The following is a 110,972-nucleotide window of genomic DNA, read 5'->3' as shown; positions in this document are numbered from 1 at the left end:
GCGTGGCGGTCGCGTTTCCCGCGCTGCTGCTGTTCCTGGCGACGACGACGAAATTCGAGCTGCTGCCCCTGTCGAGCCTGGGCGCGGGCGCGCTGGCCGGCGGCTGGCTCGGTGTGCTGGGCCTGAAGCTGACGCGTTTCGAGCAAGTCGGCAAGGATTTCTTTTTTACCCAGCACCGCTATCTGGGCCTGGCCATCACGATGCTGTTCATCGCCCGCTTGCTGTACCGCGGCATGGAAATCTACCTGAACACGCGCCTGGACGTGCCCGTGCCGCCGCCGCCGTTCGGACAGAGCCCGCTGACCATGGCCGCCTACGGCCTCGTCATCGGCTACTACGCCGTGTATGCGTGGGGCCTCGTGCGCTGGCGCCAGCGCAACAAACCGCTGCAAGCCGCCGAGTAACTCAGTAGTACTGGCACAGGCCAGTACACGTCGTCACCGACAGCGCCTGGCGTATCGTCGCCAGCGCCGGCGCCAGGACCGGATCGAGATCCTTGTCCGCATCAGCCAGGCTGGCCAGCAAACGCTCGCGCAAGGGCGGCGCCATCAGATTGGCATTCGCCGTGGCGTGCTGCGCCGCCGCTTCCAGCATCCGCTGCTTTTGCGCCACGTTCCAGAACGGCACTTGCACGAACTGCACCACGCTCGTGAAAACAACGGCCGTGTTCTTGCTGAACGCCCGCGCGCGCAGACGCTCGGGCCCGCTCACCGCATCGGCCGGCTGGGCGCTGAATTCCTGCTCCATCAGTCCGATCAAATGGCCATGGCAATGCATGCTGAAAGCAAACAAGGTGCTCATTTCATCGCCATAATTGGCCAGGTTCCGCGTCACTTGTTCCTTGCGCGCCTGCTGCAGCTCGGCGCCTGACAGCGGCAACGGCCGTTCCAGGCCAAACGCATAGTATGTTTTTCCCAGACGCATGGCCTTTTCGCACACGGCCACGCTCTCGTTCACGTCCTGCAGCGTGGCGACGGGCGCCTGGAACAGGCGCGGACCGTCGGCGATCTGCGCAAACAGCTGCGCCACGCCAGGGTCGCCCAGGCGCGGCAGACCGGCCTGCGGCGTCGCCTTGGCCATCAGCGCTTCCAGCTGGCCGCTGGCTTGCTGGAAATCGGTATAGCTGTCGGCCCAGGCGGCGGGCGCCACGAGGGCGGAGGAAAGGCAGAACAGGCGGCCGATGCGGCACAGCGGCGGGGAAATCGACAGGGACATGGGATCAGAAGAACACTATTGGATAACTGGCAATTATAGGCAATCTATATCCATACTGCATCCAATCAGGCGATGATGGTGACGCGCGGCCAGCGCGCCGCATAGTCCTTGCTGGCCAGGCGCTGCGCATAGCCGTCTTCGCTGATGCGCGCCGGGTTGCGCCGGATCACCATATTGAACAAGTCATCGAGGCCATGCGGCGCGACGATGCCGATCTCGCCGTCAGGCTGCAGATAGATGCCGACAGCCGTGGCGAACTCGGGCCAGGAAGCGATGGCGTCATCGAGCGACAGCAAGGGCGGCACGGCGTAGCCGAACTCGTCTTCAAACCACAGGTGCACCCGGGCCTGGTTGCACACTTCCCACGGCACGCCGGGCAGCGCCGTTTCCAGGCGCTGGCGCAGCCGCACCTCGCTTTCCGCAAGCACATCGTGCGCGTCGAAATACGCCACGTCGACGTCGTTCAATGCCGACGGTTGGGTGAAACCGTGCAAGGCGTCCCACACGAGCTTGCGCACGGCGCCGGCGCCGATGCAGCAGTGGGGCAAGCCCAGCTGCGCCACGGCCTGCAGCATCTGCATGCACCATGGCGTGGCACGGACGATGGCGCGCAGGCGCGCGGCCAGCGCTTCCTGCGTGCTCATTCCTATGGCCGGATCTGCGGCGCCACGCCGTCGTTGCTCACCGTGCCTTCGACATTGCCGAAGTACACGTCCAGATCCTGCTTCGGACGGAAGTTGCGCAACTTGACTTGCAAAGTGGTGGGATTGATCTTGGTGAATGTGCCGGGGAAGCACAGGCTGACCAGCTCGTCCGGCTTGCCCTTGACCAGGTTCAAGGTGAAGTCTTCGATGCCATTCTTCCAGGTGTTACCCGTCGTCAAAATGTACGACACCCAGACGGCATTGACGAAGCCGCCTTCGCCCTGCTGGGCCGCCAGCCGGTTCCACGTCTTGTAGAAGGCCTTGTCGCCGCAGTATTTCTTTTCAAAGGTATTGCCATCGCCCAGGTAGGAAGCGCCGGGGCCGGCTGCGACGAACGGCGCATATTGATGACGCACGCGCACGACTTTACCGGCGGGGAATTTCTGCTGCCACAAGTAGATGACTTTCACGGTCCAGGCCGGCACCCACTCCTCGTCGTACAGCTGGGCCAGCAGACCCTCTTTGATCATGATCTTGCTCTGCGCGGCCGTCAGCGGCACCACTTTCTTGTCGAACGGCGTGTGCGAAGGGAAATACGCGATCTGCGCGTCGGACAAGCCCAGCTGGCGCAGGCGGGCCGTCACGTCGGAGCTGCCGAGCTTGGCGACAAACGTGGTTTTATACTCCTTGCGCTTGCCGTCCACGTCGACGGTAAACTGCTGCGGCTGGCCGTAATACGTGGGCGAGCCATGGTAGCCGGAAGAGTATTCGGGCAAGGGGAAGAAGATCGTTTCTTCCACATCCTTGGCCGATTCATTGAGGAATTCATACTCGACCTTGATCAAGTCCGTGCTCACGCTGAGCACTTCCTTTTTCATGGCCACGGCATCCGTCTTGCCGAACAGGATGCCGCCCGCGCTGACGGAGCCGATGCCGTCGTTGGCCACGGCTGGCGCCGAACACGCCAGCGCCAGGGCCGCGGCCAGAACAAGCTTGCGCACGGTCATCACGCCGCCTTGCCCGGTGCGGGTTCGATCCGGCGCTGCAGCACGAAAATCGGTTGTGCCCATTGGGTATCCTTCTTTTTCTTACTGGTGATCAAGGTCAGCTCCGAGGGATCATAGACATCCGTGTTGTGCGTCAACGGCGTCGTCATCAGGTATTGCGCTTCCGTATTTTTCAGGAATTCGCCGACCAATTGAATGTTGCGGATATCGAGGTGGGCAAACGGTTCGTCGATGAAGACGAAGCCGCCGGAACCGTCTTCCGATTTCAGCAAGCCGATCAGGAGCACCAGCGACTTCATGACCTGCTGCCCGCCCGACGCTTCGCCATCATTCATGCCGATCACGCCCTTGCCGTCGAATTTGAAGCGCACGTGCAAGCCCGCCTGCGACAGCTGCACATCGTCGTTTTCCAGGCGCACGGGGTCGGCATGGACTTCGATGCCGGCCAGCTCGCCCAGCTCCTTGATGTTCTTGCTGTAGGTCTTGATGGTGTAGCGCAAGCGCTCCATGTAGGCGCCTCGCGCATTGCCCGTCGCTTCGATGGCGCGGTTGTTCTGGTAGCGGCGCTCGTCCGTTTCCGACTGGCGGCCATGCAACTGCTCCGACAGGCGGTGGTGCTGGTCGATGACGGTGGCGTCCAGTTCCCAGTCGTCGCGCGCGAGGCTGTTTTGCAGGCTGGCCACGCGCAAGTCGACCTGGTGCGCATTCTGGTGTTCGGCCACAAGCGCCGCGCGGCGTGCGGGCCTGCGCCAGCTTTTCGGCAAATGGCGCCACGCATGGCGCAGGGCCAGCAAGGCGCGCGCATGCTCGGCGCGCTGTTCAATTTGTTTCTTGTAGCCAAGGCGCGAACCCGCTTCCGCTTCGGACAGGGCCAGGCGTGCGTTTTGCCACACGGTATCGGCACGCGTGCGCGCCACGGTGGCGTTCTTGGTGAGATTTTGCAACTCGCCCAGGCGGCCGCCCACTTCCAGGCGCTCTTCCTTGAGCGGCTTCGAATTGCGCAGCGCTTCAGCGAATTCTTCCTGGCGCGCACTGAGTTCCTTGGCCGCGTCGACGCCGGCGATGCGCGCTTTCAAGGCGCCCACTTCCGCCGCCAGTTTCGAGATCGCCAGGGTGAGCGTGTCTTCCTGGCCTTCCAGGCCCGGCAAGGAGCGCAGCAGCGCTTCCAGGCGGCCGCTGCGGCCAGCCTGGCCGAAGCGGTAGCGCGACGCTTCCACGAACAGCGAGCGTCCGCCGCGGCGTTCACGGTGATACGCCTCGGGCGTGATCCACTCTTCGTGGTTGCCCAGCTTGAAGCCGGCTTCGACGGAGTCGACGCGTGCAATGCGCGACAGCTGCTCGATCAGCCAGCTGGGCACAGGCGCGGAAAATTTCACCACCGCCAGCAAGCTCTCGTCTTTGGCGACGGGCGCCGTGACCAGGTCCGGCACGATGAAGTGGCGGTAGCGCTCCTTCTCGGCCAGGCGGTAGGCAGCGGCAGCATCCTTGGCCTTGTCGAGCAGCACCACCGAGGCGTAACCGCCCAGCACGCCTTCGACGGCGCCCTGCCAGAGGCTGTCCGTCACTTCGACGATGTCCGACAGCATGGCGTGGGATATCCCCGCGTCGCGCAGCGCGCGGCGCATGCCGCGTACATTGTCCGGCTCCGGCATGGCCGTCTTGCCTTGCAGCGCGGCAATCGTCGCCTGCTCGCCCGCGATGCGGGCCGACAGGGCGTCGCGCTGCTGGCGCTGCTGCAGCAATTGCGCTTCCTTCTGTTCCAGCTGGGCCGCCACTTCGGCGATGTCGCTGCCCGAATCCGCCGCCAGCTTGTGCAAACGGTCCTTCTGTTCCAGCAGGCTGTCCAGCGGTTTCAGTTTTGCATTGATCAAGGACAAACGGCTCTGCAAGCCGATCGATTCCTGCTCCAGCAGGGTTTCATTCATCTGCGCGTCGGACAGGGCTTTCGCCTGCGCGGCCAGCGCATTGCGTTTATCCGTCAGTTGCTGGTCCGCCTGCGCCATCGGTTTGCGCGCATCGCGCAATTGCCGGCTGGCGATGGCCGCCTTTTCGCGCGCCTCGTGGTATTGCAGGCTGGGCAGCACTTCTTCCAGCAGGTTGCGGCGTTCCTTATGTAAACCTTCCCACTGGTGGTAATTGGCCACGCGCAGGCGCAGGCCTTCCAGGTTGGTCTTCGACGCTTCGAGTTCCGTTTCGAAGCGTTTCAGCTCCACTTCCGTGTCGCGCTGGTGGCGCTTGGCTTCGTCGTAGGCATCGAGCACTTCCTTGTCGCCGAACACCTGGAACACCAGGTCGAGCAGCTGGCGCGGCGCGTATTCGCACAATTTATCCGTCTCGCCCTGCTCCAGCGCCAGCACTTTCGACATGGCCGGCGACAGGCCCGCATTGGCCAGGCGCTTGCGGTAGTTTTCCACGCCGAGCCAGTCGTTGGCGTCCGTGATGTCCTCGATCTGCACATTGCCCGGGCGCATCAAATACTGGCGTTTCCAGTCGCCGCCATTCTTCTGGATCTGGCAAAACAGCGTTACTTCATCGTCGCTGAAGAAGCCCGAGCTGCGGAACGGCCGGTTCGACAGCTGCTTGCCCACGTTCTTGTTGTCGACCACGGCGCGCAGCCAGGCCGTCTGCTGGCCCGAATGGCGCGCATAGTGTTTATACGTGCGCCCCATCGAGCAGTCGAGGCCGAACAGGGTGCGCAAGGCATCGAGCAAGGTGGTCTTGCCCGAGCCGTTCTGCCCCGCGATGGTGATGATCTTCGCGTCGAGCGGAATATTCTTGATGCGCTGCCAGTAATCCCAGTGCACCAGTTCAAGTGATTTGATATGAAACATGGGCGCTTTCAGTGAGGGAGATCGGACACGGGCTCGTCGCCCGCGTCAGGCAGGTCGCCGATGTCGGCGGACAGGTCGTCTGTCAGGTCGGCGTCAAGCAGTGAATCGCCGCTGACGGCCACCAGGCGCGCGGGCGCCCGCTTGAACACGTCGGCCAGGGCGCCGTTGATGATGCGTTCTTTCAAGACGTCCGTATCCATCATCAGGTCCAGCAGCGGGCCTTCCAGGATGACATCGCCGCGCCGCTCGATGAAGCCCAGCTTGGCCAGGGTGCCCAGATTCATGTCCATGCGCGTCTTCTTGCCCAGCTTGTCGCCGAAGTCCGACAGCAGCGCCTTGTAGGAAATACCGATCGACGCGTCTTCCGCGCGCGGCAGCGGTTTTTCCGTGCCGAACATGTCATTTTGGTCGTCGTCCGCGTGCTGGTGCGTTTCCTGGCGTTCGCGCTTGGGCAGGATGATCTGCGCCCACAGCACCACCAGCAAGGCCACGCCATCGCGCGCCAGACCGAAATTATTGTTTTGCCACACGTCGCGCGCGCCGAAGATCTTCGGCTCGATGGTGCGCGTCAGGGCCAGGGTCACATGGTCGGCATACACGTTGTCGAGCAGCTTCAAGCCGCAGGCCAGCAGGCGCGCATCGATCTCGGCGCGGAACAGCTCGTCGGACAGCACGCGCTTGACGAGCTTGTCGTCGCGGCGCAGGGTTTGATGCGTGAGCAGGCGCGCAATCAGGATTTGGGAATCGTCATTCATCGGCTGTGCCGCTATCTAAATCAAGTGAAACATTCAGTGAAAGCGAGGCGATCGACATGGCCGCCACGTGGGGGTCGGACAGTTGGACCATCTCGTCGGTCGGTGTAAAGGTGATCGGCAAACGGGCCAGTTCGGCCGTCGAGCCTTGCAAGCTCGCTTCGGACACGTCGCCGAGCAGCGGCAGCATCGAGGCGCGGTAGGACGCCACGGCAAAGCTGGCCGGCAGCAGCGAATCCTGCACGGGCACCGATTTCGGTCCTTCTTCGCCGATGCTGGGGAAATTGCCCAGGCTGGCAAAGTTCGACAGGCGTTCGAGCAAATCATCGAGTTCAAGCTGCATGGCGGGACCGTCGCTGATGGTGGTGGGCGCGTCCTCTCCGCTGGGCAGGCCCGTGTTGATGACGCCTGCCGCCCGTTCGGACAGCAGTTCCGTTTCGGCCACGTCGATCATTTCGGCCGGCGTGGAGAACAGGGGGACGACGGGCTGGTCGATGGCGCCTTCGGCCAGGCTGGCCAGGTCGTCGTGCAGCAAGAGCCAGCGCTTGATGTCGGTGGTCGACAGGCCGGACTGGCCCAGGTGCACGCGCTGGCGCTCGATCTGGTTCAGGGCGCGCGAAAACATGCCTTGCATGTTGAGCAATTTACTTTGCGCCCGGCCGATCGCCTGCGCCGCCTTGTGCGTGGCGCTGTCCGCGTTTTCATCGGAGGTGATGGCCACGAGAATCTCGGAACCCTTTTCCACCCAGTCGCAAGCCATGTTCCACTTCGCCTGCGCCGTGCGCAGCCGGAATTCGGAGCCGGAAGCGATGGCGTCGGAAAACTCTTCCGTCAAGTCCACCAGGCGGCCCAGCAAATGCTGGAGTTGTTCGACCGATACGCCGCCCACGGCTTGCGCGCCCGCCACCTGCGACAGCAGAAAACCCATTTCCGCTTCGTCTTCCGTCTGGCCCAGGCCCAGCAAGCTGTCGATGGCCGACAGCACATTGCGCGCCATGGGTGTGACGCGGTACACGCCCTGCTGCGCATCCCAGGCCAGCAGCTGGTTCGAACGCAGGCGCAGCAAGACCGTTTCCAGACTTTCCGGCAACAGATACGCGAGCTTGGTGTTGATATCGGCGCGCGTGTAGGCGGACGTGGCGGCATCGGACGCCAGCTCGCGCAACACCAGCAGACGCACCAGCACGCCATCGAAACCGCCGTGAAACAGGGCAGTAAACACTTGCAGCAAGGGCTGCGCCCGCTTCAAGTGAAATACTTGCTCGATTTCATCGGCCGAAATATTGGGCTGGAAATGCGCCTGCAAGGAATCGTGATGCTCTTGCTCTGTCTGATTTGCATCCGTAGCCACGGCTGCACTTGCCATTATATCAATCATTCTTTTCCGGATGAGTGTTCAGCGGGCGGCGCGGCGGGCTAACGCAGCGCTGCGGGGCGGGGGCGTCAGTATATCAGTTCTGACATGCAATTCGACTTGTGGAAGAGGGGCGATGGCGCTGTCGACAAGCCGAGTGTTGCATCAGCAAAAAAACCAACAGCGAAAATCCGGGGTCAGACCCGGCGGGTCTGACCCCAGCATTTGCCGTTAGGGGTGAAAAATAGAGAAAATCAATATTTGCTATGATAGCAAGCACTTACTTCTTGACGATCTTCTGCAAGGTTTGCTCGACATAATCGCCACCGTCCGCGTCGGCGAATGTCACCTTCACGGGATACCATTCCAGCGACGGCGCCAGCCACAGGTCCACTTGCTGGCCCTTCTTGTCCGGCGGCGGCGCCTTGACCAGGTGGATGGCGGCGACCTCCCCCATGCCCGTGGCGACCATCTCTTCCTTGACCACCTTGAAGGTCCACGGCTCGGCATCATGCGCGCCGGCGACGAAGAAGGCCCATTCCGAGCCGGGGACGAATTTCTCGGGCGCGGCGCGCGCCACGCTGGCCAGTTGCCAGACGGCGCTATTGCGGTCCTGTTCGCCGCCTTTCAGCGGATAGGTTTCATCGCCTTCGCCAAAGACGATGGTCTTGCTGTCGCGCTTGAAGGTGGTCGTGACGGCATCCTTGCGGAAGCGCTTTTCCACGAATTGAACGGGCGCCAGGCCGTAATCGTCGACCGCGCCTTCGCTGCGCTGTTCGAGGATCTTGCCGAACAGGGCCGCCTTGGTTTCGGCCAGCAGCGAATACTTGCCGTCGCCCACGCGCCAGTTGCTGACCGATTCGCCGGACAGCCCGATGCCGCGCTGTTTGGCCTTGATCGAATACACGAGGTCGGCCGACGGCACCAGCTTGTACGGGCGCTTGATGGCGGGATGCTCCAGGGGGGCGTCGGCCATGGCAGGCGTGAGGGTGGCGGCCAGCAGGCTGGCGAGCAAAATGCGTTTCAAAGTAGTCATTTATTTTCCTGTAGCGTCATTGACGCGAATTTGGGTCACGGTTTGCGTGGTGAGCGCCCCGTTCGCTTCGGTATTGCGTATTTGTACCGGATACCATTGCATGGACGGCGCCAGCCAGATATCAAGCTGCGACGAATATGTGCCCGGCTTCGGCGGCCGGCGCAAATGCCAGGTCACCAGGCGGCCCATCTTGGTGTCCAGCTCTTCCTCGCCCACCAGCTGGAAGCGGAACACGGTCGCTTCCTTTTCCTCGCCGACAAGGATGTCAATATTGCCCGCCAGCTGGTTGACGTCGGCACGGCCGATGGCGGCCAGCTGGAACGGCACGGTCGCCTTGTCCTGCGCCCCCTCCTGCCATGGCACCGTCGCCGTCGTGGCTGAAAACGTGATGGTCTTGGCGTCGCGGTTGAAATGCGTGGCCGTTTGCGCGCGGCCCTTGCGTTTTTCCGTGGCCGTGACAGGCACGATGCCGCTGCCGTCGATCATGCCCTCGCTGGTCAGCACCAGCAGGTTGATGCGCGTAATCAGCATGCTCAGGCCCACTTCCAGTTTCAGCTGGTACGTGTCGCCCCGGTTTTCCCACGCCATGCCGGCCACGCCCTGCCACTTGGTGCCGTCCGCATCGCGCCGGTCCACGTGCAGGTCGAACTGGGCCGAAGCGGGCGCATTCGTCTTGTAGCGCCGCGCCTGCTCGACGGGCGGTGGCGGCGGCGCGGGAGCCGGCGCGGCAGCTTCCGCCACGGCGGGCGCGGGCGCCGTGATGGCTGGCGCGCTGGCCGCCGGTGCCGCGGGCGTCACCGGCCCTTCCGGCGCGTCGCTGGCAGGCGCCGTCAACTGGGCCGACTCGCTCGACGGCAGCTCCGTCGGCGGCGGTGGCGGCGGCAAGCGAGGCTCGGGCAAGGGCCGCAGCTTGGGCGGCGGCGGCGGCGCCACCGGCACGGGTTTGGGCGCCTCGGCGATCAATGCCATGCTCACCACCTGCGCATGATCCTGCCCCAGCGGCACCATGCTGGCATGCGAGGTGAGCCATTCCAGCGCCACGTAATGCAGTGCGCCGATGACCGCGACAAAAATGACGGTGCGGCGGCGCGGTGGCGAAAAGAAGGAGTCAGGCATCATAGGCCGTAGTGTAACGCCTTCCCCCCACTTCCTGCTTCTTGCCTGTGCTCAACTCCTGCTGTTTTATGTAAGAAAATGTTGGCGGCTTTGCGTCAGTTGCAAGCTGATATCTGCTACGCTAGGCACATCCACCTACCAGGAGATTTCGCATGGCAAACCCGCAAATGCCCCAAATGCCGGGCGCAGCAGTTGTGACCGACACCCTCGACTTCGTCAAAAACCTGTGGGGCAGCATGAGCGTGCCCGGCATGGGCGTGCCCGGCATCACTGCGCCCACCATGTCGGTGGAAGAGCTGGACAAGAAAATCAATGACTTGAAAGCCGTCGAAGCCTGGTTGAACCTCAATACCAGCATGCTGCGCGGCAGTATCCAGGCATTGGAAGTACAGCGCGGCACCATCGCCACCCTGAAATCGATGGGCGCGTCCCTGGCCGCGGCCATCACCCAGCCCGGTGCCAGCGAGAAAACCGTGTTTGAATCGGTGCCCTACGCTTCCGCGTTTTTTCAGCAAGCGGCACCCGCAGCGCCAGCGCCTGAACCGAAACCGGCGCCTGCACCCGCGCCCGAACCGGCTGCGGCGGCGCCCAACGATGCCGGCAGCCAGGCGGCAGCCCAGCTGGCCAATCCAAGTGCCTGGTGGAATTTGTTACAAGATCAGTTCAAGCAGGCCGTGTCGACAGCGATGTCGCCCGATGCGGCCAGTGCGGCAGCGGCCAGTTTTGGCGGTGGAGCCACGGCCGGCAAGTCCGCCAAGCCGGCAGAAGCAGGCATGGCAGCCAAGGCCAAAGCCCCGCTGCGCAAGGCGCCGGCAAAGCGCGCGGCACCCAAGTCCAAGGCGCCAGGCAAATCCTGACGTCGCGGAGAGGCGATGTGATCAGGCGATACGATGAATGCGGATCGCCTCGATCTGATTGTCGGCCTGGCGTTTTACGTCACCGATCGTGATCAGGCCTTCGTCGGCCAGCGCCTTGGCGTGCTCGTACGAAGACTGGAATGTTTCCAGCGTGTCTCCCTTGGCGGCCACCGGGCGTACCCAGGCAACGGCGCCGACTTTCATTTTTTTGTATACTTCATTGACCACATCACGCATAGTTTCTTCCTTATTGTTGTAGAGCAACTCAAGCGCAGGCGAACCCACGCTGGCCCCTAGTTTATCATCCGGCACGCTCCCGCACGGCTTTTCCCCCTTTTTCCGGCGCCGGCGGCGCTTTTCCGCCACCTCGACAGCCTCTTCCGGCCCGGGCGGGGGCGTCAGCTGCACCAGTTGCTCCATCAATTGCGCAAAGCGCTGCTGGCCCGGTGCAATTTTGTCTACATACAACAACACTTCCATCGCCTCGGCCGCCAAGTCCGCCTGGTAGCCGCGCTGCTCCAGGAACGATACGATGATTTGCGCGGAATTGAACAGGATGCGCAGGTTGTTCGGCAGTTTTTCGCGCGCCGCGCGCATCCAGGCCACCGCTTCGTTGAGCTTGTCCGTCTTCCACAGCAGCACGCCCTTATTCATCAAGTCCGACGCTTCCTTGCGCGAGGCGATGATCAGGCTCGTGCCTTCGTCGCCCATCTTCGCCTTGTCGAAGATCTTTTGCACCTCGTCCTGCACCACCTGGTTGTCGTGGTTGTTCTTCACCACGTAGCACAGCAGGCCGGCCGGCGCATCCTTGACGCCGACGGCGAACAGCAGGGTCGCCAGTTCCATGCAGATGCTTTTCTCGGGCCGCGCCGGGTCTTCCAGCAGCATGGCTTCGAGTTCGTCGCCGCACTTGCGCGCGCGCCGGTAATCGCCCGTTTCGTGGTGCACCATGCCTTCCGTGATCTTCGCGCGCAAGCCGATCTGCTCAGGCGAGAATTCGCGCTGCGCCAGCAGCAGCCATTGCAGCGCCTCCTTGGCATCCTTCTTCAGTCCGCACACGCGCGCCAGGCCCAGATAGGCGTCCGGCGTCTTCATGACGGAAAACTCGCCGATGGAAATACACTTGCGAAAAGCCTTTTCCGCCATGCTGACATTGCCGATTTTTAAGGCGGCGAGGCCCAGGTTGCGCTGGCGCGGCACGGAATTGGGCGACAGGCGCGCCGCCTTTTCCAGCACGCCGCACGCTTCCTCGTGCTGGCCCATCAGCTGGTAGGCGACGGCCATCTGGTCGTAGGCGTCGATGTAGTACTTGTTCTCGACGATCACGCCCTGGAAGATCTGGCGCGCCGCCTCGTGCTCGCCGTTATTCATGCGGATCTTGCCCAGGCCTGCCTTGGCCCAGCTGTAATCGCGCTCGGCCAGCACTTTTTCGTACACGGCGCGGGCCTTTTCCGGCTCGCCGCTTTTCAGCAGCAACGACGCCTTCATGCGCAGCAATTCCAGCTCGTGCAGCTTGTTGACTTCGATCTGCGCATCGCACAACTTGGCCGCGCGCAGATAATCCTTTTCCATGCAGGCCTGGTCGATTTCACGGAACACCTGCTTCTTGTGCCACACGCGGTTCAAGCGCGTCAGCAGCACGCCTTCCGTGATCGGCTTGATCAGGTAGGCGTCGGGCTGGTGCTCGGCCGCGCCCATCACGGATTCCACGCTTTTCTCGGCCGACACCATCAGCCAGACGCTCGACGGCGCCGTCAGGTTGCGCACGCGCGTCTCTTCCAGCACTTGCTGGCCATTCTTGCCTTCGCCCAGATTGTAATCGCACAGCACCACGTCGTAGCGCGTCTTGGCCAGCAGCTTCATGGCTTCGCCGCCGCTGGCCGCCTGGTCGATATGGCGCGCGCCCAGGTTGCGCAGCGATTCGCGCAGCAGGATGCGGATGCCGATGAAGTCGTCGACCAGCAGATAATGTTTGTCGGCCCAGTCGGTGCTGCCCGCTTCGGCGGCGGTGGCGTGGCTGTCTGTCGTCATGGCATCCTCGTTCAGGGCAGGCGCAGGATGAAGCAACCGCCGCCCAGGGCGCCGCCATTTTCCAGAGCGATGCTGCCGCTGCTGCCCCGGTGCTTGTGCATCTTTGCCACTTCGCTGGAAAAATACAGGCCCAGGCCCGTGCTGTTGGTGGAAAAATTCACGCCGGCGGTCATGCCATCCATGGCCGCGCTGCCCGCGTCGAGCAGCGCCTGGGTATAGCCGTCGCCATTGTCTTCCACGCGCAGCTCGAGCATATCGTCGTGCTCCCGCACCGACAGGCGTATCGTATCCTTCGTGTAGCGGATGGCGTTGTTGATGGCATGCGCGAGCACGCCGATGACCAGGTCTTCGTCGAGGGTCCAGATCAGCTCCGGCGGGCAAGCCGTCTGCAGATGGATGCCTTTCGAGGCCAGCAGGATCTTTTCCTGGTCCACCACCTGGTCGATGACCTGGCTCACCAGTTGCGGCTGTACGTCGAAGGGGTAGCCGGGCTTGCCCACTTCCTTGTACAGGGCCAGCAGCTGGATCAGGTTATCGTTGAGGCGCTTGGTCTGGTACAGCATCTGCGCCATCTGCAGATAGGCGGGGTCGGCCTGGGGCGTCGGCTTGGCCTGCTCGGCCGCCAGCAGCGACTCCAAAGTGCCGCTGACGACGCTGATCGAATTTTTCATGTCGTGCACGGTCGACGCCAGGAACAGGAATAGCTCGGGCGAGCTGTGTTGATCTTCCACCGGATATCTCCTTGGGCCGCAGCTTGAATATTGCCAAGGATAAATTATACCGCCAGCCTGCGGGCGCCAGCCAGCCGCGCGCAAAGTCCGTGATTTGACGCAACAATGCCGCCCCGCTGGCGCAGGGGCGGCATCAGCTTGACAAGCGGGCAAGATCAGCGGCGCGCGCCCGCCAGGCGTTTGACCACGACGATCATGCGGTCGATTTCCTCATACGTGTTGTAGAAGGCGAACGACGGCCGCACGGTCGCTTCCACGCCGAAGCGGCGCAAAATCGGCTGGGCGCAGTGGTGGCCCGAGCGCACGGCGATGCCCTCGTCGTTCAGGGCGCGCCCCACTTCCGCCGGCTCGTAGCCGGCCAGCACGAACGACGCCACGCTGGCCTTGTCCAGCGCCGTGCCGATCAGGCGCACGCCGGGAATCGCTTGCAGCTGGTGCGTCGCGTATTCCAGCAGCGCGTGCTCGTAGGCGGCGATGTTTTCCAGGCCGATGCGCTGCACGTAATCGATCGCCGCGCCCAGACCGACGGCATCGGCGATATTGCCCGTGCCCGCCTCGAAACGGTTCGGCACGCCCTGGTAGACGGTGCGCTCGAACGTGACGTCGGCGATCATGTTGCCGCCGCCCTGCCATGGTGGCAGTTGCTCGAGCAAGTCCGCCTTGCCATACACGGCGCCGATGCCCGTCGGGCCGAACACTTTATGCCCCGAAAACACATAGAAATCGGCGCCCAGCGCCTGCACGTCCACGCGCAAATGCGACACGGCTTGCGCCCCGTCGACCAGCACGCGCACGCCGGCCGCATGCGCGAGCGCGATGATCTGCGCCACGGGCGTCACCGTCCCCAGCGCATTCGACACCTGCGTCACAGACACCAGCTTGGTGCGCCCGTTGAGCAGCTTGCGGAATTCATCGAGGAGGATCTGGCCGCTGTCGTCGACGGGAATCACGCGCAGAATCGCGCCCTTTTCCGCCGCCAGCTGCTGCCACGGCACGATGTTGGCGTGGTGCTCGAGCTGCGAGACGATGATCTCGTCGCCGCTGCCGATGTACTTGCGCCCGAACGTGTTGGCGATCAGATTGATGCCCTCGGTGGCGCCGCGCACGAAAATGATTTCATTGGCCGAGGCGGCGCCCAGAAAACTCGCCACCTTGGCGCGCGCCGCTTCATAGGCATCGCTGGCGCGCGCCGCCAGCGCGTGGGCCGCGCGGTGGATGTTCGAATTCTCGTGCGCATAGAAGTACGACACCCGGTCGATCACCGACTGCGGCTTGTGCGTGGTGGCCGCATTGTCGAACCAGGCCAGTGGCTTGCCGTTGACCCGCTCGGCCAGCACGGGAAAATCGCGCCGCACGGCGTGCACGTCGAATGGCGCGGGGGTTTGGCCATGCCCTTGCGGCCGCGCAGGCAGCTCGGTCTGGAAATAGAACGCCGGCTGGCTGTCAGATGGCGATACGGGAAGTTGGCGCGCGGGCGTCCGCTGCGGCGTGGCAAACGCGTCGGGCGCGGCCTGTCCCAGTCCCTGGCCCGCCAGGCCGTCGAGATTATGGTTCGACACGGGATAGCCATGCGCGCCGCCGACAAAATAGTAGGGCGACGGTGCACCGATGGCGGACAACCGCGGCGTGGGCACCGATGCCGGCGCCGGCGCAATGGGGGACTCCAGCGGCGCCGTCACGGGCGGCACCTGCGCCGTCGCCACGCCAGGCGCGATGGCGGCGAACGACGGGCCGGGCTGGGGCGGCGGACGGTTCGCATAGCGGGGCGCCGCATCGAGCACGCTGCCCGAGCCGCCAGGGCTGGGCGACTTGTCAAGCGCAGGCGCGAGGCCAGGCAAGCGCGCGAAAAACTCGCCGGCAAGGCGGTTCAGGGTCGCTTCGTCAGGCAGAAACGGGACGGCAGGCAAGCCCGCCGCGCCATCACTTGTAGGTGTCTGGGTAGTCATGGTATTTACCGATCTCCACGTCTTCCAGTACGGCCAGCGCATCGTCGGTCAGCACGGCCAGCGAGCAATACAGCGAAATCAAATAGGACGAAATCGCGTGGCGGTTGATGCCCATGAAGCGCACGGACAAGCCCGGGCTTTGCTCGCCCGCCAGGCCAGGCTGGAACAGGCCGATCACGCCTTGCCGCTGCTCACCCGCGCGCAGCAAAATGATCTTCGTCTTGCCGTCTTCGATGGGCAGCTTATCGGACGGCACCAGCGGCACGCCGCGCCACGTCAAAAACTGGGAGCCGAACAGGCTGACGGTGGGCGGCGGCACGCCACGGCGCGTACATTCGCGGCCAAAGGCGGCAATGGCCAGCGGGTGCGCCAGGAAAAAGCCCGGCTCCTTCCACACTTTCGTCAGCAGTTCGTCGAGGTCGTCCGGCGTGGGCGCGCCCGTCAGCGTAAAGATGCGCTGGTCGTCATGCACGCTGGCCAGCAGGCCGTAGTCGGGATTGTTGATCAATTCGCTTTCCTGGCGCTCCTTGATCGTCTCGATGGTCAGGCGCAGCTGCTCCTTGATCTGGTCGTGCGGGCTGCTGTACAGGTCCGACACGCGCGTGTGCACGTCGAGCACCGTGCTGACGGCATTGAGAAAATACTCGCGCGGCTGGTCGTCGTAGTCGACGAAGGTTTGCGGCAGTTCCGATTCGTCGCGCTGCGAGCAGGCCACGCGCACGTCCTTCGGATTTTTCACGCGGTTGAGGCGGTAGATACCCGCTTCCACGGGCAGCCATTGCAGCAGGTGCACGAGCCAGCGCGGCGTGATCGTGGATAACTGGGGGATGCTCTTGCTTGCATTGGCCAGCTGGCGCGCGGCGTTGTCGCCCAGCGCAAACTGGCTCTCTGTTGCTACTGTCATGACTACTCCTGATGAGAAAAGTGAATATGCTTATCTGAAAAACAAATAAAGTATCGGACGTCTGCCCTCTTCTCTCAACATGCTATCGCCATCATCGTGACGCTTGATCCACCCGATTAATCCACCAGTTCCGGTTCGCAGCGCGCCATCAATCCCGCCAGGCCGATGCCCAGCGCGATGGCCAGTTTTTCCACCGTCAGCAGCGATGGCGTGGCGGCGCCCCGTTCGATTTCGCCGATGAACGAGCGGTTCAAGTCGGCCGCTTCGGCCAGGCGCTCCTGCGACCAGCCACGCCCTTCGCGCAACTGGCGCACGGCCAGTCCAAACTGTTTGATCAACATGCTGTCCTCATGGGTGGTGGGCAAAGGCGGGGTGGGATGGCGCCGGCGATTCCGGCGCCTCCTGCTGGTTGTGCGCTTGCGTGACATGGCTGCCGGGCGCCACGCTGCGGGTCAGCCAGACATTGCCGCCGATGACGGAGCCCTGGCCGATGGTCACCCGCCCGAGTATGGTGGCGCCCGCGTAGATGACCACGTCGTCCTGCACGATGGGATGGCGCGCCAGCCCCTTTTTCAACACGCCATCAAAGCCGGCTGGAAAGCGCTTGGCGCCCAGGGTGACGGCTTGATAAATGCGCACGCGCTCGCCGATGATGGCCGTCTCGCCGATCACCACGCCCGTACCATGGTCGATGAAAAAGCTGCTGCCGATGATGGCGCCCGGGTGGATGTCGATGCCCGTCTGCGAATGGGCCACTTCGGCGATGATGCGCGCCACCAGCGGCGCGCCGAGCGCATACAAGGTGTGCGCCAGGCGGTAGTGGATAATGGCCAGGATGCCCGGATAGCACAGCAGCACTTCGTCGACGCTGTGCGCGGCCGGGTCGCCATGGAAGGCGGCCGCCACGTCCGTGTCGAGCCGGGCGCGGATGCGCGGCAGCGCGCGGGCGAAGCGCTGCACGATGGCCAGCGCCTGCTGTTCGATGGACACCGTCTGCTGCAAGCCGTGCTGACGCGCGTGGTAACTGAGTTCGCGCCGCACCTGTTCGTGCAAGCCCGTGAGCGTCGTGTCGAGCGTGTGGCCGACAAAGAAATCCTCGCTCTCCTGCTGCAGGTCGAGGGGCCCCAGACGCATGGGGAACAGGGCCGCGCACAGGGCTTTGATGATGTCGTGCAGATGCTGGCGCGACGGGAATTCGCGCGTGCCGCATTCCTGGCTGCCGGCCAGCCCTTCGCGCCACTGCGCGCGCACGGCGCGCAATTCATCGACGATCTGATGCAGCTCCCATTGCGGCTGCGCGGCAAGGGAGACGGGGGGAAGGGCTCGCTGGTTCATGGTGGTCCCGGGAAGCGGGTTAATCTTGCAGCCACGGCAGCGCATGCCAGCGCCAGCCGCCGCTGTGGCCACGCTGCTGCTGTGCGTCGAGGTCGCCCTCGAAGCCTTGCGCGATATTGAAGACGTGCGTAAAACCCGCCTTGGCGGCCGCTTCGGCCGCCAAGGCCGAGCGCTTGCCGCTGCGGCACAGCAGCACCACGACGGCATCCTTGCCGCCCACCTTCGCTTCGAGCTCGCGGGTAAAACGGGGATTGCGGTTCATGGCCGTGCCGGTGGCCCACGCCACGTGCAGCGAGGCGGGCACGTAGCCGACAAAAGTGCGTTCTTCGTTGGTGCGCACGTCGACCAGCACGGCTTTGCCGGCCTGCACCAGTTGCCACGCATCCTGCGCGCTGACGATGCCCGCATACGGCAAGCCCTGGGCCTGCGCCTGGCTGCGCGCGAGATGGAGTACTTCATCAAACGCCGCCTCGCCGTGCGCGGCGCGGGGATCGAAAATCAGTTCTGCAGCAGCCATCTGTCCACCTCTTTATTCCGTCGTCAAAAACCAGCACGAGTCCACTGTAGCGAACTTATGTTGTTCGGAAAACAAATTAAAAAGAGTTTGGAAAGCTGAAAAACAGATATGGGGACTACGCGCGGAGCGTCCGCATTTGGGGTCAGACCCTCACGCGCGTTGGCGCCAGCCTTTGCGTCAGCTGTGTTGGGGGTCTGACCCCAGCCCTCGCCTGCCCTGCGCCAACGCTCAACCAGCGCGGCGGCGCTCGCGCAGCAAGAAACGGGCAGGATCCAGAGCGGCGGCCAATTGACTCTCCAGCGGCAACGGCTCCCCCTCCAGCTGGCAAGCCAGCAGCTCGGCCGCCAGCGGTGCCCAGATCAGGCCGCGCGAGGCATAACCGAGCAAGCCGAACAGGCCGGGCCAGCGCGGCACGTCGCGCAGGCGCTCGCAGCGGCCCGGTATGCCGGGGTCGGGCAAGGCGCCCGCCAGCGGCAGGCGGTCCGCTGCCATGCAGCGAAAGCCCGTGCGCCCGGCCAGCGGCGCCTCGAACGGGGCCACGTCCAGGATGTCGGCGATCTTCGCGATATTGTCTTCCTGGTTCGATGGGCGCAAGCCGGGGTCCGCGTCCGCATCGTAGCTGGCGCCCACGCACACGACGCCCTGGTACGCCGGCGTCACGTAGGCTTCGCGGCAGACGACGAACGGCAGCGACGGCAAGCTGCCTTCGGCCAGGTGCGTGACCTGGCCGCGCACGGCGTCCAGCGGCAAGCCGGCCGCCTGTTCGAAATCCACGGCGCCCGTGCCCGCCGCCAGGATGACGGTGGGTGCCGCCGCGATCAGGGCACCGTCCGCATCGCGCACCAGCCATTCGCCGTCGCCACGTTCCAGGCGCAGGGCGCTGCTGGAAAAGCGCCGCGTGAGCAAGGCGCCGCAGGCGTCCAGCATGGCCGCGCAGACGGAAGACGGGCGCGCCCAGCCGCCCTGCTCGAACCACCAGGCGCCATCGGGCGCCGGCGCGCCCAGCATGGCGGTTGCCTCAGGCGCTTCCAGCCAGCGGGCGAATTCACGCGGATACAGGCCGCTGGCGGCGATCTGCCGCTGCACCTGCGCATGCGCCCCGTCGCGCGCCAGGTGCAGCACGCCGCTTTGCGCACCCTCGATGGCGGCGCCGATACCACCCAGGTCTTTCCAGCGCTTCAGCGAGTACAGAAAGGCGGCGCGCACCAGGCGCGTGGCGATATTGTCGTCCTTTGACATCAGCGGCATGAAGATGCCGGCCAGGTTGCCCGACGCTTCGCTCGCAGGCTGCGCGTGGCGTTCGATCAAGGTCACCTTCCAGCCGCGCGCGGCCAGCCGTTCGCAGGCGGCCGCGCCGGCCACGCCCGCGCCGATGACGACGGCGCACCGCTCGGGCGCGGCAACGGCCGCGTACTCGTCGCGCCGCGCATAAAACACGGCGCGCAAACGGCTCTCGTCAAAAACAAAGCCATGCTTTTGCAGCGCCGTGCGCTGCGCCTCGTCCAGGTGCACGGCTTGCAGGTGCGCGCCATCGGCCATCAGGCGCGCCAGCACCGGCGTGGCCGCCGGCACCCAGGCCAGATGCACTTCATCGACACGCGCCGACAATTGCGCCAGACAGGCATCGGGCTCGCCGATCAGCACATCGAGTATGACGAGGCCATCGTGCGACACCATGCGGTGCAGACCCGGCACGCAGGGCGGCCACTGTGCGCGCCAATCGTCGGGCAAGTGATGCGCATCGACAGGACGCGGCGCCAGCGCGATGTAATGCAGGCGGCGACCGCCATGCGCGGCGCAGGCGGCGCGCAGGCGGGCAGCGTCAAAATCCGTGTCGAGCAGGACCAGGGCGCGGCGCATCAGCGCCCCGCGCGGCAAAAGCAGACGGGCGCGTGGTCGTTGACCATGCCGATGCCCTGCATGTAGGCGTAGATGATGGTCGAGCCGACGAACTTGAAGCCACGCTTGAGCAAGTCTTTCGACAGTTTGTCGGACAGGGCCGTCTTGGCGGGAAACTCGCCCGGCTGCCAGTTGTTGACGATGGGCTGGCCGTCGACATACGCCCACAAAAAGCTGTCCAGGGTCTGCCCTTGCGCGCGCAGGCGCAAATAGGCTTGGGCATTCGTGATGGCGGCCGCCACCTTCAGGCGGTTGCGCACGATGCCAGGGTCCGCCAGCAGCTGCGCCACCTTGTCCGGGCCATATGCGGCGATCTTTTCCGCATCCCAGTTATCAAAAGCGGCGCGGTAGGTGTCGCGCTTGTTGAGAATGGTTTCCCAGCTCAGGCCAGCCTGCGCGCCTTCCAGGTTCAGCATCTCGAACAGCCGGCGCTCGTCGTGGCAAGGCACGCCCCATTCCGTGTCGTGATACGCAAGGTAGCGGGGATTGGCCGGATTGGCCCAGGAGCAGCGGATGGTGGTCATGGTCGGGTTCTTCATGTGCGGGCAACCGCCAGTATAGTTTATCGGCCGCGCAGGATGCGCCCCAGCTCCTGCAAGCCGTGCGCCATCTCGGCCGGGGGAATGGCCGCAAAGCCCAGCAGCAGCCCGGGCGGCGTGGCGCATTCGGGCCCCGCCGCCGGGTCGGCATAGTGTCCCAGCGGGCGCAGTTCGATGCCCCGCGCCAGGCCCGCCCGCGACACCGCTTCCTCATCGTGATCGCCGCGAAAATACGCGCACAGTTCCAGGCCGCTGTCGGCCGGGCCGCACGCGAGCTGGTCGCCCAGTTCGTGCGCCAGGCCGCGCACCAGCAGGTCGCGCCGTTCGGCATTGCTGTCGCGCGTGCGGCGGATATGCCGGCCAAAGTGGCCTTCGGCGATGAAGTCGGCCAGCGCCATCTGCGGCACGATGGCCGTGTGCCGGTCCATCACGGCCTTGGCCTGCACCAGCGCCTCGGCCAGCGCGGGCGGCGCCACCATGTAACCGAGGCGCAGGCCGGGAAACAACACTTTCGACAGGGTGCCCACGTAGACCACGCAGCCGGCCCGGTCCAGGCTTTGCAGCGACGCCAGCGGCGCGCCCGAGTAACGGTATTCGCTGTCGTAATCGTCTTCCACCAGCCAGGCTTTATTGTGCGCGGCCCAGGCCAGCAAGGCCAGGCGGCGGGGCAAACTCATGCTCACGCCCAGCGGCATCTGATGCGACGGCGTCACGTAGGCCAGCTTCGCCTGCGGGCAGTGCGCCACGCCGTAGGCCACGTCCAGCCCCTGCGCATCGACGGGGACGGGAAACACGCGCGCGCCGGCCGCGCGCAGCGGGCCGCTGGCGCCCCGGTAGCCGGGCGACTCCATCCAGGCGGCGTCGCCGGGCGCCAGCAGGATGGTCGACAGCAGGAACAGCGCCTGCTGCGAACCGGACGTGATGACGATTTGCTGTGGCGTGCACTGGACGCCGCGCGACGCCTTCAGGTACACGCACAGCAGTTCGCGCAGCGGCAGGTAGCCGGCCGGATCGCCGTAGCCGAACTGGTGGTCGGGCCGGCGCCTGCGCCGCGCTTCCAGGCGGTTCCACACATCAAATGGAAAATGGTCGATGCGCGGCATGCCGACGCGGAAGGCGCGCAGCGGCCCCCGGTGGAAGGCCACCTGGCGCATGGCCGTCACCACGCCCTGCCCGCGCGCCGACAGCGGTCGCAGCAGGCCGGGCGCCGCTGTCGCCGGGGCCGCGACAGCGGCCGGCACCTCGCGGCTGACAAAAGTGCCTCGCCCGACGGCTCCATCGAGGTAGCCTTCGGCCGTCAGCAGCGCATACGCATTGAGCACCGTCTGGCGCGACACGGCCAGCAGGCGGCAAAAATCGCGCGTGGGCGGCAGCTGCATGCCGGGGCTCATGCGCCCGTCGAGGACGGCCAACTTGATGGCCGCATACAGCTGGCGGAACAGCGGTTCGCTGGCGCCGCGCTGCAGCGGCAAGGCGGCGATAAGCTGGTTCAGGTGGGAAGCTGGCATAGTGTGGCTCTCGAATTGGTATCTTCAAGATAGCACTTATTGGCTGTTTTAAATAGCCAAGACTGGCGCTAAGATGGCGTATTCCTCTACTTTTGCGGAGCACCCATGCATCAGTTTTTCGCCACCGTGGCCTGGCAGCGCGACGGCCAGGATTTCGCCGGCCAGCGCTACAGCCGCGGCCATGAATGGCAGTTCGACGGCGGCCTGACGGTACCCGCCTCGTCGTCGCCCCTGTCCGTGCCGCTGCCCATGTCGGTGGTGGAAAACATCGACCCGGAAGAGGCGCTGGTGGCCGCCACGTCGAGCTGCCACATGCTGTTCTTCCTGTCGCTGGCGGCCCAGCGCGGCGTCGTCATCGACGATTACCGCGACGATGCCGTCGGCGAACTGGACAAGAATGCACAAGGCCGCCTGGCCATGACGCGCATCGTGCTGCGTCCGCGCATCGCCTTCGCGGGAACGCCGCCCTCGCCCGAGGCCTTGGCCGCCCTGCACCACGATGCGCACGAGCGCTGCTACATCGCCAATTCGCTGACGGCCGACGTCGTCGTGCAAGGAGCCTAGTAAATGTACACGCCCGCCACCTTCCGCGAAGAGCGCCTCGACGTGCTGCATGGTCTGATCGACAGTCACCCGCTGGGCGCGCTCGTGCGCCACGGTGCCGATGGCTTGTGCGCCGACCATCTGCCGTTCGAGATCGCCGCGCCCACGCTTGATGCGCCATTCGGCATCCTGCGCGCCCACGTGGCGCGCGCCAACCCGCTCTGGCGCGCCGCCGGCGGGAGCGACGACGCACTGGTGATCTTCCAGGGGCCGCACGCCTACATCACGCCCGCCTGGTATGCGGAAAAGCAGCGCAGCGGCAAGGAGGTGCCCACCTTTAACTATGCGGTGGTGCACGCGCATGGCCCCCTGCGCGCCATCGACGACGCGGCGTGGCTGCTGGGACTGGTGGAGCGGCTGACGGCGCGCCACGAGGCGGATCAAGCCGCGCCGTGGCAGGTAAGCGACGCGCCGGCCGGCTATATCGACAAGCTATTGAAAGCCATCGTCGGCATCGAGATTCCCCTCACGCGCCTGGAAGGAAAATGGAAGCTGGGCCAGAACCGCAGCATGCAGGACCAGGCCAGCATGGCGCACGGCCTGGCGCTCGATCATCACCCCGGCCCGGCGCAGGCGCTGGGCGCGCTGATCGCCGCCAACGTCACGCCAGCCAGCTGACGGCCGCCGAAAACGTCAAAAACGACAGCGCCGTCGACACTAAAATGATGCGGGCGATGCGCGCCGTGTTCGCGCCGAAGCGTTCCGACAGCAGCGCGACGTTGCTGGCGCTGGGCAGGCAGGCCACCAGCACCATGCAGGTCAGCGCGAACGGATCGAGCGGCGCGCCCAGCGCGATGGCCGCGTTGCCGATGCCCCACACCAGCAGAGGATGCAGCAGCAGTTTTTTCAGCGCCACGGGCACATATTCTCCCAGCGGCGCCGGGTCGCTCGTGCTCATCTGCGAACGGGCCAGCACGGCGCCGATGGTAAACAGGGCAACGGGAGAGGCGGCATCGGCCAGCAGGCCCACCGTCTGCGTCAAAGGCTTGGGCAAGGCCAGTTCCAGCCACGACGACAGGGCACCGAGCACGATCGCCCACGGCATCGGGTTGCCCGCCATGCCCTTCAAGGCGTTGACGACGGCGGCGCGGCTGCCGTGCGCGCCGCCGCTGCCGATGCGCGACAGGGCGATGCACAGCGAGCTGGTAATGAGCATGTCGACGACGATGGTGACGATGACGGGGCCCGAGGAACGGGGTCCGAGCAAGGTCAATAGCAAGGGCACGCCCATGAAGCCCGTGTTCGGGAAGGCCGCCACCAGCGCGCCGAAGGCAGCATTGTTCCAGTCGATGCGGTGGCTCAGGGTCATGGCCGTGGTGACACCCACCATGATCAGGGCGCACAGCAGATAGACGCAGAACACGCTGGCGTCGAGCAGTTGCGCGACGGGCGTGGCGGCGCCGAAGCGGTACAGCATGCACGGCAGCGCGAAGTACAGGACAAAACTGTTCAAGCCGCCGATGGCGGCCAGCGGCAGCAGCGTGCGCCGCACGGCCAGATAGCCGCACAGCACCAGGGCGAAGAAGGGAAAGGTGATGGCAAGGATGGTCAGCATGAAACGCCATTGTAGCGCGCCGCACTGGCCGGCCGCCTGGCGCAAAAAAAGGCCGCTCGCGCGGCCCAAGGAGGTTTCGGAGAAAACGCCGGTGGCAGGCTATGGCTTGAGCTGGGCGCGGATCTCGCCGGCCGGGTAGGCCGCGCTGTGCACGTTCACATACAGGTTGCCGGCCTGGTAGCTCGCATACTGGGGCGGCGTCAGCATGGTGTTCGGCGGCACGGCAAACATGCCTTCGGCGGTTTTCACCAGCGGCACGATGACGGGGCCGTTGACGCCCGCCGGCGCTTCATGGATATGCGCGACGGTGGCCGCCATGCCCGTGTAGCGCACGCCCCCGCTGACGCTGCGGTCGTGCGCGACGCGGATATTGCTGCTGCCGGTGGCCGTGCTGGTATTGGCCGGCACTTCCTGCGCGCCCGTCAGGGTGACGTCATGGCCGCCCGGGTGATGCGGGCCATGGGAACAGGCGCCCAGCAGGGCGGCCAGCGCCAGCACAGTGGCGGCGCGGCGTAGGTGTTGCGGCAATGTGGTCATCGCAGTACTCCTTCAACGGACATCGGATCACGGATGGCGCCATGCCCGCACAGCCGGGTCTGCGCCGCACTTGAGTTGCATGGTGCGACAGTAACGCCATGCCGTGCAGTCCGTCTTGCTTTGCGACAAACTTGGCGCGCGCCCGCCACCCGGCCTCAGACCAGATGCCCTTCCGCCACCCAGCCGCGATTGGCTGCTGGCGCCTTCGGCTTGGGCGCGATGCCGCTGCTTTTTTCCGCATCGAGGATGATGTTGCGCATGCTGTCGCTGGCGGCAGGCCCTGGCGCGAACGCGTAATACTCATCATTGATGGGCAAGCCCGTCGTGGCGTCGACCAGCACCGGATCGGCGGCCAGGCCCGTGTCGCGGCTGGCGATGACGAGACTGGCGCCTTCGGGCGCGAAGTTTTCATTGCCCCAGGCGATAAACGCCAGCAAGACGGGCTTGAAGGCGCGCCCGGACTTGGTCAGCACATAGTCGTAGCGGGGCGGCTTGGCGCAATACAGGCGGCGCGTCATCAAGCCCCCTTCCACCAGGTCGGCCAGGCGGCGCGTCAGGATGGTGGGCGCGATCTTGAGGCTTTTTTCAAATTCGTCAAAGCGCGTCTTGCCATAAAACGCTTCACGCAGGATGAGGATGCTCCACCATTCGCCGACCTTGCCCAGGCTGCGCGCAATGGGGCAAGGCAAATTATTAAAGTTGGTATGTTTCATGACCGTCTCCTCACGTTGATCCAACACAACAATTAAAAAAAAATCCTACGGTTGCCACACGGAAACTTACTTACTATCGCTTTGCAAGCCGTCTCCCGCCCCGTGGAGGGCTTGAAAATACGCGAAAAATCACACTTTTCTTGCTCCAGTACAATCATGCTTAGTCCAGCTTCTCCCGTCCCGGTGTGCGAAACGGCGTCAGAGAATGTTGTTTCCCGTCCGTTTTTCACCTGATACGCTTACGATGACTTCTTTGAAATTTGCCTCCCTGCCAATGTTGCTCGCCCTCTCCCTCTGCCAGACCACCGCCGCCGCCACCGTTTCCTCCGCATCGTTCCAGGCCACCTTCGTCGTCCACGAAGCGTGCACCGTCGTCTCGCAGCGCGGTAGCACCCAGGTGCGCTGCCAGCACAACACGCCCTATCTGCTGCAACAGCAGGCGACGCCATCGGACACCGGCCTCATCACCGTCACGTTCTAAAAATAGATCGTTGCCGTCACCGTGTCCTTGTAGTCGCCGGGGCGCGGCGACACCTGCGCCGGCACGCGGCCGTAAATCGTCAGCGGCACGCTGGCGCCCGTGCCCGTGCCTGTCACCATGCTGGTGCCTGACGTGCCATCGCCCCAGAGCGGGCCATCGAGCGTCGACGACAGCAGGTAGCTGACCTTGTCCGTCGTTACAATGTTTTTCATTTGCCGGTTCGCCACGTTGGCCGCCACGCTGCCGCCGTTCAGGGCAATCTGGTAGGCATTGTTGTTCACGCAGCGCACGGACAAGGTACTGGTGCTGCGCAAGTTGCCCGTCAGGATGGAAGCGTTCGCGAATGCCATCGGACTGGCCGCGATGGTGCAGTCGTTGACGGCCGTGGCATTGACCGCGAAACCGAAGCTGCCGCTGCTGGCCGTGCAGCCAAACAGGTTGACGAGGCCATACGTGGTGTAGGTGTAGGTGCCCTGGCCGGCAAAGCTCGACGTGTACACCGTATTGGCATTGGCGGCCGTGGGCACGGCGGCCAGGGCCGTGCCAGCGGGTATCCTGGCATACACGGTAAAGGTGGTGGAATACGTGCCGGGCGGGGCCAGCAAGCCGGCCGACAAAATGATACCGAAGGTCGACGGCGCGCCCGCCACGCCGGCGCCGCCCCAGATCTTCGCCGTGGCATACGAATTGTCCACGTACACGTTGTACTCCATGCGGTTGCTGCCATTGCCCAGCTTGCGCGGCAGGGCCGAGGTGGAATTCGTGCCCAGCCCCAGCGAGATGCACACTTGTGCGTTGGGCGTGAGCAACTGCCCCAGGTTCAGCGACGAAAACAGGCAGCTGAAGGTGCCCGTTGCCTGCGCCACGTAATCGCTGCCGGAAATCGGGCTGACGGCGCCGAAATCGATATTCGTCATGCTCACCGTGCAGGTATCGGCCGCCTGCGCCGCGCCGCCCCAGGCGCATCCCAGCAGCAGGGTCAGACATGGCAGCAGGCGGCGCATCAGCGGCCTCCCCCGGCGCCGGCGGCAGCGCAGCGCAGCGGTCCGATCACGGGCAAGCCGCCCGCGGCAGGACGCACATAGGCAAAACCTACCGTGCACGCGCTGTCGCCCTCGCCGACTTGCAGCTGATTCTGCTCGAGCAGATCGTCGACGAACACCATGCCGTCAAATCCCATGACCGTCTGCTTGCCGCTTTGCACATGCAGCACGGGCAAGCCCGTGGCCAGCGGCTTGCCGTCGGCGCCTTGCACGATGACGGTGGCGGCGCTGTAGCGTTCGACGGGAAAGGCGGCCAGCACGCCCGCCAGCTGTTGCGGCACGACATTCATATTGGTCACGGGCACGCGCGCGTCAACGTCGAGCTCATCCGTGGCGATGCTGATCTGGTTATTGCCATAAGGATTCAAATTCGGTACCAGCAGATAGCCGCCCCTGTCGGTCACGCCGATCTGGCGGTTTTCATGCAGCACGGGAATATTGCCCACACCGCCAGTGGACACCAGCGCAAAACCGCGGCCCACCTGGCGCGCCGCCTCGACATGCCCATCCATCAGCACCAGCGCGCCGGCCGCGCCCAGCGAGGAGGCATTGCCCATGCCGCCGCTTTGCGTGCGCACATCCACGCGGCCGTTATTGCCCAGGTATTCCACTTGCGCTTGCCGATAGGCATTGCGGCCCACCGTGCCAGCCTGCAAGTTCCAGCCGGCACCGCCGCCAAAGTCCGCCGCGCGCTGCGCGCTGACGCTGCGGCCGCTCTCGCCGTTTTGCCGGCTGCCGCTCGTGCTGATGGCCAGATTGTTGTCGAAGGCCATGCTCAAGCCGACATAAAAGCCCCGCTTCTCGCGTTGCCGCAAATCCTGGAACAGGCTGGCATTCAGGAACAGGCCGTGAAACAGGGTCGCCGAATAGCCCAAGGTGGCCAGCTTCGATGACGGTGCGCCGGGCGTGCGGTAGCCGATATAACTGCTGCTGATACTGCTTCCCGCCGGCAAAGGCAGGCTCACGGTGACGCGGTCCGCCGCGCGCACCACGGGGCTGCCATCACGCGAAGCGAGGTCGCCAAACCCGGCGCTGGCGTGCACGCTGTACGCATCGACGCTGAAGCTTGGCCCCACATATTGGTACCCGGCGCCCAGCTGCGCACCACGGCTGCGGCCGGCGCTGGCCGACAGCGAGCCGCTGAGCACGCCCGCCTGGCCCAGCCGCACCAGCGCGCCCGCCCCCGCCTGGTACAGGCCGGCAGCCAGTTCCGCATGGCCTTCGATGGTGAAGCTGTCGCTGACGCCATGGCGGCCGGAAGCGCTGGCAAGCAGTTGCCGCTCGTAGCCGAACAGGCGGCGGCCATAGTCGCGCCGCACGGCGCCCGCCTCGACCGAGTAATCGCTCAAGCCGCTGGCCAGCATGCGCGTGTCGACATACAGGGGCAGCACGGTCGTCACGCTGCGCCCCAGTGCATCGCGCGTGATGAGGGTGGCTTGTCCCGCGCCATTGATGCCGGCCACCTGGTTCAGCACAAACGGACCGCTGGGCACGCTGGCAGCATATTGCTGCACGCCATTCACATACAGGCTCAGCGACGAAGGCACGAGCGCCGTGCCATCGACGGAGGCGACGGGAAAGGTCAGCAGGTCCGGGCGCAGCTGGAAGTTCTTGCGCCACTGCACGCCGCCCACGCGCACGGCGCGGCTCCAGCTGAGCGATGAGGAGATCAGGTCGCCCACTTGCCACGTTTGCAGGGTCTCGGGGTCGGCATGGCTCCAGAAGGTGTCAAAGCGCATGTACTTGCGCTGGTCTCCCCCCAGGTTCACGGTACCCGTATGGCTGAACACGCCGCTGTCATTGAAATAGCGCAAGTCGTTGAAGATGGCCGCGCGCCGTGTCCGGCCCAGTTCCGCATAGGCTTCGTAATCGAGCACGGCGCCGGGCGTGACGCGCGACGGCGGCGTCTGCGGCGCCAGGCGCGCATCGATGCGGTACGGCGCGCGCAAGTCGTCCGTCACCTGCAGCGATACGCTCTGGCGCGCCGCATCATATTCATAGCTGAGTCCCGGAACCGCATCGAGCGCCACCTCGGTCTGACCGGGCGCGACCACGCGCGCCGGGTCCAGCCCCAGCTGCTGCAAGTTCGCCACACTGCTGCGCAAGGTTTTGCCCACCTGGGTAAAACGCAAGATCAGCCCGGTTGAAACAGCATTCACACTTACCTCCAGATACAGTTCATTCGGCGCCGCCGGATCGGTGGGCAAGCTGGCCGGCCCCGGATCGGCGCCCGTCACGGCTGCCGCGCCATCGGCCCTGGCCAGCGGCGCCATGACCAGCAACAGCAACGCTGCCAGCGCGCGTTTCATGCTTCACGCCGGTCGCGCCCGCCATGGCGGCCATGTTCAAGGTGTCGAATTCTTGGCAATGAGCGCCTTCGCATTCACATTGACCGCAATACTCAACGGCCCATCCAGTTCGGCCTCCCTGGCGACGGGCAGGCGCCATACGCGCATGCGTTCGGCCAGGACATAACCAAACAGCCCCTTGCTGACGGCAAACTCCTTGCCCGCCTGGTTCGTCAACGTCATCGCCCCGATCTGCGCATGGACATTGCCGCTGTTCTTGATACGCAACATCCACTCGCCCCGCTCGCGGAAGACTTGCCAGTCGAGCACTTCCTTGCCCGGCGCAGCGGCCGGCAGCACGAAAACGGGCACAGAATAGCGCAGGCGGATATCGACGCCGCTGCGACCCGCATCATCCTCGCGGCTGATTTCATCGATGAGCACGCGATACGTCTTTTCCTGCGCGACAGGGCCAGCCTGGGCACGCACGAGGCGGATGGTCTGCCGGCTGTTGGCGGCGATTTCGACGATCGGCGGACTGGCCACCAGCTCCTGCGTCGGCGCCAGCACTTCTTCGCCATCGCGCTGGTCCCAGGCGAACACCCGCACCTGCCCGTAGATGGCTTGGTCGCCGAGATTTTGCAAGTTGATACCCGCGGCATTCTGAGCGGCGCGCAAATTGAGTGTCACCGGCGAAATCTGCAAATTGGCGCCGTTCGCGCCGGCGGCGCAGCAGGCCAGCAGCGCCAGTACGCTTTTCAGCAGCGAAATCGAACCGGCGTTCACGCAGCGCCTGGCTTAAAAGTACACGGTGGCCGTGATGGTCGACTTGTAGGTATCAGGCGCCGGCGTCGCCTGCGGCGGAATGTTGCCGTACACCGTGAGCGGCTGCGACGCGCCGTTGCCGGTGCCGCCGACGGTATTCGTGCCCTGCGTATCGCCCCACAAGGTGCTGCCGGCCGTCTGGAACAGGTTGAATTGCACCGTCCCCAGGTTGCCGCCCGTGCCGCTCAGATAGCGCGTGGTGCCGCTTGAGCCCGTGCCCGTACCCGCCGTCAAGCCCACGTTGTACGGCGTGGTATTGGTGCAGGTGACATTCACGGTCGTATTGACGTTCACGGCAGTAGCCAGTACGCCCTGACTTTGGCCAAAGTCGAGATTGGCAGCCGCAATGGTGCAGTTGGCGATGATTTTCAGGGTCACGTCAAAGGTCGTGGTATTGCTGCCGTTCAAATACACAGCGGCATCGGCGTAGCCAGGCAGGAGGGCCGTCGCAGCAAGGACGACACTGGCGGCAGCGGTCAAGCGGGGTGAAATAACTCGCAACATGATACCTCCTGATGACGGAACATCATTAATGCGCCCATCGGCATGAAGGGCTCGAGGATAGTCACGGTATTGCCGGCGTTTTCTGGGGCACGCAAACCAGGACGACAACATACTTGCGCCGAGAGTCAGAAAGCGAGGGACTCCGGCATTGTTTGCAGCATTGGCAAAACAGATTTTTTGGCAATCGACATTGCTTAAAATCAATGCATGAGTGAATTATTGGCGATATAGGAAATCCGCGCTTCTTCTCGCGGAGAAACATCTTTTGAAATACGAGAAAAGCAGAAAAAAAAGAAAAAGCGAGGCATAATAAGCCACAACTTGCTATTTGGTTAAGTCATCCATGCCATGCCATTGACCAGCGAAACCATCAGAAAAAACATCTTGATCGTGGACGATTCCGCGTTCGAGCAGCGCATGCTGATGGAGCTGCTCAGCGAGCAGCCCTACCGCTTCAGCATTGCCTTCAATGGCTACCAGGGCTACCAGCTGGCATTGGCCACGCATCCCGACCTGATCCTGCTCGACGTGCGCATGCCCGAGATGGATGGCTACACGGCGTGCCGTTTGCTCAAGGCCAATCCCGACACGGAACAGATTCCCGTGATCTTTCTCAGCGGCGCCGACGCCGCCAAGGAGCGCGTCATGGGCTTGCAGGTGGGCGGCGTCGATTACATTGCAAAGCCGTTCCTGCCGGAAGAACTGGCCGCGCGCATCCATATCCACCTGGGATTGATGCGTAAAAGCAACAGCACATTACCCGCGGCGACCCCGGTCGGCGACCGGCAGCAACATCCGGACCTCGTGTTCGTCAATGCCGTCAAACAACTCATCCTCGACAACCTGGGCAGCCTGCCCAACCTGTCCGAAATCGCCCGCAGCGTGGGCACCTACCGCGAAAAGCTGACCCTGATGTTCCGCGAGCAGACGGGCATGACAGTCTTCGCCTTCATCCGCGAAGCGCGCATCGCGCGCGGCGTGGAACTGCTGCAGCAGACGGAAATCGACGTGCAGGATGTCGCCCTCCTGATCGGCTTTCACAACGCGGGCAACTTCGCCACGGCCTTCCGCGAACGCATGGGCGTCACACCCAGCGCCTACCGCCAGCGCCTGCATGAACAGGCGGGGCAGCGGCAGGTGTCGAACGGGCACTGAGGGGCACGCATGCCCCCCGCACCCTAGAACTTATAGTTCAGCTTGAGCGACGCGAAGCGCCCGCGCGGATCGGCTTGCGTATAGTCGAAGCCCGAGGCCGAGTAATCCCACGGCGCGCGCTTGTTGGCCAGGTTCTGCACGATGAAGGTGACGTTCGCCGCCGGCGTGACTTGCCAGCTGGTGGTCACGTCGAACGTGCTGAAGGCAGCCACCGATTCATCGAGATGCGTATTTTGCGCATAGCTGCCCACGTAATTCCAGGTCAGCGTGGACGACCATTTGCCCTGCTCCCAGGTGGCCGAGGTGACGCCGCGCCATTTCGGGATGGAGCCGAAATAATTGGTGCCGGCGCCATCGGTGAGCGGCGCGCCGTCCGACAGCGGTTCGGCAAAGCGCAGCACGCGGCTCAGCTGGCCGGCCAGGGTCAGCTTGCCCCAGTCCTTGTCGACGAAGCGCTGGCGCAGGTCCAGGTCGATGCCGGACACTTCGCGCTGGCCCTGGTTGCGGTACTGGCGGTACAGGGTCGTGATGCGGCCATCGGCGTCGCGCGTGATCTTTTGCGGCGCCGATGCTTCATTGGCGAGCGTGGTGGTGGCGCTTTCCGTGCCGATCACGCCATCCTGCCTGATGCGGTAGTAATCGAGGCCGATGCTCGAACTGCTGGTGGGCGAGACCACCACGCCCAGGTTCAGGTTATTCGAGCGCTCCGGGCGCAGCGCCGTATTGGCGATGGTGATGGCCGTCACGCCGCGCGTCTGCGTGGGCGTGACGGGGTCCTTCGGATCGAGCACGCTGACATAGCTGACGGCCGTGCTTTGCGTGATTTCCGGCAGCGACGGAGCGCGGAAGCCGCGCGACACGGTGCCGCGCACCAGCAGCCACGGCGCCGCCTGGTAGCGCGCGCTGGCCTTCGGCGAAAACGCATTGCCGAAATCGCTGTAATGGTCGGCGCGGCCCGCCAGGTTGACGGACAGGTCTTTCACCACCGGGACGTTCAATTCGGCAAACAGGGCCGACACGCTGCGCGAACCGTTGATGATGTTGATGGCCGGGCGCAGCTCGGTGCCCGACAAGACGGCCGTCGAGGTTTGCGAATCCATCTTTTCGCGGCGCCACTGCGCGCCGGCGGCAAAGCCCAGCGGGCCGGCCGGCAACTGCCACAGGTCTTTCGCGGCCGAGAAATCGACGGTGTCGAGGGTCGATTCGGCCGGACGCAGGGTCGACAGACGCAGGCGGTTGCGCACCGCTTCGCTGTTTTGTGCCTGATCAAAGAAGTTATAGCTGCCATCGGCCAGCACCTGCTGGAATGCGTAGCGGTTGACGAAGTTCTGCACGGTTTCCTCCAGCTTGCTGCTCGAGTGGCCGACGGCCGCATCCCAGTCCCAGCCCGCCAAAGTGCCCTTGACGCCCGCCAGCGCGCGGTAGAACGTGACCTTGTCCTGTTTCAGGCGCGGCCCCAGGTCGAACAGGGTGGCCGTGAACGGCAGGGGCGTCGTACCCGGATTGTTCGGATGGCCCACGGGCAGCACGACGGGAATCGTGTCGAGCGCCTGGGTAGCGTTGTTCCACACGCGCGTGGCGTTGTTCACCGTCAATGGCGCGCTGAAGGTCTGGTCGGCGCGCGAGTAACTGTGCAGCAGGTCGACATACGCTTCCGTATCCGCATTCAGCTTCAGGGTGCCGCGCGCGGCCGTGTGCACGCGCTGGATGCCGGGAATCAGGGTTTTATATGGCGACGGGTTATACGCCAGCACTTGTCCCGTCTTGCCGGGTGTGATGTCGCCATAATTAACCAGCTGCAATGGTCCGCGCACGCCGCCCAGGGTCTTCGTCGGGTCCGTGCCCGCATAGTTGGTGATGGCCCAGCCCAGGCTGCCCCGCTGCTGGTTGCGGAAGTCCGCATCGCGCATCCACGCCACATCGCTTTGCTGCAGCTTGTCGCGCTGCTGCGCATCGACCGAGAAGACCAGGCTGTAGCCATCTTCCTCGAGCTTGCCGAAACCCGTCTGCAGCGCCGCGCTCTTTTCATGCTGGCCCGTGCCTTCGGTCGAGCCGCCCCACTGCGCCGTGATGTCCGTGCCTGTGAATTCCTTGTACAGGATGATATTGACCACGCCGGCCACGGCATCGGAACCGTAGACGGACGAGGCGCCATCCTTGAGCACCTCGATGCGCTGCACGGCCGCCATCGGCAGGCTGTTCAGGTCGACAAAGGTTTCCTGCAGGTTTTGCGCCGTCGCATAACTGGCCACGCGCTTGCCATTGACCAGGATCAAGGTATTTTTCTGGCCGATGCCGCGCAGCGACAGGCCCGAGGTGCCGGCCGAGAAACTGCCCGTATATTGTTCGTTGTAGCTGTTGCCGCTGTTGGCGGAGATGGCCCGCAGCACATCCGACACGCTGGTCTTGCCGCTGGCTTTCAATTCCTTGGCCGTGATGACCTGCACGGCGCTGGCACCCTCTTTTTCGCTGACGCGGATATTCGATCCGGTCACGTTGACGCGCAACATGTCGTCCTCGGCATGGGCGATGGTGGAGACAGCGGGAAAGGCGGCGGCGATGGCAAGACTGATGGCGAGTGGTTTGAACATGGTTTCCTCTTATTGGGATTGCAGCCTTTTTCCGATAAAAAGGCCGAGCAGGGGCACGCGGACCGGATGGGCCAGCGGGCAAACGACAACGAAACGGATGGGAATGACTTAGGGGATGCGTGGCCGGGCACGCACCGGCATCCACTGCGCCATGCATTGCATGGTCAGCTGGTGCCGGACGGCATAAAAACAGGGAGAAGGACTAATGCGCAACATAAAAGACACCGGTAAGCGGGGAAAGGCCACTATATCCCGGCGTCTTTATGGCGTGAACGAATTAAAAATTGATTGTATATACGATTTGAATCTAAGGACTTGGTCTTTGGCAATATCAGGCGTCGGCCATCGCCTGCGGCGCGGCCGCCGCGCGGCGCGCCTGCACGCTCCACCAGTACCAGGAAATGACGGCATTGACCCAGTAGGCCGCGTACAGCACGGCCGTCAGGTGCAGGCCGCGGCTGTAGTAGAGCGGCACGGCCACGGTGTTGACCAGCAGCCAGAAGGCCCACGTTTCGATGCGCCGGCTCATCAGCAAAAATTGCGCGATGATGCTGAACACCAGCACGGCCGAATCGATGAAGGGCGCGTAGGCATTCGTGAAGCGGTGCAGCAGCATGCCGTAGATCGCCACGGAGGCGATACCGGCCGGCACCACCCAGGCCAGAATGCGCCGGCCCGTGCGCGTGATCGGCAAGGGCTTGCCGCCGGCGCCGCGCCGCCATTGCAGCCAGCCGATGACGCAGGTGACGATGAAAAACAGCTGCAGCATCACGTCGGCGTACAGGTTGACCTGGAAAAACAGTACGGCGAACAGCACGCAGCCGACCATGCCGATCCACCAGGAATGGATATTATTGCGTCCAGCCAGGATGATGGAGGCAGTCATCAAAACATTGGCGGCGATCTCGAGCGGGGGAGTCAAGCGGATTTCCTTTGCGGGGCAGTGGTGGCACCGCGCCACTATAGCCGATTTGCTCCCCTGCATCACGCGATGCAGTATCAGCCTGCCCGACGACGACGCACGATGCCACATAAAGCCAGGCCGGCCAGCAACATCGCGTACGTGGACGGTTCCGGTACGGCCGAGAGCGGGGCATAGGTGAGCGTCAGAACGGGATTGAGAATGCCCAGCTTGGCAGTCGATGGTGTCATCCAGGAATAGTAGCCGTCATCTCCCTCTCCCGGAAACCATTGTCCGCCACCTGGCGTCCCCGAAACCCAAGCATAGACCTCAAGCCAAATCTTAAACGTTTGCGGCAGCTGCTGCGTACTATTTTTCAGGGAAAACGGCACAGTGCCATTAAGATCTGTGAAAGTTAATACTTTTTGCGAATTATTGGCCAGGTCGGTGTCTTCGGCGTAGGTACCAAAATATGCCTGCGAATTGTTTGTCGCGGTGCCCCCCCAATACGAATAAGGCCAACTGTCGGGGTAATCAGGTGCCGGTATCAATTCGCCGCTGATCACGCCGCTATACTCAACGCTGATCACGCGATAGCCATCGCGCGCGCTGACATCGAAAAAATCGAGTGTCCCATTGCCAGCCGACCAAGGATTCGTATCCGTTAACGAATAGTTGAGTCCGGCGATATTTGTCAGGTCGAACTTGGCGACATTGTTGCTATCGGAGATCAACCTGAGGCCCTCGCCCCAAGTATCCTTAATCGTAAAACCTTGCGTTCCTATCGTGGTACCAGCAAATGCACTGGATGAGAGGGAAAAAGCCAGAACGGCAGCCAGAGCGGACAATTGATGTGCCATAGATTCCTCAAAGTGGCAGTTGCCAAAATTAGCGACTAAACAATTAAACCACTGTTTTTTAATATTATCAAATAGATATTTTAAAAGAGAAAATGCTGTCACCGGCCGATGCATCTTGCGCAGAGCCCTTGTGTCGGGTCCCTTTAAGTCCTCCGTATAGGGAAAAGTGGATGCCATGCTTGACTTCCCTGGCCATTCTGGCAAATTGAATATCAAGTTGAAACTCTATGGAAGCACCCGTATGCGCATGCGCCATCTCCTGTTTGCGGCAGTGCTCGGCGTATCGGCCCTGCCCGCCCAGGCCTGCCGCATGACAATGGCGCTCGAGCAATGGCCGCCGTACCTGTATCGCGACGCCCAAGGCAGCTATACGGGTCTGGACCTGGAATTGCTGCAGGCCATCTTCAAGGAAGCGCACTGCACCTTGGTCACCTTGCCGGAACTGCCCACGGCGCGGCGCCAGCTGCTGTTCCAGACAGGCGGACTGGACCTGATGCTGGCCGCGTCCGAAACGCCGGAACGCCAGTCCTACGCCCGCTTCTCCATCTCGTACCGCGATGAAGCCGTCGGCGTCTTCGGCAAGGCCGGCACGCCCGCCGCGCAGCGCCATGTCGGCAGCTTCGGCCAGCTGGCGCGCGGCAAGGCCACCCTGCTCGCGCCCAAGGTGGGCTGGTATGGCGCGCAGTACGCCGCGGCCCGTCCGGCGCTGGAAAAAGACGGCCGCCTGAATACCTTCGGCAGCTTCCGGCAAGGCATCCTCATGCTCGACGCGGGCCGCGCCGACCTGTTGCTGGGCGACGTGCTGGCCGTGCGCCACGAAGCGCGCCTGCAGGGCGTCGCCTTGACCGCCCTGCCCTTCCTCGCCCTGCGCGCGCCCGTGCACCTGATGCTCAATGCGCGCAGCACCAGCACGGCCGATCTGGCGCGCCTGAACGCCGCCATCACGCGCCTGGAGCAGCGCGGCATGCTGGCGGCGATACGCGCCCGCTACGACGCGCCGTAAGGCGATCAGCCCTTGCTGGCCGCCTCGAGGATTTCCAGCTTGGTCTCGCGGCCATTCTTTTGCACGCCCTGCGCCTTGTCGTAGCTTTCGATCAGGGCGCGGTACGGCGGCACGATGTGGTCCGTCATGATGGCGGCGAAATCCATCGCATCGGCGCGGTTCCAGGTGCTCATCACTTCAGCCAGCACAGCATACGTGTCGATCGGCACGGCGCCCGCTTGCGTGACGCGCGCCATGGTGATGTCGGTGGCCATCTTCGACCAGTTGCCCGAGGCATCGATGATGGCAAACACCTTGTAGCCGGCCGCCAGCGCGCTGATGGTGGGGAAGGCCATGCATACGCTGGTGAGCGTGCCGGCGATCAGCAGGGTCTTGCGGCCCGTCTTTTCGATGGCCTCGACCCAGGCAGGATTGTCCCAGGCGTTGATCTGCCCCGTGCGCGGGATGTAGACGGCGTCCGGGTTGAAATGGTGGATCTCCGGGATCAAGGGGCCGTTCGGGCCGTCGGGCACGGAAGCGGTGGTAAAGGTCGGCATATTGGCCAGGCGCGACAGCTTGGCCAGCGCCGTGACGTGGCCGCGCAGCACGTGCTGCTCGATGTCGCGCACCAGCTGGAACAAGCCGCTCTGGTGGTCGATCAGCAGCATGACGGCGTCGTCGGGATCGATCATCGGTGGCAAACCTTGGAAGTTGGCGGGGGTGCTCATGGTGGTCTCCTGAAAAACCATGCCGCGGGATGCGGCATGGGTACTGCACAAATTAATGACACAAACTACGTCGCGATGCGGGCGAAGCGGCCGCTGTTGAAATCCTCGAACGCCTGCGCGATTTCCGCTTCGGTGTTCATGACGAAGGGGCCATGGCCGACGATGGGCTCGTCGATCGGCTCGCCGCTCAGCAGCAGCACCACGGCGTCGTTGTTCGCCTCGACGGTGATGCTGTCGCCGTCGCGCCCGAACAGCGCCATCTGCGCTTCGCGCACCACGCTCTCGCCATTGACCAGCACCGTGCCATGCAAAACGATCAGCGCCGTGCTCCAGCCGGCGTGCACCGGCAGCTCCGTCAGCTTGCCCTGGGCCAGGCGCACATCCCACACCCGCATCGGCGAGAACGTGCGGGCAGGGCCATGCCGGCCGTCGAAGTCGCCGGCGATCACGCGCACCGAACCGGCGCCGTCGGGCAGCGCCACCGCGGGAATCGTGTCGCTGGTGATGGCCTGGTAGCCGGGCGCCGTCATCTTGTTCTTGGCCGGCAGGTTCACCCACAGCTGCACCATTTCCAGCGTACCGCCCGACCGCGTGAAGGCAGGCGAGTGAAACTCTTCATGCAGGATGCCGGCGCCGGCCGTCATCCATTGCACGTCGCCGGGGCCGATCACGCCGCCCTGGCCCGTCGAATCGCGGTGCGCCACTTCGCCCTTGTAGACGATGGTCACCGTCTCGAAACCGCGGTGCGGGTGCGAGCCGACGCCAGGCGGACGCGTGCCGGGCGCGAATTCGGCGGGGCCGGCGTAGTCGAGCAGCAGGAAGGGGCTCAGCTGCTTGCCATGGCCGTTATACGAAAACATCGAGCGCACGGGAAAACCGTCGCCGACCCAGTGCTGGCGCGGTGCGCTGTAGATACCTGTGACTGTGTTCATCTCGATCTCCTGTTGGTTTGCATTACGATGGAAACAGAATACGCTTGCAACGATGAAGCCGGTAGAGGGTAAAATTCGCCATCAGCGTTCCAAAAATAGAACGATCAAGGAGGCGGCATGCAGGATTTGAACGATTTGTATTACTTTGTGCAGGTGGTCGACCATGGCGGCTTCGCCCCGGCCGGGCGCGCGCTGGGCATACCGAAGTCCAAATTGAGCCGACGCATCGCACTGCTCGAAGAGCGCCTGGGCGCGCGCCTGCTGCAGCGCACGACGCGGCATTTTTCCGTCACCGACGTGGGACTGACGTTTTACGAGCATTGCAAGGCGATGCTCGTGGAAGCGGAGGCGGCGCAGGAAGCGATCGAACTGACGCGGGCCGCGCCGCGCGGCACGGTGCGCCTGTCCTGCCCCATCGCCCTGCTGCATTCCCTGGTCGCTCCCATGCTGGCCGGTTTCATGCGCGACCATCCGCAAGTGACCCTGCTGCTCGAAGCGAGCAACCGCCGCGTCGACCTGGTGGCCGAGGGCATCGACGTGGCCATCCGCGTGCGCCCGCCGCCGCTGCCCGACAGCGACCTGGTGCTGCGCGTGCTGGCCGAGCGCAGCCAGTGCATGGTGGGCAGCCCGCTGCTGTTCGGCGACGCGCCGCTGCCGACAGCCCCGGCCGACTTGGCGGACTGGCCCAGCCTGGCCCTGGGCATGCCGCAGCAGCACTACCAGTGGGATTTATACGGCCCCGATGGCGCGCGCGCCCAGTTGCGCCACGTGCCGCGCTTCGTCACGGGCGACATGCTGACCCTGCGCGACGCGGCCGTGGCCGGCGTGGGCGTGGTGCAGCTGCCGACCATGATGATCACCGAACAGGTGGCCAATGGCAGCCTGCTGCCGCTGATGGGGCAATGGCGGCCGCAGCGCGAAATCATCCACGCCGTCTTCCCGTCGCGGCGCGGCCTGCTGCCGGCCGTGCGCGCGCTGATCGACTACCTGGCGCACAGCTTCGCCGCGCTGGAGGAGGAGTGACGGTTTTCAGGTACGATGGCGTACTCCCGAATCGCCTGGATACCGCATGCGTTTATTGATTCTGTCGGACCTGCACCATGAGCTATGGCGCGACGAAGCGCCGCAGGGCAACCTCGCGCTCAGCCGTCCCGACGCCGTGATCCTGGCCGGCGACATCGACACGGGCGCGCGCGCCGTCGCCTGGGCCACCACCGCGTTTGCGGGCCTGCCCGTGCTGTACGTGCATGGCAACCACGAAGGCTATGGCCACCACCTCGACAAGGTGCGCCAGGAGCTGCGCGCGGCCTGCGCCGCCACGCCGAACGTGCATTTTCTCGACGCCGATACCCACGTCTTCACCGACCAGGCAGGCAGCAAGGTGCGCTTCCTGGGCGCCACGCTGTGGACGGATTTCCGCCTGCTGGGCGACGACACGCGGCAAGCGGCCATGCGCGACGCGGAAGCCGTCATGAACGACTACAAGCGCATCCGCCTGGCCAGCATGGGCTTTCGCAAGCTGCGCGCGGCCGACACGGCGATGTTCCACGCGCAGCAAAAAGCCTGGCTGGCGCGCGAACTGGCGCAGCCCTTCGACGGCCGCACGGTGGTCATCAGCCACATGGCGCCGTCGCTGCGCTCGGTCGACGACGCCTACGGCAGCGAGGGCTGCTCGCCTGCCTATGCCTCGCGCCTGGACGATCTGGCCGCGCAGGCGGACCTGTGGGTGCATGGCCATATTCACGTCTCGCGCGATTACCGCATCGGCCCGTGCCGCGTCGTAGCCAACCCCTGCGGCTACAAGACGCGCAGCGGCACGCCGCAAAATCCCCAGTTCAACCCGAACTTCATCGTCGAACTGCCGTTGCGTTAATCCAGCGCGCTACTCCTCGGGCTTCAGGCGTCCCGCCAGCAGTTGCTGCAGCCGGTGCTTGCCGGCCCGGCGCGCCGCGCGCGGCGACGCTTCCGACTGATGCACACCGGCGCCGCCGCGCAGCCTGGCGGCCGCCACCAGCGGGTTGCGCGGCTTGGGCGTGGCCTTCACTTTGATCTTCATGGCCACTCCTTTCAACCCTTGATGCAGACGACCTGGCGCAAGGTATGCACCACTTCCACCAGGTCGCTCTGATGCGCCATGACGGTGTCGATATTTTTATAGGCGGCGGGGATTTCGTCGATCACGCCGCCATCCTTGCGGCACTCGATGCCGGCCGTCTGCTCGGCCAGGTCGAAGCGGTTGAAGCGGCGCTTCGCCTCGCTGCGGCTCATGCTGCGCCCCGCCCCGTGCGAGCAGGAACAGAACGATTCCGGCTTGCCCTTGCCGCGCACGATGAAGCTGCGTGCGCCCATGCTGCCGGGGATGATGCCCAGCTCGCCCTGCCGCGCCGAAATGGCGCCCTTGCGCGTCACATATAAATCCTCATTGCCATGCGTTTCGCGCGCGATGTAGTTGTGGTGGCAGTTGATGGCTTCCCCGTCGAGCCGGAACGGCGGAGCAAACTTCGCCAGCACGTCGAGCACGCGGCGCATCATTTCGCTGCGGTTGAGCAGCGCGTAATCCTGCGCCCAATCCACCGCTTCCACATAGTCGTCAAATACCGCGGAGCCCTCGCTCAGGTACGCCAGGTCCACGTCCGGCAGCTGCAGCTGGTGGCGCCGCATGTCCTTCTGCGCGGCGGAGATAAAGTAACGGCCGATCACGTTGCCGATGCCGCGCGAACCCGAATGCAGCATGATCCACACCCGCTGCTCCTCGTCGAGGCAGATTTCAATGAAGTGATTGCCGCCCCCCAGGGTGCCGGCCTGGCAAATCCACGTGCGCTCGAACTGGCGCAGCATCTTGGCGATGCCCCGGTGACGCTCGACGATGTGCGCCAGGCGGTCGCCGAGCGGCCGCACGGCGCGCGCCTGGCGCGAGCCTTGCACGCGGCTCCATGCATGTTGTTCGAAGCCGACGGGCACTTCCGCTTCGATGGCGCTGCGCAGGCGCGCCAGGTTATCGGGCAGGTCGCTGGCCGTCAGGGTCGTGCGCACGGCGTTCATGCCGCAGCCGATGTCGACGCCAACGGCGGCCGGGATGATGGCAGCGCGCGTGGGAATCACGCTGCCGACGGTGGCGCCGATGCCGGCATGCACGTCGGGCATGGCCGCCACATGCGGATGGACGATGGGCAGGCTGGCAATATTGTGCAGCTGGCGCAGCGCCTGCGCGTCGATATCGTCGGTAAAGATATGCACGGGCACATGGGCGCCGCGCAGTGTCTGATGGATGGGCATAACGTCTTCCTTGGTATTGTCGTTATGCCGGGGTCGTCGAAAAGAAAAAAACCCCGGCGAGTTTCCTCACCGGGGTTTTGCAGGACACCGGCTCGGGATCGGCAATGTGCCGATGGCCCCGAGCGTCATGCACGGGGCTAGTGGTAGTACAACTTGCTGCCAGCCTGCTCGAACATGGGTTTCCTTTCTTTTGTCTGGTTAATCTGAACTGCGCTGAACTGCGGACGATGATTCTGCACCTTATGCTGCAGTGCGTCAACCGCTTTTCATGGCGAAGACGCCAACGTTGTTATTTTGTCGCGGCCGCTTTTTCCTTCGCGATGCGGGCATCGAGCTTGACTTCATTTTTGGCCGCGTAATTGCGGCACGCCTGCGCATCGATGAAAGGATTCGGCGTGACGCCTTCGAGCAATTGCGTCAGTTTCAGGTCGCCGCCCGAGTGGTCCGGGTGGGCCGAGATCAAAATGTCGCACGGCAGTTTGGCAAAGTCCTGCATGACGCGGCGGAAGGCCGGCGTCAGGTCCCCATGGCGGTCATCGCCCAGGTAGTGAAAATCGTCGGCCGCCACCGGCGTGAGGCTGGCGCCGAACACCACGTTCAGGCATTCCTGACGCTCGGCATCCTCGCACGAGACCCAGGTCCAGCTGGTGCTGCCCGGCGTATGGCCAGGCGTGTAGCGCGCCGTGACGGTCACCTCGCCCAGTTGCAGGGTTTCGCCATCGGCGATTTCGCGCACGTTTTCCACGGCCGGCATGGGGTCGATTTCGCCCGCCTGCGGATCCATGGCGAGCACCGAGCCCGCGCGCAGCGCCTGTGCACCGAGCGGGCTGGCGACCACCTGCGCGCCGCTGTCGCGGGCCAGGGCGGCGATGCCGCCCGAATGGTCGAAATGCGCTTCCGTATTCAGGATGAACTTGATGTCTTCCAGGCGAAAGCCCAGCTCGAGGATATGTTCCTTGATGGCGGCCACCGACTGCGGCAACGCGCCATCGATCAGGATCAAGCCGTCGCGCGTATCGATCAGCACCACGCTCAAGCCGCCCACGCCCACGTAATACGTGTCGCCGTGGATGCGTGCCGGCTGCTGCGGGCGGTTCCACTGCGCCGCATACGGCGAGGCGATCGGCTGCGTCAAGGGATCGACGGCGGGCGTGGCGGCATGCGCGGCAAATGGCAGCGCCAGGGCGGCCAGCGCGATGCTGAGCAGGGACTTGGGAAGGAAGAAAGGCGGCATGCGGCTCCAGTAATGAGTGTGCGGTAATCGATGCCAAAGAGTAACGTCGCTACCCTCGCGCGGTCAAGCAAGCCATCGTCCGGACTTGCGCTACGATAGAGGTCCATACACTTTCGTGCGCCCTGCCGCCCTATTGCCATGCGTTTGCTGATTCTGTCCGACCTGCACCTGGAAGTCTGGGGTGAAGACACGCCCGCCATCGACCTTGCCGCCAGCCGCCCCGACGTGGTGATCCTGGCCGGCGACATCGACACGGGCAGCAACGCCATCGCCTGGGCCGCGCGCACCTTCGGCGCCCTGCCCGTGCTGTACGTGCATGGCAATCACGAGGGGTATGGCCACCAGCTCGAACGCATGCAGGACGCCGTGCGCGACGCCTGCACCAGCGCCAATGCGCAGGGCGCCAACATCCGCCTGCTCGACGGCGACGCCGTGACGCTCGATGGCGTGCGCTTCCTCGGCGTCACGCTGTGGACGGATTTTCTGCTGTTCGGCGCCGAGCGCCGGGATGAAGCCTTGAGCGCGGCGCAAAGCTACATGCCCGACTACAAGCGCATCAGCACGGGCGGCGACACGCCGCGCCTGCTGTGCGCCAGCGACACGGCGCAGCTGCACGCGCAGCACCGCTCGTGGCTCGAGCAGCAGCTGGCGCAACCATTCGAGGGCAAGACGGTCGTCATCACGCACATGGCACCGTCGATGCTGTCGGTGGAAGAGCAATACGCGACAAACCTGGGCTCGCCCGCTTTCGCCTCGCAACTGGACGAGCTGGTAACCCAGGCCGACCTGTGGGTGCATGGCCACATGCACGCCTCGCTCGACTACCGCGTGCAAGGCTGCCGCGTCGTCTGCAATCCCTGCGGCTACAAGCGGCCCGACGGCACGCCGGAAAACGATCGCTACGATTCCGGCTTTATCGTCGATCTCGCCGGCACGGTTTAATTTTTCAGATAGCGCAGCTGCACCACGCCGCTGGGCAGCTGGCGCGTGTGGTCCAGGCGCCAGTCGCTGCGCGGCAAGCAATCCTCGAACAGGCGCACGCCCTTGCCCAGCACCACGGGCAGCACGGACAAGGTCAGGCTGTCGACGACGCCCTCGCGCAAGCCGGCGCGGATGACGGCGCCGCCATCGAGATACACGTGGCGGCAGCCGTCTTCGGCCAGCCCCTCCAGTACTTCACGCACGCTGCCCTCGCGGCGCTGCTCGCCATGGCGCGGCGCGAAGTCGCGGTGGCTCAATACCACCACGCGCTTGCCCGCATACGGCCACGGCTCGAATCCCAGCACGGCGTCATACGTGGTGCGGCCGATCAGCAAGGTATCGACCTGCTCCATCAAGGCAGTGTAGCCGGTGGCGTCGGGCGAGTCGGGCGCCAGCTCGGCCAGCCAGGACAGGTCGCCGTTTTCTCCGGCGATGCAGCCGTCGATGCTGATGCCGAGAAATACGCTGACAACAGGCTTTTTCATGGATGTTCCTTCAATTAATTCTACGGTGTAGAATTATGCCCATGAAAACCCCAAAACTTCAAGACCTGGAATCTCCCGTGCGCCGTGCCGGACGTCCGCGCCGCGTGGCGCCCGCGCTGGACAGCACCGCCATCCTGCAAGCGGCCTTGACCCTGCTGGAAGAGCAAGGCGAAGCGTTTTCCATGCGCGCGCTGGCGCAGCGGCTGGGCGTCGATGCCATGGCCCTGTATCACTACTATGCGGGAAAAGAGGAGTTATTACTGGCCCTGATGGCGCAGCGTTTTGCCGCGCTCGATCCGCGCCAGCCGCCGTTTACGCAACGCCAGGGGCCGCAGCGCCGCCTGCTCGCGCTGTGCGCGCTGTACCTGGAACTGGTCAGCGCCACACCGTATTTCGTGCGCCTGATGGCACGCGGACTCGTGACGCAAGCCGATGTGGCTGAGCGCTTTACGGCGCTGTTCGAGCTGGCCGTGGAGGCCCTCGATCTGGATAAAAAAACCCGGCTGCGCGGGCGCGACGCGCTCGTCGATTTCCTGCATGGCTATGCACTGGCGGGCAGGCCCGCCAGCGAGACGGCCTGGCATGCGTCCGTCGGCCTGATCCTGGCGGGCATGGCCGCCGGACGCAGCGGTGGATGACGCCCGGCGGCCGGCCGTACTAGCGGGGCATCAAGCCAGCAGCTTGAGCAGCGCCTGGGCGGCCACTTCCGACGAGGCCGGGTTCTGGCCCGTGACCAGCAAGCCATCGGTGACGGCGTACGGCTGCCAGTCGCCCAGCTTCGAGTAAACGCCGCCGTTTTGCTTGAGCATGTCCTCGACGAGGAAAGGCACGATGGCCGTCAAGCCGACGGCGTCTTCCTCGGTATTCGTAAAGCCCGTCACCTGCTTGCCGCGCACCAGCGGCGAGCCGTCGGCCGCCTTCACGTGGCGCAGCACGCCAGGCGCGTGGCAGACGGCGGCGACGGGCTTGCCGGCGGCGATCATCTGCTCGATCAGCGCGATCGAGTGCGGGTCTTCAGCCAGGTCCCACAGCGGGCCATGGCCGCCCGGGTAGAACACGGCGTCAAAGTCGGCCGCCTTCACCTCGGCCAGCTTGCCCGTGTTGGCCAGCACGGCTTGCGCAGCGGCGTCCTGCTTGAAGCGGCGCGTGGCGTCCGTTTGCGAATCGGGCTCGTCGCTTTTCGGGTCCAGCGGCGGCTGGCCGCCGTTGGGCGAAACCACCGTCAGCTGCGCGCCCGCTTCCTGCAAGGCATAGTAGGGCGCGGCGAATTCTTCCAGCCAGAAGCCGGTTTTCTTGCCCGTGTCGCCCAGTTGATCGTGCGAGGTCAGTACCATCAGGATGTTCATGTTGTTTCCTTTTATGTCAGGGTTACAGTGCTGCTTCGAGGATACGGCGGCTACGCGCGAGGTCGATATCGCGGTGTTCGCCGAGGGAGGTCATGCCATGTGCTTCCAGTTGCGTCAAAACCGCTTCCACCGCTTCCTGGCCCAGCTGATAGGCCGACAAACGGGTCGGAATGCCCAGCCCTTCAAAGAAGGCGCGGGTGCGGGCGATGGCGGCGGCGATGCGCTCGTCGTCGCTGCCCTCCGTGATGTTCCAGACACGTTCGCCATATTGCAGCAATTTGCCGCGTTTCTGCTCGCGCTGCACGTCCAGCAGTGCGGGCAGCACCAGGGCCAGGGTGCGCGCATGGTCGATGTCGTACAGGGCCGTCAGTTCGTGGCCGATCATGTGGGTGGCCCAGTCCTGCGGCACGCCGGCGCCGATCAGGCCATTCAGGGCCAGGGTGGCCGTCCACATCAGGTTGGCGCGCGTGGCGTAATCGTCGGGTGAGGCGACCGCCTGCGGCGCGATCTCAACCAGGGTCTGCAGCAAGCCTTCGGCAAAGCGGTCCTGCACCTTCGCCTGCACCGGATAGGTCAGATACTGTTCCGTGGTGTGGACGAAGGCGTCGACCAGGCCATTGGCTACCTGCGTGGCCGGCAAGGTAAACGTTTTGCCGGGGTCGAGCACGGAAAACTGCGGGTACAGCAGCGGGTTGCGAAAACTCAGCTTGGCATGCGTGGCTTTTTTCGTCACCACGCCGCCGCTGTTCATTTCCGACCCGGTGGCCGGCAAGGTCAGCACCGTGCCGAACGGCAGGGCGCGCTGCACGTTGGCACCGCCGCGCTCGGCGATTTCCCACGGCTCGCCGTCATACAGGGCGGCCGCGGCGACGAACTTGGTGCCGTCGATCACGGAGCCGCCGCCGACGGCCAGCAGGAAGTCCAGCTTCTCGCTGCGCACCTGTGCCACGGCGCGCATCAGGGTTTCATAGCTGGGATTGGGTTCGATGCCGCTAAACTCCTGCACCGTGCGCTGGCCCAGCGCAAGAGCAGTGCGCACTTCGGCCAGGGTGCCCGTCTTTTCCGCGCTGGCGCCGCCGTACAAGATCAGCACGCGCGCATCGTGCGGCACCAGGGTGGACAATTTGGCGACGGTATCAAGACCGAAGACGATACGGGTCGGGTTGTGGAATTCAAAATTCTTCATGCTGCTCCTTTATTATTAGACTGGTCGTCTAGAATGCGGTTCAAAAAACGCGGACGTCTGTCATCCGCGTACCTGGCGCCCTTATTGATCCGGCGGCAGCTGCAGCATGGCCAGGGTCGCCCGCCAGGCCGTTTGCAAGGCGCTGGCGTCGCGCCGCAGCTTGGTCAACATGGCCGCGCCCAGCCACAGCTGGTACAAGGTGGCGGCCATCTGCGCCGGGTCGGCCACCGATGGCAGCGTATCGTCCACCCTGCCCCGCGCGATGGCCAGGGCCAGCCTGGCGATGATGCGGTCGGTGCCGCCAAGCAGCGCCACGCGCATCGGTTCCGACATGTCCGCCACTTCGCTGCTGAGCTTGACCACCAGGCAACGGCAGTCGCAGCCGCTGCCATCGAGGCTGTCGCTGGTCCAGCTGGCCCAATACGCCATCAGCGACTGCGCCGCGTTCCGGCCGGGCTGGCCCAGCACGCGCTCCATTTCGTCCAGGTAGCGCGTTACGTAGTCTTCCAGCATCGCTACACCAAACAATTCCTTGGACTTGAAGTAATGGTAGAACGAACCCTTGGGCACATCGGCGGCCGATAAAATCTCGTTCAGCCCCACGCCGGCAAAACCCTTGCGCGTGATGATGGCCTTGCCCTGGTCGATAATGTGCTGGCGCACGTCGGTGTATTCAGCTTTCATGCGGGGCATTGTAGCACAATTAGACCAGTCGTCTAGATCCGTCTATTTCAATTCAGCGACGGCGAACTACGCGCGCTTGTCACGCATGGCGTCTTCACCAGCATTCTCGCGCAGATCGATGGCGCCATGGTCCTGGGCACGCCATTCGCGGCGCAATTGCGCCATCCTGTTGAAGGCGGCCCTCGCCAATTTCCACCAGGCGAATGGACGCGGATCGGCCAGCATGCTGAGCGCCCTGGAATAATCGAGCGTCAACCCGGGCGTCCACGCCATCGTCACGGCACGCTTGCGGATCTGGGCGGCTACCCACAACTCCGGCGTCGCCAGGATGCGGAAAAACACTCTCCAGCCTGCGCGATCCCCATACAGGCGGCCAACGGCGCCGTCGATCGCCGCCTCCAATGCCCGGGCAACAGTACTGGAACAATTACGATGCGTGAGATTGTAAGTCTCGTCGCAGCGATACTGTCGCCAGAAAGCCTGCAGCTGGCGCGGGTCGTAATTCCGGATACGGACCTGAACGGTGGACGGGCACCATGCCTTGGATTCTGTCGCATAATCCGGCTGGAATACGCCCGGCACGTCATTCTCCCGGGTGGCGCGCAGCAGGCGCCCGAAATCGTCCGGCGAACGGTCGATCTCTGTGCGCGGATACAGGCTGATATAAATACCTTCAGGCGATTCCAATGCCGCATGCCCGGTAGAGATCACGCCGTTGACATCGACTGCGGCGATATAGCGATCGACAATCGGATAATGTTGGGTCGGCGACCTGGCTGAACCAGCAGGCGTCCAGACATGCACCGTCAGCGCCTGTTCATGCTCCGCTGGAGGACCGTCCCACTCCACTTGGGTATATGCAGAAGCAAGGTGTTCATCCGGCTGGACTGCGGAATGCGCCGATTCCGACAGGGCCGGATTACCGCTCATGCGACGAACACGGGTTGCCAGCCCCATCAAATTGGCGCCGCCAAACATCAGAAACAAGCCCAGGCAATACGGTAGTGTTCCAACATAATGCGTCGGGTATGGCTGATAAAAGAAGATTGCCAGCGCAATCTCGGCCAGGCCGCAGGAAAACGCCACGCGCCAGCGCCGATAGCGGACCATGTAGGCAGAGACGCACTGTATCAGTCCGTCGGCGAGAAAAAGCGTTCCAAAAATCATCGATAACAGGAAATTGCCATGGTGGTGACCGGCGAAGATCAGCATCGCCGCCAGCACCACGGCGTAGCCTTTCACGTAGCGCAAGATGCGCTGTCCGCCGACGCCAGTCCATGCCACAGCCAGCGTTGCCAGACCTTCGACCAGGAACAGGTAAGCAAAAAAATTGATCGGGAAGTACATCGCATTGTCGAGCGCGTCAATAAAGATGACCAGGCCTGCGAGCAGCCATATCAATCCGATCAGCAGGATACTGCGCCAGCGCTTGCGTAGATATTCAACGCCCAATAACAGCAACACCAATCGAATCATGAATGCTCCTCCTGTTTTACCTGCAGCAGCAATACCCGGACAATACGCGTCAACTGGTCGTCATGGCCGTGAAAATACATGACGATGAACTTTCACATCATTTGAGAATGGAAACTGTCGCAATCCATGCATTAGCATAAAACATGAAATTCATCAGGAAAGTATCATAAAAGATAAAAATGTCAGGTTTGCTTGTCGGCAGCCGTAGCCGCACCAAGCAATCGTTATTGGGCCCTGTTTTCAATCAGGCTCGCCGCGACGTCAAGACCAGCCCCCGTTGCAGGGGCGCAGCTGAGAAACTTCTTTTATATTCAATGAGTTGCGGCAGCGGCTGTAAACGTGGTCGTTTTCGCGCTGACCGGCCACCGCATTCTCATTGTCGATCGTCATTTCCGCATCAGATGGTGAAGGTCCGACGCGATGTCAGACCCTGCCTTAGGCGAACTTCTTGAAATCCGGCTTCCTCTTTTCAAAGAAGGCCGTAAATGCTTCCTTCGCCTCGCCGCCGCCCAGCATGGCGCTGAACAGTTTGTTTTCCTCGGCGATGGCCGCCTTCATCGGTTCCATGCGGCTTTGCTTCATCAGGCGCTTGGTGGCGCGGATCGAGGCCGCCGGCAATGCCACCAGCTTGGCCGCCTGGCCTTGCGCGAAGGTCATCAAGTCGTACAGGGGCACGACTTTCGACACGAGGCCCATTTCCAGCGCTTCGCTGGCGGGGAAGGACTCGCCCAGCATCAGCTTTTCCGCCGCGCGCGGGTAGCCGGCCAGTTGCGTGAGCAGCAGGCTGGAGCCAAATTCCGGGCACAGGCCCAGTTGCGTGAACGGCATCGAGAAGCTGGCGTTGTCGGCCGCGTAGACCAGGTCGCAGTGCATCAGCAAGGTGGTGCCGATGCCGATGGCCGGGCCGGAGACGGCCGCCACCACGGGCTTGCTGCTGCCGTACAGGGCGCGCATGAACTGGAACACGGGACGGTCATGGTCGAGCGAGCCATCCTTCGGACGCGCCGTCTTCATGAAGTCATCGAGGTCGTTGCCAGCCGTGAAAATCTCGCGCTTGCCGCAGATCAGGATGGCGCGTACGGCGTCGTCCGTCTCTGCCGCCACCAGCGCGTCGGCCAGGGTCTGGTACATGGCACCCGTGATCGCATTCTTGCGTTCCAGGCGGTTGAATTCCAGGGTCAGAATGCCCTCGCTCTTGCTGCACAAAATATCCATGTCGTCTCCCAAAAGATAAAGGGCGCCGGGGTAATCCCGCAGCGCCCTGTTTTATTGCTTTAGCCCGTCGAACTTAGACGCGTTCAAAAATTCCGGCGGCGCCCATGCCGGCGCCTACGCACATAGTCACCATGCCGTACTTCTGCTTGGTGCGCTGCAGTGCATGGATCACGGTCGCGGCGCGGATGGCGCCGGTGGCGCCCAGAGGGTGGCCCAGGGCGATCGCGCCGCCCATCGGGTTGACCTTCGATGGATCCAGGCCCAGGTCGCCGATGACGGCCAATGCCTGTGCGGCAAACGCTTCGTTCAGCTCGATCCAGTCCAGCTGGTCTTGCGTGATGCCGGCGGCGGCGCACGCTGCTGGAATGGCAAATTTCGGACCGATGCCCATGATTTCCGGCGGCACGCCGCGCACGGCGAACGAGGAGAATTTCGCCAGCGGGGTCAGGTTATGTTCGCGCAAAATCTTCTCGCTGACGATCAGCAGCGCGCCGGCGCCGTCGGACATCTGCGAGCTGTTGGCGGCCGTGACGGTGCCCTTGGCGGCGAACACTGGTTTCAGTTTTGCCAGCGACTCCATCGACGAATCGGCGCGTGCGCCTTCGTCAGTGTCGACGGTGCGGCGCGATACGTCCACCTGGCCCGTAGCCAGGTTCGGCGTGCGCGTGATGATTTCCACGGGCGTCGTTTCCGCCTTGAAGAAACCGGCTTGCTGCGCGGCGATGGCGCGGCGGTGCGATTCGACGGAGAACGCGTCCTGCTGTTCGCGCGACACTTTCCATTGCTGCGCCACTTTCTCGGCCGTCAGGCCCATGCCGTAGGCCATGCCGATGTTCTCGTCGCTGAACATGTCCAGGTTCATCGATGGATGGTGGCCCATCATCGGCACCATCGACATCGATTCGATGCCGCCGGCGATCATCACGTCGGCTTCGCCCACGCGGATGCGGTCGGCCGCCATGGCGATGGCCGTGATGCCCGAGGCGCAGTAGCGGTTGACGGTGACGCCACCGACGGTTTTCGGCAAGCCGGCCAGCAGCACCGAATTACGCGCGATATTGAAGCCCTGCTCCGCTTCCGGGAACGAGCAGCCGATGATGGCGTCGGTGATCAATGCAGGGTCCAGGCCAGGCGCTTGCGCCAGGGCCGATTGCAGCACGCGCACCAGCAGGTCGTCCGGGCGGGTGTTTCTGAACATGCCGCGCGGCGCCTTGCCGATCGGGGTACGGGTTGCAGAGACGATGTAGGCGTCTTGAAGTTGTTTGCTCATTTTGTTCTTTCAAAGATGTTGAACGAGGTTCGTGTTCTGTCGAATGTCCGGGGTAGTCAGGTTGCCGCTTAGCGCTTCTGCGACAGATACCAGTCCACCGTCACCTGTGCCGCCAGCGTGCCTTCGGTATCGAAAATATCGACTGCCACGGGAAACGCCACCTTGCCGTCCTGCGCCAGCTGCGCCTTCAGTGCGGCCAGGTCGCCCGGCACGCGGCCTTCGGCGCGCGTCGCGCCCCGGGCCACCTTCTGGTACTGAATGCGCGACTCCTTGGCCACCGGGCGCAAGCCCAGTATCAGCTCGGCGAAGCCGCCAGCCATGGCCGCGCCGGAAGCCGTTTCGGCCAGGGTAAACAAGGCGCCCGCGTGCTGCGTGCCCAGGTGATTATGTAGTTTGGGATCGTCCGGCAGCGACACCTTCGAGGTGCCGGCGCCGATCTCGTCGATGCTGATCCCCAGCAGCCGCACGAAGGGCAAGGTGTCCATCATCTGTTGTTTGATACGGTCATACACCATGCTTGGCCTCACGCGCAGCAGTACTTTAAATACGAGGGACAGGATCGTCATCGACGTTGTGCTTAGTTGCGTACCGGCTTACCGGTCTGCATCATGCCCATGATCCGTTCCTGGGTTTTCGGATGGTTCAACAGCTCCAGGAATGCCTTGCGTTCCATATCCAGCAGCCACTGTTCGCTGACGAAACTGCCCTGGTCCACGTCGCCGCCCGATACGATCTCGGCGATCATCTCGCCCAGCTTGAAATCGTGCGCCGAAATGAAGCCGCCGTCGCGCATGTTGACCAGCTGCGCCTTGATGGTGCCCCAGCCGTAACGGCCCGTGACCTGGATCAGCGAAGGAAGCGCCGGACGGAAGCCCGCGTCGAACATGGCGCGCGCTTCGACCTTGGCCACGTGCAGCAGCTCGTAGGCGTTAAACACGATCACGTCGTCTTCCTTCAGGTAGCCCATCTTCTTCGCTTCCAGCGCCGATTTCGACACGTTGGCGGTGGCCGCATTGGTAAAGCCCGTTTTCAGGAATTGCAGGATGTCGTTGCCCTTGGCTTCCTTGTAGGCGCGCTGCGCCGCTTCCTTCAAGCCGCCGCCGGCAGGAATCAGGCCCACGCCCACTTCCACCAGGCCGATATACGACTCGATCGAGGCCACGCGCTTCGATGCGTGCAGCGCCAGCTCGCAACCGCCGCCCAGTGCCAGGCCGGCGACCGCGGCGATCACCGGCACGTTCGCGTACTTCAGCGACATGAAGGTGTTCTGCAGTTCGGCGATGATCGGATCGACGGCTTTCACGCCGCCTTGCATGAAGGCCGGCAGGGCCGATTGCAGGTCGGCGCCGGCCGAGAAGGCGCCGCCTTCGGCTGCGTCCGCGTGCCAGATCACCAGGCCCTTGAAGTTCTTTTCCGCTTCGGCCAGGGCCAGTTTCAGGCCATTGATGACGCCTTCGCCGATCACGTGCATCTTCGTCTTGAACGAGATGATCAGGACGTCGTCGCCCGTATGCCAGACGCGCACGGATTCGTCTTCGAAGACGGTGGTGCCGGCGGTCTTGCCGTCGATGGCGCCGCTGCCCAGGACCGGCGCGCGGAACTGCTGGCGGTCGTAGACGGACAGGTTAGAGCGTGGCACGAAGCTGTTCGACACGGCGGAGTACGAACCTTCCGGCGTGTGCACGCCGCCTTTTTCAGCGACCGGGCCTTCGAATACCCAGGCAGGCAAAGGCGCGTTGCACAGCGCGTGGCCGGCGTCGATGTCTTCCTTGACCCAGTTGGCCACTTGCAGCCAGTTCGATGCCTGCCACGTTTCAAACGGGCCCACGTTCCAGCCGAAGCCCCAGCGCATGGCGAAGTCGATGTCGCGCGCGTTGTCGGCCACGGTGTCCAGATGGATGGCGATGTAGTGGAAGGCGTCGCGGAAGATCGCCCACAGGAACTGGCCTTGCGGATTCGTCGATTCGCGCAGCGCCTTCATCTTCTTGACCGGATCCTTTTCCTTCAGGATGCGGGCGATGATGTCGGCGGCCTTGGCGCCGCCGGCCACGTATTCACCGGTGGCGAAGTCGAGGCGCTGGATTTCCTTGCCGACCTTCTTGTAGAAGCCCGCGCCGCTCTTCTGGCCCAGCGCGCCCTTTTCCACCAGCTGCGCCAGCACGGCCGGCGTCTTGTAGACGGCGGCGAACGGATCGTTCGGCAGGTAGTCCTGCATGGTCTTGATCACATGGCCCATGGTGTCCAGGCCGACCACGTCCGCCGTGCGGAAAGTGCCCGACTTGGCGCGGCCCAGCTTGGAGCCGGTCAGGTCATCGACGACGTCCACGGACAGGCCGAATTTCTCGGCTTCGTGCACGATGGCCAGGATGCCGAACACGCCCACGCGGTTGGCGATGAAGTTCGGCGTATCCTTGGCGCGCACGACGCCCTTGCCCAGGGTGGTGGTCAAAAAGCCTTCCAGCTGGTCGGCGATCTCGGGTTTGGTGAACGCGGTCGGGATGATCTCGACCAGGTGCATATAGCGCGGCGGGTTGAAGAAGTGCACGCCGCAGTAGCGCGATTTCAGGTCGGCGTCGAAGCCTTCGGCCAGCTTGGTGATCGACAGGCCCGAGGTGTTCGAGGCGAAGATCGCGTTCGGGCCGATGTGCGGGGCCACCTTCTGGTACAGATCGTGTTTCCAGTCCATGCGCTCGGCGATGGCTTCGATGATCAGGTCGCAACCGGCCAGCAAGTCCAGGTTGTCTTCGTAGTTGGCCACCTGGATCAGCGCGGCGTCATCCTTGTTGCCCAGCGGCGCAGGCGACAGTTTTTTCAGGTTCTCGATGGCGCGCAGCACGATGCCATTCTTTGGACCTTCTTTTGCAGGCAGGTCGAACAGCACGACCGGCACTTTCGCGTTGATGCAATGGGCGGCGATCTGCGCACCCATCACGCCGGCGCCGAGGACGGCTACTTTTTTAACGATGAAATTGGTCATATTTTCCTCAAGTCTTAGAACAGGTCTGCGTCGAGTGCCATCAGGTTGGCCGAACCGGAACGCGCCTGACGGATCAGGGTTGCCGTCTCAGGCTGCAAGCGGGCGAAGTAGAAACGTGCGGTAGCCAGTTTGGCGGTATAGAACTTGTCGCCGCTGGATTCTTTTTCGAGGGCGATCTTGGCCATCTGCGCGAACAGGTAGCTGTAGATCATGTGGCCGACGACGCGCAGGTAAGGCACGCAGGCCGCGCCCACTTCGTCCGGATTCTGGAAGGCCTTCATACCGATTTCCATGGTCAGCTTGGTGACTTTGTCGCCCAGGTCGCCCAGTGGCGTGACGAATTCGCTCATCGCTTCATCGGTGCCGTTGTCTTCGACGAAAGCCTTGATTTTTTCGCCGAACTTGCGCAGCTTGGCGCCGTTGTCGCCCAGGATCTTGCGGCCCAGCAGGTCCAGCGATTGGATCGTGTTCGTGCCTTCATAGATCATGTTGATGCGCGCGTCGCGCACATACTGCTCCATGCCCCATTCCGAAATGTAGCCGTGGCCGCCGAACACTTGCATCGCGTCCGAGGTGGCGATCCAGGCGTTGTCGGTGATGAAGGCTTTGATGACGGGGGTCAGCAGCGCCACTTCGTCGGCCGCTTCCTTGCGCACGTCGGCGTCCGGGTGGTGCAGTTCGCGGTCGATCTGCAGCGCCACGTACGAGGTGAAGGCGCGCGCGCCTTCCGCGTAGGCTTTGCCCGTCAGCAGCATGCGGCGCACGTCAGGGTGCACGATGATGCGGTCGGCCGGCAGTTCCGGGTTCTTGATGCCGGACAGCGAACGCATTTGCGTGCGGTCCTTGGCGTAGATCAGCGCGTTCTGGTAGGCGATCTCCGTCAGGCCCAGCGACTGCATGCCCACGCCCAGGCGGGCCGCGTTCATGAAGACGAACATGGCGTTGAGGCCCTTGTTCGGCTGGCCGATGATCCAGCCTTTGGCGCCGTCCAGGTTCATCTGGCAGGTCGAATTGCCGTGGATGCCCATTTTTTCTTCGATGGCGCCGCAGGTGATCGGGTTGCGCTCGCCGACCGTGCCGTCCGCGTTCGGCAGGAATTTCGGCACCAGGAACAGCGAGATGCCTTTCGAGCCTTCCGGCGCATCCGGCACGCGGGCCAGCACCAGGTGCAGGATGTTTTCCGCCATGTCGTGCTCGCCGGCCGAGATGAAGATCTTGTTGCCGGTGATGGTCCAGGAACCGTCCGCCTCAGGCAGCGCTTTCGAGCGCAGCAGGCCCAGGTCGGTGCCGCAGTGCGGTTCGGTCAGGCACATGGTGCCCGTCCATTCGCCCGACACCAGCTTCGGCAGGTAGACTTCCTTCTGGTGGTCGGTGCCGTGTTCCTTCAGGCACTCGTAGGCGCCGTGCGACAGGCCGGGGTACATGGACCAGGCCTGGTTCGACGAGTTCAGCATTTCATAGAACGAATTGTTCAGCACGACAGGCAAGCCCTGGCCGCCGTATTCCGGATCGCAAGCCAATGCCGCCCAGCCGCCTTCGACGTACTGCTTGTAGGCTTCCTTGAAACCTTTCGGCGTGGTCACGCTTTTCGTGACGGGGTCGTGGTGGCAGCCTTCACGGTCGCCGGAGTGGTTCAGCGGGAACAATACTTCGGAGGTGAATTTGCCGCCCTCTTCCAGCACCTGGTTGATGATGTCGGCGTCGACGTCGGCGTACGACGGCATTTGCTTCAGTTCTTCTTCCACTTGCAGGAACTCATGCAGGACGAATTGCATATCCCGGATTGGCGCGACGTATTGACCCATAATTTTCTCCTGAAGGCGATTAGCTAAAGTGTTGTACTTGTAGTGCGTGTGCGTTGTTGCGGATACTGCCTGACGGCTTATTTACTTGTGGCGCAATTCTGGTACGACGCCAGCAGGCGGATAAAGCCCGCTTGCGCCCGTTCGATGCTGCCCGGCACGCGCAGGAAGCGCGCGTCGTGATGCAGGGCCAGGATCAGGCCATACATCTCGTACACCAGCTGCTGGGCGTCCGTGTCCGCTTTCAGGTCGCCCGTGGCGATCGATTGCTCGACACAGCGCAGCAGCGCGCCCTGCCAGGCCCGCACCATGGCCACCAGGGCCTCGCGGATGGGACCGGGACGGTCGTCATACTCGACGGCGCCACTGATATAGATGCAGCCGGAAGCGATTTCCACGCTGACCCGCTTGACCCAGCGCGCAAACATCGATTGCAGGCGCTGGATGCCGCGTGGTTCTTTCATGCTGGGGAAAAAGACTTCTTGCTCGAAACGATAGTGATAAAGCTTCAGCACTTCCATCTGCAAGTCCTCGCGCGAGCCGAAGTGGGCAAACACGCCCGACTTGCTCATGTTCATTTTGTCCGCAAGCAGCCCAATCGTCAGGCCTTCCAGGCCGTCGCGGCTGGACAGGTCCAGCGCCACGTCGAGGATGGCTGCACGGGTCAGCTCGCCCTTGCGCATGAATTTGACTGAAGTATTCAAGATGTCCGTTCTAAAAGTGATGTTGCCGATTTGGCGGACTGAAGCGAGGGTAAAAAAAGCACGCTTCGAAAAAATCCGAACGCTCGTACTATTATCCACTACCACGTAAAAGTCAAACGGGAACTTTAGAGCCGGCGTTCTATTGGTGCAGCGCAGCATTTTCTGACTGCGTGTTTGTATCGGTTTCAGGCGGCAAAAGCGCCGTGCGCCCTTGCCTTGTAGTAACAATCGCGCCTCAGTCGAGGCCGCCAGCCTTGCTCAATTGCCGGCGGTCGCGCTTGGTCGGCCGCCCCTTGATGGTGGTGCCCGGCTCGCGGAACAGCTTGCGCTCCTCGGCCAGCTGCTCGCGGCGGGCGATGCTGGCCGGCGTTTCTTCATACAGCAGGCGCGCCACGGGTGCCGCGCCGCGCTTGTCGGACAGGCCCAGCACGGCCACTTCCCACGTCTCCGCGCCATTGTCGATGGCCAGCTCGTCGCCCACGCGCAGGCTGCGCGCCGGTTTCACGCGCTCGCCGCCCACTTTGACCTTGCCCGTGTCGACGGCTTCGCTGGCCAGCGAGCGCGTCTTGAAGAAGCGCGCCGCCCACAGCCATTTGTCCAGCCTGACCGTTGTCATCTCGTTCATGCGTACTTGCCTACTGAAAAAATGCGCATCACCAGCCGGTACACGAGGAAGGCGGCTTCATAGCCGATGCGCCGGAAACGGCCGATGTGCTTGAAATCATCCTGGTGAATCACGATGCCGTCGGCCACGCCTTGCTCGATATGCTGGCGCAGGCTTTGCGCGAAGGCCACGTCCTTGATCACCACGTTCGCTTCCTGGTTCAAAAACAGGCTCAGCGCGTCAATATTGCTCGAACCCACCGTCGCCCAGTCGTCGTCGACGACGGCCACCTTGGCGTGCAGCTGCGTCTTGCGGTATTCGACAATCTTCACGCCTGCAGCCAGCAGTTTCGGGTAAAACGAGTGCGCCACAGCATCTTGCATGCGGAATTCGCCCACGCCGATCAGCAGTACCACGTCGACGCCCCGCTGGGCCGCCTGGGCCAGGGCGTGGCGCAGCTTGTGACCGGGCGCGAAATACGGGTTGGCCAGCATCACGCTTTTCCTCGCCTGGCCCAGCGCCTGCAGGTAGGCGCGCTGGATGGTGCGGCGGTTGCGCAGGTTGTCGCGCACGACAAAACCGGCCACGACGGGGTTTTTCGCCAGCTCCTTGCTGACGACGCGCATCTTGCGGTACAGCTTGATACGCCGCACCAGGTTCATCTTGCCCAGACGCGCCCACTGCGCCTGCACCTCTTCATGGATGGCGTCCACCAGCGGACCCTTCACCTGCACGGCAAAATCCCAGCGCGGCGCTTCCAGGCTGATGCTGTGATCGTAGTCGCAAAACATGTCGTCGTTGATATTGATGCCGCCCACCAGGGCGATCTCGCCATCGGCGACGCAGATCTTGCGGTGCGTGCGCGTGATGCCGCGCCGGAACCAGGGATTGAAGATGCGGTGGTGCACGCCGGCCGCTTCCAGCTGCGCATGCATGGCCTTGACGCGGCGGTTGCCCGTGCCGAACCAGTCCGTGATCATGCACACCAGCACGCCGCGCGCGGCCGCCCGTTTCAGGGCGTCGAGCACCAGGGTGCCCGTGGCGTCATCGGCAAAGATATAGGTTTCAAAATAGACTTCCGAGCGTGCGCCGTCAATGGCCGCTATGAGCGCGGGAAAGTAATCGGTGCCGCAATACAGCAGCTGGATGTCGTTGTGGGCGATGAAATTGACTGTGCGCATGCCGGCAGTCTACGCGAGTTTCAAAGCAGCAACTATCGGCGCGTGGTCCGACAGTTTGGCCCACAGGGTGCCATGCATCACTTGTGCACCTTCCACGTGGAAACCGCGCACATAGATGCGGTCCAGACGGAACCACGGCAAGGCGGCGGGAAAGGTGCGTGCCGGTACGGGGACGGGTGTTTTCGTCTGGCGCCGCGCCAGGGTGCGCACGAGGTCACCCAGGGCCGAGTTCGATGCACGCTGGTCAAACACTTCCACCACGCCCAGCGCATTGCGCAGCTTGTCGCTGAGCGTGTTGCGCCAGTCGTTGAAGTCGCCCGCGATGATGACGGGTTCGCCATTCGGCGCCGATTCCATCACGGCATCGATCAGCGCCTGCGTCTGCCGTCCCCGCCCCGACTCGAACAGGCCCAGGTGGACCACGTAGCAGTGCACGTCGGCCTGCGGCGTCTTGAGCACGCAATGCAGGATGCCGCGCTGCTCATAGGCATGGTCGGACACATCGTGGTTGGTTTGCGAGGCGATGGGGAATTTGCTGAGCAAGGCGTTGCCATGGTGGCCATGGTCGTACACGGCATTCATGCCATAGGCGGAATGGTGTTCGGCGCCAGCAAAGAACTCGTGCTGCGACGCTTCCGGCCAATGCTTGTGGCCGTTTTTCTCGGCGCCAAAGCGGGCCGCATTGCGGTCGTGCTTGCCTTGCACCTCTTGCAGGAAGACGACATCGGCATGGAACAGGGCGATCGCCTGCTTCAATGCGTGGACTCTGGGCAAGCCCCGCACGGAAGAGACGCCCTTGTGGATATTATAAGTTGCTACGCGGATTTTCATGCATGGATTCTACTCCCAGACGGGCCCCGCGCGGCGCCAGCGTAGGTGCGCGTGCGCACCTAATTCCTCGATTGGCTCGCCTTCGGCCTCGCCTGGCTCAGGCAAACATGCGCGCCAGGCCGCTGGCGACACTGACGCCGGCCGCCGCGATGCCGGCGGACCACACCACCTTGACCAGCAACGGTGCGCCGCGCCAGGCCACCGTGCGCTTGCCCTTGCTAAACATACCGGGATGCAACAGCAGTCCCACCACCATCAGCGGCAAGCCGACGGGCGGCGTGCGTTCGGGCGGCGTGTACAGGCTGGCCGCCACAATCACGACCAGGCACAGCGCCAGGCAGAATGTGCCGGCCAGTTTTTGTTGCAAGGAGAGATTAAACCAGTTCAACATGCAAGGCTTTCGAATGAGATCAACGATGGCGCGCCAGGCCCGTCATGGCTGGCAATTGCAGAATCGCTTCCGCGTTGGACGACGAGAAACAGCGGTCGGCCGCCGCCAGATAAGGCAGCCACGCGTATTGCAGGTGTTCGCGGGGGCTCAGGGTGATGGCGATGTCGCGCGGCACTTGCACGCTGAACACGTGTTCCGTGTTGCGCGTCACGCCGGGCGCATAGCGGTGGCGCCAGATCGGATAGATCTCGTACACATTCGACAAGTTCCAGTCGCGCAGCACGATATCGCATCCATCGGCAACGATGCCGGTCTCCTCGCACAGTTCGCGCGCGGCCGTCTGCAGCAGCGGTTCGTCGACGGCATCGACGGAACCCGTCACCGATTGCCAGAAGCCGGGCTGGCCCGCGCGTTCGATCAGCAAGACGTCAAGGTCAGCCGTATGAATGACGACCAGCACGGAAACAGGAATTTTATGAGTCATATCAACAATGAAAAAGGCGCCACGACAGCGCCTTTTTTTGCATAGTGGATCAAACAGCGGCCGCCGGGGCAGCCGCATGCTTCATTACACTACTTTAGGCTCGGCGCTGCGCAAACGGATGTGCAGTTCACGCAATTGCTTCTCGTCCACTTCCGACGGCGCATGGGTCAGCAAGTCTTGCGCGCGCTGGGTTTTCGGGAAGGCGATCACGTCGCGGATCGATTCGGAACCCGTCATCATGGTCACGATACGGTCCAGGCCGAATGCCAGGCCGCCATGCGGTGGCGCGCCGTATTGCAGGGCGTCGAGCAGGAAGCCGAACTTCAGCTGCGCTTCTTCCGCATCGATCTTCAACGCGCGGAACACCTTCGACTGCACTTCTTCGCGGTGGATACGGATCGAACCGCCGCCCAGTTCCCAGCCGTTCAAGACCATGTCGTAGGCCTTGGCGATGCAGGCGCCCGGATCGCTTTCCAGCATGTCTTCATGGCCGTCTTTCGGCGCCGTGAATGGATGGTGGGTCGCCGTCCAGCGGTCCGCTTCTTCGTCGTGCTCGAACATCGGGAAGTCGACCACCCACAATGGCTTCCACACGTCTTCGAACAGGCCGGCTTTCTTGCCGAACTCGCTGTGACCGATTTTCACGCGCAGCGCGCCGATGGCGTCGTTGACGACTTTCGCCTTGTCGGCGCCGAAGAAGATCAGGTCGCCGTCTTGCGCGCCCGTCTGCTCAAGGATCGTGGCCAGCACGTCGGCAGGCAGGAACTTGACGATCGGCGACTGCAGACCTTCAGGACCCTTGGCTTTCTCGTTGACCTTGATGTAAGCGAGGCCCTTGGCGCCGTAGATGGCGACGAATTGCGTGTAGGCATCGATTTCCGAACGGGGCATGCTGCCGCCTTGCGGTACGCGCAGGGCCACCACGCGGCCGCCTTTCATGTTGGCGGCGCCGTTGAAGACCTTGAACTCGACCGACTTCATGACTTCGGTCAAGTCCGTGAAGGCCAGCTTGACGCGCATGTCCGGCTTGTCGGAACCGTAAAGACCCATCGCTTCGGCGAAATCCATCACCGGGAACGGGTTCGGCAGGTCGATGTTCAGGGTGTTCTTGAAGACGACGCGGATCATGTCTTCGAACAGGTCGCGGATTTCCTGTTCCGTCAGGAACGAGGTTTCGCAATCGATCTGCGTGAATTCAGGCTGGCGGTCGGCGCGCAAGTCTTCGTCGCGGAAGCACTTGGTGATCTGGTAGTAACGGTCGAAGTTGGCGACCATCAACAGTTGCTTGAACAACTGTGGCGATTGCGGCAAGGCGAAGAAGCTGCCCGCGTTCACGCGCGACGGCACCAGGTAATCGCGCGCGCCTTCTGGCGTGGACTTGGTCAGCATCGGCGTTTCGATGTCGATGAAGCCCAGCGCGTCGAGGTACTTGCGCACTTCCATCGTCACCTTGTAGCGCAGGCGCAGGTTGTTTTGCATTTGCGGGCGGCGCAGGTCCAGCACGCGGTGCGTCAGGCGCGTCGTTTCCGACAGGTTGTCGTCATCGAGCTGGAACGGCACGGGCACGGAAGGGTTCAGCACTTCCAGCTCCGAGCAGACCACTTCGATCTTGCCCGACTTCAGGTTGTTGTTGATCGTGCCTTCGATACGGTTGGTCACGACGCCCGTCACGCGCAGGCAGAATTCGTTGCGCACGGCTTCGGCGACCTTGAACATCTCCGCTTGTTCCGGGTTGCAGACGATTTGCACCAGGCCTTCGCGGTCGCGCAAATCGATGAAAATCAGGCTGCCGTGGTCGCGGCGGCGATGTACCCAGCCGCACAGGCTGACGGTTTGTCCCAGCATGGCTTCGGTAACGAGGCCGCAGTATTCAGTACGCATAGACATAAAATTCTCAGTTCAGGTTAGTGAGTGTTCAATCCGGCCACGTCCCGCATGGGACGCCTGCCTTTATTCTTTGGCTGCCGGGGCCGGTACAGCAACAACTTCCGCAGGCGCCACCACGCCCATCGAGACGATATATTTGAGCGCCGCATCGACGCTCATGTCGAGTTCGACGACATCGCTGCGCTTCATCATCAGGAAAAAGCCTGAGGTCGGGTTCGGCGTCGTCGGCACATACACGCTGACATAGTCGCCCACCAGGTGGTTCGCCGCATCGCCGCCCGGCACGCCCGTCAGGAAAGCGATGGTCCAGGAGTTCTGGTGCGGATACGGCACCAGCACGGCCTTGCGGAAGGCATTGCCCGACGGGGAAAACAGGGTATCGGATACTTGCTTGACGCTCGAATACAGGGAATTGACGATGGGTATGCGTTGCAGCAATTTTTCCCACAGTTTCACCACGTAATTGCCGACCAGGTTATTCGTCAGCAAGCCCGTGAAGAACACGATCAGCACCGTCAATACCGTGCCCAGGCCGGGAATGGTGCTCAGCGCGGGAATCTTGTGGCCGAACCAGACGCTGGGCTGCGTACTGCCGGGCACCAGCAACAGCGACTGGTCCATCGTGCTGATGACCAGATTCAGCACCCAGGCCGTAATGGCCAGGGGCACCAAAATCAGTAATCCGGTAATAAAGTATTTACGCATCAGTTTCTCGGTAATGGATCGTATCGGCGCGGCGCGCTTTTCAGTCCGCTTTCGGCGCGGTGGCAGCAGGAGCGGGCGCAGGCGCAGCGGCAGGCGCGCTCTCGGCGGCCGGGGCAGGCTTGGCGTTATCGGCCGGCCCCGTCGGAATGGCCGTGGTGGGCGCCGTACCGCCGCGGAAATCGGTCGCGTACCAGCCAGTGCCCTTCAATTGGAAACCGGCGGCCGTCAATTGTTTCTTGAAACTGGGCTTGCCGCACGACAGGCACACCGTCAGTACTGGATCGGAGATCTTTTGCAAGACATCCTTGGCAAAACCACACTCGTCACAACGGTAAGCGTAAATCGGCATCTCTACTCCGAGAAAAAACTTCAAAAACCCTGAATTATAAAGCTTTTCCTTTGTCGCCAGCGGAAAATGCCCCGCCCGCTTCAGTCCGCCCGGCGGCGCCAGCTCATCCAGCGCTCCTTGCCGGCGAAGACGGCGATGGAATCGTCGACGGCTTCATCGGCCAGGCAGTCGAAATGCGGCGCCAGCAATTCCTGCAGTTTCTCCCGCGAAATGCCGAACGGCGGCCCCTTGGCATTGTCGTCAAAGAAAAAGTAGCCGGCCAGCATGGCGCCCGGCGCCAGCAGCTGCGCCCAGCGGGCCGCCACTTGCGGCCACATGGCGCGCGGCATGGCGCACAAAAACGCCCGTTCATAGATCAGGTCCAGCGGTGCCTCGGGCTGCCAGGCAAAGAAATCCGCTTCCACCACCTGCCCTGCCCGCTCGCCCAGCTGGGCACGCGCGGCGGCCACGGCAGCCGGCGCAAAGTCGATGGCCGTGGCATCCCAGCCGTGATCGAGCATGAAGACCAGTTCATACGCGGAGCCGCAGCCGGGTATCAGGCAGCGCAGCGGCGCCGGACTGCCGGCCACGAAGCTGCGCAGGCGCGACGGCACGCCGCCCTGGTCCCAGGGCGTGAATTGCTTTTCGAAACGCTCGTCCCAGAAGGCAGGCGAGAGCGGGTCGCGGTTGTGGAAGTCAGCCATCACTTACGTCCTCAGCGAGTTAAAACGGCAGTTGATGCCAGCGCATGAACACTTGCAAGCCCAGCGCGCCGAGGGCGAAGGCGCCGACAAAGTACACGATAAAACTCAGCAAGCGGTTCGTCTGGCGTTGCTCCGCCAGCAAGGTTTTCATCAGTTCCACGTCGTTTTCACGCGGTTCGCCATGCACGGTCAAGGCCTGGTGCAGCAAGCGCGGCAGTTGCGGGAAGATGTGCGCGTAACGGGGCGCCTCGGCGCGCAGGCGCTCCATGAAGCCTTGCGGCCCCACCTGGTTGCTCATCCATTTTTCCAGGTAGGGCTTGGCCGTTTGCCACAGGTCCAGTTCCGGATCGAGCTGGCGGCCCAGGCCTTCGATATTGAGCAGGGTCTTTTGCAGCAGCACCAGTTGCGGCTGCACTTCCACGTTGAAGCGGCGCGAGGTCTGGAAGAGCCGCAGCAATACTTGCCCAAAAGAAATATCTTTCAGCGGGCGGTCGAAGATCGGCTCGCAGCAGGCGCGCACGGCCGCTTCCAGCTCGTCGACGCGCGTGTCCTTCGGCGCCCAGCCCGATTCGATGTGCGCCTCGGCCACGCGCTTGTAGTCGCGGCGGAAGAAGGCGAGGAAGTTTTGCGACAGATAATCCTTGTCGTAGTCATTCAAGGTACCCACGATGCCGAAGTCGAGCGCGATGTAGCGGCCGAACGAGTCGGGCGCGATCGACACGAGAATATTGCCTGGGTGCATGTCAGCATGGAAAAAGCCGTCGCGGAACACTTGCGTGAAGAAAATCTCCACGCCATCGCTGGACAGTTTGCGCAAGTCCACGCCGGCCGCCACCAGGCGCTCGGTCTGCGACACGGGGATGCCGTACATGCGCTCCATGACGATGACGCTGCTGGAACAATAATCCCAGTGCATTTCGGGCACCAGCAGCAAGTCCGAGTTGGCGAAGTTGCGGCGCAGCTGGCTGGCGTTGGCCGCCTCGCGCATCAGGTCCAGCTCGTCGTGCAGGTATTTGTCGAACTCGCCCACCACCTCTTTCGGCTTCAGGCGCTTGCTGTCGGCCCACAGGCGACTGGTCCAGTCGGCGGCGATGTGCATCAGGGCCACATCTTCGTCGATCAGCTTTTTCATGCCTGGACGCAAGACCTTCACGGCCACTTCGCGGCCGTCTTTCAAGGTGGCAAAGTGCACCTGGGCAATAGATGCGGACGCCACCGGCTCGCGCTCGAAGCGGGCAAACAGTTGATCCGGGTGCGCACCGAGCGACTTGGTGATCTGCGCAATGGCCAGGTCGGAATCGAACGGCGGCACCCGGTCTTGCAGGCGCGCCAGTTCTTCGGCGATGTCGGGCGGCATCAAATCGCGCCGGGTCGACAGCACCTGCCCGAATTTGACGAAAATCGGGCCCAGCTCCTCCAGCGCCAGGCGCAGGCGCAAGCCCCGCGGCGACGACAGGTCGCGCCAGAAAATCAGGGTGTCGATCAATTTGGCGGTGCGGGGAACTTGCAGACCAGAAATCGCTATCTCATCCAGACCGTACTTGATGGAAACACGGATGATTTTAAACAGGCGCAGGAATTTCAATATCATGTAGACAAATCCGGTGAGGAGGACTGCGGCTGGACGGCGGCGGCCGCCTTTTCCAGCCGGGCAAGGCGCTTGGCCAGGCGTTCGACGTCATCGCGCACGCGCGTCACGCCAGCGGAATACTCTTGCAGGGTAGAAGGACGGATCAGCATCGGCTGTTCGTCGAGAAAATATTCGGCCACGTTTTCCGCCAGCTTTTGCTGGCCCGTGCGCACAAAGGCGGCGGCATCTTTCGCACCGGAAACGAGGCGCGTGGCCAGCATGGGGCCGACGACCTTTTCCAGGTCGTGCTCGGCTTCCCAGCGCAAACCCTTGCTCAATTGCGAAATCGCATTGGCAAACTCGGCATCGCCTTCGATCTTGACGTAGGAAAACGCCCGCTCGCGGTTTTGCAGGATCAGCGGCACATCGGACAATTTCACGCGGATGGTCACATTGGCAACTACGTCCGCCGGTGCCGCCTCCAGCATGCCGGCGCTGTCGACGCGCAGGCGCAAGGCCACGGCGCCCGTGTCGATGCAGGCCAGCTTGCCGGCGTGCACGGCCAGCTGCTGGCGCGCCCACGGCTCTTGCGCCAGCAAATGGTTGATAGTGGCGATGACGGGCGTCATCAGGGAAAGATCGGAAAGTGGTGCCATCGTGTGCCTGCGCGCCAAACGCGCCCCTAAAAATGAAAAACCGCCCGTACAACAACGCGGGCGGTTTCGATCTTACCAGTTCAGCAGGAAATATCTGTTAAGCATCATGCATTGCGCATGAACTTAAGCCATTATTCAGCAAGTTTTTACAATTAATTCAATTGCTGGATGCCTGCCAGGACCCAGCCGCTGTTGCCGCTGACGGGTTTCGACATATTCCACACTTCCGCAAACGGTTCCGCTGCCGCGCCCGGCGCCGAACGGATCAGGCCCGTAAATTTCACGCTGGCCAGGTAATCGTTGACGCTCGTCTCGATACCGAGCAATTCGGCGTCGATGGTGACGACATCCGTAAAGTCCGGCTGCGCGCCCCGTTCCTGGATTTGCATGCGCAGTTCCGCATACACTTCCGGCGACGTGAATTCGCGGATATCGTTGACGTCGGCCTTGTCCCAGGCCGCTTGCAAGCGAATGAAATTGCTTTTCGCGTGGCGCAGGAAGGCCTCCTTGTCGAAGTCGCCTGGTACGCCCCATGGCGCGGCAACCGGTGCCGGCTTGTCCAGGCCGACGCCGGACGAGACGGGTTGCAGCGGCGGCAGCGGCGGGATGTGCGAACCGATATCGGGCACGTTGCCGGCCGGTGCAGGCTGGTTGCCGAAACCGGCGAACGGCGCATTGCCGGCGTTAGTGTCGCGTTTGCCGCGCACCATGCGGTAGATGAAGAAGGCCACGCCGGCCAGCAAAGCCACCATCAGCAGGGTGCTGATCATGCTGGCCAGGGCGCCGCCCAGGCCAAAATGCGACAGCAAGGCGCCCAGACCCAGGCCCAGCAAGGCGCCGCCCAGCAAGCCTTTCCAGCGGCTCGGCGCCTTGGCGGCAGGCGCCGGTGCGGGGGCAGGAGCCGGTTGTGCCTGGCGCGGCGCGGCAGCCGGCGCCGGGGTGGGCGCAGGTGCAGGCGCCTGGCGGCCCACGTTTTGCGACTGGCGGCCAAACGAACGGCCACCGCCCATGGGACGGGCCAGCGCCTCGCCCAGCATGGATACCGTGGTCGCGGCCAGCATCATGCCGACCATAAATTTCTTCAATTTCATTCCATCTCCTAAAATCACCAACGTTGATGCATTACATCTTGATACCGGTGTGCAAAGCGGCAATGCCTGCCGTCAAATTGTAGTACTGCACGCGTTCCAGGCCCGCCGTTTCCATCATGGTCTTCAAGGTTTCCTGGTCCGGGTGCATGCGGATCGATTCGGCCAGATAGCGATAGCTTTCCGCGTCACCGGCGATTTTCTGGCCGAACCACGGCAAGACGGAAAACGAGTACAGGTCGTACGGCTTTTGCAGCGGCGCTGCTACCTTGGAAAACTCCAGCACCAGCAGCTTGCCGCCCGGTTTCAGCACGCGGCGCATTTCCGCCAGCGCCACATCCTTGTGCGTCATGTTGCGCAGGCCGAAGGCGACGCTGACGCGGTCGAAATAATTATCGGGGAATGGCAGTTTTTCCGCGTCACACAACAAGGTGGGGGTGAGCAAGCCGCGATTCAAGAGGCGATCGCGGCCCACGCGCAACATCGATTCATTGATATCGGTCAACCAGACTTCGCCCGTAGGACCCGCCTGCTTGGCAAACGCCTTCGACAGGTCGCCCGTGCCGCCGGCGATGTCGAGCACCTTGAAACCGGGGCGCACGCCCGCGTTGGCGATGGTAAACGTCTTCCACAGACGGTGCAGCCCGCCCGACATCAAGTCGTTCATCACGTCGTATTTGGCAGCGACGGAATGGAACACCTTGGCGACTTCGCGCACTTTGTCGTCTTCTGCAACTGTTTTGTATCCGAAATGGGTCGTATTGGTCATGGTAGGCAGTCTGTTTGAACTTGCATGCATTATACAAGCGGCAGGCGCATTTCCCCGTGACGCCGGAGAAGGTATTGCCTTTCCACTGCATTCTCAGCCAGCATGGCCGCCCGCGCATACGCCGCCAGCGCCCCCGGCCGGTCGCCCTGGCGGCGCAGCAAGTCGGCCCGGGCCGCGTGCAGATAATGCGAGTTGACAAGGCTGGGAACGGCTTCGAGCCGCGCCAGCCAGGCCAGCCCGTGTGCGGCGCCGTGCGCCATGGCGCAGGCGATCACGGCATTGAGCAAGATCATGGGTTCCGGCTTGTGCCGCAGCAAGGCGCCATACAGGGCGCTGATCTGGCGCCAGTCCGTCCCGCTGGCCGTGGGCGCTTGCGCGTGCAAGGCGGCAATGGCGGCTTGCAGCTGATACGCCCCTGGCGCGCGCGCCGGCAAGGCCAGTGCCAGCACGGCCAGCCCCTCGGCAATCAGGGCGTCATCCCACAGGCGCCGGTCCTGCTCTTCCAGGGTCAGCAGTTCACCGCCTGGCGAGAGGCGGGCCGGGCCGCGCGACGCCTGCAGCAGCATCAGGGCCAATAGGCCCTGCACTTCCGGCTGGCCGGGCTGCAGGCTGTCAAGCAGGCGCCCCAGGCGCAGCGCTTCCGCGCACAGGTCTGCGCGCAGCAAAGTGTCGCCGCCGCTGGCGCAATAGCCTTCGCTGAACACCAGGTAAATCACGTGCAGTACTTGCGCCAGCCGCGGCTGCAGCTCTTGTTCCGGCGGTAACTCGAAAGGGATACGGGCTTCGGCGATCTTGCGTTTGGCGCGCAACAAGCGCTGCGACAGGGCCGTTTCCGCCACGCCGAAGGCGCGTGCGATCTCGCCTGTGGACAGGCCACACAGGGTGCGCAGGGCCAGCGCCACCTGCGCCTCGGGCGCCAGCGCGGGATGGCAGCAGATGAACAGCAGGCGCAGGCGGTCGTCTTCGATAGGCTGCGCGTCAACAGTCTCGACCGCAGGCAGGCACGACAGCACGGCCTCGGCATCGCTGACGCTCTTGCCCGCCCGGCGCACGTGGTCGAGAGCCGCGTTGCGCGCCACGGCACTGAGCCAGGCGGCGGGATTGCCGGGGATGCCTGTGCGCGGCCACAGTTCCAGTGCCTTGCGGCACGCCTCCTGCAGCACATCTTCCGCCAGGCCCAGGTCGCCGAAGCGCCGCATCAGGCCGGCCAGCACCCTGCCCTTTTCCTGGCGAAAGACGTGCTCGACGGCCGCAATGGCGTCGCCGGCCATGGCTATGCCGTGACGGGCCGCACTTCGATCGTGCCCAGGGATGCCGCCGGACAACGCCCGGCCCAGGCCAGCGCCTCGTCCAGGTTGGCGCAGTCGAGCAGATAGTAGCCGCCCAGCTGCTCCTTGGTTTCCGCGAACGGCCCATCCGTGATGACGGGCTTGCCATTTTGCACACGCACGCTGGTGGCGCTGCCCACCGGCGCCAGCTCGGCCCCGCCGCGCAGCACGCCGGCCGCTTCCAGCGCCTGCGTGTAGCTGGCAAAGTCGGCCATCAGGCTGGCCATCTGCCCTTCCGGCATGGATGCATAACGGGATTCATCGGCGTAGATCAGGATCATGTATTCCATAGTCTCTTCTCCAAAGAAAAATGCCCGCAAGCGCGGGCATTCATACGACGAATGGGGCGGCGGCAATCCGACAAGATTACCGCATTATTTTTAATTAATGCTTATGGCCGCAGCTGGGTCCATGCACGTGGCCGCCGGAAGATTGCTTGACGGTCATGTCGGCCTTGGCGTCGCGGCCGCTATCGCCGGGGTAGCCGGCTACCGCCAGCTGGTCAAGGTAGGCTTGCCACAGTTTGTCCTTTTCCGCGCCCAGCTTGTACAGATAAGCCCAGGTGTACAGGCCGGAATTGTGGCCGTCGCTGAAGGTGGGCTGCACGGCGTAGTTGCCGACCGGCTCCAGGCCCGTGATGCCGACCAGGCGCTTACCTAATTGCAAGGTTTCCTGGCCCTTGCCATGGCCCTGCACTTCGGCCGAGGGCGAATACACGCGCAGGTATTCGAACGGCAGCGCAAATGTGCTGCCGTCGTCGAAAGCCACGTCGAGCACGCGCGACTGGTTGTGCACGGTCAAGCCGGTCGGTTGGGGTGTTGCTGTTTTTTCGGTCATGACGATACTTTATGCGGATAAACGTTGAATGATGGCCTCACGCAAGGCCGGCAACAGGGCGCGGCGCGCGGCCAGCACCTCGGGCGCCGTCTCGCGCTGCACGACTGCCCAGCTCGGATTCGGGAAATGCGCGTCGTCACGATAGCGCGGGATCACGTGCCAGTGCACATGCGGCGTCATGTTGCCGAAACTGGCCACATTGACCTTTTCCGGCGCCATCACTTCGCGCACGGCCAGCTCGACTTGCCACACGACTTCCATCACATAATTGCGCTCGCCCGGCGTGAGATCCGTCATTTCCTTCACGTGCTTGTTCCAGATTACGCGGCAAAAACCGGGGTAGGCGGGGTCGTCGACGGCCACCACGGACAGGCGCTCGCTGCGCCACAGCAAGGCCTCACAGCCCTGCTTCTTGGCAAAGCCATCGAGCAAGTTGCACAGATCGCAGGTCGAGGACGTCACACCAGCACCCGTTCGATGCCGCCGTCATTGGCGCGTTTCACGTAATCGGGCATCCAGTTCTCTCCCAGCAAGTGTTTGGCGATTTCGACGACGATGTAATCGGCCGTCGTACCCGAATCGTCATTGTAGCGCGACAAGCCTTGCAGGCACGATGGGCAACTGGTGAGGATTTTGACGTCGCCAGTAAAACCGTCGCCGCGCAGCTTGTCGGCGCCCTTGACCATCTCTTCTTCCTTGCGGAAACGCACTTGCGTGGAAATGTCAGGGCGCGTGACGGCCAGCGAGCCCGATTCGCCGCAGCAACGGTCATTCTTCTCGATCTTCACGTTATCCACCGTGCTGATCAGGGAGTTGATCGTCTTGCCCGATTCCTGCAGCTTCATCGGATTGTGGCAAGGCTCATGGTACATATAGCGCGTGCCGTTCACGCCTTCCAGCTTGACGTTTTTCTCCAGCAAATACTCATGGATATCCATGATGCGGCAGCCAGGGAAAATCTTCTCGAACTGGTAGGTGGCCAGCTGGTCGTAGCAGGTGCCGCACGACACCAGCACCGTCTTGATGTCCAGGTAATTGAGCGTGTTGGCCATGCGGTGGAACAGGACGCGGTTGTCCGTCATCATCTTCTCGGCCTTGTCGAACTCGCCCGCGCCCCGCTGCGGATAACCGCAGCACAGGTAGCCCGGCGGCAAGACCGTCTGCACGCCCACTTCCCACAGCATCGCTTGCGTGGCCAGGCCCACTTGCGAGAACAGCCGTTCCGAACCGCAACCAGGGAAGTAGAACACGGCTTCCGTATCGGCCGTCGTCGTCTTCGGATTACGGATGATCGGGATGACCTTGTCGTCTTCGATGTCGAGCAGCGCGCGCGCCGATTTCTTCGGCAGGTTGCCCGGCATCTTCTTGTTGATGAAGTGGATCACCTGCGCCTTGACGGGCGGCTTGCCCGTCGATGGCGGCGGCGCCTTGGTTTGCTTCTTGGCAAATTTCTTCAGCAGATCGTGGCCCAGGCGCTGCGCCTTGTAACCCCAGCCGATCATGACCTTGCGCGTGGCGTTGATGGTCACGGGATCGGTGGCGTTGAGGAACATCATCGTCGCCTTGGTGCCCGGATTAAAGCTCTTCTTGTCCATCTTGCGCAGCAAATTGCGCATGTTCATCGACACGTCGCCGAAGTCGATGTTGACGGGGCAAGGCGTCACGCATTTATGGCAGACCGTGCAGTGGTCGGCCACGTCTTCGAACTCTTCCCAATGCTTGATGGAAATGCCGCGGCGCGTCTGCTCTTCGTACAGGAAGGCTTCGATCAGGGACGAGGTGGCCAAAATCTTGTCGCGCGGCGAGTACAGCAAGTTGGCGCGCGGCACGTGGGTCGAGCACACGGGTTTGCACTTGCCGCAACGCAAGCAGTCCTTGACGCTGTCGGCGATAGCGCCGATATCGCTTTGCTGCATGATCAGCGATTCGTGTCCCATCAGGCCGAACGATGGCGTGTAGGCATTGCGCAAGTCGGCGCCCATGCCCGGCAGGTTCAGCAGCTTGCCCTTGTTGAAACGGCCTTCGGGATCGATGCGCTGCTTGTAGCTGCGGAAGTCGCCGATCTCTTCTTCCGTCAAAAATTCCAGCTTGGTGATGCCGATACCGTGCTCGCCGGAAATGACGCCATTGAGCGAGCGGGCCAGGATCATGATGCGGCCCACAGCTTCATGGGCGTCCTGCAGCATTTCGTAATTGTCCGAGTTGACGGGCAAGTTCGTGTGCACGTTGCCGTCGCCCGCATGCATGTGCAGCGCGACAAACACGCGGCTACGCAAAATGCGCGCGTGAATGGCAGTGGCCTCGTCGAGGATCAGTTTGAAAGCGGCGCCGTTGAAGATCTGGCGCAGCTGGGCGCGGATTTCCTGCTTCCACGTGATGCGCACCGTGCGGTCCTGCACCACGTCGAACAGGGTGGCGTTCGGCTGCGTTTGCAGGCGTGCATCGAACACGGGCAACAGGCGCTCCATACCCAGTTCGGCCAGTTCGCCCTTCACATCGACCAGCGGACGGTCGAGCTGGGCCAGCAGATAGGTCCAGCGCGCCGTCACTTGCGCCAGCAACTGCTGCGCCTGCTCGGCGCGGTCGCCCAGCATTTCAGCGTCGTCGACGCGGTCGTCCGATGCATCGTCGCTCTTGCCGATTGGCAAGTTACCCTTGGCAAAGAATTCGCTGAGGGCGTCGGCCAGTTGCAGCTTGTTCTTGATCGACAGCTCGATATTGATGCGTTCGATACCATCCGTGTATTCGCCCATGCGGTTCAGGGGAATGACGACGTCTTCATTGATTTTAAAAGCGTTGGTGTGCTTGGCGATCGCCGCCGTGCGGGCACGGTCGAGCCAGAATTTCTTGCGCGCTTCGGGGCTGACGGCCACAAAACCTTCACCCACGCGGGTGTTGGCGATGCGCACCACTTCCGACGCCGCTTGCGCGACGGCGTTTTCATCGTCGCCGACGATGTCGCCAAACAGGGCCATCTTCGGCAGCACGCCCCGCTTCGACTTGGTGGCGTAGCCGACGGCGCGCAGGTAGCGCTCGTCCAGGTGCTCGAGGCCCGCCAGGCGGATGCTCGTGTATTGCTCGCCTTTCGCCGGCAAGCCGTCCAGGTAATCCTTGATTTCCACGATCGACGGAATCGCGTCGCGCGCCTGGCCGAAGAATTCCAGGCAGACGGTGCGGGCGAACTTCGGCATCTTGTGCAGAATCCAGCGCGCCGACGTGATCAGGCCGTCGCAGCCTTCTTTCTGAATGCCCGGCAAGCCGGCGAGGAATTTGTCCGTCACGTCCTTGCCCAGGCCTTCCTTGCGGAATTTACGGCCAGGAATTTCCAGGATTTCCGTCTTGAACGGCGCGTTCGGTTTCGTCGCGTCGCGCGTGCTCGGGTGACGCCATTCCAGCTGGAAGCGTGCCAGTGCGATATCGTGGATCTTGCCCAGGTTATGGTCGAGGCGCGTGACGTCGAGCCAGTCGCCGTTCGGGTCAACCATGCGCCACGAGGCCAGGTTGTCGAGCGCCGTGCCCCACAGCACGGCTTTCTTGCCGCCCGCATTCATGGCGACGTTGCCGCCGATGCAAGAGGCGTGGGCCGAGGTGGGGTCGACGGCAAACACGAAACCGGCCTTCTCCGCCGCTTCCGAGACCTTGTTCGTGATCACGCCCGCGCCCGAATTGATCGTCGCGTATTCGTGCGTCAAGCCCGGCAAGACCGTCATTTCCACGGCACCCAGGGTGATCAGTTTTTCCGTGTTGATGACGGCCGACATCGGCGTCAATGGAATCGCGCCGCCCGTGTAGCCGGTGCCGCCGCCGCGCGGGATGATGGTCAGCCCCAGTTCGATACAGCCCTTGACCAGGCCAGCCATTTCCTCTTCCGTGTCGGGCGTGAGCACGACGAACGGGTATTCCACGCGCCAGTCGGTGGCATCCGTCACGTGCGACACGCGCGTCATGCCGTCGAAGCGCACATTGTGTTTTTCCGTGTAGCGGCCCAGCACCTTGACCGTGCGCTTGCGCAAGTCGTAGGTCTTGCGGAATTCATCGCCAAAGTCGGCCACGGCCTTGCTGGCGGCCTTGAGCAGCAGTTCGACGTTATGGCTGCGCGCCTGCGCCACTTCCGGCGTCTCGCCGCTGGCGGCCACGTCGCCGCCGGCCGCATCGATGGACAGGCGGCGCTTGTCGACTTCGGCCAGGCGGTGATGCAAGGCATCGATCAAGCCCTGGCGGCGCTTCGGATTGTCGAGCAAGTCATCCTGCAGATAGGGGTTGCGGCGCACGACCCAGATATCGCCCAGCACCTCGTACAGCATGCGGGCCGAACGGCCCGTCTGGCGGGCGCCGCGCAGCTCGTCGAGCAGGCGCCAGGAGTCCTCCCCCAACAGGCGTATGACGATCTCGCGATCGGAAAACGACGTGTAGTTATACGGGATTTCGCGCAGGCGGCTTGCTGCGGGACCATTCGGCGTTTCTGCCAGTAAAGCTTGGATTTGTGCGGGAGCGTTCATGGAGTGTGGTGACGATGTGGACTGGACCCTAAAGACCCATTTTATCTTATTGCGCCGCACCATGCGGGAACAGCCTTAGGCAGCCTAAGGTTTAAGCACCGCATCCGCTACCATAGCAAATATGGAAAAGCCCTCCATTGCCGAATAAAAAACCAGATTCCACGATTTTTCAACGAAAAAATACCAACAATCAGACCCTGCTGCGAACTATCGAACTGCACGAAATGGGGCAAACTGGCGTTGCAGGCCGTCCCATTCAAGCCAGCATCTGGCCGATCCGGTGCCAAACACCATCGGGGACGTAGAGCAGCAAGCCTGTCATGGTCAGGTAGCGTGCGCACTTGCCGATGGCCATATAGGCCACGCTGGGCCAGAACGGCAACTTGAGCCAGCCCGCCAGGGTACACAGGGGATCGCCCACGAGGGGCAGCCAGGCCAGCAGCATGGTCTTGGCGCCATAGCGGGCCAGCCAGCGGAACCAGCGCGTATCGCGCTCCTTGGCGAACGCCTGCTTGGCGCGGTAGCCCATCCAGTAGTCGACGATGCCGCCCAGGGTATTGCCCAGGGTGGCGACGCCGATGGCGGCCCAGAACAGCGCGGGATTGGCCTTGATCACGGCAAACACGGCCGGCTCCGAGCCGAGCGGCAAGAGGGTAGCGGAAATAAAGCTGATCAGAAAGACCGATGTCAGCCCGACTTCCGGTGCTGCGATCAGCTGCAGCAGCCAGGCGATTGCGGATTCGATCATGGAACACTTCGCGATGCGGTAAGGCTCTCCATTATAATGAAGAGCAGCCTGGGCGCCGCACACATCGCGCCGGCTGGCAAAGGCAGACCCGCCCGCAGTTCCACAGAGCATTATTGTCGCCAGGCTATCCGCCGCCGCGCCGCCGCTATCGACAGACACGCTCCAGACCCTTTCTGGCCCAGAATCACTTGCTTGCAGACTATGAACATCGACTACCTCAAGAAAATCCTGACCGCCCGCGTCTATGACGTCGCCACCGAAACGCCGCTGGAACTGGCCCCTGCCCTGTCGCAGCGCCTGAACAACCAGATTTACTTCAAGCGCGAAGACATGCAAAGCGTGTTCAGCTTCAAGATTCGCGGCGCCTACAACAAGATGTCCAAGCTCAGCGAAGCGGAACGCAAGCGCGGCGTGATCTGCGCCTCGGCCGGCAACCATGCCCAGGGCGTGGCCCTGTCTGCCGCCCGCATGGGTTGCCGTGCCGTCATCGTCATGCCGACCACCACGCCGCTGGTGAAGGTCGAGGCGGTCAAGGGGCGCGGCGGCGTGAACGTGGAAGTGGTGCTGCACGGCGAGTCGTACACGGATGCCTACAACCATGCGCTGACTCTGGAAAAGGAACAGAAGCTGACCTTCGTGCACCCGTTCGACGACCCGGACGTGATCGCGGGCCAGGGCACGATCGGCATGGAAATCCTGCGCCAGCACGCCGGTCCCATCCACGCCATCTTCGCGCCCATCGGCGGCGGCGGCCTGATCGCCGGCATTGCTGCCTACGTAAAACAGATTCGCCCCGACATCAAGATCATCGGCGTGCAAAGCGTCGACTCGAATGCCATGGCCCGCTCGCTGAAGGCGGGCGAGCGCGTGACCCTGAACGACGTGGGCCTGTTCGCCGACGGCACGGCCGTGCGCCTGGCCGGCGAGGAAACCTTCCGCCTGGTGCAGGCGTATGTCGATGAAATCATCACCGTCGACACGGACGCCATCTGCGCCGCCATCAAGGATGTGTTTACGGATACGCGCAGTATTCTGGAGCCGTCCGGCGCCTTGGCCATCGCCGGCGCCAAGGCCTATGTGGAACGGGCCAGCCTGACCAAGCACCCCGTCAACAATGAAACCCTGGTCACCATCGCCAGCGGCGCGAACATGAATTTCGACCGGCTGCGCTTCGTGGCGGAACGGGCCGAACTGGGCGAATTCCGCGAAGCCGTGTTCGCCGTTACCATGCGCGAACAGCGGGGCAGCTTCAAGCGCTTCTGTTCGCTCATTGGCGCGCGCAACGTGACGGAATTTAACTACCGCATCAGCGATGAAAAAGCCGCGCACGTGTTCGTCGGCATTCAAATTGCCGACAGGCATGAATCCAGCGTGCTGGCGAAGACCTTCGAGGAACACGAATTCAAGACCCTCGACCTGACCCACGACGAACTGGCCAAGTCGCATATCCGCCACCTGGTGGGCGGCAAGAGCCGGCTGGCGCAGGACGAGCTGCTGTACCGCTTCGAATTCCCCGAACGCCCGGGCGCGCTGATGCGCTTCCTAGACAGCATGGCGCCGAACTGGAATATTTCCCTGTGCCATTACCGCAGCCAGGGCGGCGACGTGGGCCGCATCCTGATCGGCCTGCAAGTGCCGCCCGATGAAATGGGAGAATTTGCCCGCTTCCTCGATACCCTCGGTTACCGTTATTGGGATGAGAGCAGCAATCCCGTCTACAAGCTGTTTTTAGGTTAGTTCTAACCCAGGCGAACAAGCTGGGGTCAGACCCGACGGGTCTGACCCCGAAATAGGCTACCATGCGTGCTTGACTGAATTCACGCCACACGACCATGACCACCACCAACGACCTCGCCGAACAATCCCCGCTGGGAAAAAGCTCCGCCTACCGCACCGATTACGCGCCGGAATTGCTGTTTCCGATCCCGCGCCAGGGCAAGCGCGACGAGCTGGAACTGCACGGTACATTACCGTTTTTCGGCCTCGATATCTGGAACGCCTACGAACTGTCGTGGCTGAACCAGCGCGGCAAGCCGCAGGTGGCCATTGCCAAGGTCAGCGCGCCGGCCGATTCGCCCAACATCATCGAATCGAAATCGTTCAAGCTCTACCTGAACTCGTTCAACCAGACCAAGCTGGACAGCCCGCAAGCCCTGCTGGCAGTGCTCAAGCAGGATTTGTCGAATGGTTTCGGCGCGCCCGTGCAAGTGGAACTGACCTTGCAGGAAGATTTCGGCAAGCTCAAAATGGGCGAGTTCGACGGCGTGCTGCTCGACCGTCTGGACCTGGAAATCACGCAATACACGCCCTCGCCGCTGCTGTTGAAGGCGGCGCTCGATGAGGCGCCCGTGGAAGAAAAACTGGTGTCACATTTGCTCAAATCGAATTGCCTGGTGACGGGCCAGCCCGACTGGGGCAGCGTGCAGATCGCGTATGCGGGGCCGCAGATCGACCAGGAAAGCCTGTTGCGCTACCTGATCGGTTTCCGCGAACACAATGAATTCCACGAGCAATGCGTGGAACGCATCTTTGTCGATATCTTGCGTCAGTGCAAGCCCCAAAAACTGTCCGTGTATGCGCGCTATACGCGCCGCGGCGGCCTCGACATCAATCCCTGGCGCAGCAACTTCAGCACGGGAGCGATGCCGGGCAATCTGCGCAACGCGCGCCAGTAACGCTAGGCAACACCGCGCAACACCCCAAAACCATGCCAACAGGAATGTTGGCTGTGTTTTAAAACAACGTTGCAGTAGTGCCGCAGAGCATGTCAAAGACGCTGAAAAATCGGAAAATCGGCATTCGGCGGCGGAAAAACCGGCGCGCCGCGTGTTTTTAATCAAGAAATAGCCGATACACGCCGATGTTATTTTTTTGCTAAAATGATGGTCACATTGGCTGTAGCGCCCACTGCGCCCGCAGCGGACGTATACTGTTGAGAATTGGCGTTACAGGCCGCGAAAACAGGCCTATAATTCGGCTCGCAAGCCCTCTGCGCATTGCACCATTTCATTGAGTGTCATGACTAATCTTAGCAAAATATTATCCCTCGAAAACGTCCTGCTGGATCTGGAAGTTTCCAGCAAGAAGCGCGCCTTCGAGCAAGCCGGCCTGATCTTCGAAAACAATTACGGCATCGCCCGCTCTACCGTCTCGGACAATCTGTTTGCCCGCGAACGCCTGGGCTCGACGGGCCTGGGCCATGGCGTGGCCGTGCCGCATGGCAGGGTCAAGGGCAGCAAGACCTTGAAATCGCCGCTGGGCGCCTTCGTGCGCCTGGCCGAACCGATTCCGTTCGAATCGCCTGATGGCAAGCCCGTCAATCTGTTGTTTTTCCTGCTGATTCCCGATCATGTCACCCAGCAACATCTGGAAATCCTGTCGGAAATCGCCGAAATGTTTTCCGATGATGCCTTCCGCACGGCATTGGCCACGGATCCGGAACCGAAATCCGTGCATTCGCGCATCGTCAATTGGCAACCCAGTCTGCAAGCGGCGGGTTAAACTTCAGGTATTCCTCCACTCCTGAAGAAGACTGCCATGTTGCAAACGCCGCTGACGATACAACGCCTGTACGACGATAATCGTGAAAGTCTGCAACTGGGCTGGTTCGCCGGCTTCCCCGGCGGCGAGCGCCTGATCTCCGGCGACGTCTCGTCGGCCGCCGACCAGGTGGGCCACTTGAACCTGATCCATCCGGGCCGCATCCAGGTCTTTGGCCACCAGGAAATCAATTACTATCAGCGCCTGAAGGTCAATACGCGCACCCACGTGATCGGCGAACTGATCGCCGGCGGTCCGCCCGCGCTGATCATCGCGCAAGGGCTGGAAACGCCGCCCGACATCCTCGCCATCTGCGACGAGCAAAACATCCCCCTGTTCTCCACCCCGCTGCCGGCCGCGCAAGTGATCGACTTTCTGCGCGTCTACCTGTCGAAAAAACTGGCGCAGCGCATCATCATGCATGGCGTGTTCATGGACGTGCTGGGCGTGGGCGTGCTGATCACGGGTGATTCGGGCCTGGGCAAGAGCGAGCTGGGGCTGGAGCTGATTTCGCGCAGCCACGGCCTGGTGGCCGACGACGCCGTCGAATTCTCGCGCATCGCGCCGAACATGATCGAAGGCCGCTGCCCGCCCCTGTTGCAAAACCTGCTGGAAGTGCGCGGCCTGGGCTTGCTCGACATCAAGGCCATCTTTGGCGAAACGGCCGTGCGCCGCAAGATGCGCCTGAAACTGATCGTGCACCTGGTGCGCCGCAACGCGCTGGAAGAAGAAGTCGAGCGCCTGCCCTTCCTGTTTCCCACGGAAGACGTACTGGGCTTGCCCGTGCGCAAGGTCGTCATCCCCGTCGCCGCCGGCCGCAACATCGCCGTCCTGCTGGAAGCGGCCGTGCGCAACACGATTCTGCAGCTGCGCGGCATCGATACCTTGCAGGAGTTCATGGAACGGCAACGCCTCGCCATGAGCGGCGATTAGCAACGTAGGTCGGATTAGCGGGGCCGCCGAGGTGGGGCAAGGCCCCGCGTAATCCGACAGCATTGTTGGCGCGTGCAGCAAAGAAATATCACAGCCCAAATTGCAATAATTTGTAAAGATAATTGCATCGGGAGCGCGGTGCCGGTCTTTATTGTATGATCGGGCTATGCATATCGTCCTTATCACCGGAATATCCGGCTCCGGTAAATCCGTCGCGCTCAATGTGCTGGAAGATACCGGCTACTATTGCGTCGACAACCTGCCGCCGGCCTTGCTGCCGAGCCTGGTGCAAACCTTGCTCGACGAAGGCACGCCGCAACTGGCCGTCGCCGTCGATGCGCGCAGCGCCGAATCGCTCGTCAGCTTGCCGCACAATGTCGCGCTGTTGCGCGACCAGGGGCATGACGTCAAGGTCATGTTCCTGACAGCCACCACGCATTCGCTGGTGGCGCGCTTCTCGGAAACGCGGCGCAGCCATCCGCTGTCGCACGAGTTGCGCCCGAACCAGAATCCGGCCAGCCGCCGCACCCTGATCGAGTGCATCTCGGAAGAACGCGAACGCCTGTCGGCCATCGAACAGCTGGGCCATGTGATCGATACCTCGGAACTGAGCGCCAACAAATTGCGCGCATGGATCAAGGATATCGTCGCCTCAGAGCGCGCGCCGCTGACCCTGTTCTTCGAATCGTTCGCCTTCAAGCTGGGCGTGCCGCTCGATGCCGATTTCGTCTTCGACGTGCGGGCCTTGCCCAATCCCTATTACGACCTGGCCCTGCGCCCGCTCGACGGCCGCGACGCGCCCGTGATCGCTTTCCTCGACGCACAGCCGAGCGCGCTGGAGCTGCTGGCCGACATCCGCGCCTTCATCGAGAAATGGTTGCCGTCGTTCAAGTCCGACAACCGCAGCTATTTGACGGTGGCGCTGGGCTGCACGGGCGGCCAGCACCGCTCCGTGTACATGGCGGAACGGCTGGCGCAGTATTTCGGCCCCAAAGAAAGAGTCGTACTGCGCCACCGCGAGCGTTCTTAATCAGTCCAGGTGGCGCAGCGGATGGGCTTGCGCCGGCCAGACGGGGGCGAAGAACCGCGCCACCATGGCCGCGTCGACCCCGTCCAGGCTGGCAGGCTGCCAGCGCGGCGCATTGTCCTTGTCGACCACCAGCGCGCGCACGCCCTCGAGCACTTCGCCATGTTCGAAATTGTGGCGCACCACCGTGCGCTCCATGCGCAGGCAATCGGCCACGCCCAGGTGGGCGCCCCGCTGCAGCAACTCCAGGGTCACCGACATCATCAAGGGCGAGCGCAAGCGCATGGCCGCCAGCGCCTTCGCCGCGAATGCGCCGTCATCCTGCGCCAGCGAGGCCATGATGGCGGCCACTGAACCCGCGCTGAAGTGGCGGTCCAGCGCCGCGCGCGCCGTGGCCAGGAGGGAAGCGCCCGCCTCGGCCTGGAATGGTGCCGCCAGTGCCTTGATAGCGACCGGCAAGCCTTCGCCCGGCGTGGACTCGAACAGGGCCAGCAGCGCCCCCATCTGCGCCTCGGGCAGGTAGACATCGGCCAGGCCCGTGTAGAGGGCGTCGGCCGCGTTGATCGTCAAACCCGTCAAGCCCAGGTACAGGCCCAGCTGACCCGCCAGACGGGACAAAAAGTAACTGCCGCCCACATCGGGGAACAGGCCGATATTGACTTCCGGCATGGCCATGCGCGTGCGGCCCGTGACGATGCGCAGGCGGTTGCCGGGCCCCGCTTGCGCCACGCCCATGCCGCCGCCCATCACCACCCCATCCATGACGGCGATATACGGTTTCGGATAAAAATGGATCAAATGATTTAAAGCATATTCTTCCGTAAAGAAATCTTCCAGCAAGGCGCTGCCGCCCTGCGGCGTGGCCAGGCCCGCATCGTAAAAGAAACGGATGTCGCCACCCGCGCACAGGGCTTTTTCGCTGCTGGAGCGGATCACCACGGCGTCCACCTGCGGATCGTCGCGCCATGCCAGCAAGGCCGCGCTCAGGGCGCGCACCATCTCCAGCGACAGGGAATTCAAGGCTTTCGGACGGTCGAGCACGATGTGGCCCGTGCGGTGGCGGATGGAAATCTGGACGAGGTCGCTCATGGCAGGCAGGAAAGAAGTGAAAGTGCAAACATTCTAGCGCCTGCGCGGCGAACATTGCGTTTCGCTGGACGCAAAAAAGGGCGCAATGTGCGCCCTTAGTTGATCACAGCCGGTTGAAAGTCGCGGGCCGCTTAGGCGGGGGCGAATTCTTCTTCCGAACTGTCTGGCAGATGCTTGATCGCCTCTTTACCGTGCCCTTGCACTTTGGTTTTGTATTTCATCACTTGCCTATCGAGCTTGTCGATCAGGGTATCGATCGCGGCATACAGGTCGTGTGCCAGGCTTTCCACATAGACAGTTTTGCCACTCAGACGCAGGTTGACTTCGGCCTTTTGGCGTTTTTCTTTCTCTTTGAGGTTGTCGACGGTCAGAATCACGGCGATATCGATAACTTGATCGAAATGACGTTTCACGCGCTCCAGCTTCGTTTGTACGTATTCACGGATGGCTGGTGTCACTTCGATATGATGTCCGCTGATGGTGAGATTCATACACACTCCTAAAGATGATCGGGTTCGTGCGGTCCATCGTATCCGGCCCGCAGAGGAACCGAAAAAAACTTACAAACACTTACGCAGGCTCACTGGCGGAATTTTTAACGCTTCCCGGTATTTGGCAACAGTACGTCGCGCAATCACCATGCCTTGTTCCCCCAGCATGTCCGCAATCTTACTGTCGGATAAAGGATTTTTAGGGTCTTCTGCTCCTGTCAGTTGCACGATCAATGCCCGTATCGCCGTCGATGACGCTTCGCCCCCCGCTTCGGTGGCGACGTGGCTACCAAAGAAATATTTCAACTCGAACATGCCGTGCGGGGTCAGCATGTACTTTTGAGTTGTTACCCGCGAGATAGTACTCTCGTGTAAACCCAGTGTATCAGCTATTTCACGGAGCACAAGGGGGCGCATGGCAACAGCCCCATGCGAGAAAAAGTTCTTTTGTCTTTCTACTATCGCCTGCGCCACGCGCAGAATCGTGTCGAAGCGCTGGCGCATATTCTTGATCAGCCACTTGGCTTCCTGCAACTGTGCACCCATGGCACCCTCGCCCTTGCCCTGCTTGAGCAAGTTGGCGTACATGGCATTGACGCGCAGGCGCGGCATGACGTCGTTGTTCAGGGTCACTTGCCAGCCATTGCGCGCGCGCTTGACGACGACGTCGGGCACCACGTAATCGGACACGTCCGCAGCGAACACGGCGCCCGGATGCGGGTTGCACTGGCGAATTACCGTCTGCGCTTCACGCAAGTCTTCATCGTCGCAATCGAGGGCTTTTTTCAGCTTGTTGAAATCGCGCTGGGCAAACCAGGCCAGGTGCTTTTCCACGATGACGAGGGCCATGCGCCGCGTCACCATGGCGATGTGCGGCAAGCGCTTGATTTGCAGCGCCAGGCATTCGGACGCATTGCGCGCGCCCACGCCCGGTGGATCGAAACTTTGCAGCAGCGACAAGGCCGTGCGCATCTCGTCGGCATCGATTTCCAGCTCTTCCGGCAGGCGCGCCAGGATGTCGTCGAGCGACTCTTCCAGGTAGCCATTGTCGTCGAGCGCGTCGATGATCAGCTCGACCAGCGCGCGGTCGCGCAATTCGAGCACCGTCACGCGCATCTGCTCCATCAGGTGTTCGCGCAGGGTGCAGTGATGGGCCTCCAGTTGCGGGCGGGAATCTTCGTCGTCGGGCGCCTTGCCCCGGCTCGCCTCGCTCCAGTCGCTGTCGCCGCCATCCGCGGCGGCCGGGCCCTCGCCCGCCTCGCCGTCAAAGGTTTCCGCTTCGGCCGGCGCCGCGGGCGCCTCCTGGCCTGGCGGCTGGGGCGGCGCTTCGGCCGGCGCGGCCGTGGAGCTCAAGGCCCCGTCGGACAGCAGGCGCAGCGAACGGTCGAGCGGATCGTCGAGGCGCTCGAGCAAGGGATTGTCCGTCAGCAGTTGCTCGAGTTCCTGGTGCAATTCCAGAGTAGACAATTGCAACAGGCGTATCGATTGCTGCAACTGCGGCGTCAGTGCCAGGTGCTGCGAAGTGCGCAGCTGCAATGATTGTTTCATTGGCTTACATGCGGAAGTGTTCGCCCAGATAGACCCGGCGTACCGACTCGTTCGCGATGATGTCGTCGGGGCGTCCCGACGCCAGTACCGAGCCCTGGTTGATGATGTAGGCACGGTCGCAAATACCCAGCGTCTCGCGCACATTATGATCGGTGATCAGCACGCCGATATTGCGCTCCTTCAAGAAGCGCACGATGCGCTGGATCTCGATCACGGCGATCGGGTCGACGCCGGCGAACGGTTCGTCGAGCAGCACGAAACGGGGATCGGTGGCCAGGGCGCGGGCGATTTCCACGCGGCGGCGCTCGCCGCCCGACAGGGACAGCGCCTGGTTCTCGCGCAACTTTTCAATCTGCAAGTCGGCCAGCAGTTTATCCAGGCGTTCCTCGATCTCGGCCTTCTTCAAAGGACGGCCTTCGACGGTCTGGATTTCCAGCACGGCGCGGATATTGTCTTCCACCGTCAGCTTGCGGAACACGGACGCCTCCTGCGGCAGATACGACAGGCCCATCTGTGCGCGGCGGTGGATCGGCAGGCTGGAAATGTCCACGCCGCTGATGTCGATGCTGCCGCCATCCGACGGCACCAGGCCGACGATCATGTAGAACGAGGTGGTCTTGCCTGCGCCGTTCGGGCCCAGCAGCCCCACCACTTCGCCGCATTCGACTTGCAGCGAGACATCATGCACGACTTGCCGCTTGCCATAGGTTTTCTGCAGTCCGCGAACGATCAGGGTGCTGCCGCAACGGGTATTGTCCATTATTTCGTTCCTGGCACAGGTGTGGCAGGCGCTTTCTCCGCCGCGGGCGCCTTGGTCTTCGGCTGGATCACCATGCGCACGCTGCCGCCGTCGGAGGTGCTGGTGCCGCTGTCGGAATTTTCCATCTTGAATACTTCCTTGCGGCTGTCATACGAGATGAAGGCGCCATTGGCCACGTCGGTCACTTTCGTGCCTTCCAGGCGCGTCAGCTTGGCCTTGGAAAACAGTTTCACCACTTCCGTCTTGTTGTCGTATTCCACGCGCTCCGCTTCGCCTTCGACCCACAGGTCGCCGGCGCCATCGCGCTTCTGGCGGAACGTGGCCAGCTTGCCGGGATCGGCCCAGAAGGTGATGAACTGGTAGCCTTGCGGGTCTTCCGTGATCAGGGCCCGGCCCGCCTTCATGGTCAGCGTGCCCTTGACCAGCACGACGTCGCCCGTCAGGGTACGAATCTGCTTGACGTCATCGACGTGGCCGCTACGCGCCGTGATGACGGCTTCCTTCTCGGAATCGGCCTTCTCGGCATGCGCCACGCCCATGAGGGCCAGAGAAAATACGCTCAACAGCAAGATGTTCTTCATAGTATGGTTTCCTTGTTTCATTCTGTCATTTTGCCGCCGCGGCCGGGCGCGGTTTCGGCGGGAGTACCATGCGCAAGGCATTCTGCACTTCCACCACGCCGGTGGCGTTATTGGCCTTCATGCCGATACCATTGATGCGCGAGGCGCCCGTCAGGATATCGACAGGCACGTCCGTTTCCATTCTTTCTTCGTCCGGAAACACCGTCAGCGCTTCCGTCCTGACCGTCAGGTTCTGCGCCTTCGGACTGGCCACGCGGTCGATCACGACCTTGCGGTGCAGTTGCAGCCGGGTATTGTCCTGGTCGATATGCGCCAGTTCCGCATTCATGTTCAACGGCGGCATGCCCGGCGTCAGCTTGCGCACGAAGGGCTGGTCGATATCGGACGAATCGTCGGCCGGATAATGCGTGAGCTTGTTGCCCGACACGATATAGCTGGGCTTACCCGTCAAGTCCATGCGCACCAGGCTGAAATTGGTGATGAAATAGTCGGGCTCACCCAAATTCTTGCTGGCCTTGATGTCCTGGCCATTCTTGTTCATCACTTCAAGCAGCCAAAAGCTGGCCAGCGCGACGACGACCGCGCCCAGCAGGGTAAAAATCATGCGCCAGCGATGGGCGCCTCCTGGCTTACGCATAGGGTTTCACTCTTTCATAGGTCACTGGCGGCAAGGCGCACCTCACTCCAGGAACGGCGCCATGACGCGCGCATAGTTGTCCTGGGCGCGCAGCAGGAATTCGCAGATTTCGCGCACCGCGCCGCGGCCGCCGCCGGCCTGCGTCACATGGTGCGCCAGGCCCTGCGCTTCCGGACGCCCGCCCGGCACGCTGACGGCAAAGCCCACGCGACGCAGGATGGGCGCATCGATGACGTCGTCGCCGATGTAGCCGCATTGCTCTTCCGTCAAGCCCGTCAGCGCCAGCAGTTCGCGAAACGGCGTCAGCTTGTCGTGACCGCCCTGGTGCACATGGGTAATGCCCAGGTCTTGCGCGCGGCGTGCCGTGATGGCCGAGCGGCGCGCGCTGATGATGGCCGTCTGCACACCGGATTCCTGCAGCAGCTTGATGCCCAGGCCATCATACACATTAAACGTTTTCATCATTTCGCCATCGGGGCCGAAATGCAGGCTGCCGTCGGTAAGCACGCCGTCGACGTCAAAGATCATCAGTTTGACCTTGGCCGCGCGCGCCAGGTTGTCCGCTACGCTCTCCATCAGATCACCTTCGCTTGCGTCAGATCATGGATATGCAGGGCGCCCACCAGCTTGCCGTCGGCATCGACGACCAGCATCTGGTTGATGCGGAACTGTTCCATCACGGCCACGGCATCGACAGCCAGGCGTTCGGGCGCGATGCTGCGCGGCTGCGCATGCATGACGTCGCGGATCGCCACTTGCGTGAAGTCCTGCACGCGCTCGAACATGCGGCGCAAGTCGCCATCCGTAAACACGCCCACGGGGCGGTTGTCCGCATCGACGACGGCCGTCATGCCCATGCCCTTCTTCGTCATTTCTTCCAGCGCCTGCAGCAGCGAGGCGTCCACGGGTACTTTCGGCACCCGTTCGCCGCTGCGCATGACGTCATGCACGTGCGTAAGCAGGCGACGGCCCAGGGCGCCGCCCGGGTGCGAGCGGGCGAAATCTTCTTCCTTGAAGCCGCGCAAGTCGAGCAAGGCCACGGCGATCGCATCGCCCAGAGCCAGGGTGACGGTGGTGCTGGCCGTCGGCGCCAGATTCAGCGGACAAGCCTCTTTTTCAACAGAAATATCCAGGTGCACATCGGCCAGCTGGGCCAGGCTGGAATTCGGTTTACCCGTCATGGAAATCAGTACGCCCCCCATGCGCTTGACGACGGGCATGATGGCCATCAGTTCGGACGACTCGCCCGAGTACGAGATGGCAATAAAAGCATCGTCCGAGGTGACCATGCCCAGGTCGCCATGGGCCGCTTCGGCCGGATGCACGAACAGGGCCGGCGTCCCGGTGGAAGCGAGGGTGGCGGCAATCTTGCGCGCGATATGGCCGGACTTGCCGATGCCCGAGACGACGACACGCCCCTTGCACTGCAGCAGCAGCGCCACGGCGCGGCCCACGCTGTCGTCCGTTGCCAGGCGCGCGTGCAGCGCATTGATGGCGTCGGACTCGATCTGCAAGGTGGTGCGGGCCAGCGCGACGGCGCGCTCGGTCGTCGCTTGCATGTCAATTCGATCAAAAGCTTTCAGCATTGTTTTTTCATGGGTTACACTCATGCCCAAAGTATAAACGAATTAGGAAAGCAAAAAACTTGCCAGTCACAACAAACAACGATTTCCATTGACCGTACCGGGCAACCCATGTTTTCCTCGCTTGAACTGACCCTGATGTTACTCGGCAGCGCCGTGCTGGGCGTGGTCGCTTTCAGAATGTTGCATTTGCCGCCCATGCTCGGCTATCTGGCCGTTGGCATCGTTATCGGCCCCCATGCGCTGGGCCTGGCGGCGGAAAACGAAGCCAGCCATACCCTGGCCGAGTTCGGCGTCGTCTTCCTGATGTTTTCCATCGGGCTCGAGTTTTCTTTGCCCAAGTTCCTCGCCATGCGGCGCATCGTTTTCGGCCTTGGCATGGCGCAGGTGGTCACCACCATCATCGCCACCGTCGTCTTCGGCTGGTTCGTCGGGCGCTACCTGTCCGCCTACATCCACCTGAGCTGGCAAGCCGCGTTCGCCCTGGGCGGCGCGCTGGCCATGTCGTCGACGGCCATCGTCTCGAAAATGCTCACGGAGCGGCTGGAACTCGAAAGCGAACACGGCCGCAAAATCATCGGCATCCTGCTGTTTCAGGACCTGGCCGTCGTGCCCCTGCTGATCCTGATTCCCGCCCTCACGCGCGATTCGGACAACCTGGCCGAAACCCTGGCCTGGGCCGGCGGCAAGGCCCTGGTCGTGCTGATCTTGCTGCTGTTCCTCGGCCAGAAGATGGTGCGCGGCTGGCTGACCATCGTCGCCAAGCGCCGCTCGCAGGAATTGTTCATGCTCAATCTGCTCCTGATCACCCTGGGCGCGGCCTGGATCACGGAGCGCGCCGGGCTGTCGCTGGCCCTGGGGGCGTTTGTGGCCGGCATGCTCATTTCCGAAACGGAATTCAAGCACCAGGTGGAAGAGGATATCAAACCGTTCCGCGACGTGCTGCTGGGCCTGTTCTTCATCACCGTCGGCATGCTGCTCAATATCCGCGTGGTGCTTGATAACTGGTGGCTCGTCCTGCTCTTGCTGTGCGGCCCCGTGCTGCTGAAATTCACCCTGATCGCGGGCCTGGCCCGGCTGTTCGGCTCATCGACAGGCGTGTCATTGCGCACGGGCCTGGCGCTGGCGCAGGCGGGCGAGTTCGGCTTCGTGCTGCTGAATCTGGCTGGCGGCATCAAGCTGATGGACCCGTTCGTCGTACAGGTGGTGCTGGCCTCGATGGTGCTGTCGATGCTGGTGGCGCCCTTCCTCATCGCCAAGTCGGACGCCATCGTCATGAAACTGGCTGCCAACGACTGGATGATGCAATCGCTGGCGCTGACGAAGATCGCCACGCGCACGATGGCTTCGCAGAAACACGTGCTGATCGCCGGCTTCGGGCGCAGCGGGCAAAGCCTGGCCACCCTGCTGGCGGAAGAAAAGATCGAATACCACGCGCTGGACCTGGACCCGGAACGGGTGCAGGAAGCGCAGCTGGCCGGCGCCCACGTCTCGTATGGCGACGCGGGCCGGCGTGAAAGCCTGGTGGCGGCCGGCATCTACCGGGCCAGCGCCGTGGTGATCACGTATGCGAATACCCCCTCGGCACTGAAGTTATTACATTTACTCAAAGAAATGGCGCCGACCTTGCCCGTCATCGTGCGCAGCCACGACGATACCGACCTCGACCAGCTGAAAAGCGCGGGTGCGGCCGAAGTCGTGCCGGAATTGATGGAAGGCAGCCTGATGCTCGCTTCGCACGCGCTCATCATGATGGGCGTGCCCCTGCGCCGCGTGGTGCACCGGGTGCAGGCGGCGCGCGAGGAGCGCTATGCCTCGCTGCGCGGCTATTTCCACGGTTCCAGCGACGCGGGCGACGATGCCGAACTGGAGCGCCTGCATACGGTCACCGTCAGCGAAGGCGCGCACTGCGTGGACTTGCCCTTGAGTGCGATCGACGTGGCCGGCTGCGGCGCGTTTGTGACGGCCATCCGCCGCGGCCGCGGCAGCCTCGATGTCAGCCCCGAAACGCGGCTGGCCAGCGGCGACGTGGTGGTGCTGCGCGGCACGGCCGACGCCGTGGCCAAGGCCGAAACCTTGCTATTGAAATAATCAGCCGATCTTGCTCAGCTGCTCTGCGGCTGCCAGCTGACGACCTTGTTGCGGCCATCGGCCTTGGCCTGGTACAAGGCATGGTCGGCGTGCGCCACCAGTTGCTGCGCCACCGTTTCGATCGGGAGCAGCGCCGCGTCCGCTTCAAGGCTGGCCACGCCGATCGACACGCTGACCCACGCTTGCGCGCTGCCCGGCAAGTCGAACATGGTGCCGGCGATGCTGGCGCGGATGCGTTCGGCAACAAACGTGGCGCTGTCGAGGTCGGCGTCGATCAGCAGCACGACGAATTCTTCGCCGCCGAAGCGGCCCAGTGCATCGGAGCGGCGCAATTCCGTGCGGATGCGCGTAGCCACTTCGCGCAGCACTTCATCGCCGCCCTGGTGGCCATGCTTGTCATTGAACAGCTTGAAATGGTCGATATCGATATACATGCATGAGATGCAATAATTCTGGCGCCGCGCGCGGGCGATTTCTTCCAGCAGGCGGCGGTCGATATAGCGGCGGTTGTAGACGCCCGTCAGGGAATCGGTCAAGCCGATGTATTTGAGCATTTCATTGCTGATCACGTTTTCCAGGCAAATGGCGATGATGGACGCCATGTGCTTGATGAAATCCGTGCCCAGCGCGGGCGTAAAGCGCGTCACGTCGCTGCTGGCCAGGTTCAGGCTGCCGATCAGGCGCTTGTTGCGCAACAAGGGCACCAGCGCCACGCTGCGCAGAGATGCGATCTGCGGAAAACGCGGGCCATGCACGGCCGCGTCGAAGGCACCGAGCAACGGCGATGGCGGCAAGGCCGCTTCGCCCTCGGCCGCCGGCACCGGCGACGTAAACCCCAGCTCCGCCACGGCATGCACGAACAGCAACTGCGGGAAGGCGCTGAAATCGACGCCCAGCTTTTCCATCACCAGCACGATATCGTCATCCTCGTCGAGCAGGCTCAAGGTGACGCCGTCGAGGTCGGAAATCACGGGCAAGGTGCGGAAGATGGTGCCGATCAACTCGGGAAACGTGGACGCGCTGACGATTTCCAGGTCGAACGCCTGGTGGCGGCACATGATGTCGTGGTTGCGCTCGACCTGTTCCAGCAGGAAAGCCATGCGCGCGCGCAAGGCCTGGTTTTCGGCTTCGAGGCTGGCAATGCGCGGGTCCGGCGGTATTGCTTGATTCATAGAAACCTTAAACCCTTGTGTACGGGCGCCATGCTTAAAATGCCAGTTCGAAACCGATGTCCTGCCCCACCACGATACGCTCATCGCCGCCTTCGGTGACGATGGCGTTCATGCCGAAGCAGATGGCGCCGTCGAGTTCGGGCTTGGCGCGATAGCCATGCATGACGTCGAGCGGATCCGGGCCGGGCACGCCCGTGGCCTGGTCCACCGACGGGATCGGGCAGCGCGAACACGGCTTGACGGGTTTCAAGGTCGTCGCGCCCAATTGCAGGAACGCGGCGTAGTCTTCCTCGAAGGCGCCGATATCGCCGATGACGAGGTTGGGCCGGAAGCGGTTCATCGGCAGCGGTTCACGGCCGGCGGCGCGCAGCTTGTCGTTGACATCGGCCAGCGAGGCGGCACCCGCGATCAGCACCGGGTAGCCGTCGGCAAACATGGTCGAGGCGGCAACGCCATCCGTCCATTTGGTGCTCGTGGCGCGCACCACGTCCGGGTGAAAGCGCGCGAGGCGGCACGGCACGCCGATGGCCTGGGAAAACCACGTCGCCGTCACCTCGTCGCAATCGTAGGCGCGCACGGTATCGTCCCACACCTGCACCTCCAGCATCGGTGCCAGTTGCGGATGCGGCAAGCCCAGCTCGATTTCCAGGCGCAGCATGCCCGGCGCGCGCAATTCCAGCGTGCTGGCCTTGATGGATGGCACGATCAGCGCCATGCGCGGATGCTCGCGCTGGGTCAGAAAGCGGCCCTGCGGGTCGACCACCATCCATTCGCGGTCGAACACGTGCTCGCTCATCAGCCCTGAGCGCGTCAGGACCGCCTCGCGCAAATGGATGCCGGCGCACGATTTGATCGGATACAGGATGATGTCGGACAGGATAGCCATGGACAGGGGGAGAAGGAACAGTGTTGCTGCTTCTGCCAGGAAATTATTCAGAAGCGAAGTATGGCAGCAAAGCGGGCAAGCGTAAATCAGCCAGATTCAGCCAATGAGGCTGAATCTGGCGCGGTCATGATCAATACGTGTAGAAAATACGCTGGATTTCTTGCGTGCTGTTGGTTTTGGTCAAGGCCAGCATCAGCAGGATGCGGGCTTTTTGCGGGTTCAGGGTGTCGGATACGACACTGTCGAGTTCATCGTCGTTGGCTTCGCCATTGCGCGCCACGATGCCCTGGCCGACGCGGCTCGAACGCACGATCAGCACGCCCTTCTGGCGCGCTTCCACCAGGGCCGGCTTCATTTGCGCGGCCACGCTGCCATCGCCCACGCCCGCGTGGATGATGCCCTTGGCGCCGGCGGCAATGAAGGCGTCCATGCCGACACGGTTCATGTTGGCATAGCCGTAGACGATGTCCACTTGGGGCAAAGCGTCGAGCTTGCTGATGTCAAATTCCGATTCCAGGGTGTGCTTGCGCGTCGACTGGCGATAGAAGAAAGGCTTGCTGCCCTGGATGTAGCCGAGCATGCCCAGTTCCGGCGACTTGAAAGTGTCGGTGGTGGACGTGTTCGTCTTGGTCACTTCACGCGCCGCGTTGATCTGGTCGTTCAAGGCCACCAGCACGCCCTTGCCCACGGCTTCCTTGCTGCCGGCCAGCAACACGGCGTTGTACAGATTGATGGGGCCGTCAGCCGAGATGGCCGTCGACGGACGCATGGCGCCCACCACCACGACCGGCTTGTGGCTTTTCACGGTCAGGTTCAGGAAATACGCCGTTTCCTCGATGGTGTCGGTGCCGTGCGTGACGACCACGCCATCGACATCGTTCGAGGCCAGCAGCACGTTGATGCGCTTGGCCAGGGCCAGCCAGTGGCTGTTGCCCATGCTTTCGCTGGCGATCTGGAACACTTGCTCGCCTTTCACATTCGCCACTTTCTTCAATTCCGGCACGGCCGCGATCAGGCGCTCGACGCCCACGGTGGCCGAGGTGTAGCCGACGGTGGTGGTGCTGTCGGCGCCGCTGCCGGCGATGGTGCCGCCCGTGGCCAGGATCACCACATTCGGCAATTTGACGGCCGCCTGCTGCGCGCGTGCGGGGGACGCGGCAACAAAGCCCATCAGCAAGGTGGCCAGCATCAGCTGTGCACAAGAATGGAATTTGCGTGAAAACATGGTGCTCCTGTTCGGTGATGTGTCAAAGATAACAAAGTCGTGTGCAAATTATATGTCATCAGTGCTACAAAAAAGCCCCGATTGACGCGTTCAGCGCAAACGTGCGCGCCTTCCCATGCGCTACAGTGGCGCCATGTCCACACTCCCGTCCTTCCGCTCTTGCCTCGTCCTGCCGTTCGTCCTGATGGCGCTGGGCGCCTGCTCCACGCAGGTCGAACTGCGCACGGCGGCGCAGCAGGAGCAGTGGGGACGTGAAGCCGCTGGCCAGGGCGACTGGGCGCAAGCCATGCGCAGCTACGCGGCCGCGGCCGAGAATGCCGAACTGGGCCATGGCGATGCAGCTTGGCAGGCGCGGCTGCACCACGAAGCGGGACGCGCCGCCAGCGCCGCCTGCCGCTACGATGCGGCCGCATTTCATTTCCGCCAGGCTATCGCGCTGGCAAAGCAGGCCCGTACATCGAGCGCCCTCAGCGACAAGACGCTGGCATCGCTACAGGCCGGCAAACCTTGCGCAGTTCCCCCATGAACGTCGCGCACACCTTGCTGGCAGCATCCACCCTCCTCGCCGCCATGGCGCCGGCGCGCGCCGTTGAACAACCGCTGCCTTTATGGGAAGCGGGCGTCTTCGGCGGCACAGCCGTCACGCCCGCCTATCCGGGCGCCAGCGAACGCTCGACGCGCAGCCTGGCCCTGCCCTATCTGATTTATCGCGGGAAAGTATTGCGCGCCGACCGTTCCGGCGTGGGCGCGCGCCTGCTTGATACGGATCGCCTCGACTTCGATATCGGTTTTGCCCTGTCCTTGCCGGCCCGCTCCAGCGATGTACCGGCCCGGCGCGGCATGCCCGACCTGGGCACCTTGGTGGAATTTGGCCCGCGCCTGAAAATCAAGCTGGCCGAGCCGACGCAGCACAGCCGCCTGGGCCTGGAACTGCCCTTGCGCGCCGTCATCGAAGCGCGCGGCGGCCTGCGCCGCCAGGGCGCCACGTTCGAACCGCGCCTCGTGTACGCGCTGCAAGGCGAGGGGCAGGCATGGCATGTCGATGCCAGCGTCGGCGCCGTGCTGGGCAATGCCGCCATCAACGATTACCTGTATGGCGTCAGCCCCGCGTTTGCCACCGATGGGCGCCCCGCGTATGCGGCCAAAAGCGGGCTGATGCTCACCCGTCTGGGCCTGGGCGGCTCCTACCGGCTACAGCGGGACTGGCGCGCCTTTGCCTTTTTACGCTACGACAATTACACGGGCGCCGCCAACCGCGCCAGCCCCCTGCTGCGCCAGAACAGCGGCACCTCGGCCGGCATCGGCCTGATGTGGACGTGGCAGCGCTCGGAGAGCCTGACACGGGGCCACGACGATTAGAGAACCAGCTGATGGCAGACATGCTGGCCATCCGGGCAATAAAAAACCCTGCAAATCAATGACTTGCAGGGTTCGTTGTCGCCCCGTATGGGACCGGCGTAGGGATTAGACGTTGAACAGGAAGTTCAGCACGTCGCCATCCTTGACCACGTATTCCTTGCCTTCGGCGCGCATCTTGCCCGCTTCCTTGGCGCCCGCTTCGCCCTTGTAGGCGATGAAGTCGTCATAGGCGATGGTTTGCGCGCGGATGAAGCCGCGTTCGAAGTCGGTGTGGATCACGCCGGCCGCCTGTGGCGCCGTGGCGCCCACGGGGATGGTCCAGGCGCGCACTTCCTTCACGCCTGCCGTGAAGTAGGTTTGCAGGCCCAGCAGCTTGTACGCGCCGCGGATCAGGCGGTCCAGGCCCGGCTCTTCCATGCCCATATCGGCCAGGAAGGCGCCCTTGTCGGCGTCGTCCAGGTCGGCGATTTCCGCTTCCAGCGCCGCGCAGATGGCGACGATGGGGGCGTTCTGCGATTGCGCATACGCCGTCAGCTGGTCCAGCAGCGGATTGTTGGTAAAGCCCGTGTCGGACACGTTGGCGACGAACATGGCCGGCTTGGCCGTGATCAGGCACAAAGGCTTGATCAGTTCCATTTCGTCGGCGTCCAGGCCCATGGCGCGCACGGGTTTCGCGTCGTTCAGGTACGGCATCATGCGTTCCATGATGGCCAGCAGCTTGGCCGCATCCTTGTCGCCCGAGCGGGCTTTCTTGTTTTCGCGGTGGATAGCTTTTTCCACGGTACCCATGTCGGCCAGCGCCAGTTCGGTCTGGATGACTTCGATATCGTCGAGCGGGTTGATCTTGCCGGCCACGTGGATGACGTTGTCGTCTTCGAAGCAGCGCACGACGTTGACGATGGCGTCCGTTTCGCGGATGTGCGACAGGAACTGGTTGCCCAGGCCCTCGCCCTTCGATGCACCGGCCACGAGGCCGGCGATGTCGACGAATTCCACGATGGCGTTGACCATGCGTTCCGGCTTGACGATGGCGGCCAGCGCATCCATGCGCGGATCCGGCACTTCGACGACGCCGACGTTCGGCTCGATGGTGCAGAACGGATAGTTTTCAGCCGGGATACCGGCTTTCGTCAGTGCATTGAACAGGGTGGACTTGCCGACGTTCGGCAAGCCGACGATACCGCATTGGAGACTCATGGAAAACCTTTAAATAATCAATATTGCCGGCAAGCGGCTGGTGCAAAACGGCCGTTGCGGGCGTTTTCTGGATAATCTTGCTGTATTCATGCTCTAGGGGTCAATTGTACCTCTATGCACCCTACTCTTCAAAAAAACCGCCCTGGCGACCTTAACTGTCGCCATCCCCGTCATCCGGCTGCGACGCATCGAATTCCAGGATGTCGCCGGGCTGGCATTCGAGCATCTCGCAAATTTTCGACAAGGTATCGAAACGCACGCCGCGCACCTTGCCCGATTTTAAAAGGGACAGGTTCTGCTCCGTGATGCCGATAAAGGCAGCCAGTTCCTTCGATTTCACTTTTTTCCTGGCCAGTACCAGGTCGAGGCGCACGACGATACCCATCAGATGAACCCGCTGTTTTCATCGGCCAATCTCTGGCCTTCATGCAGGATTTGCGCCAGCGCAAAGAAAACTGAACACAGCAGCAAGGTCCACAGGTCGCCGCCCGTGATGTCGATAACCAGGCGCAACTGGCGCGTTCCCTCTTCCAGCAAGCCAAACAGCATGCCGCGCACGGTGGGTTCCAGCAAAGTCAGTACCGTTCCCAGCAGCAAGCCGCCGGCGAAGCGGCGAAAGTGGCGCGCCACCTGCGGCGTAAAAAACACGCCCTGCTCGAACTGGCGCAAGACCAGGGCCAGCTGGCGCACGGCATCGCCCAGCACGCACAAGGCCGGCAAGGCCAGCGCCAGACCCAGCCCCCGCTGCCACAGGGGCATGGCTGCCAGGCGCGCGAATGGCTGGCTCTGCAATTGCAGCAACAGTTCATACATGCCTGCGCCGCCCAGGCTGCCTTGCGCGGCCGGCGCAGGCGCCAGCCAGCCCAGCACCGTCAGCAGCAGGTACAGCACAAAGAATCCCGAAACGCCGTAGCGCACGCGCCGGCTCAGCGCCGCCGGTCCCGTTGGATTTTTTTTCATCTTTAAAAGTATACGAAAGTGTCAAGTGTGGTTAGAATAAATTATCGTAAAACAATAATTAAATCATGTTTTGCGACCATTTTAACATATTCACCTCACCCTATCGACTGGAGACTCCATGAAAACCCTGCTTGCCGCACTCGTTTGCAGCACCACCTTGCTGCTGAGCGGCGCCGCCCGCGCCCATGACTTGAACGCCATGCTGCAGCAGGCGCTGGCCGACAAGAGCGTACCGGCCATGGCGATGCTTGTCATTCGCGACGGCAAGATCGAGGCACAGGCGCAGGCTGGCGTACGGGCCAATGACGGCAACGATGCCGTGCGCGCCGATGACGTGTGGAATATCGGCTCCAACGGCAAGGCCATGACGGTGACCCTGATCGCGCGGCTGGTGGAACGGGGCGTGCTGTCGTGGGATGCGCCGCTGTCAACCATGCTGCCCGCGCTGAGTGCCGGCATGCGCGCCGAATACCGCGACGTCAATCTGATGGATCTGCTGTCGCACCGCGCCGGCCTGCCGCCCAATCCCGATGAAGCGTGGATCGATTCCACCTACGCGGACACGCGCCCCTTGCCGCTGCTGCGCCAGGAGTACGCGCAGCGCGCGCTGGCCGACGCGCCCGTGGCCGCGCCGCGCGGCGAATCGCATTACTCGAACAGCGGCGCCATGATCGCCGCCGCCATCGCCGAGCGTGTCACGGGCAAAACGTACGAGGAATTGATGCAGGCGGAAGTGTTCGGCCCTCTGGGCATGCGGGCCGCCTTCGGTTTCACGGTGCGCGGACAGAATCTGGGCCACAAGGAAAACAAGCCGATCGCCGGCTTGATGGCCAGCAATCCGCTGATGATGGCGCCCGATGGGGAAATTCACCTGAGCATGCAAGACTGGGCAAAGTTTGCGCTCGATCAACTGCATGGCGAACAGGGCAAGGGTAGGCTGCTGAAACAGGAAACGTATGTCTTGCTGCACACGGCGCAGGGCGACACGCATGCGGCCTTGGGCTGGGGCGTGATGCACTTCCCGCCCCAGGCGCCGCAGCGTGTACTCACCCACCTGGGCTCGAACGGCTACTGGCACGCGCTGATCGCGCTGGCGCCCGGCAGCGGCGACGGCCTGCTGATCGCCGCCAACGCGGGCGACGGCAGCAGCGCCCAGGCCAGCCAGCAGCAGATGGCGAAAACCATCATGGCCGGCTTCGGCAAGGCGGGAAAATAATTACGCGGTGTGCAGCTTCATCGTCGCCGCCTCGAACTTGCCCTCGACGATCTGCGGCATGACCTGCAGGGATTTGTCGATCGCCTGCTCGATCAGCTCCTGGTCTTCGCGGCGCGGGCGGTGCAGCACGAAGTCGGCCACCTGCTGCTGCAGGCTCAGGGTGCGCGGGTGGCCGATGCCCAGGCGCAAGCGCCAGTAATCCTGCGTGCCCAGCGCGGCCGTGATGTCTTTCAAGCCATTGTGGCCGCCGGCCGAGCCGCCCTTTTTCAGGCGCGCAATGCCGGGCATCAAATCGAGTTCGTCGTGCACGACGAGCACTTCATCGGCGGCAATCTTGAAAAAGCGCGCCAGCGCGCCCACGGACTGGCCCGAGCGGTTCATGAAGGTCAGCGGTTCGAGCAGCCAGACTTCGTTGCCGCCAATCGACGTTTTCGCCAGCATGGCGTTGTAGCGCGAATCGCGCTGCAGGCGCGTGCCGGGCAGGCTGTTGGCAAGATTGTCCACCAGCCAGAAGCCGGCATTGTGGCGGGTTTGTTCGTATTCGGGTCCCGGGTTGCCGAGGCCGACGATCAGGCGTATGGGCATGGCTGTGTCTGCAATGTAAAAGAAAGCATTATCGGTGAAAACAGGCAGAAAAAAACCCGCGCGGCGAACCTGGCGGGTTTTTCCTTGCCACTACCGCATTGCTGCGGCGGCAAAATTACTTCTTGTCGGCTTCAGCAGCAGCGGCTTCGGCTTCAGCAGCAACGTGGCCAGCCGGTACCGAAGCGGTAGCGATGGTCAGGTTGGCGCCGTGGGTGACAGCGGTCACGCCAGCTGGCAGGACCAGGTCGCCAACGTGCAGCGAGTGACCGACGTCGATGTTCGACAGGTCAACGTTGATGAATTCTGGCAGTTGGCCTGGCAGGCACGAAACTTCGATTTCGTTGGCTACGTGGCTGATGGTCGCGCCGTGCAGTTTGACTGCCGGGGAAACGTCAGCGTTTACGAAGTGCAGCGCCACTTTTACGTGGATAGCTTGCTTAGCGTCAACGCGCTGGAAGTCAGCGTGCAGAACCAGTTGTTTGTATGCGTGGACTTGGAAGTCGCGCAACAGAACTTGCTGGGAAACGCCGTCGATTTCCAGATCCAGGATCGACGAGTGGAACACTTCTTTTTTCAACGCGTGGTACAGAGCGTTGTGATCCAGCGAGATCAGCACCGGGGCTTCAGCGCCACCGTAGACGATACCAGGGGTTTGGCCGGAAATGCGCAGGCGGCGGCTCGCTCCGGAACCTTGCAATTCGCGTTTAAATGCGATAACTTTCATGTGAAACTCCAAGAAGAACAAGGCTTGCGCCTTGTGTTATGAGGACTCCCGCGACCAGGAATCCTCGAAAATGGGTGCAAAACACCCCGAAAACTAAAACACTGCGGCGCAACAGGCAAAAGCCGGTCGCGCCGCAGGCATTACGTCTGTTGCTGCTCTTGCCGAATTAATCGATGAACAGCGAGATGACGGAGTCACCCTTGATGATGCGTTTGAACGTCTCGGCCAGCAGCGGCGCGCACGTCAATTGACGGATCTTGCCGCAGGCCAGGGCCGCTTCGGACAGGGGGATCGTGTCGGTCACGACCAGCTCATCGAGCGGCGAGGCCGAAATACGGTCGATCGCCGGGCCCGACAGCACCGCGTGCGTGCAATACGCCACGACTTTTTTCGCGCCGCGCTCTTTGAGCACTTCGGCAGCCTTGGTCAAGGTGCCTGCCGTGTCGACCATGTCATCCATGATCACGCAGTTGCGGCCTTCGACTTCACCGATGATGTTCATCACTTCGGACACGTTCGCTTTTGGACGACGCTTGTCGATGATGGCCAGGTCGCAGCCCAGGCGTTTTGCCAGGGCGCGCGCACGTACCACACCGCCGACGTCCGGCGACACCACCAGCAGATCCTGGTAGTTTTTCTTTTGCAGGTCGCCCAGCAAAATTGGCGAAGCGTAAATATTGTCGACTGGGATATCGAAGAAACCTTGAATCTGGTCAGCGTGCAAGTCCATGATCAGGACGCGCTCGACACCGGCTTCTTCCAGCATGTTCGCCACCACCTTGGCCGAAATCGCCACACGCGCGGAGCGTGGACGGCGGTCTTGGCGGGCGTAGCCGAAGTAAGGAATCGCGGCGGTGATGCGGCCAGCGGAAGCACGTTTCAAGGCATCAACCATCAGCATGATTTCCATCAGGCTGTCGTTGGTTGGAGCACAGGTGGATTGCAAAACAAAAACATCCTTGCCGCGTACGTTTTCGTTAATCTCGACCATTACTTCGCCGTCGGAGAATTTCGAAACGTTTGCTTTACCGAGAGGAATGCCGAGGTTTTTTGCGACCCCCTCTGCCAACGCTGGATTCGCGTTGCCGGTAAAAACCATCAGGTTTTCGTAAGCCATGGGAGTCCCAAGAGGTGATAAAGAAGTCTTGAAAAGCACTAACCGGGCATAGGCCCGGTCAGTCATTGTTTAGAATATGCCGCGTGGCGGCACATCTGCTTTTTCCCGTACTGGACGCCAACTTCGCATCGACAGACTACGGTGAAATGGTGGCAGGGGAAGAAGGATTCGAACCTTCGCATGCTGGAATCAAAATCCAGTGCCTTAACCAGCTTGGCGATTCCCCTACGTTACTGACTGCTTGCCGTCATGTTGGCCAGTATTATACCGACTATTTGACGCTAAGCAAAATCTTTTTTTGCTCTCTACAACATGGTGAGCATCGGGTGGCGATTCAGCGCTTTTGCCTTCCAGGCGACCCAGACTGGTGGCACATTGCTGAGCACCGCATCCGCTTCTTCCTGACTGCCAAACGCACTAAATACACAAGCACCGGAACCAGTCATCCTGGCCTCACCGTAAGCACCCAGCCATTCTACCGCATCTGCTACCGGCTTGAAAAGACTGCATGCTACTTGCTGTAAATCATTCTTTCCAAACCCGCCCGCATCGTTTCCTTCTGCGAGGTACCTGGAAAAGTCCGCTATTGTGACGGGTTCGGTATTTCTCGTCAAGCCTTCCGCGCAAAAAATTGCGGCGGTCGGCACTTGCACGCCCGGCTCGATCACCACATACCAGCATGCGGGCGTGGCGACGGGCTGCAAGGCTTCGCCCACGCCTTCGGCAAAGGCGTTTTCGCCAAAGATGAAAAACGGGATATCGGCGCCCAGCGGCAAGCCCAGCGCCATCAGTTCCTCGCGTGTCAAACCGGCCTGCCACAGGCGATTGAGCGCCATCAGCGCCGTGGCCGCGTCGGACGAGCCGCCACCCAAGCCGCCGCCCATGGGCAGCACCTTGTCGATGGCGATATCGACGCCGCGCGGCAAGGCGCCCGTACGGCGCAATACTTCCGCCTGCAGCAATGTCGCGGCGCGGATGATCAAGTCCTGCTCTTGCGGCACGCCGGCCAGCTCCGTCACGCGGACAATCGCCGTGTCGTCGCGCAACGCGAAGTGCAGGGTGTCACCATGGTCGAGCAACTGGAACACCGTCTGCAGCAGATGGTAGCCATCGGCGCGGCGGCCGTTGACGTGCAAAAAGAGGTTCAGCTTGGCGGGAGCCGGGCAGTTATTCAGGGTCGTCAATGTCATGGTGCTGGTGCGGATGGGGCGGGATCGAGGACGATGCGCAGCGAGACGGCATCGGCCTGCGCGCTGGCATTGCGTTCGGCATCGATCCGCCGCGGTTGGGGCAAGGCGCCCGGTGTATTGTCGGCCGCATTTTGCCCTACTTCTTGCCACGACACATAGCGCAAGCGCCAGCCGTCTTTGGTCGTCACGCTGTCGTTGGCCGGCGAAGCGACGAAGCGCTTGCCGTCGGCGCCCACGGCATACCCTTGCAGCCAGTCGCGCAAGCCAGATACGGGCAAGGACCAGCCCAGCAACTGCGCGCTCAGGGTGTCGACATCGGGCGCGCTGCGCGGCGCCTTGCCGCTTTGCGTCAACACGGCCTGCTGCGGCGTGACGGCGATCATCGCCAGCGTGCTGCCGACGGGCGAATACAGGGTCACGTCCGTGCGCTGCGCCGTCTGCTGCCAGCTGAAATTGACGGTGGCCGATTCGGGCTTGTCATCTTTCTGGTACACGACGTTCAGGCGGCCCGTCAGCTCCACCTGTTCGCGGTAGGGTGCGACGGTGTTGGCGGATGGCGCGGCGCCGGACGAGAATGGGGAACTCAGGGTCGAGCAGGCCGAGAGTGACAGGCAGACGAGTGTGAGGGGAAGCAGTTTTTTTAACATGGGTACAAGGAAAAACCAGCGCCAAGGCGCTGGTTTTTTATAGTTGAGTTAATCGATTCAATCACAAACTGACATTCAGGCGCGCCAGCGTACTTTTCAGCGCCTCGTTTTTCGGGTCCTTGCCTTGCGCCTCGCGCCACAGTTTTTGCGCTTCGGCCTTGTCGCCCTTTTGCCACAGCACTTCGCCCAGGTGGACGGCGATTTCCGGATCGCTGCGCACGGCATAGGCGCGGCGCAGCGCGTTTTCCGCGGCGGCCAGGTTACCCATGCGGAATTGCACCCAGCCCATGCTGTCCATGATGAACGGGTCGCCCGGCGCCATCTGCAAGGCTTTTTCGATCAGCGCATGGGCTTCCTCGAGGCGCAGGCCCCGTTCGGCCAGCGAATAACCGAGCGCGTTGTACGCGTGCTGGTTGTCGGGCGCCAGCGCCATCACGCGGCGCAGGCTCGCCTCCATCCGCTCGAATTTGTCCATGCGCTCGGCCAGCAAGGCGTAGTCGTACAGCAGCTCCGGATTGTCGGGGAAGCGCAGCAAGGCGTTTTCCAGCACCGTGTAGGCGCTTTGCACATAGCCGGCGTCGCGCAGGAATTGCGCGTCGACCAGCAGCACCTGCGCCTGGCTTGCCGGATCGTCCGTTTCGATTTCCGTCAGCGCCTTGCGCGCCGCATCGAGATTGCCGCCGCGGGCGATCAGCTGGGCGCGGCGCAAGCGCGCCTCGACATAGCCGCTTGATGCGCTGTTGTCGACCTTGTCCAGCCAGGCGATGGCGCCCGCCGTGTCGCCGCGCGTCTCGGCGATCTGCGACAGTATCATCAGGGCCTTGAACGGATCGCGCGTGTCGCCGGGAGATTTTTCGAGCACGGCCAGGAAGCGCTTGAAGTACTGCTCCGCGCCCTTGGTGTCTTCCAGCTGCAGCGCCACGATGCCGAGCGCATACAGGGCGCCCACGTTATCGGGCGCGCTTTTCAACAGCAGCAGGAACTGGTCGCGCGCCGGTTCCAGCTGCTTCTGTTCGACCAGCAGGCGCGCGTATGCGCCGCGCACTTCGACGGCATCCGGATTCTTTTGCAGGAAAGCGGCCAGCACCTTGCCCGCCGCCTCGGGTTCGCCCGTCACTTGCGCCAGGGTCAGCACGGCCAGCTCGGAGTTTGGCTTGATCGCCAGCGCCTTGTTCGCTTCGCCGATGGCACGGTCACGCTCGCCGATCGACAGGGCGCCCTGCGCCAGCACCAGGTGTGCTTCGAACATGTCCAGGTAAGGCTGAACCAGGCGCGTCACCATCGAATAGGCATACAGCTTGTCATTCGAGCGCGACAAAATCTGCTGCATCTGGAACAGGGCCACGCCCCGTGCGCCTTGCGGCGCATTGGCCAGGCGTTCGGCGAAAATCGGTTCCGCTTCTTCAATCTTGTCCGTCAACACGACAAAGCCGAGGAAGAACTGCGTCGCCTCGTCCGAGTCGGGCGCCAGCTCGCGCCACAGGCGGATGGCCGCCAGCGCCTCGCTGCCCTGCTTGGCGGCCAGCGCCATTTCGGAAGCACGGCGCGCCAGGCGCGGATCGCGCGTCTGCTGCGCCGCCACCATCATCGTCACGTACGGCCCCTGCCACTGGCCGCTCTTGAATTCCATCTCGGCCTTGGTCAGCTTGTACAGCAAGTCGCTGCTCAATTCGACCTTCGGCAGCTCATCGCCGGCGGGCCCCTCCTTGGAGGTGGCGTCCGGCTCCTGCGGCGCGGCGGGCGCAGACGCAGAGGGGCTGGCCGCGGCATCGGCGGGGGCGACAGGCGTCTGTGCCATGGCATGCGTGGCCATCAGGGCGGACAAGGTTACAATGGCGAAAGCGTTTTTCAAAGGCTGATCCTGGCTAAACGGCAAAGTTTGATTCTACGCCCAACGCGGCTATCGCGTACTTCACGTATGTAACGAAATATATGCGTCGTGGCGGCGTAGCCTGCCAGAGCCAGCCCTCAGCCGGCAAGCCGCCTGTTTTTTTACCCGGTTTTCAACCATTCGAGCCCTATGCCAGAATTGCCAGAAGTCGAAGTCACACGGCGCGGTGTCGCGCCCCATCTCGAAGGGCGCGCCGTGCGCTCCGTCGTGCTGCGCCGCGACGGCCTGCGCTGGCCCTTCCCTCCTGCCCTGGGCGAACAATTGTCGGGGCAAACCATCGGCCTGACGGGGCGGCGCGGCAAATACCTGCTGATCCACTTCCGCCACGGCACCCTGATCATCCACCTGGGCATGTCCGGCCATTTGCGCGTGCTGCCGACGGGGACGCAGGCGCAAAAGCACGACCATTTCGACCTCGTCGTGGAGGACGCGGACGGCGGCAGCCAGGTGCTGCGCATGACGGACCCGCGCCGCTTCGGCGCCGTGCTGTGGCACGACGAGGCCGATGGCCCGCTGGACGGCCACGCGCTGCTGCGCGGGCTGGGCACGGAGCCGCTCGAAGGCGGCTTCACGGGCCAGCTGCTGTTCGAGAAAACGCGCAACAAGGGCACCAACATCAAGCAGGTGCTGATGGCGGGCGACATCGTCGTCGGCGTGGGCAATATCTATTGTTCCGAAAGCCTGTTCCGCGCGGGGATCAACCCGAAGACGCCGGCCCGGCGCATCGGCCTGGCCCGCTACGAGAAACTGGCGCAGGCGATCCGCGACGTGCTGGCCGAAGCCATCGTACAGGGCGGCAGCACCCTGCGCGACTTCATCGGCGTGAACGGCCAGTCCGGCTACTTCCAGCAGACGTATTTCACGTACAACCGCGCGGGCAAGCCCTGCCGCGTCTGCGGCGCGCCGATCCGGCAAATCGTGCAGGGACAGCGTTCCACGTTTTACTGCGTGAATTGTCAAAAGTAAGCATACTCACAGAGGGAGCCAGATGGTCAGAGACCTGGAACAATACAGCGCATGGCGGCAGGACGTGCAGGCCGCCTTACAGGCATACCGGCAAGCCGCCAGCGCGGCGGGCCTGGTCGACGGCGCCTCCGCGCTGCGCCTGGCGCGCTGTGGCTCCCGCCTGCTCGATGACCGTTTATCCGTCGCCTTCGTGGCGGAATTCTCGCGCGGCAAATCCGAGCTGATCAACGCCATCTTCTTTGCCGGCTATGGCCAGCGCATCCTGCCCTCGGGCGCGGGCCGTACCACCATGTGCCCCACCGAGCTGCTGTACGACGCGGCCTGGCCGCCATCGATCCGCCTGCTGCCCATCGAGACGCGCGCGCAGAACCTGTCGACCAGCGACTACCGCGAACTGCCCGCCGCCTGGACCGTCCTGCCCCTGAATATCGAAGCGGGCGACGACATGCAGGAAGCCATCCGCCAGGTCAGCCTGACGAAAAAAGTCAGCGTGGAAGAAGCGGCGCGCTACGGCCTGTATGACGCCGGCGATGCGGACGCTCCCGCCATGCTCGACGAGGACGGCCAGGTGGAAATTTCCATGTGGCGCCACGCCATCATCAACTTCCCCCATCCGCTACTGAAACAGGGCCTGGTCATCCTCGACACGCCGGGCTTGAACGCCATCGGCACGGAACCGGAACTGACCCTGAACCTGATCCCGAATGCGCACGCGGTGCTGTTCATCCTGGCGGCCGACACGGGCGTCACGCGCAGCGACATCGAAGTGTGGCGCAACCATATCGGCGCCGGCGCGGGACGCCTGGTGGTGCTCAACAAGATCGACAGCATGTGGGATGAATTGCGCGGCGATGCCGAGGTGGCGCAGGCCATCGAACGCCAGCAGGCCAGCGTGGCGCACCTGTTGACGCTGGACGCTGGCCAGGTGTTTCCCGTCTCGGCGCAAAAGGCCCTGGTGGGCAAGATCAACCACGATGCGGCGCTGCTGGAAAAAAGCCGCCTGCAGGCGCTGGAGACGGCCCTGTTCGAGGAGCTGATCCCCGCGCGCAAGGACATCATCCGGCGCCAGCTGGCGTTCGACCTGGACGCCATCGAAGCGGCGCAGCAGGTGCAGGCGGCGGCCCGCGCGCGCGGCATCGCCGAGCAGCTGCACGAACTGCACAGCCTGCGCGGCAAGAACCAGAGCGTGATCGCCCACATGATGCGGCGCATCGACATCGAGAAGAAGGAATTCGACAGCAGCCTGTTCAAGCTGCAAGCGACGCGCACCGTGTTTACCCGGCTGTCGACGGAGCTGTACACGAGCCTGGGCATGGACATCGTGCGCGACGATATCGACGGCGTGCGCGCCGCCATGCAGCGCAGCCGCTTTTTCACGGGCCTGCGCGAAGCCGTGCGCCAGTATTTCGAGCGCATCGGCCAGAACCTCGACCGTTCGGAAGGCAAGACGGCCGAGATCACGGAAATGATGAACGTGATGTACCGCAAATTCGCCTCCGAACATGGCCTGGCGCTGGCCTTGCCGATGCCGTTTTCGCTGGCCCGCTACCGCCAGGAGATCGCCGACATCGAAGCCGTCTACCATAAGCAGTTCGGCACGGCGACCCTGCTCACCACCAGCCGCGTCGTGCTGATGGAAAAATTCTTCGACACCATCGCCTCGCGCGTGCGCCGCAGTTTCACCAACGCCAACGACGACGCCAGCGCCTGGCTGAAAGTCATCATGGCGCCGCTCGAAGCGCAGATCGTCGAGTACAAGGAACAGCTGAAACTGCGCTTTGCCTCGATCCAGCGCATCCACGACGCCACGGGCAGCCTGGAACAGAAAATCGCCGGCTTCGAAGCGAGCCTGGCGGCGCTCGAACGCGACAAGGCGCAGCTGGCGCAATTGCTGGCCGCCTTGCGCGCGGCCAGCGCCGCATGAACCCTACGCACTGAATACAACCCTGGAATCCTGCATGAAACGTCTGCTGCATCCGCTCTCGCCCGCCACGGGCGCGGCACCTTTGGAAGATTACGTCGACCCGACTTTTTCCGCCACCGTCATCGCCTGGCAAAAGCAGCATGGCCGCCACGCGCTGCCGTGGCAGAATACGCGCGACGCCTACCTGATCTGGCTGTCCGAAATCATGCTGCAGCAAACACAGGTCACCGCCGTGCTCGGCTACTACGCGCGCTTCCTCGAACGCTTCCCCACCCTGCGCGATTTGGCCGCAGCCCCGGTGGAAGACGTGATGGCGCAGTGGAGCGGCCTCGGTTACTACACGCGGGCGCGCAACCTGCACAAGTGCGCGCAGCGCGTGGTGGCCGAATATGACGGCGTGTTCCCCAGCGACCCGCTGCTACTGGCCGAGCTGCCCGGCATCGGCCGCTCGACGGCGGCCGCCATTTCCGCGTTTTCCAGCGGCACGCGCGCGGCCATCATGGACGGCAACGTCAAGCGCGTGTTTGCGCGCACCTTCGGCATCGATGCCTATCCCGGCGAAAAACGGGTCGAGGAAGCCATGTGGCGCCGCGCCGAGGCGCTGCTGCCTGAAACAGGTATCGAGGCCTACACGCAGGGCCTGATGGACTTCGGCGCCACCCTGTGCACGCGCAGCAGCCCCGATTGCGGCCGCTGCCCCTTGCAGCCGCGCTGCGTGGCCTACGCCACCCATCGGGTCAAAGACTTACCTGTACGCAAACCCAAAAAAACCAGTCCGGAAAAACACGCCGTCATGCTGGCCATCATCGACGATGGCCAGGTGCTGCTGGAGCAGCGCCCCGGTTCCGGCATCTGGGGCGGCCTGCTGTCGCTGCCCGAACTCGACGGCCATATGCTGGCAGATGAAGACGCACCGCGCGAGATAAGCCAGGAGGCCCTGGCGCGCGCCGTGTCGCCGTTCGGCGAAATCGAGACCCAGGAACGGCTGCTGCCCATCGTGCACGTGTTTACCCACTACAAGCTGCACATCGTCCCCTGCCGCATCACCCTGGCGCGCCGTTTGGCGCTGGCCGGAGAGTCCACGCACGTCTGGTACGACGGCGCGAAGATCGCCGACGCGCCGCTGCCTGCACCGATCAAGAAACTGCTGCTGGACCTGTTCGGCGATGCGCGCGCGGCGCAGCGCAGCATGTTCTAGTGCGCAGGCTTGTAGCACTGGCGCTGGCGGCGCTGTGCCTGCACGGCGCGCAAGCGGCTGACGCGCTGCCGGAGGTACTAGAGGTGAGAATAGGCGTGCTCGCCTACAAGGGCGGCGACGCCGTGCAGCAGGACTGGTCGTACGTGACGCGCCACCTGCAGGCCAGCATCCCCGGCATCCGTTTTACATTGGCCGACTATGACCAGGCGGGATTGACGCGCGCCGTGCAGGCGCAGGCCATCGCCTTTGCCATCACCAGCAGCGGCCATTACGTGGCGCTCGAACACAGCGACGGCGCCAGCCGCATCGCCACGCTGGAGTCGCCGTGGACGGACTCGCCGCGCCAGGCCATCGGCTCGGCCATCGTCGTGCGCAGCGCGTCGCCGCTGCACGACCTGGCCGACCTGGCGGGCAAGAACGTGATGGCGGTGGCGCCCGACGCGTTTGGCGGCTACCAGATCGCCGCGCGCGAACTGCAGGAAGCGGGCATCGATCCCGCGCACGATTTTGCCAGCCTGCGCTACAGCGGTTTTCCCTCGCAGCAGATCGTCGAGGCCGTTCGTGCTGGCCGCATGGATGCCGGCATCGTGCGCACCTGTTTGCTCGAACAGATGGTGGCAAGCGGCGAAGTGCGGGCCGATGAACTGCGCGTGATCACCACGCGCCCGATTCCCGGCTTTCGCTGCGCCAGCTCGTCGCGGCTGTATCCGGACTGGCCCTTCGTGGCCCTGCGCCAGACGCCGCCCCCGCTGGCGAAAAAAGTGGCGCAGGCCCTGCTGGCCATGCCGCGCACCAGCGAAGGCTACAGCTGGACGGTACCCAGCGATTACCAGATCGTCGATGAACTGTTCCGCGAACTGCGCATCGGCCCCTACGCCTATCTGAACAAGCTGACGTTCGAGACGGCCCTGCGCCGCTACTGGGGCTGGATGCTGCTGGTGTTGGCCTTGCTGGTGGCCTGGGCCGTGCATACGGTGCGCGTGGAATACCTGGTCAGCCGGCGCACGGAGCAATTGCGCGCGGCGCAGCACCAGCAGCGCGCGCTGGAAGAACAGGCGCGCCAGCGCCAGGCCACGCTCGACCACACGGCGCGCCTGGCCATCCTGGGCGAAATGGCCAGCGCCATCGCGCACGAATTGAACCAGCCGCTGGCGGCCATCGGCAATTTCGCGCGCGGCATGGCGCGCCGCATCACGGCGGGACGGCTCGACGCGGCGCCCTTGCTCGACGGCGCGCAGGAAATCGCCACGCAAAGCGAGCGCGCGGGCGCCATCATCCGGCACATCCGCGCGATGGCGCAAAAGCGTCCCGCGCACAGCACGGCCTTCGCGCTGGCCGACGCCGTGGAGCAGGCGGTATCGCTGTTCCGCGCGGCCCATCCGCAAGCCAATATCAGCTGGCGTCACGAGGCGGTCAGCGCTGCACCGCGCGTGCTGGCCGACCCGCAGCAAGTGCAGCAGGTGCTGCTCAATTTATTGAAAAATGCGCTCGACGCGCAGGTGGAAAACGACCATCCGCAGCACCCGATCGGCGTGCTGCTGCACCGCGAAAACGGCGCCTGCACGGTGGCCGTGCGCGACGCCGGCTGCGGCCTCGATGCGGCGCAGATGGCGCGCCTGTTCGAGCCCTTCTTTACCACCAAGGCCGAAGGCCTGGGCCTGGGCATGTCCCTCAGCAAAAGCATCATCGAGTCGTTCGGCGGCAGCCTGTCGGCCCATGCCAACGCCGATGCGCCAGGCTTGACGGTCTGGTTCCGCCTGCCCGAAGATACGCATATGGAAGCAGATAAGGAAACACCATGAACGAAAGCGATGCGATCATCTTTGTCGTCGACGACGACGCCGCCATGCGCCGCTCGCTGGCCTATCTGTTCGATTCGGCCGGCTGGCAAGTGCAGACGTTCGAATCGGCGCGCGACTTCCTGCAGCGCTACGACGGCCATGTGCCGGGCTGCCTGCTGCTCGACGTGCGCATGCCGCTGATGAGCGGACTGGAACTGCAGCAGGAGTTGAATAACAGGACCGGACACGCCATATCGCTGCCCGTGATTTTCCTCAGCGGCCACGGTGACCTGGCGATGGCCGTGCAGACGATGAAGGCGGGCGCCTGCGATTTTCTGGAAAAGCCGTGCAAGGACCAGGTGCTGCTCGATGCCGTCTCGCGTGCCGTGGCCCGCAGCGTGGAAGAAAGCCGCAGCGCCGCCAGCGCGAATACGGCGCAAACGGCGCTGGCGAGGCTCACCGCGCGCGAGCGCGAAGTGGCGCTGCTG

The 110,972-nt window shown here is 63.1% G+C and carries 108 protein-coding genes and 1 tRNA gene (2 of these 109 running past the window's edge); 25 read left to right on the top strand and 84 right to left on the bottom strand.

Annotation, left to right across the window (positions count from 1 at the left end; genetic code table 11):
- Positions 1-404, top strand: partial view of a hypothetical protein gene (locus tag JAB8_RS27500; protein ID WP_070292398.1) — the 3' portion only. The gene continues 115 nt to the left of window position 1, outside the view; only the last 404 of its 519 coding nucleotides appear in the window; the start codon falls outside the window, past its left edge; its stop codon occupies positions 402-404.
- 1 nt (position 405) lies between these two features.
- Here JAB8_RS27500 and JAB8_RS27495 read toward each other — a convergent pair whose 3' ends face one another.
- The 8 genes from JAB8_RS27495 to JAB8_RS27460 all read right to left on the bottom strand — a co-directional run bounded on the left by JAB8_RS27495 (position 406) and on the right by JAB8_RS27460 (position 9,958).
- A complete protein-coding gene (locus tag JAB8_RS27495) occupies positions 406-1,215 on the bottom strand; it encodes a hypothetical protein (protein WP_070292397.1) in 810 nt (269 codons plus the stop codon).
- 65 nt (positions 1,216-1,280) lie between these two features.
- Positions 1,281-1,859 (bottom strand): nucleotidyltransferase family protein, encoded by a 579-nt coding sequence (locus tag JAB8_RS27490; RefSeq protein WP_139143203.1) that lies wholly within the window; start codon positions 1,857-1,859, stop codon positions 1,281-1,283.
- 2 nt (positions 1,860-1,861) lie between these two features.
- On the bottom strand, positions 1,862-2,866 hold the full coding sequence (locus JAB8_RS27485) for a DUF4424 family protein (protein ID WP_070292396.1): 1,005 nt from the start codon (positions 2,864-2,866) through the stop codon (positions 1,862-1,864).
- Positions 2,866-5,697, bottom strand: a complete 2,832-nt coding sequence (locus tag JAB8_RS27480) for an ATP-binding protein (protein WP_070292395.1) — start codon at positions 5,695-5,697, stop codon at positions 2,866-2,868. Before JAB8_RS27480 ends, JAB8_RS27485 begins: the two co-directional genes overlap by 1 nt.
- 8 nt (positions 5,698-5,705) lie before the next feature.
- Positions 5,706-6,452: a hypothetical protein gene (locus JAB8_RS27475; protein ID WP_070292394.1), complete on the bottom strand. Its 747-nt coding sequence runs from the start codon at positions 6,450-6,452 to the stop codon at positions 5,706-5,708.
- Entirely contained in the window at positions 6,445-7,815 is a 1,371-nt protein-coding gene (locus tag JAB8_RS27470) for a hypothetical protein (protein WP_139143209.1), read from the bottom strand. The genes JAB8_RS27475 and JAB8_RS27470 overlap by 8 nt, the downstream gene beginning before the upstream one ends.
- Positions 7,816-8,083: 268 nt before the next feature.
- Positions 8,084-8,839 (bottom strand): DUF3108 domain-containing protein, encoded by a 756-nt coding sequence (locus JAB8_RS27465; RefSeq protein WP_070292392.1) that lies wholly within the window; start codon positions 8,837-8,839, stop codon positions 8,084-8,086.
- Positions 8,840-9,958 (bottom strand): DUF3108 domain-containing protein, encoded by a 1,119-nt coding sequence (locus JAB8_RS27460; protein ID WP_254679605.1) that lies wholly within the window; start codon positions 9,956-9,958, stop codon positions 8,840-8,842. It abuts the gene before it with no gap.
- A 149-nt stretch (positions 9,959-10,107) separates the two neighbouring features.
- On the opposite strand from JAB8_RS27460, the gene JAB8_RS29655 reads away from it, so the two are divergent.
- On the top strand, positions 10,108-10,812 hold the full coding sequence (locus tag JAB8_RS29655) for a PhaM family polyhydroxyalkanoate granule multifunctional regulatory protein (RefSeq protein ID WP_070292391.1): 705 nt from the start codon (positions 10,108-10,110) through the stop codon (positions 10,810-10,812).
- Between the two features lie 21 nt (positions 10,813-10,833).
- On the opposite strand, the gene JAB8_RS27450 is transcribed toward JAB8_RS29655, so the two are convergent.
- The 10 genes from JAB8_RS27450 to JAB8_RS27405 all read right to left on the bottom strand — a co-directional run bounded on the left by JAB8_RS27450 (position 10,834) and on the right by JAB8_RS27405 (position 22,222).
- Entirely contained in the window at positions 10,834-12,843 is a 2,010-nt protein-coding gene (locus JAB8_RS27450; RefSeq protein WP_254679604.1) for a tetratricopeptide repeat-containing response regulator, read from the bottom strand.
- An 11-nt stretch (positions 12,844-12,854) separates the two neighbouring features.
- Positions 12,855-13,574 (bottom strand): HAMP domain-containing sensor histidine kinase, encoded by a 720-nt coding sequence (locus tag JAB8_RS27445; RefSeq protein ID WP_070221596.1) that lies wholly within the window; start codon positions 13,572-13,574, stop codon positions 12,855-12,857.
- A gap of 155 nt (positions 13,575-13,729) precedes the next feature.
- On the bottom strand, positions 13,730-15,520 hold the full coding sequence (locus JAB8_RS27440) for a family 2A encapsulin nanocompartment cargo protein cysteine desulfurase (RefSeq protein WP_070292390.1): 1,791 nt from the start codon (positions 15,518-15,520) through the stop codon (positions 13,730-13,732).
- Positions 15,495-16,424 (bottom strand): family 2A encapsulin nanocompartment shell protein, encoded by a 930-nt coding sequence (locus tag JAB8_RS27435; RefSeq protein WP_070292389.1) that lies wholly within the window; start codon positions 16,422-16,424, stop codon positions 15,495-15,497. The genes JAB8_RS27440 and JAB8_RS27435 overlap by 26 nt, the downstream gene beginning before the upstream one ends.
- A gap of 116 nt (positions 16,425-16,540) precedes the next feature.
- Positions 16,541-16,765: a helix-turn-helix transcriptional regulator gene (locus tag JAB8_RS27430; RefSeq protein ID WP_070221599.1), complete on the bottom strand. Its 225-nt coding sequence runs from the start codon at positions 16,763-16,765 to the stop codon at positions 16,541-16,543.
- Between the two features lie 7 nt (positions 16,766-16,772).
- Complete coding sequence (gene epsC / locus JAB8_RS27425; protein ID WP_070292388.1) at positions 16,773-17,759, bottom strand: serine O-acetyltransferase EpsC; 987 nt, start codon at positions 17,757-17,759, stop codon at positions 16,773-16,775.
- 19 nt (positions 17,760-17,778) lie between these two features.
- Positions 17,779-18,276, bottom strand: a complete 498-nt coding sequence (locus tag JAB8_RS27420) for a rhodanese-like domain-containing protein (RefSeq protein ID WP_083287967.1) — start codon at positions 18,274-18,276, stop codon at positions 17,779-17,781.
- A 228-nt stretch (positions 18,277-18,504) separates the two neighbouring features.
- Entirely contained in the window at positions 18,505-20,136 is a 1,632-nt protein-coding gene (mnmC, locus tag JAB8_RS27415) for an FAD-dependent 5-carboxymethylaminomethyl-2-thiouridine(34) oxidoreductase MnmC (RefSeq protein ID WP_070292469.1), read from the bottom strand.
- Complete coding sequence (locus tag JAB8_RS27410; protein WP_070292387.1) at positions 20,136-20,699, bottom strand: DNA-3-methyladenine glycosylase I; 564 nt, start codon at positions 20,697-20,699, stop codon at positions 20,136-20,138. The genes mnmC and JAB8_RS27410 overlap by 1 nt, the downstream gene beginning before the upstream one ends.
- 38 nt (positions 20,700-20,737) lie before the next feature.
- Positions 20,738-22,222 carry a PLP-dependent aminotransferase family protein gene (locus JAB8_RS27405; RefSeq protein ID WP_070292386.1) on the bottom strand — a complete coding sequence of 495 codons (1,485 nt, stop codon included), beginning with the start codon at positions 22,220-22,222 and terminating at the stop codon, positions 20,738-20,740.
- A 105-nt stretch (positions 22,223-22,327) separates the two neighbouring features.
- Here JAB8_RS27405 and JAB8_RS27400 point away from each other — a divergent pair, with 105 nt between their 5' ends.
- Positions 22,328-22,786, top strand: coding sequence for an OsmC family protein (locus JAB8_RS27400; protein ID WP_070292385.1), 459 nt, complete (start codon positions 22,328-22,330; stop codon positions 22,784-22,786).
- Positions 22,787-22,789: 3 nt separating this feature from the next.
- Positions 22,790-23,443 carry an FMN-binding negative transcriptional regulator gene (locus tag JAB8_RS27395; RefSeq protein ID WP_070292384.1) on the top strand — a complete coding sequence of 218 codons (654 nt, stop codon included), beginning with the start codon at positions 22,790-22,792 and terminating at the stop codon, positions 23,441-23,443.
- Here JAB8_RS27395 and JAB8_RS27390 read toward each other — a convergent pair.
- The 3 genes from JAB8_RS27390 to JAB8_RS27380 all read right to left on the bottom strand — a co-directional run bounded on the left by JAB8_RS27390 (position 23,427) and on the right by JAB8_RS27380 (position 25,630).
- Complete coding sequence (locus JAB8_RS27390; protein WP_070221714.1) at positions 23,427-24,380, bottom strand: AEC family transporter; 954 nt, start codon at positions 24,378-24,380, stop codon at positions 23,427-23,429. The two genes, JAB8_RS27395 and JAB8_RS27390, sit on opposite strands and share 17 nt — an antisense overlap.
- Before the next feature lie 99 nt (positions 24,381-24,479).
- Positions 24,480-24,917: a CHRD domain-containing protein gene (locus tag JAB8_RS27385; protein WP_070221605.1), complete on the bottom strand. Its 438-nt coding sequence runs from the start codon at positions 24,915-24,917 to the stop codon at positions 24,480-24,482.
- A gap of 155 nt (positions 24,918-25,072) precedes the next feature.
- Entirely contained in the window at positions 25,073-25,630 is a 558-nt protein-coding gene (locus JAB8_RS27380) for a helix-turn-helix domain-containing protein (protein ID WP_070221606.1), read from the bottom strand.
- Between the two features lie 244 nt (positions 25,631-25,874).
- On the opposite strand from JAB8_RS27380, the gene JAB8_RS27375 reads away from it, so the two are divergent.
- Positions 25,875-26,111 carry a hypothetical protein gene (locus JAB8_RS27375; protein WP_139143201.1) on the top strand — a complete coding sequence of 79 codons (237 nt, stop codon included), beginning with the start codon at positions 25,875-25,877 and terminating at the stop codon, positions 26,109-26,111.
- Here the strand turns inward: JAB8_RS27375 and JAB8_RS27370 are convergent.
- The 4 genes from JAB8_RS27370 to JAB8_RS27355 are packed head-to-tail and all read right to left on the bottom strand — an operon-like array spanning position 26,108 to position 30,771.
- Positions 26,108-27,115 carry a spore coat U domain-containing protein gene (locus JAB8_RS27370; RefSeq protein ID WP_070292382.1) on the bottom strand — a complete coding sequence of 336 codons (1,008 nt, stop codon included), beginning with the start codon at positions 27,113-27,115 and terminating at the stop codon, positions 26,108-26,110. The genes JAB8_RS27375 and JAB8_RS27370 overlap by 4 nt on opposite strands.
- The gene (locus JAB8_RS27365) at positions 27,115-29,463 is read right to left on the bottom strand and encodes a fimbria/pilus outer membrane usher protein (protein WP_070292381.1); all 2,349 of its coding nucleotides are present in this window, start codon (positions 29,461-29,463) and stop codon (positions 27,115-27,117) included. The genes JAB8_RS27370 and JAB8_RS27365 overlap by 1 nt, the downstream gene beginning before the upstream one ends.
- A gap of 36 nt (positions 29,464-29,499) precedes the next feature.
- Complete coding sequence (locus JAB8_RS27360; protein WP_230492231.1) at positions 29,500-30,228, bottom strand: fimbria/pilus periplasmic chaperone; 729 nt, start codon at positions 30,226-30,228, stop codon at positions 29,500-29,502.
- Positions 30,229-30,240: 12 nt separating this feature from the next.
- Positions 30,241-30,771 carry a spore coat protein U domain-containing protein gene (locus tag JAB8_RS27355; protein ID WP_070221609.1) on the bottom strand — a complete coding sequence of 177 codons (531 nt, stop codon included), beginning with the start codon at positions 30,769-30,771 and terminating at the stop codon, positions 30,241-30,243.
- A 348-nt stretch (positions 30,772-31,119) separates the two neighbouring features.
- Between JAB8_RS27355 and JAB8_RS27350 the strand changes: the two genes are divergently transcribed.
- Positions 31,120-31,926 (top strand): response regulator, encoded by an 807-nt coding sequence (locus tag JAB8_RS27350; protein ID WP_070292380.1) that lies wholly within the window; start codon positions 31,120-31,122, stop codon positions 31,924-31,926.
- Positions 31,927-31,949: 23 nt separating this feature from the next.
- Here the strand turns inward: JAB8_RS27350 and JAB8_RS27345 are convergent, their stop codons facing one another.
- The 3 genes from JAB8_RS27345 to JAB8_RS30080 all read right to left on the bottom strand — a co-directional run bounded on the left by JAB8_RS27345 (position 31,950) and on the right by JAB8_RS30080 (position 36,455).
- A complete protein-coding gene (locus JAB8_RS27345; RefSeq protein ID WP_070292379.1) occupies positions 31,950-34,517 on the bottom strand; it encodes a TonB-dependent receptor in 2,568 nt (855 codons plus the stop codon).
- A 331-nt stretch (positions 34,518-34,848) separates the two neighbouring features.
- Complete coding sequence (gene pnuC, locus JAB8_RS27340) at positions 34,849-35,439, bottom strand: nicotinamide riboside transporter PnuC (RefSeq protein WP_083287966.1); 591 nt, start codon at positions 35,437-35,439, stop codon at positions 34,849-34,851.
- A 77-nt stretch (positions 35,440-35,516) separates the two neighbouring features.
- Complete coding sequence (locus tag JAB8_RS30080; RefSeq protein WP_083287965.1) at positions 35,517-36,455, bottom strand: PEP-CTERM sorting domain-containing protein; 939 nt, start codon at positions 36,453-36,455, stop codon at positions 35,517-35,519.
- Positions 36,456-36,525: 70 nt separating this feature from the next.
- Between JAB8_RS30080 and JAB8_RS27330 the strand changes: the two genes are divergently transcribed.
- Positions 36,526-37,281 (top strand): transporter substrate-binding domain-containing protein, encoded by a 756-nt coding sequence (locus tag JAB8_RS27330; RefSeq protein WP_254679603.1) that lies wholly within the window; start codon positions 36,526-36,528, stop codon positions 37,279-37,281.
- Positions 37,282-37,286: 5 nt separating this feature from the next.
- On the opposite strand, the gene JAB8_RS27325 is transcribed toward JAB8_RS27330, so the two are convergent.
- Positions 37,287-37,988 carry an isochorismatase family protein gene (locus JAB8_RS27325; protein WP_217494254.1) on the bottom strand — a complete coding sequence of 234 codons (702 nt, stop codon included), beginning with the start codon at positions 37,986-37,988 and terminating at the stop codon, positions 37,287-37,289.
- A gap of 65 nt (positions 37,989-38,053) precedes the next feature.
- Entirely contained in the window at positions 38,054-38,920 is an 867-nt protein-coding gene (locus JAB8_RS27320; RefSeq protein WP_070292376.1) for a pirin family protein, read from the bottom strand.
- Positions 38,921-39,037: 117 nt separating this feature from the next.
- On the opposite strand from JAB8_RS27320, the gene JAB8_RS27315 reads away from it, so the two are divergent.
- Together JAB8_RS27315 and JAB8_RS27310 are read left to right on the top strand one after the other, a co-directional pair.
- Positions 39,038-39,943 carry a LysR family transcriptional regulator gene (locus tag JAB8_RS27315; RefSeq protein WP_070292375.1) on the top strand — a complete coding sequence of 302 codons (906 nt, stop codon included), beginning with the start codon at positions 39,038-39,040 and terminating at the stop codon, positions 39,941-39,943.
- Between the two features lie 46 nt (positions 39,944-39,989).
- Entirely contained in the window at positions 39,990-40,793 is an 804-nt protein-coding gene (locus tag JAB8_RS27310; RefSeq protein ID WP_070292374.1) for a metallophosphoesterase, read from the top strand.
- A gap of 9 nt (positions 40,794-40,802) precedes the next feature.
- Here JAB8_RS27310 and JAB8_RS27305 read toward each other — a convergent pair whose 3' ends face one another.
- The 3 genes from JAB8_RS27305 to bla form a co-directional block, all read right to left on the bottom strand.
- A complete protein-coding gene (locus tag JAB8_RS27305; protein ID WP_254679602.1) occupies positions 40,803-40,976 on the bottom strand; it encodes a hypothetical protein in 174 nt (57 codons plus the stop codon).
- Positions 40,977-40,987: 11 nt separating this feature from the next.
- Entirely contained in the window at positions 40,988-42,196 is a 1,209-nt protein-coding gene (locus tag JAB8_RS27300; RefSeq protein ID WP_070292372.1) for an RtcB family protein, read from the bottom strand.
- Positions 42,197-42,485: 289 nt separating this feature from the next.
- A complete protein-coding gene (gene bla / locus JAB8_RS27295) occupies positions 42,486-43,430 on the bottom strand; it encodes a subclass B3 metallo-beta-lactamase (protein WP_070221619.1) in 945 nt (314 codons plus the stop codon).
- Positions 43,431-43,568: 138 nt separating this feature from the next.
- Between bla and JAB8_RS27290 the strand changes: the two genes are divergently transcribed.
- The gene (locus JAB8_RS27290; RefSeq protein ID WP_070221620.1) at positions 43,569-44,372 is read left to right on the top strand and encodes a metallophosphoesterase family protein; all 804 of its coding nucleotides are present in this window, start codon (positions 43,569-43,571) and stop codon (positions 44,370-44,372) included.
- On the opposite strand, the gene JAB8_RS27285 is transcribed toward JAB8_RS27290, so the two are convergent.
- Positions 44,369-44,896 carry a dihydrofolate reductase family protein gene (locus JAB8_RS27285; protein WP_070221621.1) on the bottom strand — a complete coding sequence of 176 codons (528 nt, stop codon included), beginning with the start codon at positions 44,894-44,896 and terminating at the stop codon, positions 44,369-44,371. The genes JAB8_RS27290 and JAB8_RS27285 overlap by 4 nt on opposite strands.
- A 41-nt stretch (positions 44,897-44,937) precedes the next feature.
- On the opposite strand from JAB8_RS27285, the gene JAB8_RS30075 reads away from it, so the two are divergent.
- Positions 44,938-45,534 carry a TetR/AcrR family transcriptional regulator gene (locus JAB8_RS30075; protein ID WP_175444787.1) on the top strand — a complete coding sequence of 199 codons (597 nt, stop codon included), beginning with the start codon at positions 44,938-44,940 and terminating at the stop codon, positions 45,532-45,534.
- Between the two features lie 30 nt (positions 45,535-45,564).
- Here the strand turns inward: JAB8_RS30075 and JAB8_RS27275 are convergent, their stop codons facing one another.
- The 29 genes from JAB8_RS27275 to JAB8_RS27135 form a co-directional block, all read right to left on the bottom strand.
- A complete protein-coding gene (locus JAB8_RS27275) occupies positions 45,565-46,242 on the bottom strand; it encodes a type 1 glutamine amidotransferase domain-containing protein (protein ID WP_070221623.1) in 678 nt (225 codons plus the stop codon).
- 22 nt (positions 46,243-46,264) lie between these two features.
- The gene (locus tag JAB8_RS27270; protein ID WP_070292371.1) at positions 46,265-47,428 is read right to left on the bottom strand and encodes an iron-containing alcohol dehydrogenase; all 1,164 of its coding nucleotides are present in this window, start codon (positions 47,426-47,428) and stop codon (positions 46,265-46,267) included.
- Positions 47,429-47,509: 81 nt separating this feature from the next.
- Positions 47,510-48,112, bottom strand: a complete 603-nt coding sequence (locus JAB8_RS27265) for a TetR/AcrR family transcriptional regulator (protein WP_070221625.1) — start codon at positions 48,110-48,112, stop codon at positions 47,510-47,512.
- Positions 48,113-48,178: 66 nt separating this feature from the next.
- On the bottom strand, positions 48,179-49,588 hold the full coding sequence (locus JAB8_RS27260) for a hypothetical protein (RefSeq protein ID WP_070292370.1): 1,410 nt from the start codon (positions 49,586-49,588) through the stop codon (positions 48,179-48,181).
- A gap of 435 nt (positions 49,589-50,023) precedes the next feature.
- Positions 50,024-50,803: an enoyl-CoA hydratase gene (locus JAB8_RS27255; protein ID WP_070292369.1), complete on the bottom strand. Its 780-nt coding sequence runs from the start codon at positions 50,801-50,803 to the stop codon at positions 50,024-50,026.
- A gap of 73 nt (positions 50,804-50,876) precedes the next feature.
- Complete coding sequence (locus tag JAB8_RS27250) at positions 50,877-52,073, bottom strand: acetyl-CoA C-acyltransferase (protein WP_070221628.1); 1,197 nt, start codon at positions 52,071-52,073, stop codon at positions 50,877-50,879.
- 68 nt (positions 52,074-52,141) lie between these two features.
- The gene (locus JAB8_RS27245; RefSeq protein WP_227742090.1) at positions 52,142-52,639 is read right to left on the bottom strand and encodes a YiiD C-terminal domain-containing protein; all 498 of its coding nucleotides are present in this window, start codon (positions 52,637-52,639) and stop codon (positions 52,142-52,144) included.
- Positions 52,640-52,650: 11 nt separating this feature from the next.
- Complete coding sequence (locus JAB8_RS27240; protein ID WP_070292368.1) at positions 52,651-55,050, bottom strand: 3-hydroxyacyl-CoA dehydrogenase/enoyl-CoA hydratase family protein; 2,400 nt, start codon at positions 55,048-55,050, stop codon at positions 52,651-52,653.
- Between the two features lie 14 nt (positions 55,051-55,064).
- Positions 55,065-56,855 carry an acyl-CoA dehydrogenase C-terminal domain-containing protein gene (locus JAB8_RS27235; protein ID WP_034753387.1) on the bottom strand — a complete coding sequence of 597 codons (1,791 nt, stop codon included), beginning with the start codon at positions 56,853-56,855 and terminating at the stop codon, positions 55,065-55,067.
- 77 nt (positions 56,856-56,932) lie between these two features.
- Positions 56,933-57,535, bottom strand: coding sequence for a TetR/AcrR family transcriptional regulator (locus tag JAB8_RS27230; RefSeq protein ID WP_070292367.1), 603 nt, complete (start codon positions 57,533-57,535; stop codon positions 56,933-56,935).
- 256 nt (positions 57,536-57,791) lie between these two features.
- Complete coding sequence (locus tag JAB8_RS27225) at positions 57,792-58,181, bottom strand: RNA-binding S4 domain-containing protein (protein ID WP_070292366.1); 390 nt, start codon at positions 58,179-58,181, stop codon at positions 57,792-57,794.
- Entirely contained in the window at positions 58,178-59,341 is a 1,164-nt protein-coding gene (gene clsB, locus JAB8_RS27220) for a cardiolipin synthase ClsB (protein ID WP_070292365.1), read from the bottom strand. Before clsB ends, JAB8_RS27225 begins: the two co-directional genes overlap by 4 nt.
- A gap of 9 nt (positions 59,342-59,350) precedes the next feature.
- Positions 59,351-60,172, bottom strand: a complete 822-nt coding sequence (locus JAB8_RS27215; RefSeq protein WP_070221632.1) for an endonuclease/exonuclease/phosphatase family protein — start codon at positions 60,170-60,172, stop codon at positions 59,351-59,353.
- A gap of 97 nt (positions 60,173-60,269) precedes the next feature.
- Positions 60,270-60,563 carry a hypothetical protein gene (locus JAB8_RS27210; RefSeq protein ID WP_099409257.1) on the bottom strand — a complete coding sequence of 98 codons (294 nt, stop codon included), beginning with the start codon at positions 60,561-60,563 and terminating at the stop codon, positions 60,270-60,272.
- A 19-nt stretch (positions 60,564-60,582) separates the two neighbouring features.
- Positions 60,583-61,047 carry a dihydroneopterin triphosphate diphosphatase gene (gene nudB, locus JAB8_RS27205; RefSeq protein WP_070221634.1) on the bottom strand — a complete coding sequence of 155 codons (465 nt, stop codon included), beginning with the start codon at positions 61,045-61,047 and terminating at the stop codon, positions 60,583-60,585.
- Between the two features lie 84 nt (positions 61,048-61,131).
- Positions 61,132-62,928, bottom strand: coding sequence for an aspartate--tRNA ligase (aspS, locus tag JAB8_RS27200; protein ID WP_070221635.1), 1,797 nt, complete (start codon positions 62,926-62,928; stop codon positions 61,132-61,134).
- 69 nt (positions 62,929-62,997) lie between these two features.
- Positions 62,998-63,639, bottom strand: a complete 642-nt coding sequence (locus tag JAB8_RS27195) for a DUF502 domain-containing protein (protein ID WP_070292364.1) — start codon at positions 63,637-63,639, stop codon at positions 62,998-63,000.
- A 40-nt stretch (positions 63,640-63,679) separates the two neighbouring features.
- Positions 63,680-63,988 carry an FmdB family zinc ribbon protein gene (locus JAB8_RS27190; RefSeq protein WP_070221636.1) on the bottom strand — a complete coding sequence of 103 codons (309 nt, stop codon included), beginning with the start codon at positions 63,986-63,988 and terminating at the stop codon, positions 63,680-63,682.
- Between the two features lie 80 nt (positions 63,989-64,068).
- The gene (locus JAB8_RS27185) at positions 64,069-64,671 is read right to left on the bottom strand and encodes a methyltransferase (protein WP_070292363.1); all 603 of its coding nucleotides are present in this window, start codon (positions 64,669-64,671) and stop codon (positions 64,069-64,071) included.
- 19 nt (positions 64,672-64,690) lie between these two features.
- A complete protein-coding gene (gene ubiB / locus JAB8_RS27180; RefSeq protein WP_070221638.1) occupies positions 64,691-66,262 on the bottom strand; it encodes a ubiquinone biosynthesis regulatory protein kinase UbiB in 1,572 nt (523 codons plus the stop codon).
- Positions 66,259-66,897, bottom strand: a complete 639-nt coding sequence (locus JAB8_RS27175; RefSeq protein WP_070292362.1) for an SCP2 sterol-binding domain-containing protein — start codon at positions 66,895-66,897, stop codon at positions 66,259-66,261. The genes ubiB and JAB8_RS27175 overlap by 4 nt, the downstream gene beginning before the upstream one ends.
- Before the next feature lie 152 nt (positions 66,898-67,049).
- On the bottom strand, positions 67,050-67,988 hold the full coding sequence (locus JAB8_RS27170; protein WP_070292361.1) for a Tim44-like domain-containing protein: 939 nt from the start codon (positions 67,986-67,988) through the stop codon (positions 67,050-67,052).
- Positions 67,989-68,019: 31 nt separating this feature from the next.
- Positions 68,020-68,754 (bottom strand): bifunctional demethylmenaquinone methyltransferase/2-methoxy-6-polyprenyl-1,4-benzoquinol methylase UbiE, encoded by a 735-nt coding sequence (gene ubiE / locus JAB8_RS27165; protein ID WP_034753359.1) that lies wholly within the window; start codon positions 68,752-68,754, stop codon positions 68,020-68,022.
- Between the two features lie 29 nt (positions 68,755-68,783).
- Complete coding sequence (locus JAB8_RS27160) at positions 68,784-70,025, bottom strand: sigma-70 family RNA polymerase sigma factor (protein WP_070292360.1); 1,242 nt, start codon at positions 70,023-70,025, stop codon at positions 68,784-68,786.
- A 2-nt stretch (positions 70,026-70,027) separates the two neighbouring features.
- On the bottom strand, positions 70,028-70,372 hold the full coding sequence (locus JAB8_RS27155; RefSeq protein ID WP_070292359.1) for a YciI family protein: 345 nt from the start codon (positions 70,370-70,372) through the stop codon (positions 70,028-70,030).
- A 94-nt stretch (positions 70,373-70,466) separates the two neighbouring features.
- A complete protein-coding gene (locus tag JAB8_RS27150) occupies positions 70,467-70,919 on the bottom strand; it encodes a DUF971 domain-containing protein (RefSeq protein WP_070292358.1) in 453 nt (150 codons plus the stop codon).
- A gap of 9 nt (positions 70,920-70,928) precedes the next feature.
- The gene (locus JAB8_RS27145) at positions 70,929-71,351 is read right to left on the bottom strand and encodes an HIT family protein (RefSeq protein WP_254679608.1); all 423 of its coding nucleotides are present in this window, start codon (positions 71,349-71,351) and stop codon (positions 70,929-70,931) included.
- 26 nt (positions 71,352-71,377) lie between these two features.
- Positions 71,378-75,418: a DUF3683 domain-containing protein gene (locus tag JAB8_RS27140; protein WP_070221644.1), complete on the bottom strand. Its 4,041-nt coding sequence runs from the start codon at positions 75,416-75,418 to the stop codon at positions 71,378-71,380.
- 256 nt (positions 75,419-75,674) lie between these two features.
- The gene (locus JAB8_RS27135) at positions 75,675-76,166 is read right to left on the bottom strand and encodes a YqaA family protein (protein ID WP_070221645.1); all 492 of its coding nucleotides are present in this window, start codon (positions 76,164-76,166) and stop codon (positions 75,675-75,677) included.
- A 201-nt stretch (positions 76,167-76,367) separates the two neighbouring features.
- Between JAB8_RS27135 and ilvA the strand changes: the two genes are divergently transcribed.
- The 5 genes from ilvA to rapZ all read left to right on the top strand — a co-directional run bounded on the left by ilvA (position 76,368) and on the right by rapZ (position 81,669).
- Positions 76,368-77,903: a threonine ammonia-lyase, biosynthetic gene (gene ilvA, locus JAB8_RS27130; RefSeq protein ID WP_034753344.1), complete on the top strand. Its 1,536-nt coding sequence runs from the start codon at positions 76,368-76,370 to the stop codon at positions 77,901-77,903.
- Between the two features lie 95 nt (positions 77,904-77,998).
- Entirely contained in the window at positions 77,999-78,841 is an 843-nt protein-coding gene (gene queF, locus JAB8_RS27125) for an NADPH-dependent 7-cyano-7-deazaguanine reductase QueF (protein ID WP_070292357.1), read from the top strand.
- Between the two features lie 343 nt (positions 78,842-79,184).
- Positions 79,185-79,667, top strand: coding sequence for a PTS sugar transporter subunit IIA (locus tag JAB8_RS27120; protein WP_034753339.1), 483 nt, complete (start codon positions 79,185-79,187; stop codon positions 79,665-79,667).
- A gap of 36 nt (positions 79,668-79,703) precedes the next feature.
- On the top strand, positions 79,704-80,639 hold the full coding sequence (gene hprK, locus JAB8_RS27115) for an HPr(Ser) kinase/phosphatase (protein WP_034753337.1): 936 nt from the start codon (positions 79,704-79,706) through the stop codon (positions 80,637-80,639).
- Positions 80,640-80,805: 166 nt separating this feature from the next.
- The gene (gene rapZ / locus JAB8_RS27110; RefSeq protein ID WP_070221648.1) at positions 80,806-81,669 is read left to right on the top strand and encodes an RNase adapter RapZ; all 864 of its coding nucleotides are present in this window, start codon (positions 80,806-80,808) and stop codon (positions 81,667-81,669) included.
- On the opposite strand, the gene JAB8_RS27105 is transcribed toward rapZ, so the two are convergent.
- The 8 genes from JAB8_RS27105 to JAB8_RS27070 all read right to left on the bottom strand — a co-directional run bounded on the left by JAB8_RS27105 (position 81,670) and on the right by JAB8_RS27070 (position 88,358).
- Positions 81,670-82,755 carry an enoyl-CoA hydratase/isomerase family protein gene (locus tag JAB8_RS27105; protein ID WP_070292356.1) on the bottom strand — a complete coding sequence of 362 codons (1,086 nt, stop codon included), beginning with the start codon at positions 82,753-82,755 and terminating at the stop codon, positions 81,670-81,672.
- 131 nt (positions 82,756-82,886) lie between these two features.
- Positions 82,887-83,246: a ribosome-associated translation inhibitor RaiA gene (gene raiA / locus JAB8_RS27100; RefSeq protein ID WP_070292355.1), complete on the bottom strand. Its 360-nt coding sequence runs from the start codon at positions 83,244-83,246 to the stop codon at positions 82,887-82,889.
- A 69-nt stretch (positions 83,247-83,315) separates the two neighbouring features.
- A complete protein-coding gene (locus JAB8_RS27095; protein ID WP_070221651.1) occupies positions 83,316-84,794 on the bottom strand; it encodes an RNA polymerase factor sigma-54 in 1,479 nt (492 codons plus the stop codon).
- Positions 84,795-84,798: 4 nt separating this feature from the next.
- Positions 84,799-85,554 carry an LPS export ABC transporter ATP-binding protein gene (gene lptB / locus JAB8_RS27090; RefSeq protein WP_034753325.1) on the bottom strand — a complete coding sequence of 252 codons (756 nt, stop codon included), beginning with the start codon at positions 85,552-85,554 and terminating at the stop codon, positions 84,799-84,801.
- On the bottom strand, positions 85,554-86,135 hold the full coding sequence (lptA, locus tag JAB8_RS27085) for a lipopolysaccharide transport periplasmic protein LptA (RefSeq protein WP_070221652.1): 582 nt from the start codon (positions 86,133-86,135) through the stop codon (positions 85,554-85,556). The genes lptB and lptA overlap by 1 nt, the downstream gene beginning before the upstream one ends.
- A gap of 25 nt (positions 86,136-86,160) precedes the next feature.
- Positions 86,161-86,772 (bottom strand): LPS export ABC transporter periplasmic protein LptC, encoded by a 612-nt coding sequence (gene lptC / locus JAB8_RS27080; RefSeq protein WP_070221653.1) that lies wholly within the window; start codon positions 86,770-86,772, stop codon positions 86,161-86,163.
- A 42-nt stretch (positions 86,773-86,814) separates the two neighbouring features.
- Positions 86,815-87,348, bottom strand: a complete 534-nt coding sequence (locus tag JAB8_RS27075) for an HAD hydrolase family protein (protein ID WP_070221654.1) — start codon at positions 87,346-87,348, stop codon at positions 86,815-86,817.
- The gene (locus JAB8_RS27070) at positions 87,348-88,358 is read right to left on the bottom strand and encodes a KpsF/GutQ family sugar-phosphate isomerase (protein ID WP_083287963.1); all 1,011 of its coding nucleotides are present in this window, start codon (positions 88,356-88,358) and stop codon (positions 87,348-87,350) included. The genes JAB8_RS27075 and JAB8_RS27070 overlap by 1 nt, the downstream gene beginning before the upstream one ends.
- Positions 88,359-88,466: 108 nt before the next feature.
- On the opposite strand from JAB8_RS27070, the gene JAB8_RS27065 reads away from it, so the two are divergent.
- Positions 88,467-90,446 carry a monovalent cation:proton antiporter family protein gene (locus JAB8_RS27065; protein ID WP_070292354.1) on the top strand — a complete coding sequence of 660 codons (1,980 nt, stop codon included), beginning with the start codon at positions 88,467-88,469 and terminating at the stop codon, positions 90,444-90,446.
- 14 nt (positions 90,447-90,460) lie between these two features.
- On the opposite strand, the gene JAB8_RS27060 is transcribed toward JAB8_RS27065, so the two are convergent.
- The 3 genes from JAB8_RS27060 to JAB8_RS27050 all read right to left on the bottom strand — a co-directional run bounded on the left by JAB8_RS27060 (position 90,461) and on the right by JAB8_RS27050 (position 93,729).
- Positions 90,461-91,618, bottom strand: a complete 1,158-nt coding sequence (locus JAB8_RS27060) for a DUF484 family protein (protein ID WP_070292353.1) — start codon at positions 91,616-91,618, stop codon at positions 90,461-90,463.
- A 34-nt stretch (positions 91,619-91,652) separates the two neighbouring features.
- A complete protein-coding gene (locus JAB8_RS27055; protein WP_070292352.1) occupies positions 91,653-92,504 on the bottom strand; it encodes an MOSC N-terminal beta barrel domain-containing protein in 852 nt (283 codons plus the stop codon).
- A 130-nt stretch (positions 92,505-92,634) separates the two neighbouring features.
- Complete coding sequence (locus JAB8_RS27050) at positions 92,635-93,729, bottom strand: type II asparaginase (protein WP_070221658.1); 1,095 nt, start codon at positions 93,727-93,729, stop codon at positions 92,635-92,637.
- Positions 93,730-93,862: 133 nt separating this feature from the next.
- Here JAB8_RS27050 and JAB8_RS27045 point away from each other — a divergent pair, with 133 nt between their 5' ends.
- Together JAB8_RS27045 and JAB8_RS27040 are read left to right on the top strand one after the other, a co-directional pair.
- A complete protein-coding gene (locus tag JAB8_RS27045) occupies positions 93,863-94,255 on the top strand; it encodes a hypothetical protein (protein ID WP_139143200.1) in 393 nt (130 codons plus the stop codon).
- Positions 94,252-95,088: a MipA/OmpV family protein gene (locus JAB8_RS27040; RefSeq protein ID WP_070292350.1), complete on the top strand. Its 837-nt coding sequence runs from the start codon at positions 94,252-94,254 to the stop codon at positions 95,086-95,088. Before JAB8_RS27045 ends, JAB8_RS27040 begins: the two co-directional genes overlap by 4 nt.
- Positions 95,089-95,193: 105 nt before the next feature.
- On the opposite strand, the gene ychF is transcribed toward JAB8_RS27040, so the two are convergent.
- The 3 genes from ychF to JAB8_RS27025 all read right to left on the bottom strand — a co-directional run bounded on the left by ychF (position 95,194) and on the right by JAB8_RS27025 (position 97,245).
- Positions 95,194-96,285: a redox-regulated ATPase YchF gene (ychF, locus tag JAB8_RS27035; protein ID WP_070292349.1), complete on the bottom strand. Its 1,092-nt coding sequence runs from the start codon at positions 96,283-96,285 to the stop codon at positions 95,194-95,196.
- A 151-nt stretch (positions 96,286-96,436) separates the two neighbouring features.
- On the bottom strand, positions 96,437-96,670 hold the full coding sequence (locus JAB8_RS27030) for a helix-turn-helix transcriptional regulator (protein ID WP_034778346.1): 234 nt from the start codon (positions 96,668-96,670) through the stop codon (positions 96,437-96,439).
- Complete coding sequence (locus JAB8_RS27025; protein ID WP_070292348.1) at positions 96,670-97,245, bottom strand: hypothetical protein; 576 nt, start codon at positions 97,243-97,245, stop codon at positions 96,670-96,672. Before JAB8_RS27025 ends, JAB8_RS27030 begins: the two co-directional genes overlap by 1 nt.
- 118 nt (positions 97,246-97,363) lie before the next feature.
- Here JAB8_RS27025 and JAB8_RS27020 point away from each other — a divergent pair, with 118 nt between their 5' ends.
- A complete protein-coding gene (locus JAB8_RS27020) occupies positions 97,364-98,461 on the top strand; it encodes a serine hydrolase domain-containing protein (protein WP_070221671.1) in 1,098 nt (365 codons plus the stop codon).
- On the opposite strand, the gene pth is transcribed toward JAB8_RS27020, so the two are convergent.
- The 7 genes from pth to JAB8_RS26985 all read right to left on the bottom strand — a co-directional run bounded on the left by pth (position 98,462) and on the right by JAB8_RS26985 (position 104,576).
- Positions 98,462-99,046 (bottom strand): aminoacyl-tRNA hydrolase, encoded by a 585-nt coding sequence (pth, locus tag JAB8_RS27015; RefSeq protein ID WP_034753275.1) that lies wholly within the window; start codon positions 99,044-99,046, stop codon positions 98,462-98,464.
- 115 nt (positions 99,047-99,161) lie between these two features.
- Positions 99,162-99,770, bottom strand: coding sequence for a 50S ribosomal protein L25/general stress protein Ctc (locus tag JAB8_RS27010; protein ID WP_070221672.1), 609 nt, complete (start codon positions 99,768-99,770; stop codon positions 99,162-99,164).
- Positions 99,771-99,936: 166 nt separating this feature from the next.
- Complete coding sequence (locus JAB8_RS27005; protein WP_034753270.1) at positions 99,937-100,887, bottom strand: ribose-phosphate pyrophosphokinase; 951 nt, start codon at positions 100,885-100,887, stop codon at positions 99,937-99,939.
- 150 nt (positions 100,888-101,037) lie between these two features.
- Positions 101,038-101,114, bottom strand: a tRNA-Gln gene (locus JAB8_RS27000).
- A gap of 78 nt (positions 101,115-101,192) precedes the next feature.
- A complete protein-coding gene (gene ispE, locus JAB8_RS26995; protein ID WP_070292347.1) occupies positions 101,193-102,077 on the bottom strand; it encodes a 4-(cytidine 5'-diphospho)-2-C-methyl-D-erythritol kinase in 885 nt (294 codons plus the stop codon).
- A complete protein-coding gene (locus JAB8_RS26990; RefSeq protein WP_070292346.1) occupies positions 102,074-102,724 on the bottom strand; it encodes an outer membrane lipoprotein LolB in 651 nt (216 codons plus the stop codon). Before JAB8_RS26990 ends, ispE begins: the two co-directional genes overlap by 4 nt.
- 61 nt (positions 102,725-102,785) lie before the next feature.
- Positions 102,786-104,576, bottom strand: a complete 1,791-nt coding sequence (locus JAB8_RS26985) for a tetratricopeptide repeat protein (RefSeq protein WP_070221675.1) — start codon at positions 104,574-104,576, stop codon at positions 102,786-102,788.
- A 168-nt stretch (positions 104,577-104,744) separates the two neighbouring features.
- On the opposite strand from JAB8_RS26985, the gene mutM reads away from it, so the two are divergent.
- The 5 genes in view from mutM to JAB8_RS26960 are tightly spaced (at most 34 nt apart) and all read left to right on the top strand, a layout consistent with a single transcriptional unit that may run on beyond the window.
- Positions 104,745-105,581 carry a bifunctional DNA-formamidopyrimidine glycosylase/DNA-(apurinic or apyrimidinic site) lyase gene (gene mutM / locus JAB8_RS26980; RefSeq protein WP_070221676.1) on the top strand — a complete coding sequence of 279 codons (837 nt, stop codon included), beginning with the start codon at positions 104,745-104,747 and terminating at the stop codon, positions 105,579-105,581.
- A 22-nt stretch (positions 105,582-105,603) separates the two neighbouring features.
- Positions 105,604-107,505, top strand: coding sequence for a dynamin family protein (locus JAB8_RS26975; protein ID WP_070292345.1), 1,902 nt, complete (start codon positions 105,604-105,606; stop codon positions 107,503-107,505).
- A 34-nt stretch (positions 107,506-107,539) separates the two neighbouring features.
- Entirely contained in the window at positions 107,540-108,703 is a 1,164-nt protein-coding gene (mutY, locus tag JAB8_RS26970; RefSeq protein WP_070292344.1) for an A/G-specific adenine glycosylase, read from the top strand.
- Positions 108,703-110,505 carry a sensor histidine kinase gene (locus JAB8_RS26965; RefSeq protein WP_083287962.1) on the top strand — a complete coding sequence of 601 codons (1,803 nt, stop codon included), beginning with the start codon at positions 108,703-108,705 and terminating at the stop codon, positions 110,503-110,505. The genes mutY and JAB8_RS26965 overlap by 1 nt, the downstream gene beginning before the upstream one ends.
- Positions 110,502-110,972: the 5' portion of a response regulator gene (locus JAB8_RS26960; protein ID WP_070292342.1), read on the top strand. 153 nt of this gene lie beyond the right edge of the window; 471 of the gene's 624 nt are visible here — the first part of the coding sequence; it begins with the start codon at positions 110,502-110,504; its stop codon lies off the right edge, out of view. Before JAB8_RS26965 ends, JAB8_RS26960 begins: the two co-directional genes overlap by 4 nt.

Origin of the sequence: Janthinobacterium sp. HH106 (assembly GCF_001758725.1) — a bacterium.
Lineage (GTDB): Bacteria > Pseudomonadota > Gammaproteobacteria > Burkholderiales > Burkholderiaceae_D > Janthinobacterium.
Note: the sequence above shows the minus strand (reverse complement) of the source record. Positions and strands in the feature narration are given on the sequence as shown.

What these genes read in the sequence shown, in the direction of transcription:
- JAB8_RS27270 (WP_070292371.1), bottom strand. Translation starts at nt 47,428, where the DNA reads ATGAAGAATTTTGAATTCCACAACCCGACCCGTATCGTCTTCGGTCTT.
- queF (WP_070292357.1), top strand. Translation starts at nt 77,999, where the DNA reads ATGACCACCACCAACGACCTCGCCGAACAATCCCCGCTGGGAAAAAGC.
- epsC (WP_070292388.1), bottom strand. Translation starts at nt 17,759, where the DNA reads ATGAACCAGCGAGCCCTTCCCCCCGTCTCCCTTGCCGCGCAGCCGCAA.
- JAB8_RS27105 (WP_070292356.1), bottom strand. Translation starts at nt 82,755, where the DNA reads ATGAGCGACCTCGTCCAGATTTCCATCCGCCACCGCACGGGCCACATC.
- lptA (WP_070221652.1), bottom strand. Translation starts at nt 86,135, where the DNA reads ATGAAGAACATCTTGCTGTTGAGCGTATTTTCTCTGGCCCTCATGGGC.
- JAB8_RS27010 (WP_070221672.1), bottom strand. Translation starts at nt 99,770, where the DNA reads ATGAAAGTTATCGCATTTAAACGCGAATTGCAAGGTTCCGGAGCGAGC.
- JAB8_RS27235 (WP_034753387.1), bottom strand. Translation starts at nt 56,855, where the DNA reads ATGGGTCAATACGTCGCGCCAATCCGGGATATGCAATTCGTCCTGCAT.
- JAB8_RS27375 (WP_139143201.1), top strand. Translation starts at nt 25,875, where the DNA reads ATGACTTCTTTGAAATTTGCCTCCCTGCCAATGTTGCTCGCCCTCTCC.
- clsB (WP_070292365.1), bottom strand. Translation starts at nt 59,341, where the DNA reads ATGCGCACAGTCAATTTCATCGCCCACAACGACATCCAGCTGCTGTAT.
- JAB8_RS27390 (WP_070221714.1), bottom strand. Translation starts at nt 24,380, where the DNA reads ATGCTGACCATCCTTGCCATCACCTTTCCCTTCTTCGCCCTGGTGCTG.
- aspS (WP_070221635.1), bottom strand. Translation starts at nt 62,928, where the DNA reads ATGCGTACTGAATACTGCGGCCTCGTTACCGAAGCCATGCTGGGACAA.
- nudB (WP_070221634.1), bottom strand. Translation starts at nt 61,047, where the DNA reads ATGACTCATAAAATTCCTGTTTCCGTGCTGGTCGTCATTCATACGGCT.
- JAB8_RS27210 (WP_099409257.1), bottom strand. Translation starts at nt 60,563, where the DNA reads ATGTTGAACTGGTTTAATCTCTCCTTGCAACAAAAACTGGCCGGCACA.
- JAB8_RS27400 (WP_070292385.1), top strand. Translation starts at nt 22,328, where the DNA reads ATGCATCAGTTTTTCGCCACCGTGGCCTGGCAGCGCGACGGCCAGGAT.
- JAB8_RS27380 (WP_070221606.1), bottom strand. Translation starts at nt 25,630, where the DNA reads ATGAAACATACCAACTTTAATAATTTGCCTTGCCCCATTGCGCGCAGC.
- JAB8_RS27255 (WP_070292369.1), bottom strand. Translation starts at nt 50,803, where the DNA reads ATGGATATTTTGTGCAGCAAGAGCGAGGGCATTCTGACCCTGGAATTC.
- JAB8_RS27345 (WP_070292379.1), bottom strand. Translation starts at nt 34,517, where the DNA reads ATGTTCAAACCACTCGCCATCAGTCTTGCCATCGCCGCCGCCTTTCCC.
- JAB8_RS27225 (WP_070292366.1), bottom strand. Translation starts at nt 58,181, where the DNA reads ATGAACGAGATGACAACGGTCAGGCTGGACAAATGGCTGTGGGCGGCG.
- JAB8_RS27175 (WP_070292362.1), bottom strand. Translation starts at nt 66,897, where the DNA reads ATGGCACCACTTTCCGATCTTTCCCTGATGACGCCCGTCATCGCCACT.
- JAB8_RS27465 (WP_070292392.1), bottom strand. Translation starts at nt 8,839, where the DNA reads ATGACTACTTTGAAACGCATTTTGCTCGCCAGCCTGCTGGCCGCCACC.
- JAB8_RS27450 (WP_254679604.1), bottom strand. Translation starts at nt 12,843, where the DNA reads ATGACGACAGACAGCCACGCCACCGCCGCCGAAGCGGGCAGCACCGAC.
- ispE (WP_070292347.1), bottom strand. Translation starts at nt 102,077, where the DNA reads ATGACATTGACGACCCTGAATAACTGCCCGGCTCCCGCCAAGCTGAAC.
- JAB8_RS27470 (WP_139143209.1), bottom strand. Translation starts at nt 7,815, where the DNA reads ATGGCAAGTGCAGCCGTGGCTACGGATGCAAATCAGACAGAGCAAGAG.
- JAB8_RS27060 (WP_070292353.1), bottom strand. Translation starts at nt 91,618, where the DNA reads ATGAATCAAGCAATACCGCCGGACCCGCGCATTGCCAGCCTCGAAGCC.
- JAB8_RS27385 (WP_070221605.1), bottom strand. Translation starts at nt 24,917, where the DNA reads ATGACCACATTGCCGCAACACCTACGCCGCGCCGCCACTGTGCTGGCG.
- ubiB (WP_070221638.1), bottom strand. Translation starts at nt 66,262, where the DNA reads ATGATATTGAAATTCCTGCGCCTGTTTAAAATCATCCGTGTTTCCATC.
- JAB8_RS27480 (WP_070292395.1), bottom strand. Translation starts at nt 5,697, where the DNA reads ATGTTTCATATCAAATCACTTGAACTGGTGCACTGGGATTACTGGCAG.
- JAB8_RS27190 (WP_070221636.1), bottom strand. Translation starts at nt 63,988, where the DNA reads ATGCCGATTTACGCTTACCGTTGTGACGAGTGTGGTTTTGCCAAGGAT.
- JAB8_RS27310 (WP_070292374.1), top strand. Translation starts at nt 39,990, where the DNA reads ATGCGTTTATTGATTCTGTCGGACCTGCACCATGAGCTATGGCGCGAC.
- mutM (WP_070221676.1), top strand. Translation starts at nt 104,745, where the DNA reads ATGCCAGAATTGCCAGAAGTCGAAGTCACACGGCGCGGTGTCGCGCCC.
- JAB8_RS27095 (WP_070221651.1), bottom strand. Translation starts at nt 84,794, where the DNA reads ATGAAACAATCATTGCAGCTGCGCACTTCGCAGCACCTGGCACTGACG.
- JAB8_RS27065 (WP_070292354.1), top strand. Translation starts at nt 88,467, where the DNA reads ATGTTTTCCTCGCTTGAACTGACCCTGATGTTACTCGGCAGCGCCGTG.
- raiA (WP_070292355.1), bottom strand. Translation starts at nt 83,246, where the DNA reads ATGAATCTCACCATCAGCGGACATCATATCGAAGTGACACCAGCCATC.
- JAB8_RS26975 (WP_070292345.1), top strand. Translation starts at nt 105,604, where the DNA reads ATGGTCAGAGACCTGGAACAATACAGCGCATGGCGGCAGGACGTGCAG.
- JAB8_RS27040 (WP_070292350.1), top strand. Translation starts at nt 94,252, where the DNA reads ATGAACGTCGCGCACACCTTGCTGGCAGCATCCACCCTCCTCGCCGCC.
- JAB8_RS27285 (WP_070221621.1), bottom strand. Translation starts at nt 44,896, where the DNA reads ATGAAAAAGCCTGTTGTCAGCGTATTTCTCGGCATCAGCATCGACGGC.
- JAB8_RS27120 (WP_034753339.1), top strand. Translation starts at nt 79,185, where the DNA reads ATGACTAATCTTAGCAAAATATTATCCCTCGAAAACGTCCTGCTGGAT.
- JAB8_RS27245 (WP_227742090.1), bottom strand. Translation starts at nt 52,639, where the DNA reads ATGACGATCCTGTCCCTCGTATTTAAAGTACTGCTGCGCGTGAGGCCA.
- pth (WP_034753275.1), bottom strand. Translation starts at nt 99,046, where the DNA reads ATGCCCATACGCCTGATCGTCGGCCTCGGCAACCCGGGACCCGAATAC.
- JAB8_RS27330 (WP_254679603.1), top strand. Translation starts at nt 36,526, where the DNA reads ATGCGCCATCTCCTGTTTGCGGCAGTGCTCGGCGTATCGGCCCTGCCC.
- JAB8_RS27395 (WP_070292384.1), top strand. Translation starts at nt 22,790, where the DNA reads ATGTACACGCCCGCCACCTTCCGCGAAGAGCGCCTCGACGTGCTGCAT.
- JAB8_RS27420 (WP_083287967.1), bottom strand. Translation starts at nt 18,276, where the DNA reads ATGGCTGCTGCAGAACTGATTTTCGATCCCCGCGCCGCGCACGGCGAG.
- JAB8_RS27075 (WP_070221654.1), bottom strand. Translation starts at nt 87,348, where the DNA reads ATGGAGAGCGTAGCGGACAACCTGGCGCGCGCGGCCAAGGTCAAACTG.
- ilvA (WP_034753344.1), top strand. Translation starts at nt 76,368, where the DNA reads ATGAACATCGACTACCTCAAGAAAATCCTGACCGCCCGCGTCTATGAC.
- JAB8_RS27440 (WP_070292390.1), bottom strand. Translation starts at nt 15,520, where the DNA reads ATGACTACCCAGACACCTACAAGTGATGGCGCGGCGGGCTTGCCTGCC.
- JAB8_RS27150 (WP_070292358.1), bottom strand. Translation starts at nt 70,919, where the DNA reads ATGACCGAAAAAACAGCAACACCCCAACCGACCGGCTTGACCGTGCAC.
- JAB8_RS29655 (WP_070292391.1), top strand. Translation starts at nt 10,108, where the DNA reads ATGGCAAACCCGCAAATGCCCCAAATGCCGGGCGCAGCAGTTGTGACC.
- JAB8_RS27055 (WP_070292352.1), bottom strand. Translation starts at nt 92,504, where the DNA reads ATGGCTATCCTGTCCGACATCATCCTGTATCCGATCAAATCGTGCGCC.
- JAB8_RS27430 (WP_070221599.1), bottom strand. Translation starts at nt 16,765, where the DNA reads ATGTTGATCAAACAGTTTGGACTGGCCGTGCGCCAGTTGCGCGAAGGG.
- JAB8_RS27215 (WP_070221632.1), bottom strand. Translation starts at nt 60,172, where the DNA reads ATGAAAATCCGCGTAGCAACTTATAATATCCACAAGGGCGTCTCTTCC.
- JAB8_RS26990 (WP_070292346.1), bottom strand. Translation starts at nt 102,724, where the DNA reads ATGTTAAAAAAACTGCTTCCCCTCACACTCGTCTGCCTGTCACTCTCG.
- JAB8_RS27435 (WP_070292389.1), bottom strand. Translation starts at nt 16,424, where the DNA reads ATGACAGTAGCAACAGAGAGCCAGTTTGCGCTGGGCGACAACGCCGCG.
- hprK (WP_034753337.1), top strand. Translation starts at nt 79,704, where the DNA reads ATGTTGCAAACGCCGCTGACGATACAACGCCTGTACGACGATAATCGT.
- JAB8_RS27265 (WP_070221625.1), bottom strand. Translation starts at nt 48,112, where the DNA reads ATGAAAGCTGAATACACCGACGTGCGCCAGCACATTATCGACCAGGGC.
- ubiE (WP_034753359.1), bottom strand. Translation starts at nt 68,754, where the DNA reads ATGACCAATACGACCCATTTCGGATACAAAACAGTTGCAGAAGACGAC.
- rapZ (WP_070221648.1), top strand. Translation starts at nt 80,806, where the DNA reads ATGCATATCGTCCTTATCACCGGAATATCCGGCTCCGGTAAATCCGTC.
- JAB8_RS27160 (WP_070292360.1), bottom strand. Translation starts at nt 70,025, where the DNA reads ATGGCCGGCGACGCCATTGCGGCCGTCGAGCACGTCTTTCGCCAGGAA.
- JAB8_RS27460 (WP_254679605.1), bottom strand. Translation starts at nt 9,958, where the DNA reads ATGATGCCTGACTCCTTCTTTTCGCCACCGCGCCGCCGCACCGTCATT.
- JAB8_RS27155 (WP_070292359.1), bottom strand. Translation starts at nt 70,372, where the DNA reads ATGGAATACATGATCCTGATCTACGCCGATGAATCCCGTTATGCATCC.
- JAB8_RS27070 (WP_083287963.1), bottom strand. Translation starts at nt 88,358, where the DNA reads ATGCTGAAAGCTTTTGATCGAATTGACATGCAAGCGACGACCGAGCGC.
- JAB8_RS27405 (WP_070292386.1), bottom strand. Translation starts at nt 22,222, where the DNA reads ATGCCAGCTTCCCACCTGAACCAGCTTATCGCCGCCTTGCCGCTGCAG.
- JAB8_RS27170 (WP_070292361.1), bottom strand. Translation starts at nt 67,988, where the DNA reads ATGAAATTGAAGAAATTTATGGTCGGCATGATGCTGGCCGCGACCACG.
- JAB8_RS27300 (WP_070292372.1), bottom strand. Translation starts at nt 42,196, where the DNA reads ATGCCCATCCATCAGACACTGCGCGGCGCCCATGTGCCCGTGCATATC.
- JAB8_RS27240 (WP_070292368.1), bottom strand. Translation starts at nt 55,050, where the DNA reads ATGACCAATTTCATCGTTAAAAAAGTAGCCGTCCTCGGCGCCGGCGTG.
- JAB8_RS27350 (WP_070292380.1), top strand. Translation starts at nt 31,120, where the DNA reads ATGCCATTGACCAGCGAAACCATCAGAAAAAACATCTTGATCGTGGAC.
- JAB8_RS27275 (WP_070221623.1), bottom strand. Translation starts at nt 46,242, where the DNA reads ATGAACATCCTGATGGTACTGACCTCGCACGATCAACTGGGCGACACG.
- lptB (WP_034753325.1), bottom strand. Translation starts at nt 85,554, where the DNA reads ATGGACAATACCCGTTGCGGCAGCACCCTGATCGTTCGCGGACTGCAG.
- JAB8_RS27140 (WP_070221644.1), bottom strand. Translation starts at nt 75,418, where the DNA reads ATGAACGCTCCCGCACAAATCCAAGCTTTACTGGCAGAAACGCCGAAT.
- JAB8_RS30075 (WP_175444787.1), top strand. Translation starts at nt 44,938, where the DNA reads ATGAAAACCCCAAAACTTCAAGACCTGGAATCTCCCGTGCGCCGTGCC.
- JAB8_RS27490 (WP_139143203.1), bottom strand. Translation starts at nt 1,859, where the DNA reads ATGAGCACGCAGGAAGCGCTGGCCGCGCGCCTGCGCGCCATCGTCCGT.
- JAB8_RS27135 (WP_070221645.1), bottom strand. Translation starts at nt 76,166, where the DNA reads ATGATCGAATCCGCAATCGCCTGGCTGCTGCAGCTGATCGCAGCACCG.
- JAB8_RS27475 (WP_070292394.1), bottom strand. Translation starts at nt 6,452, where the DNA reads ATGAATGACGATTCCCAAATCCTGATTGCGCGCCTGCTCACGCATCAA.
- JAB8_RS27045 (WP_139143200.1), top strand. Translation starts at nt 93,863, where the DNA reads ATGTCCACACTCCCGTCCTTCCGCTCTTGCCTCGTCCTGCCGTTCGTC.
- JAB8_RS27370 (WP_070292382.1), bottom strand. Translation starts at nt 27,115, where the DNA reads ATGCGCCGCCTGCTGCCATGTCTGACCCTGCTGCTGGGATGCGCCTGG.
- JAB8_RS27020 (WP_070221671.1), top strand. Translation starts at nt 97,364, where the DNA reads ATGAAAACCCTGCTTGCCGCACTCGTTTGCAGCACCACCTTGCTGCTG.
- JAB8_RS27260 (WP_070292370.1), bottom strand. Translation starts at nt 49,588, where the DNA reads ATGATTCGATTGGTGTTGCTGTTATTGGGCGTTGAATATCTACGCAAG.
- JAB8_RS27325 (WP_217494254.1), bottom strand. Translation starts at nt 37,988, where the DNA reads ATGAGCACCCCCGCCAACTTCCAAGGTTTGCCACCGATGATCGATCCC.
- JAB8_RS27485 (WP_070292396.1), bottom strand. Translation starts at nt 2,866, where the DNA reads ATGACCGTGCGCAAGCTTGTTCTGGCCGCGGCCCTGGCGCTGGCGTGT.
- JAB8_RS27495 (WP_070292397.1), bottom strand. Translation starts at nt 1,215, where the DNA reads ATGTCCCTGTCGATTTCCCCGCCGCTGTGCCGCATCGGCCGCCTGTTC.
- JAB8_RS27305 (WP_254679602.1), bottom strand. Translation starts at nt 40,976, where the DNA reads ATGAAGATCAAAGTGAAGGCCACGCCCAAGCCGCGCAACCCGCTGGTG.
- JAB8_RS27230 (WP_070292367.1), bottom strand. Translation starts at nt 57,535, where the DNA reads ATGCGCAAGGGCGAGCTGACCCGTGCAGCCATCCTCGACGTGGCGCTG.
- JAB8_RS27030 (WP_034778346.1), bottom strand. Translation starts at nt 96,670, where the DNA reads ATGGGTATCGTCGTGCGCCTCGACCTGGTACTGGCCAGGAAAAAAGTG.
- mnmC (WP_070292469.1), bottom strand. Translation starts at nt 20,136, where the DNA reads ATGCGCCGCGCCCTGGTCCTGCTCGACACGGATTTTGACGCTGCCCGC.
- JAB8_RS27025 (WP_070292348.1), bottom strand. Translation starts at nt 97,245, where the DNA reads ATGAAAAAAAATCCAACGGGACCGGCGGCGCTGAGCCGGCGCGTGCGC.
- bla (WP_070221619.1), bottom strand. Translation starts at nt 43,430, where the DNA reads ATGCCGCCTTTCTTCCTTCCCAAGTCCCTGCTCAGCATCGCGCTGGCC.
- JAB8_RS27250 (WP_070221628.1), bottom strand. Translation starts at nt 52,073, where the DNA reads ATGAGCAAACAACTTCAAGACGCCTACATCGTCTCTGCAACCCGTACC.
- ychF (WP_070292349.1), bottom strand. Translation starts at nt 96,285, where the DNA reads ATGAGTCTCCAATGCGGTATCGTCGGCTTGCCGAACGTCGGCAAGTCC.
- JAB8_RS30080 (WP_083287965.1), bottom strand. Translation starts at nt 36,455, where the DNA reads ATGGCATCCACTTTTCCCTATACGGAGGACTTAAAGGGACCCGACACA.
- JAB8_RS27320 (WP_070292376.1), bottom strand. Translation starts at nt 38,920, where the DNA reads ATGAACACAGTCACAGGTATCTACAGCGCACCGCGCCAGCACTGGGTC.
- JAB8_RS27315 (WP_070292375.1), top strand. Translation starts at nt 39,038, where the DNA reads ATGCAGGATTTGAACGATTTGTATTACTTTGTGCAGGTGGTCGACCAT.
- JAB8_RS27005 (WP_034753270.1), bottom strand. Translation starts at nt 100,887, where the DNA reads ATGGCTTACGAAAACCTGATGGTTTTTACCGGCAACGCGAATCCAGCG.
- mutY (WP_070292344.1), top strand. Translation starts at nt 107,540, where the DNA reads ATGAAACGTCTGCTGCATCCGCTCTCGCCCGCCACGGGCGCGGCACCT.
- lptC (WP_070221653.1), bottom strand. Translation starts at nt 86,772, where the DNA reads ATGCGTAAGCCAGGAGGCGCCCATCGCTGGCGCATGATTTTTACCCTG.
- JAB8_RS27365 (WP_070292381.1), bottom strand. Translation starts at nt 29,463, where the DNA reads ATGAAACGCGCGCTGGCAGCGTTGCTGTTGCTGGTCATGGCGCCGCTG.
- JAB8_RS27185 (WP_070292363.1), bottom strand. Translation starts at nt 64,671, where the DNA reads ATGGCTGACTTCCACAACCGCGACCCGCTCTCGCCTGCCTTCTGGGAC.
- JAB8_RS27050 (WP_070221658.1), bottom strand. Translation starts at nt 93,729, where the DNA reads ATGTTTTCACGCAAATTCCATTCTTGTGCACAGCTGATGCTGGCCACC.
- JAB8_RS27195 (WP_070292364.1), bottom strand. Translation starts at nt 63,639, where the DNA reads ATGCGTAAATACTTTATTACCGGATTACTGATTTTGGTGCCCCTGGCC.
- JAB8_RS27410 (WP_070292387.1), bottom strand. Translation starts at nt 20,699, where the DNA reads ATGACCACCATCCGCTGCTCCTGGGCCAATCCGGCCAATCCCCGCTAC.
- JAB8_RS27355 (WP_070221609.1), bottom strand. Translation starts at nt 30,771, where the DNA reads ATGTTGCGAGTTATTTCACCCCGCTTGACCGCTGCCGCCAGTGTCGTC.
- JAB8_RS27290 (WP_070221620.1), top strand. Translation starts at nt 43,569, where the DNA reads ATGCGTTTGCTGATTCTGTCCGACCTGCACCTGGAAGTCTGGGGTGAA.